This is a genomic window from Methanobrevibacter thaueri (genome assembly GCF_015062915.1).
Taxonomy (GTDB): domain Archaea; phylum Methanobacteriota; class Methanobacteria; order Methanobacteriales; family Methanobacteriaceae; genus Methanocatella; species Methanocatella thaueri_B.
The window spans coordinates 176,144-291,486 of sequence record NZ_SUTJ01000001.1 but is presented as its reverse complement, the minus strand read 5'-3'; the positions used below and the strand labels follow the sequence as shown (position 1 = coordinate 291,486).

General features: G+C 36.4%; 67 protein-coding genes (1 of these 67 cut by a window edge). 53 read left to right on the top strand and 14 right to left on the bottom strand.

Features of this window, described 5'->3' with window-relative positions:
- Nucleotides 1–79: 79 nt before the first annotated feature.
- From E7Z78_RS01355 to E7Z78_RS01335, 5 genes are all read left to right on the top strand, one after another.
- A complete protein-coding gene (locus tag E7Z78_RS01355; protein WP_303723379.1) occupies nucleotides 80–4,234 on the top strand; it encodes a peptidoglycan-binding protein in 4,155 nt (1,384 codons plus the stop codon).
- Between the two features lie 218 nt (nucleotides 4,235–4,452).
- Nucleotides 4,453–11,505: a right-handed parallel beta-helix repeat-containing protein gene (locus tag E7Z78_RS01350; RefSeq protein WP_303723378.1), complete on the top strand. Its 7,053-nt coding sequence runs from the start codon at nucleotides 4,453–4,455 to the stop codon at nucleotides 11,503–11,505.
- A 652-nt stretch (nucleotides 11,506–12,157) separates the two neighbouring features.
- Nucleotides 12,158–19,018, top strand: coding sequence for a hypothetical protein (locus E7Z78_RS01345; protein WP_303723377.1), 6,861 nt, complete (start codon nucleotides 12,158–12,160; stop codon nucleotides 19,016–19,018).
- Nucleotides 19,019–19,150: 132 nt separating this feature from the next.
- Nucleotides 19,151–25,837, top strand: coding sequence for a right-handed parallel beta-helix repeat-containing protein (locus E7Z78_RS01340; RefSeq protein ID WP_303723376.1), 6,687 nt, complete (start codon nucleotides 19,151–19,153; stop codon nucleotides 25,835–25,837).
- A 141-nt stretch (nucleotides 25,838–25,978) separates the two neighbouring features.
- A complete protein-coding gene (locus E7Z78_RS01335; protein WP_303723375.1) occupies nucleotides 25,979–32,671 on the top strand; it encodes a right-handed parallel beta-helix repeat-containing protein in 6,693 nt (2,230 codons plus the stop codon).
- Between the two features lie 711 nt (nucleotides 32,672–33,382).
- Here E7Z78_RS01335 and E7Z78_RS01330 read toward each other — a convergent pair.
- Nucleotides 33,383–34,171, bottom strand: a complete 789-nt coding sequence (locus E7Z78_RS01330) for a sulfide-dependent adenosine diphosphate thiazole synthase (RefSeq protein WP_303723374.1) — start codon at nucleotides 34,169–34,171, stop codon at nucleotides 33,383–33,385.
- A gap of 164 nt (nucleotides 34,172–34,335) precedes the next feature.
- On the opposite strand from E7Z78_RS01330, the gene E7Z78_RS01325 reads away from it, so the two are divergent.
- Nucleotides 34,336–35,358, top strand: a complete 1,023-nt coding sequence (locus E7Z78_RS01325; protein WP_303723373.1) for a YeiH family protein — start codon at nucleotides 34,336–34,338, stop codon at nucleotides 35,356–35,358.
- Nucleotides 35,359–35,392: 34 nt separating this feature from the next.
- On the opposite strand, the gene gatE is transcribed toward E7Z78_RS01325, so the two are convergent.
- From gatE to E7Z78_RS01290, 7 genes are read right to left on the bottom strand one after another with little or no spacing between them, the layout of a single operon-like run.
- Nucleotides 35,393–37,264 carry a Glu-tRNA(Gln) amidotransferase subunit GatE gene (gene gatE / locus E7Z78_RS01320; RefSeq protein WP_303723372.1) on the bottom strand — a complete coding sequence of 624 codons (1,872 nt, stop codon included), beginning with the start codon at nucleotides 37,262–37,264 and terminating at the stop codon, nucleotides 35,393–35,395.
- Between the two features lie 9 nt (nucleotides 37,265–37,273).
- Complete coding sequence (gatD, locus tag E7Z78_RS01315; RefSeq protein ID WP_303723371.1) at nucleotides 37,274–38,584, bottom strand: Glu-tRNA(Gln) amidotransferase subunit GatD; 1,311 nt, start codon at nucleotides 38,582–38,584, stop codon at nucleotides 37,274–37,276.
- Nucleotides 38,585–38,593: 9 nt separating this feature from the next.
- Nucleotides 38,594–40,033 (bottom strand): 2-oxoacid:acceptor oxidoreductase family protein, encoded by a 1,440-nt coding sequence (locus E7Z78_RS01310; RefSeq protein WP_303723370.1) that lies wholly within the window; start codon nucleotides 40,031–40,033, stop codon nucleotides 38,594–38,596.
- A gap of 12 nt (nucleotides 40,034–40,045) precedes the next feature.
- The gene (locus E7Z78_RS01305) at nucleotides 40,046–41,158 is read right to left on the bottom strand and encodes a 3-methyl-2-oxobutanoate dehydrogenase subunit VorB (RefSeq protein ID WP_303723369.1); all 1,113 of its coding nucleotides are present in this window, start codon (nucleotides 41,156–41,158) and stop codon (nucleotides 40,046–40,048) included.
- Complete coding sequence (locus tag E7Z78_RS01300) at nucleotides 41,159–41,443, bottom strand: 4Fe-4S dicluster domain-containing protein (RefSeq protein WP_303723399.1); 285 nt, start codon at nucleotides 41,441–41,443, stop codon at nucleotides 41,159–41,161.
- Between the two features lie 14 nt (nucleotides 41,444–41,457).
- Nucleotides 41,458–43,122 (bottom strand): AMP-binding protein, encoded by a 1,665-nt coding sequence (locus E7Z78_RS01295; RefSeq protein ID WP_303723368.1) that lies wholly within the window; start codon nucleotides 43,120–43,122, stop codon nucleotides 41,458–41,460.
- A gap of 20 nt (nucleotides 43,123–43,142) precedes the next feature.
- Nucleotides 43,143–43,694 (bottom strand): helix-turn-helix domain-containing protein, encoded by a 552-nt coding sequence (locus E7Z78_RS01290; protein ID WP_303723367.1) that lies wholly within the window; start codon nucleotides 43,692–43,694, stop codon nucleotides 43,143–43,145.
- Between the two features lie 226 nt (nucleotides 43,695–43,920).
- On the opposite strand from E7Z78_RS01290, the gene E7Z78_RS01285 reads away from it, so the two are divergent.
- On the top strand, nucleotides 43,921–44,292 hold the full coding sequence (locus tag E7Z78_RS01285; protein ID WP_303723366.1) for a hypothetical protein: 372 nt from the start codon (nucleotides 43,921–43,923) through the stop codon (nucleotides 44,290–44,292).
- A gap of 14 nt (nucleotides 44,293–44,306) precedes the next feature.
- On the opposite strand, the gene E7Z78_RS01280 is transcribed toward E7Z78_RS01285, so the two are convergent.
- Entirely contained in the window at nucleotides 44,307–45,113 is an 807-nt protein-coding gene (locus E7Z78_RS01280; protein ID WP_303723365.1) for a CPBP family intramembrane glutamic endopeptidase, read from the bottom strand.
- Nucleotides 45,114–45,121: 8 nt separating this feature from the next.
- Complete coding sequence (locus E7Z78_RS01275; protein ID WP_303723364.1) at nucleotides 45,122–46,054, bottom strand: NAD-dependent epimerase/dehydratase family protein; 933 nt, start codon at nucleotides 46,052–46,054, stop codon at nucleotides 45,122–45,124.
- 114 nt (nucleotides 46,055–46,168) lie between these two features.
- Between E7Z78_RS01275 and E7Z78_RS01270 the strand changes: the two genes are divergently transcribed.
- From E7Z78_RS01270 to E7Z78_RS01100, 35 genes are all read left to right on the top strand, one after another.
- On the top strand, nucleotides 46,169–46,558 hold the full coding sequence (locus E7Z78_RS01270; RefSeq protein ID WP_303723363.1) for an energy-converting hydrogenase A subunit A EhaA: 390 nt from the start codon (nucleotides 46,169–46,171) through the stop codon (nucleotides 46,556–46,558).
- Nucleotides 46,551–47,048, top strand: coding sequence for a hypothetical protein (locus E7Z78_RS01265; protein ID WP_303723362.1), 498 nt, complete (start codon nucleotides 46,551–46,553; stop codon nucleotides 47,046–47,048). Before E7Z78_RS01270 ends, E7Z78_RS01265 begins: the two co-directional genes overlap by 8 nt.
- A 4-nt stretch (nucleotides 47,049–47,052) precedes the next feature.
- Nucleotides 47,053–47,301: a DUF2109 domain-containing protein gene (locus tag E7Z78_RS01260; protein ID WP_303723361.1), complete on the top strand. Its 249-nt coding sequence runs from the start codon at nucleotides 47,053–47,055 to the stop codon at nucleotides 47,299–47,301.
- A gap of 5 nt (nucleotides 47,302–47,306) precedes the next feature.
- Nucleotides 47,307–47,573, top strand: coding sequence for a DUF2108 domain-containing protein (locus E7Z78_RS01255; protein WP_303723360.1), 267 nt, complete (start codon nucleotides 47,307–47,309; stop codon nucleotides 47,571–47,573).
- On the top strand, nucleotides 47,570–47,830 hold the full coding sequence (locus tag E7Z78_RS01250; protein ID WP_303723359.1) for a DUF2107 family protein: 261 nt from the start codon (nucleotides 47,570–47,572) through the stop codon (nucleotides 47,828–47,830). Before E7Z78_RS01255 ends, E7Z78_RS01250 begins: the two co-directional genes overlap by 4 nt.
- On the top strand, nucleotides 47,827–48,420 hold the full coding sequence (locus E7Z78_RS01245) for an EhaF family protein (RefSeq protein ID WP_303723358.1): 594 nt from the start codon (nucleotides 47,827–47,829) through the stop codon (nucleotides 48,418–48,420). Before E7Z78_RS01250 ends, E7Z78_RS01245 begins: the two co-directional genes overlap by 4 nt.
- Entirely contained in the window at nucleotides 48,420–49,103 is a 684-nt protein-coding gene (locus E7Z78_RS01240) for an EhaG family protein (protein ID WP_394354852.1), read from the top strand. The genes E7Z78_RS01245 and E7Z78_RS01240 overlap by 1 nt, the downstream gene beginning before the upstream one ends.
- A gap of 5 nt (nucleotides 49,104–49,108) precedes the next feature.
- Nucleotides 49,109–49,783 carry a hypothetical protein gene (locus tag E7Z78_RS01235; protein ID WP_303723357.1) on the top strand — a complete coding sequence of 225 codons (675 nt, stop codon included), beginning with the start codon at nucleotides 49,109–49,111 and terminating at the stop codon, nucleotides 49,781–49,783.
- 9 nt (nucleotides 49,784–49,792) lie between these two features.
- Nucleotides 49,793–50,008, top strand: coding sequence for a DUF788 domain-containing protein (locus E7Z78_RS01230; RefSeq protein WP_303723356.1), 216 nt, complete (start codon nucleotides 49,793–49,795; stop codon nucleotides 50,006–50,008).
- Between the two features lie 9 nt (nucleotides 50,009–50,017).
- The gene (locus E7Z78_RS01225; protein WP_303723355.1) at nucleotides 50,018–50,890 is read left to right on the top strand and encodes a respiratory chain complex I subunit 1 family protein; all 873 of its coding nucleotides are present in this window, start codon (nucleotides 50,018–50,020) and stop codon (nucleotides 50,888–50,890) included.
- On the top strand, nucleotides 50,887–51,141 hold the full coding sequence (locus tag E7Z78_RS01220) for a hypothetical protein (RefSeq protein WP_303723354.1): 255 nt from the start codon (nucleotides 50,887–50,889) through the stop codon (nucleotides 51,139–51,141). Before E7Z78_RS01225 ends, E7Z78_RS01220 begins: the two co-directional genes overlap by 4 nt.
- A 9-nt stretch (nucleotides 51,142–51,150) precedes the next feature.
- Entirely contained in the window at nucleotides 51,151–51,450 is a 300-nt protein-coding gene (locus tag E7Z78_RS01215; RefSeq protein WP_303723353.1) for an energy-converting hydrogenase subunit EhaL family protein, read from the top strand.
- Between the two features lie 9 nt (nucleotides 51,451–51,459).
- On the top strand, nucleotides 51,460–51,852 hold the full coding sequence (locus tag E7Z78_RS01210) for a DUF1959 family protein (protein ID WP_303723352.1): 393 nt from the start codon (nucleotides 51,460–51,462) through the stop codon (nucleotides 51,850–51,852).
- Nucleotides 51,853–51,886: 34 nt separating this feature from the next.
- Nucleotides 51,887–52,336, top strand: coding sequence for an NADH-quinone oxidoreductase subunit B family protein (locus E7Z78_RS01205; RefSeq protein ID WP_292895407.1), 450 nt, complete (start codon nucleotides 51,887–51,889; stop codon nucleotides 52,334–52,336).
- Nucleotides 52,333–53,457, top strand: a complete 1,125-nt coding sequence (locus E7Z78_RS01200; RefSeq protein WP_303723351.1) for a nickel-dependent hydrogenase large subunit — start codon at nucleotides 52,333–52,335, stop codon at nucleotides 53,455–53,457. The genes E7Z78_RS01205 and E7Z78_RS01200 overlap by 4 nt, the downstream gene beginning before the upstream one ends.
- A complete protein-coding gene (locus tag E7Z78_RS01195) occupies nucleotides 53,458–54,486 on the top strand; it encodes a 4Fe-4S binding protein (protein WP_303723350.1) in 1,029 nt (342 codons plus the stop codon). It abuts the gene before it with no gap.
- Nucleotides 54,483–55,853 (top strand): 4Fe-4S binding protein, encoded by a 1,371-nt coding sequence (locus E7Z78_RS01190; protein WP_369693456.1) that lies wholly within the window; start codon nucleotides 54,483–54,485, stop codon nucleotides 55,851–55,853. The genes E7Z78_RS01195 and E7Z78_RS01190 overlap by 4 nt, the downstream gene beginning before the upstream one ends.
- A 5-nt stretch (nucleotides 55,854–55,858) precedes the next feature.
- Nucleotides 55,859–56,902 (top strand): hypothetical protein, encoded by a 1,044-nt coding sequence (locus E7Z78_RS01185; RefSeq protein WP_303723348.1) that lies wholly within the window; start codon nucleotides 55,859–55,861, stop codon nucleotides 56,900–56,902.
- A 7-nt stretch (nucleotides 56,903–56,909) separates the two neighbouring features.
- Complete coding sequence (locus E7Z78_RS01180; RefSeq protein ID WP_303723347.1) at nucleotides 56,910–57,800, top strand: formylmethanofuran--tetrahydromethanopterin N-formyltransferase; 891 nt, start codon at nucleotides 56,910–56,912, stop codon at nucleotides 57,798–57,800.
- A 9-nt stretch (nucleotides 57,801–57,809) separates the two neighbouring features.
- The gene (locus E7Z78_RS01175) at nucleotides 57,810–58,742 is read left to right on the top strand and encodes a carbohydrate kinase family protein (RefSeq protein WP_303723346.1); all 933 of its coding nucleotides are present in this window, start codon (nucleotides 57,810–57,812) and stop codon (nucleotides 58,740–58,742) included.
- 41 nt (nucleotides 58,743–58,783) lie between these two features.
- A complete protein-coding gene (locus tag E7Z78_RS01170; protein WP_303723345.1) occupies nucleotides 58,784–59,611 on the top strand; it encodes a 4Fe-4S binding protein in 828 nt (275 codons plus the stop codon).
- A 17-nt stretch (nucleotides 59,612–59,628) separates the two neighbouring features.
- Complete coding sequence (locus tag E7Z78_RS01165; protein WP_303723344.1) at nucleotides 59,629–60,264, top strand: HPP family protein; 636 nt, start codon at nucleotides 59,629–59,631, stop codon at nucleotides 60,262–60,264.
- A 190-nt stretch (nucleotides 60,265–60,454) separates the two neighbouring features.
- On the top strand, nucleotides 60,455–62,329 hold the full coding sequence (locus E7Z78_RS01160; RefSeq protein WP_303723343.1) for a hypothetical protein: 1,875 nt from the start codon (nucleotides 60,455–60,457) through the stop codon (nucleotides 62,327–62,329).
- 102 nt (nucleotides 62,330–62,431) lie between these two features.
- A complete protein-coding gene (locus E7Z78_RS01155; RefSeq protein WP_303723342.1) occupies nucleotides 62,432–63,073 on the top strand; it encodes a queuosine precursor transporter in 642 nt (213 codons plus the stop codon).
- A gap of 235 nt (nucleotides 63,074–63,308) precedes the next feature.
- Nucleotides 63,309–64,598: a uracil-xanthine permease family protein gene (locus E7Z78_RS01150; RefSeq protein WP_303723341.1), complete on the top strand. Its 1,290-nt coding sequence runs from the start codon at nucleotides 63,309–63,311 to the stop codon at nucleotides 64,596–64,598.
- Nucleotides 64,591–65,217 carry a uracil phosphoribosyltransferase gene (upp, locus tag E7Z78_RS01145; protein ID WP_303723340.1) on the top strand — a complete coding sequence of 209 codons (627 nt, stop codon included), beginning with the start codon at nucleotides 64,591–64,593 and terminating at the stop codon, nucleotides 65,215–65,217. The genes E7Z78_RS01150 and upp overlap by 8 nt, the downstream gene beginning before the upstream one ends.
- A gap of 210 nt (nucleotides 65,218–65,427) precedes the next feature.
- The gene (locus E7Z78_RS01140; RefSeq protein WP_369693455.1) at nucleotides 65,428–65,790 is read left to right on the top strand and encodes an EamA family transporter; all 363 of its coding nucleotides are present in this window, start codon (nucleotides 65,428–65,430) and stop codon (nucleotides 65,788–65,790) included.
- A gap of 158 nt (nucleotides 65,791–65,948) precedes the next feature.
- Nucleotides 65,949–66,386 (top strand): helix-turn-helix domain-containing protein, encoded by a 438-nt coding sequence (locus E7Z78_RS01135; protein ID WP_303723339.1) that lies wholly within the window; start codon nucleotides 65,949–65,951, stop codon nucleotides 66,384–66,386.
- Between the two features lie 211 nt (nucleotides 66,387–66,597).
- Nucleotides 66,598–67,983 carry an MFS transporter gene (locus E7Z78_RS01130; RefSeq protein ID WP_303723338.1) on the top strand — a complete coding sequence of 462 codons (1,386 nt, stop codon included), beginning with the start codon at nucleotides 66,598–66,600 and terminating at the stop codon, nucleotides 67,981–67,983.
- Between the two features lie 235 nt (nucleotides 67,984–68,218).
- The gene (locus tag E7Z78_RS01125; RefSeq protein WP_303723337.1) at nucleotides 68,219–70,336 is read left to right on the top strand and encodes a right-handed parallel beta-helix repeat-containing protein; all 2,118 of its coding nucleotides are present in this window, start codon (nucleotides 68,219–68,221) and stop codon (nucleotides 70,334–70,336) included.
- A gap of 98 nt (nucleotides 70,337–70,434) precedes the next feature.
- The gene (locus tag E7Z78_RS01120) at nucleotides 70,435–71,553 is read left to right on the top strand and encodes a tocopherol cyclase family protein (RefSeq protein WP_303723336.1); all 1,119 of its coding nucleotides are present in this window, start codon (nucleotides 70,435–70,437) and stop codon (nucleotides 71,551–71,553) included.
- The gene (locus tag E7Z78_RS01115) at nucleotides 71,553–72,251 is read left to right on the top strand and encodes a diacylglycerol/polyprenol kinase family protein (protein WP_303723335.1); all 699 of its coding nucleotides are present in this window, start codon (nucleotides 71,553–71,555) and stop codon (nucleotides 72,249–72,251) included. Before E7Z78_RS01120 ends, E7Z78_RS01115 begins: the two co-directional genes overlap by 1 nt.
- A 122-nt stretch (nucleotides 72,252–72,373) precedes the next feature.
- The gene (locus E7Z78_RS01110) at nucleotides 72,374–72,649 is read left to right on the top strand and encodes a 2TM domain-containing protein (protein ID WP_303723334.1); all 276 of its coding nucleotides are present in this window, start codon (nucleotides 72,374–72,376) and stop codon (nucleotides 72,647–72,649) included.
- 3 nt (nucleotides 72,650–72,652) lie between these two features.
- Nucleotides 72,653–73,093 (top strand): LytTR family DNA-binding domain-containing protein, encoded by a 441-nt coding sequence (locus E7Z78_RS01105; RefSeq protein ID WP_303723333.1) that lies wholly within the window; start codon nucleotides 72,653–72,655, stop codon nucleotides 73,091–73,093.
- 8 nt (nucleotides 73,094–73,101) lie between these two features.
- Nucleotides 73,102–73,527 (top strand): DUF3021 domain-containing protein, encoded by a 426-nt coding sequence (locus tag E7Z78_RS01100; protein ID WP_303723332.1) that lies wholly within the window; start codon nucleotides 73,102–73,104, stop codon nucleotides 73,525–73,527.
- A 15-nt stretch (nucleotides 73,528–73,542) separates the two neighbouring features.
- Here the strand turns inward: E7Z78_RS01100 and E7Z78_RS01095 are convergent, their stop codons facing one another.
- Entirely contained in the window at nucleotides 73,543–75,165 is a 1,623-nt protein-coding gene (locus tag E7Z78_RS01095) for a hypothetical protein (RefSeq protein ID WP_303723331.1), read from the bottom strand.
- A 409-nt stretch (nucleotides 75,166–75,574) separates the two neighbouring features.
- On the opposite strand from E7Z78_RS01095, the gene E7Z78_RS01090 reads away from it, so the two are divergent.
- The 3 genes from E7Z78_RS01090 (at nucleotide 75,575) to E7Z78_RS01080 (ending at nucleotide 88,527) form a co-directional block, all read left to right on the top strand.
- Nucleotides 75,575–79,591: a C1 family peptidase gene (locus E7Z78_RS01090; protein ID WP_303723330.1), complete on the top strand. Its 4,017-nt coding sequence runs from the start codon at nucleotides 75,575–75,577 to the stop codon at nucleotides 79,589–79,591.
- Between the two features lie 10 nt (nucleotides 79,592–79,601).
- Complete coding sequence (locus tag E7Z78_RS01085; RefSeq protein ID WP_303723329.1) at nucleotides 79,602–85,004, top strand: Ig-like domain-containing protein; 5,403 nt, start codon at nucleotides 79,602–79,604, stop codon at nucleotides 85,002–85,004.
- Between the two features lie 358 nt (nucleotides 85,005–85,362).
- Nucleotides 85,363–88,527 carry a right-handed parallel beta-helix repeat-containing protein gene (locus E7Z78_RS01080; protein WP_303723328.1) on the top strand — a complete coding sequence of 1,055 codons (3,165 nt, stop codon included), beginning with the start codon at nucleotides 85,363–85,365 and terminating at the stop codon, nucleotides 88,525–88,527.
- Nucleotides 88,528–88,744: 217 nt separating this feature from the next.
- Here E7Z78_RS01080 and E7Z78_RS01075 read toward each other — a convergent pair whose 3' ends face one another.
- A complete protein-coding gene (locus tag E7Z78_RS01075) occupies nucleotides 88,745–91,021 on the bottom strand; it encodes a nitrous oxide reductase family maturation protein NosD (protein WP_303723327.1) in 2,277 nt (758 codons plus the stop codon).
- Between the two features lie 260 nt (nucleotides 91,022–91,281).
- Here E7Z78_RS01075 and E7Z78_RS01070 point away from each other — a divergent pair, with 260 nt between their 5' ends.
- From E7Z78_RS01070 to E7Z78_RS01055, 4 genes are all read left to right on the top strand, one after another.
- Nucleotides 91,282–95,961, top strand: a complete 4,680-nt coding sequence (locus tag E7Z78_RS01070; RefSeq protein ID WP_303723326.1) for an Ig-like domain-containing protein — start codon at nucleotides 91,282–91,284, stop codon at nucleotides 95,959–95,961.
- A gap of 293 nt (nucleotides 95,962–96,254) precedes the next feature.
- A complete protein-coding gene (locus E7Z78_RS01065; protein ID WP_303723325.1) occupies nucleotides 96,255–99,482 on the top strand; it encodes a right-handed parallel beta-helix repeat-containing protein in 3,228 nt (1,075 codons plus the stop codon).
- 82 nt (nucleotides 99,483–99,564) lie between these two features.
- The gene (locus tag E7Z78_RS01060) at nucleotides 99,565–101,730 is read left to right on the top strand and encodes a right-handed parallel beta-helix repeat-containing protein (RefSeq protein WP_303723324.1); all 2,166 of its coding nucleotides are present in this window, start codon (nucleotides 99,565–99,567) and stop codon (nucleotides 101,728–101,730) included.
- A gap of 219 nt (nucleotides 101,731–101,949) precedes the next feature.
- Complete coding sequence (locus E7Z78_RS01055; protein WP_303723323.1) at nucleotides 101,950–105,060, top strand: right-handed parallel beta-helix repeat-containing protein; 3,111 nt, start codon at nucleotides 101,950–101,952, stop codon at nucleotides 105,058–105,060.
- Nucleotides 105,061–105,077: 17 nt separating this feature from the next.
- Here E7Z78_RS01055 and E7Z78_RS01050 read toward each other — a convergent pair whose 3' ends face one another.
- Nucleotides 105,078–106,484, bottom strand: coding sequence for a hypothetical protein (locus tag E7Z78_RS01050; protein ID WP_303723322.1), 1,407 nt, complete (start codon nucleotides 106,482–106,484; stop codon nucleotides 105,078–105,080).
- Nucleotides 106,485–106,761: 277 nt separating this feature from the next.
- On the opposite strand from E7Z78_RS01050, the gene E7Z78_RS01045 reads away from it, so the two are divergent.
- Entirely contained in the window at nucleotides 106,762–111,027 is a 4,266-nt protein-coding gene (locus E7Z78_RS01045; protein ID WP_303723321.1) for a right-handed parallel beta-helix repeat-containing protein, read from the top strand.
- A gap of 141 nt (nucleotides 111,028–111,168) precedes the next feature.
- Nucleotides 111,169–112,497 carry an Ig-like domain-containing protein gene (locus tag E7Z78_RS01040; protein ID WP_303723320.1) on the top strand — a complete coding sequence of 443 codons (1,329 nt, stop codon included), beginning with the start codon at nucleotides 111,169–111,171 and terminating at the stop codon, nucleotides 112,495–112,497.
- 125 nt (nucleotides 112,498–112,622) lie between these two features.
- On the opposite strand, the gene E7Z78_RS01035 is transcribed toward E7Z78_RS01040, so the two are convergent.
- Nucleotides 112,623–113,024 (bottom strand): DUF3795 domain-containing protein, encoded by a 402-nt coding sequence (locus E7Z78_RS01035; RefSeq protein ID WP_303723319.1) that lies wholly within the window; start codon nucleotides 113,022–113,024, stop codon nucleotides 112,623–112,625.
- 260 nt (nucleotides 113,025–113,284) lie between these two features.
- Between E7Z78_RS01035 and E7Z78_RS01030 the strand changes: the two genes are divergently transcribed.
- Together E7Z78_RS01030 and E7Z78_RS01025 are read left to right on the top strand one after the other, a co-directional pair.
- A complete protein-coding gene (locus E7Z78_RS01030) occupies nucleotides 113,285–114,391 on the top strand; it encodes an ABC transporter substrate-binding protein (RefSeq protein WP_303723318.1) in 1,107 nt (368 codons plus the stop codon).
- Nucleotides 114,392–114,399: 8 nt separating this feature from the next.
- Nucleotides 114,400–115,343, top strand: partial view of an iron ABC transporter permease gene (locus tag E7Z78_RS01025; protein WP_303723317.1) — the 5' portion only. The gene runs 70 nt beyond the window's last position; 944 of the gene's 1,014 nt are visible here — the first part of the coding sequence; the start codon lies at nucleotides 114,400–114,402; its stop codon lies off the right edge, out of view.

The following is a 115,343-nucleotide window of genomic DNA, read 5'->3' as shown; positions in this document are numbered from 1 at the left end:
AATCATATTTTGAATATTTTAAACTGAAAATAACAGTTTACAACAATTATTCAAAAGCCACTATTTTGGGAGGATAATTATGAAGAAGGGAATATTAATTCTAACCTTGCTTATTCTAGCGCTGTTCAGCGTGTCCTGCATATATGCGGCAGATGTGAATGATACACTGGCGGCCAGTGAGGATACAGGAGAAATCGAATTATCACATGATGAAATGAAAAGTACAGATAACAATTTAAAGACAAGCGAAGAACAAATAGTAACACAAACAGATAATGAAGAAAAAATGGGTTATCCTGATGCTGGAACATTCTTGGCATTAGAGTATAAGATTCACCATGCATCTTCTGGGGATACAGTATATTTGGAAAACAATTATTCTGCTGAAGACTCATGGACTCATGAGGAGGGAATTTCTATTTCCACATCCAATTTGGTTATTGATGGTAACGGCCATACAATAGATGCCAAAGGGAAAACAAGAATTTTCTATTTTATTTTTAACGCGGAAAATGTGACCATAAAAAACATCACAGTCATAAATGCTAAAACTGATACTGGTGGTGGTGCTATCTACTGGTCTAATAGTGCTAATGGTAGTGTTTCTGGTTGTAGTTTTGTGAATTGTTCCGCTGACTATGGTGGTGCTATCTACTGGTCTAATAGTGCTAATGGTAGTGTTTCTGGTTGTAGTTTTGTGAATTGTTCCGCTGACTATGGTGGTGCTATCTACTGGTCTAATAGTGCTAATGGTAGTGTTTCTGGTTGTAGTTTTGTGAATTGTGCTGCTGAACTTGGTGGCGGTGGTGCTATCCACTGGCAAATAGGTAGTGCTAATGGTAATATTTCTGATTGTGTTTTCATAAATAACACTGATTCTAATGGAAAAGCTATTCATATAGCTGGTTTTGCTAGTTTGGATCGTAACTGGTTTGGAAATACGGCAGAAAACTACGAAACATCACCTAATGCATATATTTATGGTGCAGGTCTTGGCAATTGGTTGTTTTTAAATGCCACTGTCGGCCCTAATCCAATTTCAATTGCAGAAACCGCAGACATCATCTTCAAATTATATTTATACAACGGAAGCATAACCGATTACACTTCATTGGCTAAAGTTGACTTGACATTGAATTCAAACGGCAAACTCGATAAGAATGTCACTGGTCTTGATGAAAAGGTCACATTCACACCAACAAGTCCTGGAACTGGCAGCGTAACAGCAACAATAGGAGATGTGGCATATACAACAACATTAACAGTCACAGACGGAACAACCTTCTGGGACCTGAACAAAATAATAAACGGCAACACAAACGACACCATTACATTAGATAAGGATTATGCTTTTAATCAAACCACTGATACTGCTTTTAAACAGGGTATTAGGATAACTAGGCCGGTTACAATCAACGGTAACGGCCATACAATAGATGCCAAAGGAAAAAAAAGTGTATTCTATGTTGGGGCAAATAATGTGACAATTAAAAATCTAACCATTAAAAATGCCTACATAAAAAATGGTTATGGAGGTGCTATTTATCTGGGCATGGTAGACGGTTGCATCGTTTCCCAATGTAATTTCATAAACAATACTGCGAAATATGGTGGTGCTATTTGTGGTGAGGGGCCTGAAAACAGCGTCATTTCGCAATGTATTTTCATAAACAACTCCGCCGAATGTGGTGGCGCTATTTACTGGGATTCACAATCTGGCAATGCATATAATTGTGTCTTTTTAAATAACAACGGTAATAAAGGTAGTGCCATTTATATTGTTCCTTATTCTTATTTGACTGCAGATTATTGTTGGTTTGGAAACACCGCAACAGATTATGATGGAGATTTGCCAATATCTGGTTCCTGCACTAATTGGATGTTTTTAAATGCTACTGCTAATCCTGATGCAATCGCTGTTTCAGAGACTTCAGACATTATATTCAAGTTATACCTGTACAATTCAACTTCAGGAAACATAACTGAATACGACAACGCCCCATTCGAAAATCTCAACCTGACAATCGCCTCAACAAACGGCAATGTCAGTAAAAATACCGCCAAACTGGGCGAAATCATAAAATACAATGCAACAAATATCGGAACAGGCAGTGTGACAGCATCGATTGAAAATGTGGCTTATACTATTGAATTAAACATCAAATATCGTCCTGATTTATCAGTTCAATCCAAAGAAGCTGATTATAGCAGCAACACAGTTATAACTCTTGTTTATAATTCCACTGCCACTGGAACAGTCAATATAACATTGAAAGGTAAAAACAGGAATTATACATTTGAAAAAGAGTTGAACGCAACAATCTCCTTGGGAGATATTGGTGCTGATGAATACGAGGTAAATGTCATATATTCAGGAGATAACGTTTTCTGGAATGCAACAGCAACTGGAAAACTGACAATAAACAAGGCCAATTCAACATTGACAATCAATGATAATGTTACCTTTGATTACAACACTAATGGATCCACTACCGTATCCTTTACCGATGCCCTAGGTGTTGTGGCCGAAGTTGTTGGTCAGCCAAATGCAATTGTTGTTGTAAATGATACAACAATCACTGTTTCAGGTTTGAATGCAGGCAACTACACATTAACAGTAACAACAATCCCTGATGATAATCATGCTGAAGTAAGTAAAACAGTCAACATTACAGTAAATAAAGCAGATACCGAAATCACACTTACCAATGAAACTATTTATTTGAAAGCAGGTGATGAGGTTAGTGTTTTGGCGAACTTGACTCCTGCCGATGCAGGTAACTTAACCTACACATCTAGTAATGAATCAGTTGCAATCGTTCAGGACGGAAAAATTATAGCTGCCGGTGTAGGCCAAGCACTTATTACTGTTTCATTTGAAGGAAACGACAACTATAATGCTGCAGAAAACAAAACCATAACAGTTTACGTTTCACTGAAAGATGCCAGTGTAAGCGTTGAAAATGAAACCCTGGATTTGAATGTTGATGATGAATATGAATTTAAACCTACAGTAAACCCTAGTTTACTGCCTGTCTACTATTCCTCCAGCAATGAATCCGTTGCAGTCGTTACAGAGTATGGACTTCTTCGTGCAGTTGGAGAAGGAACAGCAATAATCACATTAACTGTCGGAAATGGCACTACCTATGCCATTAACACAACCAACGTTACTGTCACTGTAAGCAAGATACCTGTTGAAATAAGTATTGCCAATGCGACCGTTGATTTGAAAGTTCTTAATGAAATTGCAATTGGAGCAACATTAACACCTGCAGATGCAGGTAACTTAACCTACACATCCAGTAATGAATCAGTTGCAATCGTTCAGGATGGAAAAATTATAGCTGCCGGTGCAGGCCAGGCGCTTATTACTGTTTCATTTGCAGGTAATGAAATATATGCTGCTGAAAATAAGACAATCACTGTCACTGTAAGCAAGACACCAACTGAAATTGCCTCTTCTGCAGTCACAACAGTCTATAACAATCCAAAGAATCTGATTGTAACCTTAAAGGATGCTGACGGAAAACCAATCAGTGGTGTAAACATAAAAATTGACTTGAACGGCGCCAAAACATACACTACCGACAATAACGGTCAGGTTAAAGTATCCACAAAAGGTTTAGCTGCCAAAACATACACTGCCAAAATAACATTCAACGGCAACACTAACTATGACAAATCCTCTAAGAATGTTAAAGTCACAGTTAAAAAGGCAACACCTAAAATGACTGCTAAAAAGAAAACCTTTAAAACCAGTGTCAAAACCAAAAAGTACACTGTTACCTTAAAAGATAACACTGGTAAGGCAATCAAAAAAGCCAAAGTCACCCTAAAAGTGAAAGGCAAAACCTACAAGGCCACTACAAACAGCAAAGGTAAAGCAGTCTTCAAGATTAAAAACCTAAAGAAAAAAGGTAAATACACTGCGGTCATAAAATTCAAAGGAAACAAATACTACAACAAGGCAACCAAAAAAGCAAAAATAAAAGTCATTGTCACTTTCAAAACTGTTTCCAAAGGAAGCAAGGACAAAGCAACAGTCAAGGAAATCCAACAAGCATTGAAAAACAATGGATATTACCTCACATATGACGGCTATTATCTAAAAATCGATGGAATTTATCACAGCTGCACAGAAAGATCCGTCAAGGAATTCCAACACGACAAAGGACTCAAAGTGACAGGCAAGGTTGACGAGAAGACTGCCAAAAAACTTGGAATAATTTAAATACTATTGTAGGTGCTTTCGCATCTACAACTTTTTTTTATACAAGAATATTCGTCGGTACAAATTAGTACCCTTTTTAAATATTAACTCACATTTTTTTTTAAAATTTGCCAAAAAATTTTTACATGCTCTCTAATTCTTTTAAAAAAATCAACTAAATTTAATATATATTAATTAAAGAAATATATTACAATTAGAATTTACATGAGGCATAAACTATGAATAAAAATAAGGCAATTGCAATCTTTTTAATTTTATTTTCTATTTTATGTTCTCTTTCGGCGGTTGCTGCAAGTGACTTAAACTCGACAGACACTATTGCAAATGATATTGCTGAAGAGAGCATTACTGAAACTGCAGATTTTGATGAAGAACAGGAAAACGTATTGTATGCAACGGATGAAGAACAGGAAAACATATTGGATGATGGCGAATCAGGTGAATGGGGCACATTCTCTGAGTTAAGGAATATACTCACCACATCTGGCTATCAAAATGTCGTTTTGTATAAGAATTATAGATGTGAGGGTCTTAAGGACGCAATAGTCATTGACCACACTATAAACATTAATGGAAAGGGGCATACGATTGACTGTGCAGGAAAATCAAATGGATTCATATTCAGGGATTGTGCGATTAATTTAAAAAATTTGCGAATTACAGGATTTGCCGGCACTTCAAGTTCTAGCTCTTATGCTATATCTGTTGAATCTGTTACTAAGTACGGCATAATCGATAATTGTACTTTTGAAGGCAATTCACATAGCGTATTGTCATTTGCAAAATCCGATAAATGTACGATTTCCAATTGTATTTTTAGAAACAATTCTGCAAGGGGAGCTGAAATTTTTTATGGAACCGGTAATAATGTCATGACTGGATGTATTTTTGAAAATAATGGAAGATTCACATCCAACGAAGGATATGACACCGACAAAATAATTAGTTTAAAAAATGAGTTTCTTGTTGAGAACTGTATCTTTGAGAACAATGTTGCTAAAATGGGAATTGTCTATTTTGAAGACACCATGTATCGTCCTTGTGTTAAAAAATGTTTCTTTGGTGCTGCTCAAACCGATGAGGATTATGGTTTAATTTATTGTGACGGTCCTAATAAAATAGAGGAATCAATTTTTTGCACTCCTGATATAAAAGGAAATGTTAAAAACGGTGATAAATCCGTAGGCTTATCGTATAATCTCTGGCTGGACGGTACAAAATCTAATGAAATCCCTGAGAGATTCGTTGGATCTGGATACGGCTATGAGACCAGATATGAACCGTTTATTGTTACCGGATACGAAACAGTGAGAATATATGGCCCAATTTTTTCTAGGTATATTTATGTCCCGACAATACCTAAAGAAGTGAGGTTGGGTGATACTGTTGAATTAAAAATCATGTTTCTCAAATCCGACGATACTCTTTTAGAAATGCCTCAAGGAAAACCTGTAACATTTCAGGTCCAATTCAGTGACAGTAACCTAAATCCAACAAACATCACATTCACCAATAAAATTTCAACACCGTTTAATTATACGGCATTGGATGGTAAGGAAGGTACTGTATCAATTTTTTATAATGGTGCACTTATTAGCTCCCTTAAAATAACCCATGCCGGAGAGTATGATTCATTAACTCTGCTGAAACATGAGATATCAAAAGCTTCAAATGAGATAAACCTAACTCATGATTATAAGTTCTACTCCTCCCTCGACGATAGGAATGCAATTACCGTTGATAAAGACCTTACAATAAACGGAAATGGCTATACAATTGACGGATGTAACGGTGTCAACGGCATCTTTAACTTTGCAGGCGGAAGAAACATCACGGTCAAAAATTTAAATATTGTAAACGTGAAGGAAACTGCAATCAGAAGCGAATCTTCCGGCAATGACCAGATTACTTTTATAAACTGTACTTTTGAAAACACAGGGGAGGCAATAAACTCAAATAAGATAACATTCATTTCCGGTTGTGAATTTGAAAACATTAAATCTACTGCTGTTAAGTTATATTCTACCCAAAGCACAGCAAACATTATTGTTAACTCAACATTTGAAAATTGTAAAAGTAAAAATGACGGTGGTGCGGGCTACATCAATTCAAAAACAGTGATTAGAAATTCCAAATTTAAAAATAACTATGCAAGCAATGGTGGAGGATTATACATTGACGCAGAAAATTGTGCTGTCGACAATTGTGAATTCATTGGAAATGAAGCTGATTATGTGGCTGGAGGAGCATATTTCTCAAGTGCAAACTGTAATCTCACCAACAGTGCATTTATAAATAACTCAGCTGCCTCAAATGCTGCATTTTACCTTAAAACAACACCTGTGACTGTGGAAAATAACACAGAAAGCAATAGCACAATAACCAGTAATTCATTTACCCACCTTAATGAGATAATGGCCCAAACCGGAAATGTGCTCATTTTAGAAAATGATTATAAATTCAAATCTAAAGATGATATGAATTTTGCAGACGGCATCTCTATTAAAAAAGACCTGATAATAAACGGTAACGGCCATGCAATTGATGGTGCCGACTATGCCTCAATTTTGATAATCGATGAAGAAACTGCAAACGTAACATTCAATAACGTCAATTTTGTCAATGCATTGGACTATGCTGCAAAAATTAAAAATGCAAAAAGCGTTACTTTCAATAATTGTACTTTTTATTCCTCAAATCATGGTTATTATAATAATGAGGCAGTGATATTTATTGACAACGATGGAGGGTCTGTTAGAGATAGCGTGCTTATCAACAGATGTTCTTTCATTGACAATGATGTCGACAAAATGATTTATGCAAACTCCGGAACATATGTCTTAACCGTTAAAGACAGCATTTTCGCAAACCCAAAATCCACCTATGATGTATACATTCAAAGACATAACAATAACAATCTGGATTACAACTGGTGGGGAAACACTGCAGACAACTTTAACAGCACTCCTAAAGTGAATGCCCAATTAAATAATTGGTACTTCCTGAACACTACATTAAAATCCAACAGGGCGACAATATCACTTAACAACTTATATGATGACAGGGAAAAATCAATTGCAACCGTTACAGATTGCAGCCTCGCTGATGTGGCCGTCGAACTCATTGGAAACGACCTCGTAGTAAACAATCATGCAATCATTAAAAATGGAAACCTCACAGTATCCTATAAAACAATTAAAAAACCTGCATATTTAACTGCAGTCATTTATGGATTTAACTATACCGCCAATACAACAGAAAAAGGACAATTTGATTTGCTACAGGAATTAATTGACAATGCCGAAAACTTTACCCTGAACATGACTCAGGACTACACAATCACAGACGGCATAGACAGCATTGGCGGAATAGTAGTAAACAAAGACAGTTTAACCATTTATGGTAATGGGCACACCATCAATGGACTTGGAATATCTAAATTATTGAACATAGTGGGAAATAACGTTAAATTAATCAATTTAAACCTGATAAACGGATATGATCCAATATCCCAAAAAAGCCCTATCCAGTGGAGCGGAAATTATGGGACTATGGAAAACTGTACCGTTTCCAATAATTTGGCAATGAACGGTGGAGCGATAACATGGACAGGGCCTATGGGCAGCATAAACAATTCCACTTTCATCAATAACCAAGCAAACTTTTATGGAGGTGCAATTTACTTCGATGAAATCCGTGGAGGAATAACCAATTCAAAATTCATTGACAATTCCGCATCTGATGGAGGAGCAGTCTATGCAAATCAAAAATATATTCACATAGACAACTGTGCATTCATAAAAAACGATGCAAATAACGGTGCTGCAGTTTACGTTAATGGAGAAAAAGGAAAAATACACAACAGCTTATTTGAAAACAACACTGCAAGCAGAAGTGGTGGAGCAATCTACTGGAATTATATAACAGGCATCGTCACCACCAGCAACTTCACATTCAATCAAGCAAAATCAGGTGGAGCAATCTACTGGAATCACGAGTACGGTAAAGTGTCCTATTGTGAATTTGCAAACAACACCGCAACTGAGGACGGCGGAGCAATCTGCTGGAATGATGACTATGGAACTGTAGATTCAAGCTACTTTGAAAACAACACCGCAGGCAGTTACGGTGGAGCGATCTTTTGGGATTACGATTACGGAAAGGTTATCGAATCAGTATTCATTAAAAATACAGCCAATGACGGCGGAGCGATCTACTTCCGTGAAGGATTTATATTCAAAAGCAAAAATCAAACAGTTGAAAATTCAACATTCCAGGAAAACCGTGCTGAAAATAATGGGGGCGCAATATATCTCGCCGCAAAACAAAGCAGTATTGTCAACTCCTCATTCATCAAAAACCAAGCCACAAAAGGCGGAGCAATTTACTCAAGTAATGAAGAGGAAACAATCTCAAAATTGGTATTCATAAGCAACACCGCATCAGATAACGGAAGTGCAATATACCTGGAAGAGATATCAAACCCAGTCAATTACTGCATTTTCATAAATAACGGTGGAAATATCATATATTATGACGATACCTCATGGTTTAGCCCTACCACTTTAAATGCAGATTACAACTGGTGGGGAAACAACATAACCGATTTCAATCAGAACTTTGCAGATGTAGCTGAGGATGTGGAAATAAATAACTGGTATGTTTTAAACATGACAATGGCTGATGGAATTGCACATATCACATTAAATAACTTATATGATAAGGCAAATTCCAGAATAATTATTGGACAAACCTGCAAATTGCCGCAGATAACATTAACATTAACAAATGAAAACATAGATGTTGCAGACAATGCAACACTTGATGAAAACGGAATCGCTGAGGCATCTTACATACCTAAAGCAACCCAAACATCCCTCACTGCCCATTTTGAAACAGCAGAAATCACCGTAAACAAAGCATATATTGAAGGCACTGTGACAATTGAGGATATAGATGAATTTGACTATGGAAACGTTACAATTGAATTCAGTGTGGTAAATCCTACAACAGTTGAGGTAATCATAAAAAATGAGGATAATGAAACAGTATTCAGCAATATAACCGATAAAAGAATACTTAACCCTGATTTGGCTGCAGGAACATACACCATTACAGTAACAAACGCTGGAAACGATACCGTTCTTCTAAGCAATGTAACAAAAACATTCACAGTCAACAAGCTAACTCCAATAATAAATGTTGTCACAAATGACGTGACATACCCTGGAAACATAATTGTGAACATTACCAGCGATATAACAGGCAGATACATAGTCAAAATCGCAGATCAGCAAATGGAACTCAACCTGACAGCAAACATTACAGAAACTGTAACATTCACAGGACTGGCAGCAAAAGAATACACAATCAATGTGACTTATGCTGAAACAGAAAACTACACAAGCGCAACAAACGACACAGTCAAGGTAAACATCCTAAAGGTAACACCAACAATAACAGTAAAAGCAGAAAACACAACATATCCTGGAGACTTGATTGTAAACGTTACCAGCAATATTGATGGAAAATACACTATTAAAATAGGTAACAAAGAGCAAAACATTAACTTAACTGCCAATGTAACCAAAGAAGTAACATTCACCGAGTTATCCGCAAGCGAATACACAATTAATGTGACTTATGCTGAAACAGAAAACTACACAAGCGCAACAAACGACACCATAAAAGTAAGCATATTTAAAGCAACACCAACAATAACAGTAAAAGCAGAGAACACAACATATCCTGGGGACTTGATTGTAAATGTTACTGGAGATATTGATGGAAAATACACTATTAAAATTGGTAACAAAGAGCAAAACATTAATTTAACTGCCAATGTAACCAAAGAAGTAATATTCACTGAGTTATCCGCAAATGAATACATAATTAATGTGACTTATGATGAAACAGAAAACTACACAAGCGCAACAAACGACATTATAAAAGTAAGCATATTAAAAGCAACACCAACAATAACAGTAAAAGCAGAGAACACAACATATCCTGGCGATGTAATAATTGCCATTAACACTGATGCTAGTGGTAAATATACTATAACTGTTGGAAATCAAACCAAAGATGAAACATTGACTGCAGGCACAAATACAATAACATTCACAGGAGTTAAAGTTGGAAACTATACAATAACCGTAAAATACGGCGAAACTGAAAACTACACTGGTGCAATGAATGATACAGTTAAAGTTAGTGTGCTGAAAAATGAAACTTTTGAACCTGAGATAACTGCAATAAACACTGCAAATGAAACTGTTATAACATTCACTTTCCCTGAAGATGCTACAGGAAACGTTACAGTTATTGTTGATGGCAAACAATACAACGCAACAGTAGAAAACGGCAAAGCAATAGTAACCATGCCGCTGATACCATTAGACAGTACTGTGGACTTTGAATACACTGGTGATGAAAACTATCCTGCAAAATCCAAGGAAACCAGCATTGCAAATGTCACAGCAATCATAAAAGCAACTGACATGACCAGAGGATACAACAGCGGTGTGGACTATCAGGTAACAGTCGTTGACGGAAACGGAAACCCAATGGTTAAAAAACAGGTCATATTCATCATAAACGGCAACAAATACAATGCCACAACCAATGATGAAGGTATTGCAATACTAAACCTCAAACTGGCCATAGGAACACACACAGTGACAGCTGTAAACCCATTAAACAACGACAATATCACTAAAACCGTTAAAATCACTACCAGAATCACTGGAAACAAGAATGTGAATACATACTATGCCAAAAACTATGCCTACAAGCTTCGCATCATTGGAGATGACGGTCAACCTGTCGGATCAAACGTTGCAGTCAAAGTGACAGTGAACGGTAAAGCACAAACACTGAAAACCGATAAGAACGGCTACATTACCTTGAAATTCACTAAAAACTACCTTCCGAAAACATACACAGTAACCGCCGAATACAAAGGAATCAAAGTGACCAACAAGGTAAAAGTAAAACAGGTCCTAAGCCTCAAAAAGGTTAAAGTCAAAAAATCAGCCAAAAAACTTGTAGTGAAAGCCACATTAAAAGAAGGCAAAAAAGCACTTAAAAACAAAAAAGTGACCTTCAAGTTCAAAGGCAAAAAATACAAGGCAAAAACCAACAAAAAAGGAGTGGCAAAAGTAACCATCAAAAAATCAGTGCTCAAAAAGCTTAAAGTGGGCAAAAAGGTAAAATACCAAGTAACCTACCTAAAAGACACTGTAAAAAGAAGTGTAAAAGTTAAAAAATAATATTTAAAATAAGGATGAAGTTAATCTCCTTATTTTTTTCTTTTCTTTTTTGCACCCTATGTATCAACCTTAAAAATTCATAGCTGAAAGATATCTCTAAAAAAACTATTTCTAAAAAAAGTTTACAAGATAAATATCAGGATATTTACTATAATTTTAAAGCCATTTCTCTAATAGTATACTGTTGATTCAATTTTTATTCTTAATTTTAATGCATCGTGTTTCACATTAACGAAGATTATTTATTTGTGTTTACACAAATATTGGTCGGTACCTGATACTTGTTTTAAGTATGGGGTCAATACTGACTAATAATTGTAGCGGGTTTTAACTAATTTTTTCATTGTAATTTTTGATTTAGGTATTCATGTTGAAATGTTGATATAATCACTATTTTTTCTTTTGATTTGCTTGGTTGTGTTTGACATTAATGGCATTGTTTCGGATTTCAATTTGCAATTTTAATATGATATTAATTAAAGGAATAGTCAGTTCAAAATATCACTTTACCACTAATGTGGAATAATAGAAATATGGAATTAAAAGATTTAAAGAAAAAATAATTTTTCCAATAAACTTATCTATTTTTTTTGACAAAGTATTTACCAGATAATATAATTTTTTTATCAAGTATATTTAAAGGAGTGGTGCAATGAATAAAAATAATGTAATGATAATTTTCTTATTGACAATGGCATTATTCTGTTTGCTTAACGTTGCAGCTGCAAGCGATTTTAATGATACTTCAATAAGCGAGGTTGATGAAGCTGTGCTTGGTGTTAGTGACCTTGAGGCAATTAATGAAAATGCTGTTGAAAGTGCTGTTGAAAGTGAAGTTGATGGTGAGGTACTTGGTGTTAGTGACTTTGATACAATTAATGAAAGTGCTGTTGAAAGTGAAGTTGATGATGATGTGCTTGGTGTTAGTGACATTGAATCGATTGATGAAAGTGGAGACAACGTATTATCTTATTCAAATGATCAAGATGTTCTCTCAACATCTTATGTTGTAAATAATTTTGCTGAATTTGCCAACGCAGTATATCTTGCAGAACGTTGGAGCACTATTTATATAATAAAAGATATTGTAAACTACGATTTGTCTCATGTCAGGTTTGCTACTTATGATGATATTGTTGTTGAGGGTAACGGCCACACCATTGATGGTTATGGATATGGAGGAAGTTTAATTGCAATTTTTCAAAAGGGGATTACTCTTCGTAATATAGTTTTTACTAATTGTACCACTGCTGTTAGTTCAGCATCGGAAAGTACTGGAAACCTTGAACATTGTACATTTAGTAATAGTGTTAATAGATATTATGATAGTTCAATTGTTTATGTTAAATCGTCATTATTCAATATTAAAGATTGTACTTTTGAGAATAACGTGGCATTAAGACATTGTGGATCCGTTTATATTTTAGAAGAAGGGGTTGTAAATATTGAAAATTGTAATTTCAGAAATAATCAAGGAATTTTGGGAGGAGCCATTTATAACGAGGGGTCTCTTAATATTCAAGGCTCAACATTCACAGACAATTATGCAGGAGATAATGGTGGTGCAATTTATTCTGAAACAGAGTTTAAATGTCAAGGAAGTAAATTTTATTCGAATAGTGCAAATAATAAAGGTGGGGCAATATATACTGTAAATAATCTCTCCAATGAAGTTAACGGTTTGGAATTTGCAGACAATTATGCACGTTTTGGAGGGGCAATTTATTGTGAAAAAAATATAAATTTAAAATCAATTAAATTTAGAAACAATCGTGCATTTATGGGTGGAGCAATATATACTAAATCTGGTAAGATTAATTCATCTACTTTTACAAATAATGCCGCTGAACCATATATTAATACAACTGACGGAATTTCCCAATTTACTTTTACATATATCGCAAGGGAAAATTATTTTAATGCAGTATATGCTGAATCGGGAGTACTTGAATTTGATTGTATCAATGATAATGGCGGAACCGGCTGGAATGATAATATAAGTCAGGTTAACTTAAATCGTGTATTGGACCATGATATTCATATAACAATCAAATATGAAAATGATGTGGTTTTAGATGGAATCTACAATACCAGCAAATTGGGTGAAGTTTCCGTAACTAAATTTTTATTCAAAAATGGTTACTATACCTATACAGTAACACAATCCCCAAGTCAGTATTATAAGAGTTATACCAGTCCTAATTCAAATCTTGTCTTTACCGGAACGATTAATGTAAATATTAGTGATTTTGACCGTTTGCAATTTTTAATCGACAGCACTGATGAAAACGCAATAATAAATTTGACAAATGATTATAATTATCTAACTGGAGACAGTGATTTAATTGATGGAATACGCATTGATAAGAACCTGACCATTAACGGGAATTTCTTTACTATTGATGCAGGTAAATCATCAGCTATCTTTAACTTAACTTCAAATAAAGTGATATTCTTTAAAAATATCAATTTAGTTAATTCCAATGGTTCTGCAATTTATTCTGAAGACTCTAAAATCATTGTTGAAAACTCCAATTTCACAAACAATACAGGATGGAATGGTGGGGCAATTTGCAATTCGTATGAAACAATTATTATAAATTCCAATTTCACAAACAATACTGCTCATGCCCCTGAAGGTAATTATGGGTATGACTGTGGTGGAGCGGTATTCGGTGGTAATGCATATATCATGGGGTGCAATTTCATCTCAAACCATGCACTCGAGGGTGGTGCAATATATTTGAATAATTCTAACGTTAATAATTCCCTCTTTGAAAATAATGATGCACAAAGTGTCGGAGCAGCATATGTTCAATTTGAAAGCATCATGTCCAATTCCAGATTTGTAAACAACACGGGCATAGTCACAGGAGCAATGTTATGCAGAGTCCCTAATATGTCCAATATTACATTCATAAATAATCATGCGGCCATGTGGGGTTCGCTTTATATACAATGGTTGGGCCAGGATTTGCTTCAGATGATGGGAATATATTTAGATGATGAGGTTTATCAGGAGTTACAGAGCAGAGATTGCATCGTTAAAGATTGTAAATTCATTAACAATAAACATATCGAAAATGAATATAACCACCAGAGAAACGATATTGCAATCGAGAATCAAACTGTCACAATTACACAGTCAATCTTTTTAAACAATATCGATGGAAGCACTCCTATTTATATTAGAGAAGACTCTGGTGAGGGCAGGGCTAATGTCAATTACTGTTGGTTTGGAAACATCAGTGATACAAGCTCACTGATTAATATAGGATCAATTGACAATTACCTTATCTTAGAAACAACCCCATTAAAGATGACTGAAAATACTATTGAAGTCTATTTTGTGCTCTACAACTCCACCACCGGTGAGTTAATTAACATTACAGAGGTTCCTTCCGATGTTTCATTTAACGCTTCCAGTGAAACAGGAATCTGTGATGACAACGTTTCATTGGTGAATAATAAGGGAGCACTAACTTATATGAACGGGGAATTGTCCAATGATACATTAACATTAACCTATCATGGTTCTGACTTCAAATTTGCAGTGAATTATGATTCCAGAGGATTATTCACTGATTTGTCTAATTTAATAGATAATGCAGATACTTCTTTAGATTTATCATATGATTTTAAATTTAACCCTGTTTATGATATGGATTACTATGATGGAATCAAAATCGGAAAGGTAATTTCCATTATTGGAAATGGTTTCTGTATTGACGGAAATGATGCCAACTCAGTATTTCTAATCAATTCGGATAGTGTATCATTGAATAATTTGACAATTTTAAACTTGCATGTTCCGATTTATTGGACTGGAGATAATGGTACAGTTAAGGATATTTCATTTGAGAATAATACCGGTAATGACCTATTGGTGGTGACTGATTCCCAGAATATGAATATTTTAAAATCCAATTTTACAGACAATAATGTTGGTGACGGATTTGCAGTAAACATTATCAACAGTAGTGCAACAGTTAAAGAGTCATTCTTTAAAAATAATGGAAAATTGGTAAGTATTTTTGCGGATAACAACAGTAAATTATTTTTAAGTAAAAATGAATTGAATGATGAAGCCATAATGGTTTATGGTGAAATCACTTCTGAAACAAGCAGCTATGTCTGTGACAATAAAACATTTACAAATTATTACATGGAGGATAACTTATTAACTGCAAGCATAAAAGATGACAATAACAATACTGTTCTTGTAAATGAACTGTTATTTGTAGATGATAAGAATGAAACCTGCGGATCGTTAAATCAGACCACATATCAACTAAACAGGAAATTTGCTTCAGGAAATTATACTGTCACTGTTAAATCAAAATCACTTCTAAACAATGTGGTTTATAGTGCCAGATACATTATACTTAAATTCAATTCATCAGTCACTATCATGCCAATTCCTATAATAACTTATGGAGAATCATTGATTGTTGATTTAAGTATTGAGAATAAAACATTGTCTGAATACGTCATTTACGATAAAAACGGCAACATTCTTAAAAATGGAAGTGTTGATAATAATCAACTGATAATATCCAATCTGGTTGCAGGAAACCATACAATAAAAATCATTAACTTCGAAAGCGATGCATTTTATGAGGACATCGCCTATGAAATGTTTACAGTCAATAAGGCCAATTCAAAAATAACTGTCAACATCACAGATGTGCGCTATGTCGATTTGACACAAATCAACTTTGATATAGAAAATCGTACTGATGTTTGTGGTGTCATTAGGAATTTGGAAACAAATTCAACAATCGAATTTGAAAATATCACTTCAAATTCCATAAATATATTTTTGGATGTTGGACAATACCTATTGACACTTTCAAATTTAGGAAATGAAAATTATACAAATTGCACCGTAGAGACAGTATTCAATTCACTGAAAGTGAACTCCATAATCAGATTATCTAAACAGGCCATATTCTCATATGGGGACGTTCGCGTTAATTTTGGTGTTGAAAATTTCACTTCCATACGTTTAATAATCATGAATGATGCTGGAGATATAATATTTGATGAAGATGACTTGACTTTTCCTTTTGAACCTGATTTGAATGTTGGAAATTATAATATGACCATTATTAATCAAGAATCAAGATTAGTTGAGCAAAGCATGGATTCAAAAATGATTGAAGTAATTCCGGCTGAAAACAATATTGTAATCAGTGCAGGCACTGTCGAATATGGGTTAAATACAACAATTACAGTAAATGCCGATGCTGACGGCAATTATACGGTTCAAATCAATGATGAAAAAGTAATCATTGAAGTTAAAAACGGTACTGGAAATGCAAGCATCCCACTGGATGTTGGAACTTATACTCCAACCACATTCTTCAGCAATGAAAATTATGATGAGATTATAGAAATCCATAGTTTTAAAGTTCTTAAAGCGAATATTAATTTAGAATTCGATTTAGATGAGATATTTGTAAATAAAAATGTCACTGGAAAAGTTATTTCACAGTTTGATGGATATTACAGTTTGATTTTCAACAATACTGTCCAAATCATTACAGTTGTTAACAATGTCTATGAATTCGATTTGGGTCTATTGGCCGACGGAACATATAATATAACAGTCACATTTAATCAGACAGACAGATATAATGAAAAAACAGTTTCAGCAACATTTAAAACCATGAATGTTGATAAAACAACACCGAATATCAGTGTCGCTAGCAGTAATGTCGTATATCCTAATGAGGTCATTATTAATTTAACAAGCGATGCGGCAGGTAAATACGTCATAAAAATTGCCGATCAGAGTATAATCATTGACTTAAATGCTAATGAAATGAAATCAGTGGTATTCAAAGGCATAAAAGCGGGAATATATTGTATCAATGTAACATTTAATGAAACAGAAAATTACACCAGTGCAGTAAACGATACAGTTAGTGTTAGTGTTTTAAAGGCCACTCCAACTATATCTGTAAGTGCTGAAAGCACAGTTTATCCTGGTGATTTGATTGTGAATGTCACTGGCAATGTTGGAGGCAAGTATACTGTTAAGGTTGGCAATCAGCAAAAAGAGATTGATTTGGTTGCTAATGTTGTTGGAAATGTAGCATTTGCTGGTTTGTCTGCAAAAGAGTACACAATAAATGTTGCATATGCTGAAACTGAAAATTATACTGCAGCATTAAATGACACAGTTAAAGTAAGTGTTTTAAAGGCTACTCCAACTATTAATGTCAGTGCTGAAAATGCAACCTATTCGAGTGATGTTATTATTACCGTTATCACTGATGCTGGCGGTAAATACAATATAACTGTTGGAAACCAAACCAAAGAGGAAATATTGACTGCAAGCACAAATACAATAACATTCACAGGAGTTAAAGTTGGAAACTATACAATAACCGTCAAATACGCTGAAACTGAAAACTACACTTCAGCAATAAATGACACTGTCAAAGTTAGTGTGCTGAAAAATGAAGCTTTCGAACCTGAGATAACCGCAACAAACACTGCAAACGAAACTGTAATAACATTCACTTTCCCTGAAGATGCTACAGGAAACGTTACAGTTATAGTTGACGGCAAAAAATACAACGCAACAGTTGAAAACGGTAAGGCAGTTATAACCATGCCTCTGATACCATTGGACAGTACTGTGGACTTTGAATATAGTGGTGATGAAAACTATCCTGCAAAATCCAAGAAAACCAGCATTAATAATGTCACAGCAATAATAAAAGCTATGGACATGATCAGAGGATACAACAGCGGTGTGGACTATCAGGTAACAGTCGTTGACGGAAACGGAAATCCAATTGTTAAAAAACAGGTAATATTCATCATAAACGGCAACAAATACAATGCCACAACCAATGATAAAGGTATTGCTGTTCTAAACATCAAATTGGCAATTGGAACACACACTGTGACTACCGTAAACCCATTAAACAACGACAATGTCACTAAAACCGTTAAAATCACTACTAGAATCACTGGAAACAAAAATGTGAACACATACTATGGCAAAAACTATGCCTACAAGCTTCGCATCATTGGAGATGACGGCAAACCTGTCGGATCAAACGTTGCGGTAAAAGTGACAGTGAACGGTAAGGCACAAACACTGAAAACTGATAAGAATGGCTACATTACCTTGAAATTCACCAAAACATACCTTCCAAAAACATACACAGTAACCGCCGAATACAAAGGAATCAAAGTGACCAACAAGGTAAACGTAAAACAGATCCTAACCCTCAAAAAGGTTAAAGTCAAAAAATCAGCCAAAAAACTTGTAGTGAAAGCCACATTAAAAGAAGGCAAAAAAGCACTTAAAAACAAAAAAGTGACCTTCAAGTTCAAAGGCAAAAAATACAAGGCAAAAACCAACAAAAAAGGAGTGGCAAAAGTAACCATCAAAAAATCAGTTCTTAAAAAACTCAAAGTAGGCAAAAAGGTAAAATACCAAGTAACCTACCTAAAAGACACTGTAAAAAGAACTGTAAAAGTTAAAAAATAGAGAATCCTAAAATTCTCTATCTTTTTTTATTTATTAATTCCTCATTTTTAACAATTTTTTAAAAAAATTATATTACTTATTAACAAAAGATATTAAAGTAATGAAAATTTAGCTAAATGAGGAATTTAATTCATGAAATACAAGGCTTTGGTAATTTTCACGATTTTATTTGTTACTTTATTCACATTGGCAACGGTTGCCGCAAGTGATGTGAATGATACAGATGCAGTCAGTGAAGTTACAGACGATATTACACAAGATGTTGACATTTTAAAGGCAACAGACACACAGATTGATGAAAACAATAGTATTTTAAACGCTGCAGATGAAGACACATTAAGTGCCGATGAAGGCAGCTTTAGAGATTTGCAGGATTTAATTAACGGTGCTGAAGAGGGTTCTACCATTTATTTGGATAATGATTATGCATTTAAGGATACTGGCACCGTTGAATTTTCTAAGAGTATTACAATTGATGGAAGAGGCCATTATCTTGACGGACTACGTAAAGACAGGATCTTTGATATCGTATTGGCCAAGGATAAACGTGTGGTATTGAAAAACATTACTTTTAAAAATGGTGATGTCTCCTGGACCAGTGGGGGTGCAATAAGATGTATAGGTATAGAAGACAATGAGGGTTCAATATATATTACTAATTGTACTTTTGACAATAACCATGCTGATGACGCTGGTGCAATATATGTTGAATTTACTGGTGCATATATAGAAAATTGCAGATTCACCAATAATGCCGCTGATGACCATGGAGGCGCCATAGTATATTATTCAAGAGGATCCTATATCACAGACAGTTATTTTGAAAATAATAGAGCCGATGACTATGGGGGAGCCATTTATTTTATGGAATGTGATGGATTTCCAAAAGACCAATATGTAAGAGATAATAAGGTTCTCACTTCGACTTTTATAAGTAATAACGGAAATTATGGGGGAGCTATTTACTCAAATGCTCGTCACGAAATAATAAGAAGTTGTACTTTTTACAAAAATAATGCTGATGAAGATGGTGGTGCAATATATGGATTTACAAATGGGAACGGTGAGGATATTATAGAAGATTGTCTTTTTGTAGAAAACAGTGCTGAAGATTATGGAGGTGCAGTTTACTTCTGCGAATATGGTCCGAATATATATTATTCAGTTTTCGATAAGAACACTGCAGAGACCGGTAAAGATCTTTATATTGATTTTTGTTCTGCTTATTTTGATGTTCCTGAGCATGGTCCTATTTGTATAAGTTGTATCTTTTTACAAAGGGATTCCATTTACACTGACCAATTCTCCTTTACCGGGTTCCATGAATGTTGGTTCCCAAATGGACATGATATTCAAAAAGGTGATGAAAAAGATGTCCTTTATATGGATAATGAATTAAATTTAAAATTTGAATATGTTAAGAATGCGGATTCCCCTTCTATTATCACTGGATATTTCACATTCAAGCAAACCTCTCCAGATACTTTCAATGTTCCTTTAAGAGAGTTCACTATTGAAACAACAACAGGTACCATAAATACAAATAAAATAAACATTGGCTTAAACAAGAATTCTTTTGAATATACACCTAATTATGCATTTGATGAAGGTGAAATAAAATTCAAGTATAGGGATTATACATATGTCTTTAAATTTGATCAAACACCTCCTGACATATTCACTGCTCTTCAATCAAATATTAATCAAGCAACAGAATCATTATCATTGGAAAATGATTTTTCATATAGTGAAACCAGAGATTCACACATTGGCAGTGAAGGAATTTTAATTGATAAAAGTCTGACAATAAACGGTAATGGACACACAATAAATGGAAATAACCGTACAGCATTCAAAATAAATAACCCTTCCGCTGACGTTACATTCAATGACATCATTTTTGTCAATTGTTACATCCCGATAAACAGTATAAACGCTCAGAAAGTGACATTTAACAATTGTACATTTGAAGAAAACCATGAAAATATCATAATCAACAGCGATTGTGAATTCAATGATTGTCAATTCATTTATAATGTTGCACAGAATACTTCAATTCTATACATTGCTGGTGATTGTGTTATCAATGGCTGCCAGTTCCTTGATAATATCGCACAGAACAATTCAGTCATAGTCATCGCAGACGATTGTGTTTTGAATAATGCCACATTTGTCAATAACGTCGCTGGCGAAAGCTTAATCCTTTTGAATTCAACTTCAAATGTGGAAATCAACGGTTCATTATTTATTCAAAACGATGCTGACAAAATCATCCATGCCAAAAAAGCCTTGAATAAACTGAATGTTATAAACAATATTATTATCAATTCCAAATCAGAATATGAAATATATGCTGAAAGCCAACCTCATGAATACTATTTGGATTACAACTGGTTAGGAAATACTGCAGACAATTTCAACAGTCTATCCAAAGTTAATCTTGATGCCAATACTTGGTATTTCTTAAACATGACACTTATGCATGACTATGCAAATATTTCCCTAAACAACGTATATGATAATGTCAATAAAAGAATCATTAAGAATAGCGACTATACATTATCAAATATAAGCATTAGATTGGATTTTGTCAACATGTCAAGCAGTCAGGGAAGCATTGATTTCGGTGATGATGGTGAAATCCAAATCAGAGTTTATATGCTTTCCAAACCTGCATTTTTAACAGCAAGTTATGAAAACGTTAATTACACAGTTAATTTCACTCAAAAAGGAGAGTTTGACTTGCTGAATGATTTAATATATGCTACTGCTGACAATTCCATTATTGTCCTTGACAGGGATTATACCTTCACAGAAGGCATTGACAGCGTCGGCGGAATTACCATAAGGGCTACAAATATAACCATTGACGGTAACGGACACTCCATAAACGCCCTCGGCAAATCATTAATATTTACAGTATCCAGTGAAAGAGTAACATTGAAAAATCTCATTCTTGTAAATGGAGGCAATGAAGATGTGGGTGGATACGACGGTCCTGTTGTCTGGAACGGACATGATGGTGTGGTCGACAACTGTACCTTTGAAAACAACACCGGGGCTCTAAACGGAGCAATAACATGGGTTGGACAAAATGGAGTAATAAAAGATTCACTATTTAAAGGTAATGTCGCAGGAGATGGAGGTGCTTTATTCCTCCAAGGCAAAAACATGACAGTTACAAACACAACATTCACCAATAACCGTGCAGGTTCAGGTGGAGCAATATATGTTCATGCCACTGAGGCTACAGTAGAAAACTGTACCTTTAGATACAATACCGCTACTGGAGATGGTGGAGCAGTCTACTGGGATAAAAAGAACGGCAGAATTTCTGATTGTGAATTTTCAAACAACAATGCCGGCAGTGAAGGTGGTGCAATCTTCTGGAATGCTGCAAATGGTGTTGTAGCCAGCAGTAAATTTACATTAAATAATGCGCCAGATGGTGGAGCAGTCTACTGGAATTCACAGGAAGGCAAATTATCTGATTGTGAATTTGCAAACAACACTGCAACCAATGGTGGAGCGGCCTACTGGAATGCAAATTACGGAACCGTAAATTCAAGCTCCTTTGCAAACAACACTGCAACCAATGGTGGTGCAATCTTCTGGCATTATGATTACGGTAAGGTGATAAACTCCACATTCATCAAAAACACTGCAACCAATGACGGTGGAGCAATCTACTTCAACGAGAGAGGATTTTCACTTGATAATGAGCAGGAATCTGTTGAATATTCAACCTTTTTAGAAAATAGTGCTGTAAATAATGGTGGGGCAATATATCTTGCCGCTAAAAAAAGTACTATCGGAAACTCCGAATTTTTACAAAATCATGCGAAAAATGGAGGGGCTATACATATAACTGCAAAAGAAAGCAGAATTGGCAACTCCACATTCATCAAAAACCAAGCGGAATGTGGCGGAGCACTTTATGCCAGTTTTAATGATGGAACAATATCTCAATTGATATTCATAAACAATACAGCATCAGATAAAGGAAGTGCAATATACTCAGATAACGAAAAAACTCCAGTAAATTACTGTATTTTTATAAATAATGGAGAAAGCACTATACATTTCGAAGATGATTCATGGATTATTAGTGATACTTTAAATGCAGATTACAACTGGTTTGGAAACAATATTACCAACTATAATGCTGCACTTCCGGTTTCAGAAGACGTTGAATGCAATTACTGGTATTTCATGGACATGTCCATGGCTGACGGCATTGCAAATATCAAGTTAAACAACATATATGATAAGAAAAATTCCAGAATACTCACCGGACAATCTTACGGATTAGCGCAAATAAATCTGACATTAACAAATGAAAACCTGGATGTTGCAGATAATGTATCCCTTGATGAAAACGGAGTGGCTCAAGTAGCATACATCCCTAAGGCAACTCAAACATCACTTACAGCCCATTATGATGCAGCGCAAATCACTGTGAACAAAAATTATCTGGAGAGCACTGTGACAATTGGAGATAAGGATGAATTCACCTATGGAAACGTTTCAATCGAATTCAGCGTGGAAAATCCAACAACAATTGAAATTATAATCATAAATGAGGATAATGAAACAGTATTCAACACAACAACTGATGAAAGAATAGTTAACCCTGATTTGGCTGCAGGAACATACACAATAACAATAACAAACATTGGAACAGATAACGTTCTTCAAAGCAATGCCACAAAAACATTCACAGTTAACAAGGCGGCCGTAAAAATCAATGTTATTGCAAATGACGTGACTTATCCTGGAAACATTATTGTAAATATTACTAGTAACCTTACAGGCAAGTACACAGTTAAAATTGGAGACCAGAAAGAAGAAATCAACCTAACAGTAAACATTACAAAAACCGTAACATTCGCTGGATTATCAGCAAATGAATACATAATAAATGTAACCTATGCTGAAACAGAAAATTACACTGGTGCAATTAACGACACAGTCAAGGTAAACGTCTTTAAAGCAACACCAACAATTAATGTTAGTGATGAAAATGTAATTTACCCTGGAGACTTGATTGTGAATGTAATTAGTGATGTTGACGGCAGATACACCGTAAAAGTAGGTGACAAAGAACAATATATTGATCTAAGTGCTAATGTTGTTGGAAAAGTAACATTTACCAACTTATCTGCAAAAGAATACATTATTAACGTAACCTATGCTGAAACAGAAAACTACACTGGTGCAATAAACGACACAGTCAAGGTAAACGTCTTTAAAGCAACACCAACAATTAATGTTAGTGCTGAAAATGTAACTTACCCTGGAGACTTGATTGTAAATATAACTAGTGATGTTAGTGGAAAATACACTGTTAAAGTTGGAGATCAACAAAAAGAGGTTGATTTAACCGCAAATACTGTTGAAAGCATTACATTCACTGGTTTATCTGCAAATGAATACATAATTAACATAACTTATGCTGAAACAGAAAACTACACTAGTGCAACTAACAACACAGTCAAGGTAAGTGTTTTAAAAACAATACCAACAATAACAGTAAAATCAGAAAACATAACCTATCCTGGTGATGTAATAATCACCATTAACACTGATGCTAGTGGTAAATACAATATAACTGTTGGAAATCAAACCAAAGAGGAAACATTGACTGCAGGCACAAATACAATAACATTCACAGGTGTTAAAGTTGGAAATTATACTATAACAGTAAAATTCGGTGAAAGTGAAAACTACACTTCAGCAATAAATGACACTGTTAAAGTTAGTGTGCTGAAAAATGAAGCTTTTGAACCTGAGATAACTGCAATAAACACTGCAAACGAAACCGTTATAACATTCACTTTCCCTGAAGATGCTACAGGAAACGTTACAGTCAGTGTTGGCGGCAAACAATACAACGCAACAGTAGAAAACGGTAAAGCAGTTATAACCATGCCTCTGATACCATTAGACAGCACTGTGGACTTTGAATACACTGGTGATGCAAACTATCCTGCAAAATCCAAGAAAACCCGCATTGCTAATGTCACAGCAATCATAAAAGCAGTGGACATGATCAGGGGATACAACAGCGGTGTGGACTATCAAGTAACAGTTGTTGACGGAAATGGGAATCCAATGGCTAAAAAGCAAGTCATATTTATCATAAACGGCAAACAATACAATGCCACAACCAATGATGAGGGTATTGCTGTTCTAAACATCAAATTGGCGATTGGAACATACACTGTGACCACCGTAAATCCATTAAACAACGAAAGTGTTACTAAAACCGTTAAAATCACTACCAGAATCACTGGAAACAAGAATGTGAACACATTCTATGGCAAAAACTACGCCTACAAGCTTCGCATCATTGGAGATGATGGTCAACCTGTCGGATCAAATGTTGCGGTAAAAGTGACAGTGAACGGTAAGGCACAAACACTGAAAACCGATAAGAATGGTTACATTACCTTGAAATTCACTAAAAACTATCTTCCGAAAACATACACAGTAACTGCTGAATACAAAGGAATCAAAGTGACCAACAAGGTAAAAGTAAAACAGATTTTAACCCTTAAAAAGGTTAAAGTCAAAAAATCAGCCAAAAAACTTGTAGTGAAAGCAACCTTAAAAGAAGGCAAAAAAGCACTTAAAAACAAAAAAGTGACCTTCAAGTTCAAAGGCAAAAAATACAAGGCAAAAACCAACAAAAAAGGAGTGGCAAAAGTAACCATCAAAAAATCAGTGCTCAAAAAGCTTAAAGTGGGCAAAAAGGTAAAATACCAAGTAACCTACCTAAAAGACACTGTAAAAAGAAGCGTAAAAGTTAAAAAATAGAGAATCCTAAAATTCTCTACCTTTTTTTTATTTAATAAATTATTTTTTCCTCATTTTTAACAATTTTTTAAAAAAGTTTTATTACTTATTAACAAAAGATATTAAAGTAATGAAAATTTAGCTAAATGAGGAATCAAATTCATGAAAAACAAGGCTTTGGTAATTTTCACGATTTTATTTGTCACTTTATTCACATTGGCAACGGTTGCCGCAAGTGATGTGAATGATACAAATGCAGTCAGTGAAGTTACAGACGATATTACACAAGATGTTGACATTTTAAGGGCAACAGACACAGAGATTGATGAAAACGATAGTATTTTAAACGCTGCTGACGGCGACACATTAAGTGCCGATGAAGGCAGCTTTGGAGATTTGCAGGATTTAATTGACGGTGCTGAAGAGGGTTCTACCATTTATTTGGATAAGGATTATGCCTATAAGGACACTGATACCGTTGAATTTTCTAAAAGCATTACAATTGATGGAAGAGGCCATTATCTTGATGGACAAGGTGAAGACCGTATTTTTGATATAGAATTAGGTAAGCAAAAACATGTGTTCTTGAATAACATTACTTTTAAAAATGGTGATGTCACCTGGACCAGCGGGGGTGCAATAAGATGTGTAAGTGAACAAGGGAATGAAGCTTCATTAGATATTGTTGATTGTACTTTTGACAATAACCATGCTGATGACGGTGGTGCAATATATGTTGAATATGTTAGAACAAATATACTAAATTGCAGATTCACCAATAATTCCGCCGATGACCATGGTGGCGCTATAGAATTTGATGTACGAGAGTCAACCATCAGAAATTGTCATTTTGAAGATAATAAAGCCAAAGACTATGGGGGAGCCATTTATTTCACAGAACATGATGGTGATCCACGGGAGAGATATTCAAGAAGCAATGTAGTTAGGGATTCGACTTTTATCAGTAATCAGGGAGACTATGGCGGAGCAATTTACACAAATGGTTGTCATAATGAAATGATAAACTGTTATTTTTATAAAAATCATGCCAATACTGATGGAGGTGCAATCTATGCATATGCAGGTGTTAACGGTAATGATGGGGTATTTCAATGTGTTTTTCTAGAAAACAGCGCTGAAGATGATGGAGGTGCAATTTACGCCAGGGAATATTACCCAAGAATAAGGTATTCAGTTTTCGATAAGAACACCGCCGAGGTGGGAAAAGATGCTTATATGAAGTATTCCCTTTGCTCATGGGATTATCCTTATAAAGAAACCGATAATCAAGATACATTTGCCAGTTGTATATTTTTTGCAAGGGATTCCATTTATACCTCATTTTATGCCTTAGGTTTCACTGAATGCTGGTTCCCAAATGGACACGACATTAAACAAGATAAAGAATGGCGGAAAATTTATATAAATAATGAAATGAACTTAAAACTTGAATATGTTAAGAATGTAGATTTTCCATATGTTATAACAGGACATTTCACATACGTTCAAACATTATCGTTGTGGTACAATTTCTTTCCAAGAGAGTTCACTATTGAAACAACAACAGGTACCTTAAATACAGACAAGATAAGCTTTGACCTAAACAAACATTCTTTTGAATATACTCCCGATGATTCAATTCAAAATGGGGAAATAACTTTCAAGTTTATGAGTTATGAATATGTTTTTAAATTTGATCAAATATCTCCTGTTTCATTTACTGCGCTTCAATCAAATGTTGCTCAGGCAACAGAATCATTAACCTTGGAGAATGATTTTTCATATAGTGCAGCCGTAGATTCACAAATTGGCAGTGAAGGAATTTTAATTGATAAAAGTCTGACAATAAACGGTAATGGACACACAATAAATGGAAATAACCGTACAGCATTCAAAATAAATAATCCTTCCGCTAACATTACATTCAATAACATTACATTTGTCAACTGTAACATCCCGATAAACGCCATAAATGCTCAGAAAATCACATTTAACAATTGTACATTTGAAGATAACAGTGAAAATATCATTATCGGCTGCAATTGTGAATTCAATGGCTGCCAATTCATTGACAATATCGCAAACAACACTTCAATCCTAAACATTTTGGGAATTTGTGTTTTAAATGATTGCTACTTCCTGGACAATATCGCAAACAACACTTCAATCCTAAACGTTGCAGGCGTTTGCGTTTTAAATAATGCCAAATTTGTCAATAACGTTGGTGGCGAAAGCTTAATTCTTTTGAATTCAACTTCAAATGTGGAAATCAACGGTTCAATTTTTATTCAAAACGATGCTGACAAAATCATTCATGCCAAAAAGACTTTGAATAAACTGAATGTTACAAACAATATTATTATCAATTCCAAATCAGAATATGAAATTTATGCCGAAAGCCAACCCCATGAATGCTACTTGGATTACAACTGGTTAGGAAATACTGCAGACAATTTCAACAGTCCATATAAGGTCAATCTTGATGCCAATACTTGGTATTTCTTAAACATGACACTTATGCATGACTATGCAAATGTTTCCCTAAACAACGTATATGACAATGTCAATAAAAGAGTCATTAGGAATGGTGGATACACTTTACCAGAATTAAGTATTGGTTTATATTTTGTCAACATGTCAGGCAGTCTGGGAAGCATTAATTTCGGTGATGATGGTGAAATCCAAATCAATGTTTATATGCTTTCCAAACCGGCATTTTTAACAGCAAGTTATGAAAACGTTAATTACACAGTTAATTTCACTCAAAAAGGAGAGTTTGACTTGCTGAATGATTTAATATATGCTACTGCTGACAATTCCATTATTGTCCTTGACAGGGATTATACCTTCACAGAAGGCATTGACAGCGTCGGCGGAATTACCATAAGGGCTACAAATATAACCATTGACGGTAACGGACACTCCATAAACGCCCTCGGCAAATCATTAATATTTACAGTATCCAGTGAAAGAGTAACATTGAAAAATCTCATTCTTGTAAATGGAGGCAATGAAGATGTGGGTGGATACGACGGTCCTGTTGTCTGGAACGGACATGATGGTGTGGTCGACAACTGTACCTTTGAAAACAACACCGGGGCTCTAAACGGAGCAATAACATGGGTTGGACAAAATGGAGTAATAAAAGATTCACTATTTAAAGGTAATGTCGCAGGAGATGGAGGTGCTTTATTCCTCCAAGGCAAAAACATGACAGTTACAAACACAACATTCACCAATAACCGTGCAGGTTCAGGTGGAGCAATATATGTTCATGCCACTGAGGCTACAGTAGAAAACTGTACCTTTAGATACAATACCGCTACTGGAGATGGTGGAGCAGTCTACTGGGATAAAAAGAACGGCAGAATTTCTGATTGTGAATTTTCAAACAACAATGCCGGCAGTGAAGGTGGTGCAATCTTCTGGAATGCTGCAAATGGTGTTGTAGCCAGCAGTAAATTTACATTAAATAATGCGCCAGATGGTGGAGCAGTCTACTGGAATTCACAGGAAGGCAAATTATCTGATTGTGAATTTGCAAACAACACTGCAACCAATGGTGGAGCGGCCTACTGGAATGCAAATTACGGAACTGTAAATTCAAGCTCCTTTGAAGACAACACTGCAACCAATGGTGGTGCAATCTTCTGGCATTATGATTATGGTAAGGTGATAAACTCCACATTCATCAAAAACACTGCAACCAATGACGGTGGAGCAATTTACTTCAATGAAAGGGGACCTTTCCTTGATAATGAACAGGAATCTGTTGAATATTCAACCTTTTCAGAAAACAGTGCCGTAAATAACGGAGGAGCAATATATCTCGCCGCAAAAGAAAGCACAATTGGAAACTCCGAATTTTCACAAAATCATGCGAAAAATGGAGGGGCAATACATGTAACTGCAGAGAAAAGCAGTATTGGCAACTCCACATTCATCAAAAACCAAGCGGAAAATGGTGGAGCACTTTATGCAAGTTTTGATGACGGAACAATATCACAACTTGTATTCATAAACAATACAGCATCAGATAAAGGAAGTGCAATATACACAGATGAAGAAACCACTCCGGTTAACTACTGTATTTTCATAAATAATGGAGGAAGCAGCATATATTATGAAGACACTTCCTTGTTTGGGTCTGAATTAAATGTAGATTACAATTGGTTTGGAAACAATATTACCAACTATAATGTTGCACCTTCAGTTTCAGAGGATGTTGTATGCAATTACTGGTATTTCATGGACATGTCAATGGCTGACGGCATTGCAAATATCAAGTTAAACAACATATATGATAAGGAAAATTCCAGAATACTCACTGGACAATCTTACGGATTACCTCTAATAAATCTGACATTAACAAATGAAAACCTGGATGTTGCAGACAACACAACACTTAACGCAAACGGAGAATCTCAAGTGGCATACATCCCTAAGGCAACTCAAACATCCCTCACAGCCCATTATGATGCAGCGCAAATCACTGTGAACAAAAATTATCTGGAGAGCACTGTGACAATTGGAGATAAGGATGAATTCACCTATGGAAACGTTTCAATCGAATTCAGCGTGGAAAATCCAACAACAATTGAAATTATAATCATAAATGAGGATAATGAAACAGTATTCAACACAACAACTGATGAAAGAATAGTTAACCCTGATTTAGCTGTAGGAACATACACAATAACAATAACAAACATTGGAATTGATCATGTTCTTCAAAGCAATGCCACAAAAACATTCACAGTTAACAAATTAACTCCAAAAATAAGTGTTGTTGCAAATGACGTAACATATCCTGGAGATTTAATAGTGAATATTACTAGTGATGTAACTGGAAGATACGCTGTTAAAGTTGGAGATCAACAAAAGGAGATTGATTTAATTGCTAATGTTGTAGGAAATGTTACATTTACCGGTTTATCCGCAAATGAATATATCATTAATGTAACCTATGCTGAAACAGAAAACTACACAAGTGCAACAAACAATACCGTCAAAGTAAACATCCTAAAAGCAACACCAACAATTAGGGTTAGTGCTGAAAGTGTAATTTATCCTGGAGAGTTGCTTGTAAATGTTGTTGGTGATGTTGACGGTAAATACTCTGTTAAAGTTGGAGATCAACAAAAGGAGATTGATTTAATTGCTAATGTTGTAGGAAATGTTACATTTACCGGTTTATCCGCAAATGAATATATCATTAATGTAACCTATGCTGAAACAGAAAACTACACAAGTGCAACAAACAATACCGTCAAAGTAAACATCCTAAAAGCAACACCAACAATTAGGGTTAGTGCTGAAAGTGTAATTTATCCTGGAGAGTTGCTTGTAAATGTTGTTGGTGATGTTGACGGTAAATACTCTGTTAAAGTTGGAGATCAACAAAAGGAGATTGATTTAATTGCTAATGTTGTAGGAAATGTTACATTTACCGGTTTATCCGTAAATGAATATATCATTAATGTAACCTATGCTGAAACAGAAAACCACACTGGTGCAATAAATGACACAGTCGAAGTAAGTGTTTTAAAAGCAACACCAACAATAACAGTAAACGCAGAAAATACAACATATCCTAACGATGTCATAGTTACCATCAACACTAATGCTGAAGGTAAATACAATATAACTGTTGGAAACCAAACCAAAGAGGAAACATTGACTGTAGGCACAAATACAATAACATTTACAGGCGTTAAAGTTGGAAACTATACAATAACCGTAAAATACGGTGAAACAGAAAACTACACTTCAGCAATGAATGACACTGTCAAAGTTAGTGTGCTTAAAAATGAAGCTTTCGAACCTGAAATAAGTGCAATAAACACTGCAAACGAAACCGTTATAACATTCACTTTCCCTGAAGATGCTACAGGAAACGTTACAGTCATTGTTGACGGCAAACAATACAACGCAACAGTAGAAAACGGTAAGGCAGTCATAACCATGCTGCTGATACCTCTGGACAGTACTGTGGACTTTGAATATAGTGGTGATGAAAACTATCCTGCGAAATCCAAGGAAACAGGTATTGCTAATGTCACAGCAATCATAAAAGCAACTGACATGACCAGAGGATACAACAGCGGAGTGGACTACCAAGTAACAGTCGTTGACGGAAACGGAAACCCAATGGCTAAAAAACAGGTCACATTCATCATAAACGGTAACAAATACAATGCCACAACCAATGATGAAGGTATTGCTGTTCTAAACATCAAATTGGCAATTGGAACATATGAAGTGACCACTGTAAACCCATTAAACAATAACAATGTCACTAAAACCGTTAAAATCACTACCAGAATCACCGGAAACAAAAATGTGGACACATACTATGCCAAAAACTATGCATACAAGCTCCTCATAATAGGAGACAACGGTCAGGCTGCAGGATCAAATGTTGCAGTTAAAGTGACAGTAAATGGCAAAGTGCAAACACTGAAAACTGATAAAAACGGTTACATTACCTTGAAATTCACAAAAGCATATCTTCCAAAGACATACACAGTAACTGCCGAATACAAAGGAATTAAAGTAACAAACAAAGTAAAGGTAAAACAGATTTTAACTCTCAAAAAGGTCAAAGTCAAAAAATCCGTCAAAAAACTTACTTTAAAAGCTACTTTAAAAGAAGGCAAAAAAGCACTCAAAAACAAAAAAGTGACCTTCAAATTCAAAGGCAAAAAATACAAGGCGAAAACCAATAAAAAAGGTATAGCAAAAGTAACCATCAAAAAGTCAGTGCTCAAAAAACTCAAAGTAGGTAAAAAGGTTAAATACCAAGCAACTTATGGTAAGATCACCAAGAAAGTAACTGTTAAAGTTAAAAAGTAATTGCTTCGTGCAGTTACTTACTTTTTTCTTTTTTCAACAATCAACACAACTATCATAATTCTTAATTTGACACTTAATTTTTGTACTAGTTCACAGCTTTCAATGTCATTTTATTAATCCTCTTTTTTAGTAAATTATTAGGCCTTCGCGGTTCAAGTTAATTCCACAACTTCATGTAGATGAAGTTCCAGAATTATTGTCGGAAATTGTTATATACATATGATTGACACAGATTATACTGAAAAGATACTGATGAGAACATTTGGGCTTATTGTATTATAAAAGGACACTATAAGTTTCGTTAAATTGATAGTTTTAATAATAACTTTAATAAAAAGAGAGATATTTGGTGTTTAAAGTGACTAGTTTCAAACACCAGAATTAAGGAAAATTATATATTGGCAGATATTTTTTTTAATTTTCCAACGACTTGTTATTCGAGATTAAGTAATACTATATTGGTAGAAAAGTATTACAAATTCGACTTTTTTGGTATGTCTTAACCATAAGACTTGCATTAAATTAGTAAATTGTGAAAAACCTAATTCAACACATTTCTAATTTTGGAGAGTATTAGTTTTGACTAATAATGAGAGTGTTTTAGGTAAACCTAAATTTCTTCTCTACTTAATAGTTTGGTGGCATAGTATATAAAGCTTTCTATTTTTTTAGGTATACCTAAAAAATTGGTGATGGTTTTTTAGGTTAAAATTATTTTCTCTTTTCCAAATCTTCAGCTACCTTTTTGGCCACATATTCTCCTGAAAGCAGCATTCCGCCAAAGATTGGTCCCATACGCTGTGATCCGTGAACTGCATTTGCAGCCATTCCTGTAACATACAATCCAGGATAAACCTCGTTTACATTGTCAAGAATCTTACCTTCGGCACGGTCAGCCCACATGGACTTTTCACCCATGATCTTACCGGTTTTTGTGTTCAATGGTGCTTCCATCTTGTCCTGCACAATCTTGATGATTTCGAGAGGGTGGCCTGTCGCATCAATAACTGCCTTGGATCTGATAGTAAGTGGGTCTATATGTAGACCACTCATTTCAACTGAACTCCAGTTGAGCACCACTCCGTTTATTCCATTTTCACGTACCATTAAATCCTCAATTGACATGAGATTAAACACTTTAAGACCAGCTTGAGTGGCTTTAGATGTAAGTGTTGAAGTGCACTCTATGGAGTCTGCGGTATAGTAGTTATCTTGATATTTCTTGTAGTTGATTCCGAACTCATCAAGGATTCTGCAGCCCTCTTCCTGGACAACAACCTTGTTGAACATCATTCCTCCTCCCCACATTCCACCACCTATGGAGAGTTTCCTTTCAAACAATGCCACTTTATAGCCCATTTTTGCAAGGTAATAACCTGCAGTGATTCCGGATGGACCTCCGCCTCCGATTGCAACGTCAATGTCTGTGTAGTCCAGAAAGTCGTTCATGAATTCTTCAATGATTGCTCTTGATACAATAATGTCATCTAATTTTTCCACATTATCACCAATTTTATCTTTTTATAAAATTTAATATATATTTTTTGTTAATCTGTTCAATCTACATTGAACTAAACTTATAAATATGTCAATAAACAGATATTATCATTGGTTTAGAAAAAAATAGTTTACATCTGTTTTTATAGATTTTTTTGTGATCACTTATGTTTAAAGATAAACTCTACGGAATTATAGTGTGCCTTATCATTGCAATTCCAGCACTAATTGCGGGAAACATGTTCCCCATAATAGGTGGACCAATCATTGCAATAATTTTAGGCATGATAATAGCAGTATTTTGGAAAAGAAGAGAAAACTTTGACGAGGGAATAAGTTTCACCTCAAAATATGTCCTGCAGGCAGCGGTTGTGCTTCTTGGATTTGGCTTGAATCTCAATGTGATTCTGGCTACAGGAATTCAATCCCTTCCGATAATTATCGGCACTATTGCAACCGCTTTGATAGTTGCATATGTAATGAAAAGAATACTCAATATGGAGAAAAATTCAGCAATACTAATCGGTGTGGGTTCATCAATATGTGGCGGATCAGCTATTGCGGCAACAGCTCCGGTAATCAATGCAAATGATGAGGAAGTTGCACAGTCAATATCAGTAATATTCTTCTTCAATGTTTTAGCAGCAATCATATTCCCAATGCTTGGAAAAATGCTTGGATTTTCAACAGTCAGCGGAGATCCGTTCGGAATATTTGCAGGAACCGCAATAAACGACACTTCATCAGTAACTGCAGCTGCAGCAACATGGGACAACATGTGGGGTCTTGGAAGCCAGACACTTGACAAGGCCGCAACCGTAAAGCTAACCCGTACATTAGCAATAATTCCAATAACATTAGCATTATCATTAATCACACAAAGACAGAATAACTTCAACGGTGAAAAATTCAGTCTGAAAAGAGCATTGCCACTGTTTGTGGTGTTATTTGTAGTTGCATCAATAATAACAACAATATGTGTCGGTTTCGGTGTAGATGCTAACCTGTTCATGCCTCTTAAGGAACTGAGCAAATTCTTCATTATCATGGCAATGGCAGCAATCGGACTCAACACAGACATTGTGAAACTTGTAAAATCCGGTGGAAAACCTATAACATTAGGTTTCACATGTTGGATAGCAATAACCGTCGTAAGTTTGCTATTGCAAAAATTCTTAGGAATTTGGTAAAAAAAGAGTTTAAAGGGAAACTCAAGGAGTTTCCTTAAATTAATTTTTGAATTTCTTCACGAACAACCTTATTGACCAGACTACCGTCAGCCTTTCCCTTAAGTTGTTTCATGCACATTCCCATCAAAGGACCCATAGCACCCATTTGACGTTCCTTAACCATTCCCTCATTGTTAGCCACAATTTCAGAAATGATGCTTACAACATCATCCTCACTGAGCATTGTCAAGTTGTTTTTCTCAGCGATTTCAGAGATGTCCATATCAGGAACCTTGATGGTTTCAACAGCTAACTTACGAACACTGTCCTTAGCAATCTTGCCGTCAGCCAATAAAGTGAAAATGCCTTTGAAGTGATCAAGTGTTAAAACGTTAATGTCATGGCCTTCCCTTTTGATTTCCCTTAAATCATATGCGAGAAGTGAAGCGACAGGTGTTGCATCAACATCGACATCAGCCAAAATGGCCTCGAACATGTCCGCCTCTTGCCTTTTGACCAATTGGGTTGCTAAGTCCTCACTTAACTTGTACTCTTCAATGATTCTGGCCTGTTTAACATCAGGCAATTCAGGTAAATTGTTAGCTATTGGTTCAATTCTATCATTGGTAATCTTGAATAGTGGAATGTCTGTTTCAAGGTACATCCTGTTTGCGGTAGGAAGTGGTCTCATGTATTCTGTGTTACCGTCATCAAGAGCTTTTCTTGTCTCTTCAACAACACCTTCAAGACCTAAAACAGCTCTTCTTTTAACTTCTTCCAATGCGGAAACTGCAATGTCCTCATCGTGAGCCACAATGATGAATGCATCCTCTTCACCAATGTCTAGGAAGTCATTGACCTTGTCAACTTCTTCTTGGGTTATTCCGTAAGCAGGCAATTCGTCGGAGTGGAATATTCCTGAAACTCCACGTTTTTTAGCATAACTTGCGATTTCAGTACCGAATCTTCTACCAGGTTGAACTTCACGGCCGATTTGTCCATCAAAACCTTTAAGCACAACTGCCTTGATTGTTTCAGCTGATTTCAATATTTTTGATTCTGTATCAGTGAATAACTCATCAAGATCATGAATCTCTTCAAGCACTTCAGCGTTTCTTTCTTCGAGCTGTTTTTTGATGTCAATCAATTCCAATTGCCTTTGAACTTCACGGTTAACGATTTCAGCCATTAAATCCAAGTCCTGAACCCCTTTGATTTCCACACGTGCACCTTCTGCAATGGAAATGTTCAGGTCCTGTCTGATTGTACCTAATCCTCTTTTAACGTTGGTACTTCTCAATATTTGACCAAGCATGTATGCGACTTCCCTTACCTGATCTGGGTGGTGCATTGAAGGGTCTGTTGTGATTTCAGCTAAAGGAATACCTAACCTGTCCAGTCTGAACTCGGTAAATCCGTCCTTGGTTTCAACTCTTCTTGCTGCATCCTCCTCAAGGCCAAGGCTTTCAATGATTACTTTGCCGTAAGGGGTGTCAAGGTAACCGTCGGTTGCAACCATACCGGTTCTTTGGAAACCACCAGTGTTACTTCCATCAATAACCTGTTTACGCATTGTATGGAATTCATCAACAATGTGCATGTTCATAAGGCATGCGATGGTAATACAAATATCCAATGCTTCTTCGTTTAAGCTGTGAGGTGGTTCATCATCGTTTTCAACAAGACAAGTGTGTTTTTCAAAGTTCTCATACTTGAAATTCAATCCTCTTAGGGATTCCTGTAATGCTGCACGGTCAATTTCACCAAGCTCTGATTGTGTTGGTCTTAATTTTCTTTGAACAAGTTCTGTGAACTCATCGTCAACAAGCTCTGTTTTACATGGGCAGAACAATTTGTGTTGACTGTTCAATTGTTGGTGAATTTCAAGTCCCATTTTCAATCCTAATTTTTCATAATCAAAATCCATGCTATCACCCTAGTTTAAGAAATCCTTGATTGAGGATTTTTCTGAAAATTCACCTGCAATATTGGTTTGCATAATCTCTTTAACTTCACTGTAATCGTCACTTTGACCTAATGCCCAGCATAACTTGACATAAGTGGTTTCAGGAGTCATGTCACGACCGGAGATTACTCCTGCATCCAAGATGTTACGTCCGGTTGAGTAAACGTTCATGTTGACTCTGCCGTAAAGGCACTGGGATGTCATGATGACTGGAATGTTTTCATCTTGAGCTCTTCTGAATGAGTCAATAAGGTCATTTGGAACATGTCCAAGACCGGTTCCTTCAATGACAAGACCTTTGTATCCCTTATCAATATGATATTCAATAAACTCTTCAGATATTCCAGGGAAGCTTTTGATGAATCCTACCTTGTCTTCAATGGAGGTGTTCAATTCAAGTTCATTAGCTCCACGTTTGGTATAATTGTAATCAGGATTAATGTTAACTTTCTTATTTTCGATTTTAGCTATTGGCTGAGCGTTGATGCTTCTGAAAGTGTCCCTTCTTGAAGTGTGCATTTTCCTTACCTTGGTTCCCTTGTGAAGGTAATTGTACTTGTCATTAAGGCTTCCATGCATACAGACGCTGACCTCTGCAATGTCTGATTTTGCAGCAATAACTGAATCGATTAAATTGATGTTTGCGTCACTTGAAGGCCTGTCGGAACTTCTCTGTGCACCGGTAACCACAATAGGAACTGGTGTTTTTAACATGAAGCTCAATGCGGCTGAAGTGTAGTGCATTGTATCAGTACCATGAGCTATTACAACACCATCCGCACCGTCGGAAATGTCGTTAGCTATTTCTTCTGCCGCTTTTACCCAGTATTCAGGTTTCATATCTTCACTTAAGATATTGTATAATGCCTTAACGTTGTAGTTTGCATAATCCAACAGTTCAGGGTTGGCTTTAACAAGATCTGATGCGGTAAATTTAGGGTGAACCGCTCCTGTACGATAATCAATAACAGAGGATACTGTTCCACCGGTGGATATGATGGAAATGTTCTGTTTGGATTCGTCATGAGGAATTTCAGTTTCATCATAACCGATTTTAGGCTTGTCACCCTTTTCAATGAGTTCTGCAGTAGTGCCTTCAATGGCCACACCTATGTTGTATCCGCTTGAGAGCTTGATGACCAGATATCCGTCATCCGCATCTTCCGGCCTGTCAAGTAGGATACCCTTATAGGAGATGTCTTCCTTATTGACCTTAACGGTATCTCCTATACTTAAACCGTAATTTTCTATATATTTTTCAGCATTTTCTTTATATGTCATTAAATCACACTATGAATTGTTTTTAATCCATTCTGCTCCTGCTTTCAATACGTCAATGTTTACATCAATGACTTTTGGTTTGGATGCAAACATTTCACGAATAGCATTTTCATAGGATTCACGTTTTAAAACATCGCCTAATTCAGTTAAAGCTCCTAAAAGTGCTGTGTTTGCTGTTCTAGCGTTTCCATGTTCTTCTGCAATATCAACACAAGGCATTGCAATAACCTTAACGTCACGATCAGTTTCAAAATTGCCGATTTTAGCGTCGTAAAGTATAACTCCTCCTTCCTTGACATCTTGTGAGAACTGTTCAAGTGAAGGTTTGTTTAAAGCGATAAGAATGTCAATGTCATCAACAACAGGTGTACCGATGGTTTCATTTGAGATAACTACTGAACAGTTGGATTTTCCTCCCCTTTGTTCAGGCCCGTAACTTGGATACCATGAAACATGCTTTCCTTCAGCACATGCTGCTTGAGCTATTGTTAAACCTGCACTTAAAACTCCCTGACCACCGAATCCGGAAACCTTGATGCTTACAGGTTCAATATCCTCATCGACATATCCTACATCATCGCCCCTATTCACATTAAAGATTTTATCCAATGATTCAGTTGAAAAATCACTGGCAGGCCTTTGAACAGGTTGTTTAGTGTATAGATTATTTCTGAAGTTTTTAACAGGGAATTCTTTTTCCATTTGTTCTTCAATGAATTTCTGTGCACTTACAACATCCTGTTTTAAGTTGGTTGGGCAAGGTGAGAGAACTTCAACGAATGAATAACCTTTTCCTTCTTTTTGAACAGTCAATGCCTGTTTAATTGCGTATTTTGCAAGTCTGATTTTTAAAGGATTAGCAAGTGAAACCCTTTCGATAAATACCGGTGCTTTAAGAGTGTTGATTAACTCACACATATGTGTAGGGTGTCCTGCATAGTCTGGGTCTCTTCCAGTTTGACATGTAACTGTTTTTTCACCAATCAATGTGGTTGGAGCCATTTGTCCACCGGTCATACCGTAAACGGTGTTGTTTACGAAGAATACTGCAATTTTTTCTCCTCTGTTTGCAGCCTGTAATGTTTCATTCAAACCAATTGAAGCTAAATCTCCATCTCCTTGATAACTCATTACAATGGCATTGTCTTCAGCTCTTGAAATACCTGTTGCCACTGCTGGAGCTCTTCCGTGAGCAGTTTGGAAGTTTCCACAGTTAAAGTAGAAATAAGCATATACGGAACATCCTACAGGGGAAATCATAACACATCTTTCCTGTATTCCAAGTTCATCCATACATTCTGCTATTAATTTATGTAAGATACCGTGTCCACAACCAGCACAGTAGTGAGTAGATTTAATGTTGGTTCCTTTTCTAGGATACTCTTCTAAAAGGGATTGTGGATTTCTACGTATTTGCTCTTCATAATCTTTATTTATTTTTTCACTCATTTTTCCACATCCTTAATCTATAATATTTGGACTAGCTTTCTCTTCACTTCTTTTTGAAGTGTCAATTTCTTCATCGAGTCCTGCGATTTCATAAATCTTAGCGAGGACATGTTTAAGTTCTATGAGGTTTCCACCCATTCTGTTAACGAGATAGGTGTTTTCTCTTCTGAGTGCAGCATATTGAACATCCCTTAACAATTGACCGTTACTCATCTCAACTGAGATAAAACTAACACCTTTATCAGACAATTCCTTAATTCTATCAACTGGGAATGGGTTTAATGTTATAGGTCTTAAAAGTCCAACTTTAACGCCTTTTTCACGAGCTTTATCGACAGCGGATCTTGCAATACGGCTGCTTATACCATATGATACCAAAATGATTTCTGCATCTTCCACTTGATATTCATCAACAATGACTTCTTCAGTATCGATTTTATCGTATTTTTCCTGAAGTTTGTAGTTGAAATCCTCTAACTCATTGAAATCATTAAATATTGATGTGATGAGATTGTCCATTGTTTCAGCATTTCCTTTTACTGCCCAAGGCTTGTCGTTTTTAGGTTCAATCGCCTTTTCAGGGAACACTAATGGTTCAGCCATTTGACCTAATGTTCCATCTGCTAAAACAACAACTGGGTTTCTCCATTTGTCTGCAAGTTCAAATGCCTTCATGGTCAAGTCACACATTTCCTGAACGCTGTTAGGGGCAAGCACTATGTTTTTATAGTTTCCATGACCTCCTCCATGAACAATTTGATTATAATCTCCTTGTTCAGGACCGATATTACCAAGTCCAGGTCCTGCTCTCATGATATCCACAATAACTGCAGGAAGTTCAGCACCAGCGAGGAAAGTAAATCCTTCTTGCATAAGACTGATTCCCGGTCCGGATGATGATGTCATAACCCTGTGACCAGTACCTGATGCACCATAAACCATGTTTATTGATGCTTCTTCACTTTCCGCTTGCACGAAGTTTCTTCCAACCATAGGGAAGTATTTTGAAGCTTCATGTAAAATTTCACTTGCAGGAGTAATTGGGTATCCGAAGAAACAGTCACATCCGGCATACATTGCACCAATGACAACTGCTGTGTTTCCTTTCACCATTTGATTACTCATTTAGTTTCCCTCCTTGTTAGCAACTTTTGCCTTAATCATTTTAGCAACTGAATCGTTAACAATATTTTTTATCTGATGTACTTCAAGAGCTAATGGCTCTGGACAGGTAAAGTAACAGTCCTTACATCCTGTACAGCCATTGCCACTGTAATAAGCATATTGATATCCTGCGTTGTTCATGTCTTCTGATAGTAATATTGCATTTTGAGGACATCCTGTGATGCATCTCATACATCCTTTACAAATTTCCTTATTTATAACTGGATAAGATATTTCCTCTATCATTATATCATCTAAATTCATTGATTATCGTTTTCTCTTATTTCAACTCTTCTTATTTTACCACTGATTGTTTCTGGAATTTCATCTGTGTATTCAATCATTCTTGGGTATTTATAAGGAGCTGTAACTCTTTTAACATGATTTTGTATGTCTTTTGTAAGTTGTTCTGATGGCTCGAAGCCAGGCTGCAATATGATTGTTGCCTTTACGATTTGGCCTCTAACTTCATCAGGATAAGCGGTAATAGCACAGTTTGAAACTGCCTCGTGTGATAGGACTGCACTTTCTACTTCGTACGGTCCGATACGGTAACCTGAGGATTTGATGATGTCGTCGTTTCTTCCAACAAAGTGGACATAACCGTCTTCATCTATCCATGCGGTGTCTCCACAGTGGTAGTATCCGTGATGGATTTGCTTTTTGTATTTTTCATCATCATTTACATAATCCTTAAACAATCCTGGATTAGGTCCGTCTTCTAATTTGAAACAAAGTTCTCCTTCATCACCGATTTCTACTCTTTCATGATTTTCATCAAGCAGTCTTAAATCAAATAATGGGGAAGGTTTTCCAATGGATCCGACTTTTGCATCCAACCATATGAATGTTCCAATTGATAATGTGGTTTCTGTCTGACCGAATCCTTCCTTAATTCTCAAGCCTGAGATGTCATAGAATCTTTCTGAAACCTCTGGAGGAAGTGGTTCCCCTGCAGTGGTTACATAGGTCATGTTTGAAAAGTCATATCCTTGGATATTTTCCTTAATCAGGAATCTGTATACTGTTGGCGGTGCACAGAAAGTGTTCACCTTGTATTTAATAACATTCTCCAATAATTTTATTCCATTGAATCTGTCGTAATCGTAAATGAATATTGAGGTTCCAGCAATCCATTGACCATAAAGGTTTCCCCAAACAGCTTTTCCCCAACCGGTATCAGCAGCGGTATGGTGGATTCCGTCCTCTACAACATTATGCCAATATTTTGCAGTTGGAATGTGTCCTAATGAGTAGGTATGCTTATGGGATACCATTTTTGGAAGTCCACTTGTTCCGGATGTAAAGTAGATTAAAAAGATTTCTTCCGCATAGGTTTTGTCTTCTCCGGTAGGTCTTTCAAACACTGGGCTTTCTTCCATCATTGCCTTGTTGAAATTGATCCATCCGTCCCTTTCGGTTTCGATAACCAATTTAGGTATGTCAATGCCCAGAGATTTTTCCGCTTCTTCATAATCTGGCAGTAATGTGTCCTCTTCAATTGAGACAACCATTTTCACATTTGCCTCTTTTAGCCTGAAGTCAAGGTCATGAAGCTTAAGCATGTGTGTTCCCGGGATTGGTATAGCACCGATCTTGTGGAGTGCAACCATACAGAACCACCATTCATACCTGTTTTTAAGGGTGAGCATTACACAGTCTCCCTTCTTAATTCCTAATTTTTTAAAGAGGTTTGCTGTTCTGTTGGAATATTCTTTCATGTCCTTAAATGTGAAAGTGTGTTCCTCGTCGTGGTCATTCACCCAGATTAATGCAATCTTTTCCGGGTCGATTTCAGCGTATTTGTCGACTACATCAAATCCGAAGTTGTAGTCATCTTCGTAAGTAAGTTTGAAATTTTTAAAAAAGTCTTCGTAAGAGTCAAAGTCAACTCTCTCTACAAAATCTCCTATAACTGAGGTCATTTAATTATCTCCTATAAATATTATATTATTACTGCTAAAAATTTAGCGGGTTTGTCGTTTAGCGCAACCATTGCGTGTCTATGTGCGGAATCAAAGAATATTGAATCTCCTTCGTTAAGCACGATTTCGTTATTGTGGATATATATTTTTAAGGAACCTTCCAGGACATAGTTGAATTCCTGTCCAGGGTGTGAATTCAGTGAAGGCACAGGGTTCTTTTCCGGATCAACCACTACGATAAAGGTTTCAGCCTTTTTGTGAATGAAATTAGAACATAGGTTTTGGTGAGTATATTCTTTTCTTCTGTCAACTGAAACACCCTTATCTGCACGGGTTACGTCAAAGATGCTCATTCTGCTTTCTTCACCGGTTAATAATAATCCTAAATCAACTTTGAAAATGTGTGCAAGTTCATATAAGAAACTTGCTGGAATGTCTACTTCAGCGTTTTCATATTGGATGTAAGTTTCTTCTGTAATGTTCAAGTCATCTGCAATTTCTTTAATAGTAATGTCTGATAGTTCTCTCAACTCTCTAATTCTATTTCCAATATCTTTGTTGTATTCATTCATTTATATACACCTATTTTTCTAATTGATTTTTTATATTATAATAAATATTATAACATATAGTAACTTTTGATTTTGTAAATATTTAAATCTTAGTAAAAATCATTAAAATTCCGCCTAAAATCATTGAACAAAACTTTTTTTAATTGCATAAATTTGTGACATTTTTGGAAAGTTTTATATAGTTCAAACAATAATTCTAATTTAATAATATTAAGGAGATTATAAAATGTCATCTAATGATATCGGTACTAATGTAATTTTCAAAAAACAATTAGGCCTTAACTATGAAATAGACCAAAAATACGTTGGTTTAAAAATGAAGGAAAATAACATTTTATCTTTCAATTTCAGAGTGCCTGGAGCGTTAATCAATGAAATTGAAGCTTACTTTAAAAGATTCAAATTAGGTGAACCGATCCTTGTGGATATTGGCGGTACTGGAGATATCAAATGTGATTTCAAAGGCATTTCACCGATACTTAAAAATAAGGATGAATTTGACCAATACTTTATCTCAGCCACTTTGCAGGAAGATAAACAATATGATCCTTTAGAAGAAGAGAAATGTGAAACTTGTAGTGGATGCGGATTCCACTAACTTTTAACTTTTTTTTAACTATACTGCTTTTTAAGATTTCCTGTTTCCTTGATAATATATTTTGCCAACAGGTATGTTCCGATTAGTGTAATGACTAATGAAGGGACAATCCAAGGAAGTTGTGCCATTGCAATGTCTATTCCACTTGTCTCAACGACTGTTGCAAAGACATTGTTTAGGAAATGAACTGCCATTGGAATCAGGATATTATCTGTTTTCAGGTATAGGATACACATGCAGATTCCGAAAAGAAACGCGCTTGTGATGCCTCCGAAATCATGTCCGATTGCAAACAGGAATGATGATATAATCATTGCAGGCACGATTCCGGTTCTTATTTTAAGCCTGTTGAACAACACGCCTCTGAATGTCAATTCCTCAACAATAGGTGCGAAGATTATTGCTGCAACTGAGTCAAGGATTAGTGCCCCTGAATCAATGTCCACTGTATCGATGTCCCACATTGAAATCCAGTTGGGATCTCCAAATCCTATGATGATATCCAGCGCGGAAATCAGAAACATAAAAAGGCATGCAAACAGGAAATTGATTATGAATATATAAAGTATCTCCTTTTTAACGTCATCTTTAAATAATCCTTCAAAATTGCTTCCAAGTCCTTTTGTGCCTCTCAATGCCCATGCGTAAAGCAGAACTGCAATTAATAAAAATAGAATCATGAACATGTCATCTTCATCTAAAAATGGGAATGGAATTATCAAAACGCCGGTTAGTATGATGGAGATTATGACTCCAATGATTAAATCCCTGATTCTTATTGTCCTTAAGCGAACATTGAAATCAGTAACGCTCTTATCCATATTATCACCTAAAGTATTATCCTGAACCATTCAACAGTTTCAATTATCTGTTTTTCAAAGTCATCTGAATTGATTTTTAAATTAATCTTTTCAAGATTGCTGATGTCTGCCTGTGAGTGTTTTATGTCTCCCGGACGTTCCGGCTGATAATCAGGTTCCATGTCACTTCCAAGTGTGGTTTTGATGATTTCATATAGCTGGTTGATTGTCAATTTCTTGCCGGAGGCAACATTTAACGGGCCATTGTAATCGGATTTGCATGCGGCAATGTTTGCACGAACAACGTCATCAACATAAACAAAGTCCCTTGTCTGTTCACCGTCACCGTAAATTATTGGCTTTTCACCATCAAGAATTGCTGAGATGAAATTGGGAATCACCGCACCATACTCGGAGTTCTTGTCCTGTTTGATTCCAAACACATTGAAATATCTCAATGCTACATAGCTTAACCCATAATCTTCATGAAATGCATCTAAGTATTGTTCACATCCTGCCTTGGATGCTGCATACGGGGAAGCAGGCATCAGTGCTTCTGTTTCCTTCAATGGAATGTTTTCATTGTTTCCGTAAACTGAGCATGATGATGAGAAAATTACCTTCTTAACATTGTTTTTCACCGCTGAGCTGAGAAGCCTTACAGTCGCATCAAGGTTCACCTCATTGCATCTGACAGGGTTTCCAATACTTAACGGAACATTTGCCATGGCTGCAAGGTGGAAAATATAATCAATATCCACGGTTAACTTGTCAAAATTAACTTTGCAAATGTCTTCTATCACTATTTTTAAATTTGGGTGAGTAGAATCATTTAAATTTTTAATATTTCCAGTGGACAAATTATCAACAATAATAATCTTATTATCGTTAATTAACTCATTAACGATGTGAGATCCGATAAAACCAAGTCCTCCAGTTATTAAAATCTTTTTATTTTTCATTAAACCACTTATGTCAATGTTAAGTTATTATTGAACAATTATATATTATTTTTAAGTAACAATATTTATATATTTTTATATAAATAATTATATTATTAAGAGGAGTCTAATAATATGTTTGATTTGATGGATAGTACCATATTCTTTGCTTCCTATGGTAATTTTCTAGGGCTTAGCAATATAACAATCAGTTCATTTGACCTGGTATTAGCTTATATTGTAACTATCATCTGCGCAATAGCAGTTGCATTAGTTTTAAGAATCCCATTATTACCAAGCAAACCATATAGGTATTCTTTTGATGTTAGTGCACTATATCCGACTCCAATAATAGCTATTGGTGTTTTATCATTATTTTTTGTTTTAAATTATACTTTCATGTATAACGGTTTGGTTTTAGCTATTGTCATTGGTGTTTTATCTGCATTGTTTGTGAAATACCTGTTCGATTTCGTATTTCCAAAGCCTCTGGATGAAACTGCGGGAGAGGATATTGATGAATGAGGTAATTGGAATAATAATTGCCGCAATTCTTTGTTGGTTGAATTTTGTAATTGTGGATACATATTTCGGACTTCCCGAGCAGCCTGGCGTAAGAGGAGCCAGCATTATTGGTAAAGATATTGAGAAAAGAGGGGGAGATATTGCTGGTGGATACTTCCAGGGAAACGTCTTATGTTCTCCTGACGCATCTGCTGGTACTTTATTAGCTTCTATTGGATACTTGCTTTTAGGAATTCCAGGTGGAATCATCGCAGCATTCCTTGTATTTATAGGAAACAGGTTATGCGCTGATCCTGGGTATGCCGGAACTGTTGGAAGTTTGACTGCAACAGCAATCATATTCATAGCATCATTCATCGGTTTGACACCGGAAATGTTCATTGTGGGTATGGTTATAGCTATATTGACCATTATGGGCATTGACCAGACCAAAGCTTCAATAGTTTTAGGTAAAATTGCCGAAAAGTTCAATAGGCATGCTAGAGAGTGATTATATGTATGTTGAAATTATTGGAGTTATAGTCATATTCGTAGCATTAAGAGCTTTGATAACTCAAAATAGAGCTGAAAAATTATTATATTTGAATGTTATTGGGTTTGGAGTTTCTGCAATCATTGCATTGGTAATCAATACTCCATTTGCTCTTATAGTTGCAGCAGCATTCTTCATTTGCTCAACAATAAGTGCAAACGCTATTGCCTATACATTGAAAAGACTTGATGAGGAAATACTGCTGGAGTGATTTGAATGGAGTTTTTCGTATCAATTATTGCAATAGCATTGATGGTTATCGGTGCATTCGGTATAATATTTTTAAAAAGGCCGTTGGATAAGGTCATAATGTTTTCCATACTTGATGCAGGATTTGTTTTAACTGTTGTATTATTTAAATATTTGGATGTTGCACTGTTTGCAGCTCTAGCCGGCCCATTATCAACATTAGTATTTATTTTATCCATTGTTAAGATTAAGGAAATCAGAACAAGGAAAATCGCAAGTGGTGATGTGGAATGATCGACGTTACATTGTTTTTCTATTTCGGTATTATCCTGGCGATTGTCGGAAGCATCGCTACAGCTTGGGGTCCTGGAGTCAATGACCCAATCGTAAGGACCTTCAATACGGAAGTTGCATCAATCGGTGTTTGTCTGGTATTGTTATGCTACAATCATGTTTTAGCATTGTTGACTTTGCTTGCAACAACCGTTATTATCAGTTTAATCTTATTTAGAGCTATTATTCGTTTAGAAGAAATGGGGGCTGACGTATGAGGATTGGAGTTTTATGGAACAAACTGGCTGACCCTAAAAACATTCCACGCCTGTTCGCATTCAGCCTTGGAATCATATTGATTGTTGGTTTGATTGTGCCGATGGCATTGAATCCTGACCAATTGTATCCTAGACCTGCTCCACAGGAGCAAATCGATGAGGGACTTGCAATCGCACCTTACGACAGGGGCGGTGAGGTTCTGGTTTCACCTGGTGAGATTGACCCGCAATACCCTGATAATGCGGCAAGCCTAGGAATGATTACAGGTTATATGTCACCTCTGGCCCAATGGATATCATCAATATCACCGTACTTCGGTACATCAATCTACTCATCCCCTGGTGGTTTGATTGATGAGATACTCTATTATACAAGAGGATTCGATACAATACTTGAATCTAGCATTCTGATGATGTCATTCATCATCGCATCATGGTTATCCATTAATTATACAATGAATAGAAAAAATGATGAGGAAGAAATTAAAAAGGACTTCAAAAAAGCCATAACAGATTCAACTCATGTGGCTAATGAAGTCAAGGCAAATGACGCAAAGGCAAGATCAAAACAATTGAGGAGGGATAACTGATGCTTTACGTTCCTCAAGAGTTCATCAGCATGTATCTTCCTGCAATCTATGCGGGATTGATTATCGGTTTCATTGGAACCATGGCAATTGCAATGAAAAGGGAAGAGATACATATCCTCATATTGACTGACATTGTTGGTCTTGCAATGATATTCGTCGTTTCTGCAGTTGGTACAGACCTTGCAGAAGCGTTAATCTTACCAGGTCTGGTAGTCGAGCTGGCCGAAACCTTGGCCATTTCAGAAATACTGATTACTCGTGAAATGCGCAAGATTGAACAGGATCCAAGAGCTAACTTAACCAAATCAAGCTCAATGTTCCCTCAGGCATTCTCACTTGACATGGAGATAATGACTACCGCACCTAATTTCATAGCATTGGTATTGATAGCTTACGGTATATTCCTCACTGGTTTTACTGGAGGAGCAGTAGCTGGTGGAGGAATCGTTTTGTATGCAATTTCTAAAAAGGCAAGAGGACTACCTGTATTGATGCTTGACGGCATTGCAGGAGTTTCCGGAATTGCATGGTGCATATGGATAATCGGTTTCCTATTATTCTTTGTGGCACCTCAATACTGGTTATTAAGTTTATTCTTGGCAGCATGTGGATTATTACTAAAAGTAGCTTCCAAAGTAGGTCTTATCGGCCTGCTTATGAGAGAGGACATTGATAAGGAGTAGATAATATGGATTTCGTTACACTTGGAGGAAATTTACTTGGAACAATTCCGCTTGGAGACATCGTATTATACTTAACTCCGTTCAACCTGTTCCTTTTTGCAGTTTTATTAGGTTTCACAGCGTTGATTGCTATCAGTAAACCTGAAACTCAAGTTGAAGCATCAAAATTCAATACATTAGGTGTTGCCGAAGTTAAAGTTGATGAAAAAGAATTTAAACAGAGAAGATTTTTATCTGTAATCTGTGGAATAGCTTCCGCTGGAGCAATGATTACTGGAGATTTATTCAATTTCACATTGTTCATGGCTTTGGTGGGAATATTAAATATTGGTATTGTATCTGCCGTTAAACAGACTAGCGTTTTAAACTCAGCGTTCAATTATGGTCTTATCGCCATGATGTGCAGTCTTCCGTTGTTTGGTGGAGCTGCAATCATCCTTGCGGCAACCGGTACACTGTCCCTTGCGGTATTGTCCCAAATGCCTGCAAGTCCGATGGTAGTGTTCGGTGCAATATTGATGCTTATCGGTATATTGGGTGAAAGTGGAGTGGCACCGTTCTTTGCAAGCAAGGCGGAAATGTTCAGAACCCCTGGTTCTCCATTCATCGTCATTATTCACTTAAGCTCACTGTTTATTATTGTAAGAGCTGTTGAAATTTTATTATTGGTACTGTGGTAAGTGGTTTGTATGGTTAGTCAAAAGATTATAAGTATTATAGTATTGGTTTTATCAACAATAGCCATTTTAGCATGTTTGGTAATAAACTTCGATGCATGGATTGTCTACACAGTTGCAATGTTCGCAATTCCGGCATGGGTTTTATCTTTAGGTTTATTGACTATGGCCAAACCGAAACCTGAAGACGAAGAAGGAAGGTTAAAGGAGCCATTTACTGGATATTAGGGTGGTATTATGAATTTAATGGCAGAAATTTTAATTCAAGTTGTTATAGCATTTTTGGCAGGAAGCCTTCTTTTAGGTTTGCACAGGAAGGTCATGGCCCGTGTACAGAGACGTCCTGGACCACCTATCATTCAGCATCTGTTGCATTCATTGAAATTCTTCTTTAAGGAAACAGGATTTCCAAAAACTGTATCCAAACCGTTTTATATTGGAATCACATTCATATTGGCATTGATTTGGATTGTGGGGGTAATTGCAGGTCCTGTGGCTCATGATTCCCTACTGATATTGTTCGGTGTTTATGCTGTCTACAAGATTGTTGAGCACAACTCTGGATCAAGCTCAGGTTCACCTTACGGTAAGCTGAGCTGCGTAAGGGCAGTATTGTCTGCGGCCACCGAATTGCCATTGTTTGCGGCAATAATATTCGTCTATCTGGTGACCGGCACCATGAACATTGGAGAAATCATAACATACCAGTCAGTTCATGGCCCGTTGATATACACAATTCCGCTTGCGGCACTGATGTTCTTCATGCTCATCATTACAAAATCCCCTTACTCTCCGTTTGCAATCACAAAGGACAAGGCTTTGATTTCAGGTTTTGAAACCGAGCATTACGGATTGTTAAGAGGATTCATGCACTTTTCAGAATCAATTGCATGGTATGTGATGCTTTGGGTGTTCCTGACAATATTCTTCGGTCCGTTGAATGCCGTTGGATATCTTATCGGAATGATTGTAATAACATTCATCACAGGTTTCATTAACGCTGCAACACCGTTACTCAGTCCGAACCATTCAGTGATGACCCAGATTACAATCGGAGCTATATGCTTCTTTGGAACAGTGATAATGATATTTTCAGGAGTGGTAGCATGAACAGTGAAGATGTAATCGTTTATTTCACAGCATTGGTTGCAATTGGCGTGATAATTGTGGGACTGCTTGCAACATTCCTGCACTCAACAACACTTGCACCGATAGTTGTAATCGGAATTGTCCTTGCAGCTTTCGCGCTTCTTTCAAGAGGCAATTTTTCACACAAGATTGAAAGTATCGAGAAATTATGTTTTGTAATTACATTCATAGCAATTATTTGCTCATTTATATTACTTTATAAACCTATGTAGGAGATTATTATGTTAGATTATATGATTTACATACTTGCATTTGTTGTGGGATCCATTCTAGGATTGCTTTACAGCTACAAGCAGCATGGTGAAGCATATGTTGCCGTAACTGAAATCAACACCGTTGCATTGGTTCTTGCAATTGTCGGATGGTTTTTGGCATTCAATGCAGGAAACGTTATTTTATCAGCTATCGGTTTTCTCCTCGCAGGATTTGTAATGGGAGAAAGACCAGGTTATGGAAGAAAGGAAACCGCAATCGGATTGGCAATATCCGTGATTGTGTATTTGGTAATGCCGATAATTTAGGTGATTTGCATGGATGATGAATCTAAAATGAAATTGATGAAGGAAAGAATACTTGGAAGTTATGCATGGCAAAGAGACATTATAAATCCACTTTCAAAGGATTTTGAATGCACACCTGAAGAATTGAAGGAAGTATTTTTCAAGTTATTTGGTATGGACACTTTAGAGGCATTCCATGGAACATTCGATGTTGCCAACAGGTTATGCCTTGAGAAGAAATTCCATGCGGATTTAAGATTATGCTGGTTTATCGGTTATTTGGAAGTCTTGAGTGATGAGGAAGGAGATAAACTGAAAAAGAAACTAGTTGACGAGGTCCTGTCCGGAAGGGATTATGATGAAGTATTGAAGGAAGGTCAACTGGAATTATTTGAAATATTAAAGGAAAAATCAGAATATTAACGTTTATAAATTTATTGAAATAAGAGGGAGTACAATGTTAGATGCTATTAAGGATGTTGTGAGGAAAAGCTCTATTCACGTCTGTATCGTAAATTGTGGCGGATGTAATGGATGTGACGTTGAATGCGTTGCCCTATTATCTCCAAGATACGACCTGGAGCAGTTCGGTATTTATGTTCACAATAATCCTCGTGAAGCTGATGTTCTATTGTTAACCGGTGCTGTCACCGAACAATGGAAAGATAACTTAAAGAGAATTTATGATAAAGCTCCTGAACCAAAAATAGCTGTAGCTGTTGGAAACTGCCCAATATCAGGGGATGTGTTTGCACAGGAAGGTGGTCATGTAAATGCCCCTGCTTCAAATTTCATTCCGGTTGCGGCTGAAATTCCAGGATGCCCTCCAAGGCCTAGCGAAATATTGGAAGCTATCCTTGCAGTGGGTCCTCAAGCTATTGCTGATCGTGGGAGGGAACAAAAATGATAGTGCCTATTGGTCCAATTCACCCTGCTTTAAAGGAACCTATCAGATTAAGACTTCAAACTGAAGGAGAAAGGGTTGTTAAAGCTGAAATTGAATATGGTTATGTTCACAGGGGAATTGAAAAGATAATTGAAGGAAAAACCTGGCAGAAAGGAATCTATCTGTCTGAAAGGGTATGTGGAATCTGTTCATATGAGCACACACAAACCTTTGCAGAGACAATTGAACAGATTTCTGATGTTGACGTGCCTGTTAGAGCCCAATTCTTAAGAACAATTACAAATGAATTGGACAGGATTCAAAGTCACTTGCTTGGAAACTCAACGTTCTTCAAGTCAATGGACCATGAGACCCTGTTCATGCATGTTCTGGAGTTAAGGGAATATGCAATGGATTCAATTGAACTGTTAACTGGAAACAGGGTTAATATGGGTTGGAATGTTGTTGGTGGTGTCCGGATGGATGCCGATGAGCGCCATTTCAATGAAATTCTTAAAAACCTTGATAAAATTGAAGAGGGCTTTGAAAGAACCCGTCAGCTCTTTGCAGAAGGTCCAGCATTAGCCTTAAGATGTAAAGGAATAGGCGTAATGACCAAAAAAGAGGCCATTAAAGGAAGAGCAGTCGGACCTATCGGAAGAGCATCAGGAATTAAAAGAGATTTCCGTAACGGCCATTACACTTATGATGATTACTTTGACTTCAAGGTCATCAGAAGAACCGAAGGAGACAATTACGCAAGAACATTAACAAGATTTGATGAAATACCTGAATCAATAAGCATAATCAGACAAGCAATCGAAAACATACCGAAAGGTGAAGTACGTACTCCTGTAGATTTGAAATCTGGTTATGCAATGCGTCAAAACGAGGCTCCTCGTGGTGAAGTGACCTATATGATTGAAACCAACGGTCATCTGATTAAGAACATTTCAATCAGAACCCCAAGTATTGCGAACATGGATGCCTGTGCAAAATACATGATTCGTGATGTGCCGACAGTTGCAGATGCTGTTGCTACTTATGCTACAAGTGACCCTTGTGTTGCATGTGCAGAAAGGGTGGCAATAACAAACGAGGCTGGAAAAACAGCCATCAAACGCTTTGATGAGGTGATATAAGTGTCATCTCTGATATGGTACATTTACGATTTTGCAAGAAAGGCATGGGTTGACACTTTCACCAATGCAAAAAACGACCCGGAAATATCCGAAAAGCCTGAACGTTTCAGGGATTTCCCAAAGGTCAATAAGGAATACTGTATTGGCTGTGGAGCATGTACAGTGTCTTGCCCTTCACCAAATGCAATCAAGCTTGTTCGTGATGAGGACTCTGAAGAGGGAGCCGGTTTGACTTACCCAGTAATCAAGCCGGGAGCATGTATTCGCTGCGGATTCTGTGCGGAAGTCTGTCCGACCGACCCGAAAACATTGGAATGCGGTTTGAATCATTTAATCTTGCCGGAATTCAATATCATTCCATCCAAAAGGCAATACATTGTTGACGATTATTTATGTATTAAATGTAAGAAATGTTTGAAGAAATGCCCTGTTGAGGCAATAAGCGAAGTTGACGGTAAAGTGGTTGTAGACCAGCTCACCTGTATTTCCTGTGGTGAATGCCTTGACGTCTGTCCGGTAAACGGTGCAATGAAGGCAGTGTTTGTTGACAATCTCCAGGACCAAAAGGACCTCATTGTTTTGTGTGTTGATTACCTTGAGGAATACATCAACTCCAAGGAGGATGATTTGAGGTCATTGGAGAAAAATGGTCTGTTGCAGTATGACGTTTCCCTATCAGCGATATGGGACAAGGCTTTAAAAATCATTCCTGATGAGGAAATTGCACGGGAAATCATTACCAATGCGGTCAACAGGCTTAAGGTCAGGATAATCGACTGGGACAAGGACAAATGTAAGAAATGCCAGTTATGTATTCCTGATTGTCCAACCGGATGCATTTCATTTGACGAGAAGAACGATACTATCGTAAGAGATAAGGATAGATGTTTACGTTGCAGTATTTGTTACCAGACATGTCCGTTTTCAGTAATCAAATACTTCATATCCAAGTTTTCACTTGATGACGGTGAAAACATTCACGTTACTGTAAAGGCATCTAATCTGAACGATGATTTGTTTATGGAGTGAGTGTTATGATTGACAGTTATACTAAAACACCAAGACCGTTAAGGCATGTGGATGTCGACTATCTTGTCGACCAGACCAAATGTGCCGAATGTAGCGACAAGCCATGTCTCGAGTCATGTCCGATTGATGCAATATACATTGATGAAACTGATGGACTCATTAAATTGAAAAGCACTTGCTTCGGTTGCGTATTATGCCGCAACGCCTGTCCGTTGGATGCAATATCACTTGATGTCAAGATGGACCCTCCTTTAAAGGAAAACGTTCCAAACATCAACACCAAGCTATGTAAGGCATGCGGTGCATGTGTGCAGGCCTGTAAGAATGGTTCAATTCATATTGTTGCAAACGGCAATGAGGAACCTCACAGCCAAATAGACAAGGACACATGTGTGAGATGCGGGTACTGTTTCAGAGTATGTCCTACCGATGCAATCAAATACGGCGAACTGCTTCCTAAGACAGTCAAGGGAGGTAAGGCAATTGTCGTCAACCAGAAAAACTGTATAGGCTGTATGACATGTACAAGAGTGTGTCCGTCAATGGGAGCAATAAACGTTGGAAGAACCAACAAGCTGCCGTATATCAACCCAGGATACTGTGCAAGATGTGAAGAATGTATGCATTCCTGTCCTTCAGGAGCAATAAGATACTCTTCACGTAAAAAAGCATATAAGATGTACAGTGAAATCCGCTCATTCGATATAGTGTCAAGCATCATAGACCATGACGTTAAAAGATTATCACTTGATTTAATCAGTTTGAACAAGGTTTTAGAGAAAGTGGGCAAATCCATTGCATTGGAATTCAATGACCAGAACTTTGAAAACTTCATCGAATGCAAGGTCAACGACATGATGGAGAGGGAGTTGAAGATAAGTCTCGATTCAAGCATTGAAATAGACAAGTTCACAAAGCTATTCGGATCATACCTGATGGACAGGAACATTGAAGTATATGACAAGAAATGTATCGCCTGTGGCGAGTGCTACAACGTCTGTCCGGTCGATGCAATTGAAGTCAACGGCCCAAATCCAATCACAATCAACGACAATTGTGTATACTGTGGTAAATGTGTGGAAGCATGTCAATTTGATGCAATCGGCGCTTATGACGATTACTTCTACAGCAAGGACAGTGATTTGTACTATGCAAGGTCATATCTCTACCAGCAAAGGCTTGGGGACTTTTCACTTTCCGATGAAAAATGTCAAGCATGCGCAATCTGTGTTAAAAACTGTCCTGTTGAGGCATTGTCCCTGACAGATGATGACAAGATTGAGTATGACAGTGAAAAATGCATCTACTGCAGAAACTGTGAGGCAATATGCCCATTGGATGCAATCAGAATAGTCAATTTTAGGTGAGTCAAGTGTTTGAAAAGTCATACATTACAGACTGCGAAGGGCCATTAACCCTTAATGACAATGCATATGAATTGGCAGACCATTTCATCGAGGATGGAGGGGAACTGTTCAAGACTCTCAGTTTGTATGATGATTATCTTGTGGATGTTGTTCATAAGGAAAATTACAAGGCAGGAAATACATTGAAATTGATCTTGCCGTTCTTTGTGGCTGAAGGCATCAGCAATGATGATATGGTTGAGTTTTCCAGAAAACATATCTACTCAGTCAGCGATTCAAAATTACTATTGGAATACTTGAAGGAAGCCATGAATACTTACATAGTAAGTACCAGTTACGGCCAATATATTGAAGCTGTATCAAATTATATGGAAGTTCCATTTGAGAACACCTTTTACACAAATGTCAATGTAGATGAACTGGAACTTACTGGTGAGGAACGTGAAAAAATCATGGAATTCAAGGCAATGATACTTGAAAACACAGAGGACTATGAGCTTTTCGATGACATATTCTTCAAGCAAATCACACAAATGGGAATCTATGCCAAAATCAAGGATGTGGAAGTCGTTGGAGGCCAAGGCAAGAAACTCGCCATTGACAAGATCATCGAAAGGGATGACATTAACGTAAACGAGATTCTCTACATTGGAGACAGCATAACCGATGTCGAGCCACTGGCGTTTGCACGTGAAAACGATGGAGTGAGCATATCATTCAACGGCAATGAGTACCCTTTAAAGGTTGCTGAAATTGCAATCGTATCTCCAAGTGCAATAGCAACAGCGGTCGTGACCAATGTCTATGCTGAAAATGATAAGGATAAAGTATTGAAATTTATTGATGATTATAACAATTCAAAAGATTACAAAAAACTATTGGATGACTACAATATCGATGAAAACGTAAAAGATAAGTTTTTCTCAGTCTTTAAGCAAGATTATCCATTAATACAGGTCATCACAGATGAGAACTATGATGACATACTGACAGTAAGCAAGCAAATGAGAAACGATATTCGTGGTCAGGACATAGGTGGATTAGGATAGTGTTAATATGAATTATGATAAGGTGGAAGACACATTCTTTGAAGCATTTCAAGGAAAATATGTAAGAGCATTAATCACAGGCCCTACAGAAAAAATAGTTAAAAGGGCTGCATACGATTCAACCTCAACTCCAAGTGCAGTTATAGGAAGAGTTGAAGGAGGAATTGAAGGATTCTTGGATGAATCCGAAACACCGGACGGAAGATTCGGTGCAATCGTGCAATACTGGTTAGGTGGCGACGATGTTGAGAAATTCGCATTTGAACTATCCTACAGGTTAAGGCAGGATGTTCTGGTCAAGCCGTTCACACGCATATTCGACTGGTCAGACAAGGGCAGTGACGAGTACATTGAAATGATGGACATTGTAGGTCACTGCGGTGACGGATATGAGTGGATTGTTGAAGAATACGGCAGAAAAATGATCAACGTCCCAATTGCAGTGCCTGACTTCCAGATTGAGGAAAAATTCAAGATAAACGATGGAACCATGGGTGGAAACTTCTGGTATCTATGCGAAACCCCAGAAGCAGTGCTTGAAGCTGGAGATGCCATTATCGAGGCAATCATGAATGTTGAAGGTGCCACTGCACCATTCGATATCTGTTCAGCGGCATCAAAGCCTGAGACAAACTATCCGGAAATCGGACCGACCACCAATCATGTCTACTGCCCTTCCCTAAAGGAAAGGCTAGGAGATGAGTCCAAGGTTCCTGAAGGTGTCAATTACATTCCTGAAGTGGTGATAAATGCAATTGACGAGAAATCAATGAACGAGGCAGTGAAAGCCGGAATTGATGCAGCATTGGAATTTGACGGTGTTGTGAAAATATCTGCAGGCAATTTCGATGGAAAGCTTGGAGAAAAGAACATTAATTTATTGGATATCTTAAAGTAAGGTTTTAACATGGAAATATTTGACAGTGATTTGAATGCAGAAGTCATAGGGTTCGGAGCATTGAACGTTGACAAGCTCTACTCTGTGGAAAATATTGTTTCCAAGGATGAGGAAAGCTTCATCAAGGATGAAACCGACACTCCAGGAGGCTCTGCAGCTAATACTATGGTTGGATTGTCAAGACTAGGTTGCTCCACATCAATAATTGGAAAGATTGCAGAAGATGAGGACGGAGACCTTATAGAATACAATCTGGCAATCAATGGAATTTACACTAATAATTTGATTTACTCAGAAACAGGTTCTACAGGCAAATGCCTGGGATTTGTCGATAAGGATGGTGAAAGATGTCTTTACATCGACCCAGGGGTCAATGATGAAATCAGGCTCGATGAAATCAATCCGCTGAACATCATGAGATGCAAGATAATGCATTACACCTCATTTGTAGGTGATTCATTCAAAACCCAAATTGAATTATTGGAATTGCTCAACAAGGATTGTGTATTGAGTTTCGATCCTGGAATGCTGTATGTCCAAAAGGGATTGGACGAGCTAAGACCGATACTTGAAAGAACCAATATACTATTGATAAATGAAGCAGAATTAAGATTATTATGTAATAATAATGAATCCTCCCTAAAGGAATTGGCTATTGGATTTTTGGATATGGGAATTGAAACCGTTGTTATAAAGCAGGGCTCAAAAGGAGTGTTTGCAATGAACAATCATGAAACCTGCGAAGTGGAATCCTACAAGTGTGACGTTGTTGACACTACAGGTGCCGGTGACAGTTTCAACAGCGGATTCTTATACTCCTATCTGAAAGGTTATGATTTGGAAAAATCATGTCAAATCGGAAATTGGGTGGCCAGCAAGGCCATTGAAGGATTCGGCATGGAAAAATTCCCTTCCCTGAAAGACTTGGAGGATTTTTTCTAAGATAATATTTATATTAAAAAAATTATTTAGTTGGTATTAAAATGAATGTGTCCTTTATAAAACAGATGAAAAACCTGGAACGTGAAGTTCTTTTGAAATCTGTTGAATTAGATGATGATGGTGACGATTTCCAATTTGAACTGGATAATTTCAGCACAGAAGAGGAAATCATCGCCGTGGCGCCTAGATGCGTAAGATGCAATACCTGTGTTGGTGAATGTCCAGTTAATGCAATCGAACCAGCTAATATTTTCAGAATGGCTAAAATTACTGACAAGTGCGTTAAATGTGAGATATGTGTCCAGACATGTCCTGTTTCAGCAATCAAACTGATCAGTAATTCAGTCGTTTACAATGATGAGGATGAGCGTGAAGTAGTTGAGTATGACTTGGCAAACATCAGATATCCTCATAGAGTAGTTCGTATGAATAGTATTTCAATTGATTATTCAAATGACAATAATTGGGATGATTGTGCAAACCTGTGTCCGACAAATGCATTCACTCTCGAATTCAAGGAGTTCTTTGAGCAAAGAAACATGGATTTGGGAATTGAATTGATAGAGGATGAATTGTATCCATATGTCAATGAAAAGATGTGCATAGGATGCGGTGCTTGTAGAGAAATATCACTAAATAACTTCGCAATTGAATTGGACAGATACATTGGACCGATTCATCATTCAAGGTTCATTGATGTTAACTATGATTCATGTGTGAATTGTTTTTTATGTGAGGAAAATTGCCCGACAGGTGCAATAGAGTTAGTTGACGGTGAAGTTGTTCTAGACAATGACAAATGCATAAGATGCGTTGAATGCACAAACCATTGTCCTGTAGGAGCACTAAAGAGAATAGATATGAAATAATAAAATGGGGTCTGTTTATGAAAGCAAAAGAATTGATGGATAAAAGTTTCGTATATTTAAACTGTGATGACAGTATTATTGACGCTTCAAAAGCGATGGAAGATGTTAGGCGTTTCACTTGCCCGGTTGTAAATGAGAAAAAACAATTGGTTGGGTGGATTACAGCCTTCGATATAACAAAAGGATTAAGGGAAGGAAACGATAAGATTTCCGAAATCATGAGCAGTGCCGAAGAGGTATCAACAGTTCATGAAAACGATCCAGCAAGAAAAGCGGTAATCTTGACCGCAAACAACAAGTTCGTTACCGTGCCTGTTGTAAATGACGATAATCAAGTAATAGGTATGGTTCGCGCATGTGACATTGTGGAATTGTTGTCTGAGCTTTATGATATTAAAGTCGTTAAATTATACAAAGCAATGCAAAATCAGCTCAAGGGCGTAACATGGGAAGAGCTGATGTCAGCATCTGCTTTGGTATCCAAGAAAACAACCGGTAAAAAGATTTCCCCTGAGGAATATGAAGCAAACATTAAGGACTCAACATTTGGGGAAGCCATTTGGGCAACCGGTGGTCTTGAAAAATTCTTTGCAGGTCTGATTTCTGTGGGTGAAATGGTTATTGCCCGTAGAGTCGGAAGGGCAAAGAAATAATCTTGTGAATATGGAAAAACGTGAACATATCGAAAATTCATTGAATATGAGTTTAAAACAAGGCTTTGAGTTTTAAACTCATCTAACCCCATTATTACTACATATTCATAAGATTTTAAACACTTTCCTATTTTTTCATTAATTATTTATATGAACCTAAACAAAATTCTATTATTGATTAGGTGAATATATGCATTTTTACAAAAGACTTTTTATTATTTTAATAGTTTTTATCTTCATTAACATTGCAGTTGTTTCCGCTGAAGATGTGAATTCAACACAAGAAATTGAATTGGCGGATAACAATACATTTGAAGTCAGCGAAGTTGAAAACTCTGCCGTTAATGTTGATGAAACAAATTCAACAGGCAACGACACTGCTGTTGAAAAGACTGCTCCTGAAATTGCCTTGGGGTCAAAAACGGTTGACAGTAAGGATACCTTGGAGATATATCTGACAAACTCCTCAGGCAGTCCATTGAAATCCAAAAAGATAGTTGCCGAGATTAACAACAAGAAATATTCACTTACAACCAACTCAAAGGGCATAGCCAAATTGAACATCAATCTGGACGCAAAAACATATAAGCTCACCATTTCATTTGATGGTGATGATAATTACACTTCATTTTCAAAGGCATTCAGCATTAAGGTGGTCAAGCTCAAAACAAAGATTACCGAATCAGCAAATTTTGTGGTCAGGGGAAACTATCTCTACTTCTATCTCACCGACAGCAATGGAAACGGTGTTTCAGGCAAGAAGATGACCATCAAATACAATGGAAAGACATACACCAAAAAGACAAATAAGTATGGCACTGCCAAAATCAAGATAAAGGGGTCTAAATCAAAATACTCAATCAAGGCCAAGTTCAAATCAGACAAGCAGTACAAGGGATCCTACAGGAACCTTAAGTTTTATGTGACCTCCTCAAGGTCAATCAAGATATCCAATTCAAAATTGCTGACCAATGGATATATGAGAATCTATCTGAAGGTTTCAGGAAAGGCCGTTAAAAAGAAGGTCACATTGACAATTGGCGGTAAGAAAATAGCCAAAAAGGCAAATTCAGAAGGAATAGTCATCATAAAGCCTAAAGTCAAGGCAGGTCATTATACCGTCAAGGCACAGGTCGGCAAGTATTACTCCAAAAAGAACATCAAGTGCTATGATGGCAATGTCAAGGACCCCCTCAAGGAAAGCGTTCCATTAAAAAACGGCCTTCCGGATGTTGACTTGATGCCTGGAAGCTATGTCATGGGTGATGACAACGGTAAATACACCCTTAAGAAATCACAATACCGTGAAGTGTTGAAAAGGGACAGCTATTGTCTGTTTTTAAATGGTAAGCTGACCAAATTCACATTCTTCAAGACAAAATCACATCCTAAACTCAATCACATTATCAAGCGTGAAAAGTGGAACGTGATTGAAAGAGCCATCAATGAAAAGCTTGTTAAAAAGAATAAGAAAGGTTACTGGCCTGGAAAGGTCACAGTTTCCCTTAAGGGAAAATCCTATACCTATCCATATGTCCGGGATGTTCAGGGAACCGCCTACACTTGCGGTCCGACTTCAGCTAGCATGTGCAGCCAGGTTCTCAAGAATTATGTCTGCGAGAAGTATCTGGCCAAGCTTGCAGGGTCAAAGCGTGGCGAGGGAACAAGCTGCAGCGACATGATCAGCGCATTGAAGAAGAACAATTTCATCTGTGAATACTTCTACAAGTCCACATTCAGTTATGCGTTAAATGAGCTTAAAAATGGTGGTTGCGCTTTGATATTCCATGCTAATAATCATTATGTCAGCATCTTAGACATCAGCAGCAACGGCAAGAAGGTATTGGTGAGCAATTCATATGGGGCATATGACAACATCCCGACCAAGTGGGTCAAGGTCAGTTTCATGAAAAAGAAATTCTCTCCGAAATGGGATGAAAGCCTTATTGTCAGGTTAAATTATAAGCTTTCAGATTCTGCTAAAAACAGCATAAGCAGCTATTACCACAGTTTTGGCACTGGTTGGCATAAGCACAGCACTTCCCAGAGTATCGGAAGAATATAATCCTTTTTAAATTTAATTTTATTCTTTTCTCATTTTTATTTTACTTAACTCAAATAAGCTTTATAATTAGTTTTATATACTTTAAGGGTTAAATAATTCTTTATGGATTTAAATTTTGACTTTACTGAAAAAAGAGTAATAATTACTGCATTTTTCTGTATGGCATTTACCATAGCAAACTTAATTACTGTTAAAATTATTAACATAGGATTTTTAGGAATGGAAACTCCTGCTGGAGTGCTAATCTATCCTTTAGTATACATCCTTACAAATGTTATTGCTGATGTTTATGGTGAAAGAACTGCGCGCAGAACCATTATCTTAGGTTTATGTGTTGACGTGTTGTTTGTGTTCATGACAACCTTGATATTGTTCTTGCCTTCTCCTGCAACATACACCGGAGACTCAAGCCTTGCATTTGTATTCACACAAACTCCAAGAATCCTTGTTGCATCATACATTAGTTACTTAATCGGTAACTTTGTAAACGCAAGAATCACAACTATCGTTAACAAAGGAAACGATTATTCAGCTGTTAAAAACTTAGCTGTAATCGCATTCTCTGAATTAATCGACAACTTTGTTTTCATTGGTTTAGCATTCATTGGAGTGTTCCCTGTATGGGAAATCTTAGTGATGATCATTTCTCACTGGATATTAAGTTTAATCTGGAGTGCAATCGCTCAACCGTTCACAGGTATGACTGTAAGATGGGCTGAGAAAGGAAAACCTGCAGAAGCTTAAAATTTTCATGGGAAATTTTTTCCCAACTTTTTTTTATTTTCAAATAAATTTTCAAATGAGAAACTATTTTATACTTTTATTCAGATATATAATATTAATCAGAAATTGGTATAAGTAATTTTAAAGGACATTTAACATTATTTAGATATTTTAAAGGTTATTATTTAATTGTTCAAAATAATTTTTAAAATAATTAATCAATTTATGAGAATATAGGAAAATATTTGTGATATATATGGTGGAAGAGAATAGTAATATGATGCTAGGCACTGGCGATAAGCCAACCACTCTCAGGTGGATTCTGCTTGCAATCCAGCACGTATGTGCAATGTTTGGAGCTACAATTCTGGTTCCTATCGTTGTAAACACCACTGCTGGTGCAGACATCTTGTCAATCCCGGTTGCATTAGTTTCATCAGGTATAGGTACAATCATCTATCTGATCTGTACCCGTAATAGAAGCCCAGTATATCTGGGAAGTTCCTTTGCTTTCATTGCTCCTATGGTTGCAGGTTATGCAATTGGGGGTACTGGAAGCGTATTCACAGCATTAATGATTGTGGGTATTGTATATGTAATCATCTCAATGATTATCCGTATGACCGGCCCTGGATGGATTAACCGGTTGCTCCCTCCAGTTGTTGTGGGTCCAATGATTATGGTTATCGGTTTGTCCCTTGCTCCAACAGCAATTTCATCAATCGGATTGGATATGGCAACAGTGCCATGGCAAAACCTCGTGATTGCATTTGTGGCATTTTTAGTAACTGCACTGGTTGCAGTTCGCGGAAAGGGAATCCTTCAGGTCATTCCATTCCTGGTAGGTATCATTGCAGGTTATATAGTTGCTGCAGCTCTGGGTATGGTTGATTTTGCACCTGCTTTGGCTGCAAATGTGGTGGAAGTTCCTAAATTCTACCTGCCGTTCATGAACTACAACTTAAACTTTGCTGCGGTACTTACAATTGTTCCAATTGCACTTGTTACAATGGTGGAACACGTTGGAGACCACAAGGTGTTAAGTGAAATCATCGGACGTGACCTGATTGAAGACCCTGGTCTTCAAAGAACCCTTCTCGGTGACGGTCTTGCAACATTCATTGCAGCAGTGCTTGGTGGTCCTGCAAACACAACATACGGTGAGAACACTTCCGTTGTCGGTATGACACGTGTAGCATCAACCTATGTAATAGGTCTTGCAGCAGTCATTGCAATAATATTTGCATTCTCAGGACACTTGACAGCACTTTTAACCGCAATTCCAGGTCCTGTTTTAGGAGGTATTTCCGTACTGTTATACGGATTCATCAGTGTTAACGGTTTGAAAATACTCATCCACAACCAAGTGGACTTCACCAACAATAAGAATGTGGTTGTCGCTGCAACAATGCTTGTTTTAGGATTAGGTGGAGCAGCATTATCCTTAGTTTACGGAGACTTATCCATTTCCATTTCAGGAATGTCTCTTGCAGCCATTATTGGTGTAATTTTAAACCTTTGCGTGCCGGAGGAAAAACATGAATGAATATGTGTTGAATCATCCATTAATCACTCATAAACTTGCAATATTGAGAGATGTAAACACAGGAACAAAAGAATTCAGAGAATTGGTAACGGAAATTTCAACAATTCTTGTTTATGAGGCAATGTGGGATGCAAAACTTGAAGAAACAACAATTGAAACTCCATTGGAAAAGCTGGATACAGGAATGCTCAATGAGGACAAATATGCAATCGTGCCAATCCTAAGGGCAGGTATGGGTATGGTTGACGGAGTCCTGAATGTGATTCCAAACGCAAAAATAGGTCATATAGGACTTTACCGTGACGAGGAAACATTCCAGCCGGTCGAATACTACTATAAGATGCCAGAGGGAATCGACAAGAGGGAAGTTCTTGTAGTGGATCCTATGCTTGCAACAGGTGGAAGCGCATCAGCAACCATTTCAAGGCTCAAGCAGGATGGAGTGACAAAAGTAAAATTATTATGTATCGTGGCCGCCCCAGATGGTATCAAATGCATTGAGGAAGACCATCCTGATGTTAAAATCTTCTGTGCAACCGTTGACCGTGAACTCAACGAAAACGCATACATCCTACCTGGTCTTGGAGATGCCGGTGACAGGGTATACGGTACAAAATAGTGAAGCATGACTTCACTACTCTTTTCTTTTTTTAGGTGATATTGTGTTGGATGAATGTCCCATGTGCGGATATCCTTGTGATGTTTTTGAAGCCCATTGTCCAAATTGTGGTTTCATCCCATTAGACCCCGAATCAGGTGATTGACTGTGTGGAACTTGCTTTGGCCAATTTTGATAGTGATATTGTCAAATACGGTCTATAACATTTGCATGAAGTCAATGCCTTCGGATGTCAATCCGTTCGCTGCACTGATGGTTACATATATTGGAGCGGCAATTATCACGGCAGGGATATTTGTTTTCATGGCAAAGCCAGCCAATGTCGCTTTTGAATTGTCAAAGGTCAATTGGACATCAGTGGTATTGGCATTGGTCATAGTTGGTCTTGAAGTTGGATATGTGTTTGTTTATCGCGCTGGCTGGTCTGTAAGCACTGCAAGTGTAGTTGCAAATATTGGTCTGGCATGTGTTCTATTGGTGGTTGGATACTTTTTATATAAGGAAAACGTTTCCATGCAGCAGATTTTAGGGATTTTTGTCTGCATGGCAGGTTTGATTTTAATAAATTTGTGAGGTGATGAAATGATTTGTCCTAGATGTGGATCTTGGATTGATGCAGGAGAGCCATACTGTCCTGGATGCGGATATGACGGTTCTGACGATGATGAAGAAGAAGATGATGACTGGTAATGACATAAAATTTTTATAGTATTTTTTTATTAAATAAACATATGAGTAGGCGGGCCTATGTTAACAAGGACATTCCAATAACGGAAATCCGTAGGGTAAAGCGTGATTTGCAGAAATTTGTGGATTTATATGAAAAAGTAACCTTTATTGAAGAGTTATACTGTGATGAAACTGTCAAGTCTGCAATGGAGCGTAGGGGCAAGACTCCTCAGACTGGTTACAAATGGCTGAAAACATGGAATGATGAGGGTTTTGACGGCCTGTTTAGAAAGGAGGGTTCCGGAAGAATTTCCAAATTGTCAGATTATCAGTTGGAGATTCTAAAGAATAACATTACCGTTAAGGGATTGTCAAGCATTTCAGATATTAAAAATGAGATTCAAAACGAGTTTGGTGTCACTTATTCGGAAAGGCACCTTCGCAGGCTGATTTTTGATTTGGGTCTTTTGGATATTATCAATTCTAATAAGATAAAGTGATGATTTACATATACTTTTTTATGTCCTATACTTCTTTTTTAATAATTTTTTTTCACTAAAACATATTTTGCTATATGATATTTCTAGTTGAGCATTAATTAATTGTTTTATTGTTCATTTATTATCTTATTTTATTATTAATTTGTTTTATAAATTAAATTTATATAATATTTTTGATTAATATATGTCTAGAATTATCAGAGTGTGTATTATGAATGAGAACATAGACAGAGGAATGTCAACATTAATTATTTTTATCATTGCAGCGGCCATTTTAAGTGCCGCTCAGAGTGTAGTGACAACAGGTATTGCCGGCATAATGGCTGATTTTCATATTCACTCAACAACAGCACAATGGGTTTACTCTTCATTTCTGCTTGTATTGGGTGTTATGATACCATTATCTGCATTCTTTACCCGTAGATTTAAAGTGAAAACAATACTATTGGCTTCATTATCATTATTTTTAATAGGGTGCATTATAGCATATTTCGCCCCTAACATTGAGGTGCTGATTATAGCAAGGGTGATTCAGGCTTGTGGATCTGGAATATTGCTCCCAATAACTCAAATTGTCTTGTTCAAGGTTATTCCTGAGGAAAAATGGCAGGTTTATATGGGACTTTTCGGTTTCATCATAGGAATCGCACCTGCATTGGCACCAACAGCCGGAGGATTCATAATAGATTCCGTAGGATGGAGATCAATCTTTCTTATATTTGCAATAATGGTTGCAGTACTGATACTGGTTGCATCCGTTGTTGTTAAACTGGAATTCGAAACAGGACATTATCCATTGGACATCAGTTCACTGGTGCTTTGTGTGCTTGCATGTGTCGGAATAATGTTTGGATTTTCAAACATTGCACAAAACGGATTCGATTTGATTTGGGTCATATTGCCTATTGTAATCGGTGCTGTGTCCTTGGTCGTATTTGTTAAAAGACAGTTCGGCATTGACACACCACTTGTTGACTTGCATGCCCTTAAAAACAAGTATTTCTTCTTCGGAACATTATTCTCAGCAATATTGTACTTTACAATGTGTGGATTGAATGTTATCATGCCATTGTTTGCCCAAAGCATAGCAAATCATGACGCAACAACTGCTGGAATCATTCTGCTTCCGGCAACTCTCGTAATGATTGTCTTTAACTTTATTGGTCCTTTAATGGCCAACAAGTTCGGTGTCCGCAAGGTATTGCTCTTATCATGTCTTTTCACCGTTGTGGGATATCTTCTGATGATGACCTATACAAGAACAACAACCGTGGAATACATGATCGTTACTCAAGTGATCCGTGCAATCGGTGCAGGATTAGGACTGATGCCTGCAGTAACATGGACAATTGCAGTTGTATCAGGGGATGTTGAGGATGCAACAGCAATCAACAATACCGTAAGGCAAATCATAGGTGCAATCGGTTCAGCTGTTGCGGTTGTATTGATGGCTGCCTTTGCAGGAGGAAATGTGGGTCACAACCATCTTTCAGTATCTGCATTCGCACAGACCTCTCTTGTAATGTCTGTTTTGGCTATCATTTCTGCTGTGATTGTTGTATTGTACATTAAGGATGAAATTCACGATTTAATGTGAATTCATTTTTATTTTTTTTAATCAATCGATATAAATTAATTTATAATTCAATTTTTACTTTTCTAATAATTTTCATTATTTTAATCATAAACAAACTATATTTTGTTGTTTTTCAGAAATTCTTATTTTAAGTTAAAAAAGTCAATAATATATACTATTAAATATTATATAGTATATTATGAGGATTATTTTACAATAATTATCTCTTACAAATTGAGCATAAAGGAGGTGAAACATGGATAAAAAAACACTGATAATCATATTAACTGTATTTGCTTTACTAACGATGAATGCTTGTGCAGCTCAAGAATCGGATAATTCCACAGCAGACGTTATGGAAATTGCCAGTGATGATGTTCCAACTCTTCAAGTGTCCAATGCAACAGAAACATTGCAGGCGGCGGGAGTTGCCACACACATTGATGTTGAAAGCGACACTGAATTCGATGTGATTGGCGATTACTTTAAGGTGAAACTCTCAGATGAGAACAACAACACCCTTAAAAACACTAAGATGACTTTCACAGTCAACGGCAAGACATATACTCAAAATACCGATTCATCAGGTATCGCTTCACTTCAAATCAGGCTGAATGACGGGACATACAAGATAGTTACAAAATTTGCGGGAAACGCAAATTATAAGGCTTCCAGCCTAACAACAACTATCAAAATGACCAACACTCGTGTGGTTGACAGTGGATTGAGCAACTCTGAGATTCAAAGCATAATAGACAATGCCAAGCCGAACAATGTGATACTGTTCAAGGGATCAAGCTATTTAAACATCAACTTGGTAATAACAAAATCATTGACACTGCAAAGTAATGTGAATACTGTTTTAAAATCAAGTTCAGGACCAGTCATTACAATCAAGGGCAAAGCCGCTTCACTGACAACAGTCAAGGGATTCAATATCCAAAGTGGAGGAGATGGAATCGTCGTTGAGGATGCAGATTATGTGAAAATCTACAACAATGACATCTCCGGCAGCGGCAACGGTATTGTTGCAACCGGAACAAAATACCTCAACATTACAAAAAACGATATCTCCAAGAACTCCAAAAGCGGAATATCCCTGGCCGATTCAACATATGCCTACATATTTGACAATGATATTAAAAGCAATGGTGGTAACGGTATTGAAATAGCCAAATCAAAGAATGTTTACATTCATGGCAACATCATTTCAGGCAACAAGAATGGTGTTTATATGGATAAGAAGGTAAATGGTATCGATTATGGTGAGGAACCAAGCAATATTCAAATAAATAAGAATACTATCACTAAAAATACGAATGATGGTATTTTAGTGCAGCATGCTGGTGACAATATCAAAATCCAATCCAATGAGATAAGTTCAAATAAGGGCAACGGTATTTCATTAGCCCACATTGGAAATAATGTCATAAAATCCAATGTGATTACTGAAAACTATGTTAATGGGATAAAATTCTTTGATAACTATGTAAAACCTAAAAGCCAGGACATCAGTTATAATGCAATATACTTCAATACCCATATGGATGTAGAGGCAAAGGAAACCTATTATCAGGAAACTGGGTCCAGATTGGAATTAGGTGACAACTGGTACACTGACCATGCAGGAATCTGTCCTAAAATCCGTTCTAACAATATCAAGTTTGTTGTTAAGCAAATTGGTCCAAACCAATTCCAGGCAACATTTTTAGATTCAAACGGCAATATTGCAAGTTTATTGCCTGACAGAACATTAACATATAAGGCCAGCAACGGTCAGACTTATAGTATCACTATTAAAGGTGGTTCTGGAGTGTTCACTGTTGATGCTGCTGATGGGGACAAAATTAGAGCCACTGTTGACTACTCAAATAGGGACAATACCTATGACTCCAACACAAAATCCACAAAACCGCTCAATGGACAATCTCCAACATACGATTATCCTTCCATTCCAAATTACCAATTGTATGAAGACATTGGAACAGGTGGAGGAAACGGAAACGGAGACGGTTCAGGTGACGGATCCGGCGGAGACGCAACTCGTGGAAATGGTAAATCATCACAGGACAGCAGTTCCAACGGTAATGCCACCCAAAGTCAAAGGGCAGACCCTTCAAGCAGTGCAAGCAATCCAGTAAATGATGTTTCACAAAGCGCCGATGTTCCTGATGCTGTTTCTCAGGCTGGAGCGTCCGAACCAAGTTCCGGTGATAGTGGAAGTCCTGGTTCACAATCTGTAGTTAAACAAATTTTAATCGATGAAGATGAATTTTTTAAAGTAACTGGCATTTCATTTATTATCTTGTTAATAATTTTAACAGTCGCATGGTATTATCGTGAGGATATATCTGAAATGAAATCTAAAATGTAAAATTCATCTATTTTTCTTCTTTTTTTGCTAATTTAAATAATAAATTATTTAATACATTTTAAATATATTAAATATTATCTTACCTTTGGAGGGATAATATGAATAAAAGTGATTTGAAAAGAGACTATTACATGCTCAAGGGACCACTTGCCAAAAAGGGATATGACTGGTGGTGGCATTCATTAACAGCATATAATAAAAAGACAGGTGAACCTAAACCATTCTTCATTGAATACTTCGTATGCAATCCGGATTTAGCTGAAGAAGAACCTACACTTGGACAATTGCCTGAAAACCAAAAGGCAGGCAAAAGACCATCATACTGTATGATCAAGGCAGGAACATGGGGTAAAAATCCAAAACAGATTCACAATTTTTACTCAATGAAATACTTCAACTGCCCTGATGACGAGCTCAACATCCAAGTCGGGGACTGCAGCCTTACAGAAACACACATGAGCGGTTTTTCAAGAGTGTCTGAAGAGGATGCTGCAAACCACCCTGAATACATGTCCGATGCTGGAGACATGATGTGGGACTTGGACATTGACAAGAAAATCACTTTTAATGTGGGATATGGTGCTAACTCATTTTTCAGGAAATTAAACGCATTTGAAATGTTCTGGCATGCTGAAGGAATCAAGACAGAATACAGCGGAACCATCTGGCTGGATGGAGAGGAATATGAGGTCATTCCTGAAAAATCATATGGTTATGCGGATAAAAATTGGGGAGGAGACTTTACTTCACCATGGCTTTGGATTTCCTCATGTAACATTACAAGTTTAATAACCGGTAAGAAACTGAACAACTCCGCATTTGAAGCTGGTGGAGGAAGGCCAAAGGCTTTCGGTATTGAAATTCCACGTAAGCTATTGATTGGATTCTATTATGAGGGAACCATGTACGAATACAACTTCGCAAGATTCTGGAACCTCGTAAAAATAGACTTTGACTTTGAGGAAGGCGAAGACGTAAACACATGGCACATCAATGCAAGCAATAAGAACTCCAAAATGGAACTGGTATTGTACTGCAAACGTGATGAAATGATGCTTTTCAACTATGAAGCACCTAACGGAACCAAAAGACACAACCGCCTATGGAACGGTGGAAACGGTTGGGGTGAAATAAAATTATACAAGAAAGACGGAACCCTAATTGACCATGTTAAAATCGAAAATGCAGGTTGCGAATACGGGGAGTATGATGACTAATGATATTCTCGGATATCCTTGCATTAATTATCGTATATGTTTATGTTGCTGTCATTTTCGTTGTAGCTGAATTGGTTTTAAAGACACGACCCGAAGTTTCACGTAAATTTTTACACATTATGGTAGGTAACATGATATTTGCCATGCCATTTTTCTCAGATCCATGGGTAATGGTGTGGTTCTTGACACTGCCTATCACAATAGCACTGTTCTTCCTGACAGAATATTCACCTGTCAAAATAGAAAACAGCGTAACCGAATCCGGCCATGCTTTAGGTTTATTTTTCTATGCGGGAATATGGACAATACTGATTGCAGTGTATTCAATGCTTTCACCTGCAAACGATCCTAAATTCTTCATATGGATTGTGGCACTGGCCATTGTTCCAATGGTATACGGTGACGGATTTGCAGCATTAATCGGTCAGAAATTCGGTAAGGTCAAATACACAGTCTTCGGCGGTACAAAATCCCTCGAAGGTTCACTTACAATGTTTGTGGTTACAACCGTCATGAGTGTATTTGTCTGGATGGTTTTCACATCAATCGGATGCACAATGCCTGAATTCAACATTGTCTACATCATAATGATTTCAGCTGTCGCAACATTATGTGAAGCCTTCAGTTACGGTGGAATTGACAACCTGACAGTTCCGGCAATAACATCAATATTATATTACTTAGTGGCTGTATTATAGCCACTAATTTCAATTCTCTTTTATTGCATTTTAATCATCATTTTCTGCATCTCAGCCAACTTGACAATTAGCCCTTTATATATGCTTAAACTAAGTATTATTATCGATTTAAAGGTGATAATGTGACAGATAACTTAAGGGCAAGAGCAGAAGAACGTGTTAATCTCAAAATAAAATTTTATAGAAACTTAAAAGCATATATAATTGTTAATGCAATATTATTTATTATAAACTGGCTGTTTTCACCAAGCTTTTGGTGGGTAATGTTTCCGATAGTTTTCTGGGGAATCGGAGTCATCGCCGACTTTTTAAAGGCATATGTTTTTGTTGATGATTTTGACAGTGAAAGCTACAGGGAACGCAAGATTCAGGAAGAAATGGAAAGGTTAAGGAATTAAACAATGAAGGTAAATTTATTCGTTTCAAGAGATATTGAAAATCCTCATGCCGACATTCACACAAATGAGTTGACAGAAAACATCTCAAAGGCCATAAATATTCTGGAAAGCGAGGATCAAAGCGAGATGCTGGCGGTCAAGAGCGGTTCCGACATCACTCTTCTGGAGCTGAAGGATATCTACATGGTACGCGTTGAGGACAAGAAGGTCATGGTATACGCTGAAAATAATGATTATCTGATTAAAAAGCCTTTATACCAGGTTGAAGAGGGGTTAAATAGTGATTTTGTAAGAATTTCAAAAACCACAATCGTCAATCTCAAAAAGATTAAAAGGGTTGCCCCCTCTCTTAAGGGAATGATGTTCATTGAGCTTAAGAATGGATTGAAGGACAATATCTCAAGAAAATACTTGCCGGATTTCAAAAAGGCATTGGATTTGTAGGTGTTATGATGAAGTTAACAGATATAATAGAAAGTTTGGCATTAGGCGCTTTTGTGGGTTGTTTTATTGGATTGCTTGTTGCAGTTTTAATTTCATATCAGGCAGGTCCTCAAAACATCAGCTTTTCAGGAACAGATATAGTCAATCTATTCTTCGGATGCATTGTGGCTGGTTGGGGATTCTCATTGACAGGATTGATATATGAAAGGGAAGACTTGCCATTGCCGTTCCAGATAATATTCCAGATGGGCATCGGAATGACTGTGCTGTTTTTGATTGCAGCATACTTGAAATGGATGCCGATTGACCTGGGAATCGGACCGATAATCACATGGATTGCCATTGCATGCGTATTTGCAGTTGTATTCTGGTGTGGTTTTTACGTTTACGATTGCCTGCTTGCACGCAATATTAATAAAAAAATAAGTAATTAAGTAAATAGATTAAATCTATTTACTGTTCTTTTTTTCTCTTCTATAACCTATAGCCAATAGTATTAAAACGATTGCAATAATTGCAATGAATACTCCAATATTCAAATTAGCCTGTTTTGCAACTGATCCTCCTTCGGTTTCATTCAACTCATACGCTTTATTATCTTCACCATGAGATGTGGAGTTTCCAATTGCTATTTGACTGTTGGAAGTGAAATTCACCAATCTGGAATCCTTATCCTCACTTTGAGGAGGGGTTGGTATGTTTTTATCAATACTTTTAGCATCCTTGGTTATCTTGCTTCTTATGACGTTTTCAGAAACATTTTCATGATTATTAGTCCTGTGATGAGCATCATCAGTTTCATTGTTTTCAATCTTATAAAACTGGTTTTTAAGATTGTTCATTGAATCTTCAGTGAAAAAATCTTTAAGCAAATCACTATACTTATCTAATAAATCAACATTCAAATGACCGAACAAATCAGATTTTATTGTTTTTGATACCTTACTTCTTGGAGTTACGTTGTTGGGGTCATTGATTGACGGGTCATTAGGGTCCTCATCTCCCCAATCGTTATTGTCGAACTGGGTGTAGAGGTTATATGAATCCCACCATTTAATGAATATTTCCTTACCGTAAGGGGAAGTGTTGTTTGTGATAATGTTATTGTGAACATTTATGACAGTTTTTGTATCATACATTGGTTGTTGAATGTAGAATGATCCTCCGGTTTCTCCACCATCATTATTGACAATAATTGAATCCTCAATATTGATGTTTCCGGAAACCATGACTGCTCCACCGTTTGTTCCAGCGGTATTGTTCATGAAGATGCATCTTTCAATATTGGATTCGCCGGACCAGCTATAGTATGCTCCACCCCATTCATCGGCATGATTGAACATGAATATGCAGTCCTGAACATCCCCATATCCAAATACGCTGACCCTTATTGCTCCGCCGTCACGCACTGCACTGTTATTAATAAATACACAGTTGTAGATGTATGAATCGGCATAACATGTGGTTATAGCTCCACCGTCATGGTCTGCATGATTATTTATGAAGATGGAATTGTTCACCAACAAGTATCCTCTATTCTTCTTGGTACCGTAATTTGAAATTCCGCCCGCATTGGTGTCATCTAATGCGGTGTTGTTTATGAAAATGCAGTTGTCGACAATTGCTCCTCCGGTTTCAATACAGATGGCTCCTCCGAAATTGTTTGTCAAACCGTTGATGAATGTGATGTTTTTGAATGTCACTCTAACATTCGGGTTGCTTATCAGAAAAATGCTGGATTTTTCCTCACCGTCAATGATGATGTCCCTTGCATTTCCGTTTCCCTGAAGTGTGATGCTTTTGGTGAGCTGGATGTTATGAATCTTATAGGTTCCAGGCTCGATTATTATCTCATCACCATCATTGGCAGTATTGATTCTAGTCTCCAAATCACTTGAATCATCGGAAGATAGGCTTTCATTATCTGTAATTTCTACAATATTGTCAATTTCGCTATTCTGCAATTCATCCGTTGCATTTTCATTGTCATGTGCTGAAATTGCTGTGATTGAAATCAGAATGAGGAATATGCTCATTATTGCAATAATGTTTTTGATTTTTATTTCTTTCACCTCCCTTTCGTTGTTCAACGATAAAGTTGCTAATTATAATTTATGTATCTTATTAATATATAAGTGTCTACATATCGATATTTCTAATGTTTTTCTATTTTTCCTTTAATTCTGTCAGATTACCATATAATTTTTTGTATCATGTTAATATTTTGAATTTGTATTTTTAAACTATTTCAATTTATTTTTAACAGTTTTTTCGCGTAATATTCGATTATTTTTCAAAATGCATGATTTTATCATTCAGGTTATTGTTTGCATTGATTTTTAGTATTTTTTTAAAATTAACTTGTAACATGCAATTTTTCTTTGTTAAATTTATCTTTCGCTGATTTATTTTCTAAAATAAAGTTTATATCCCACAGCGATAATAAATATAATTAACAACGATAACTTCAGGAGGGTAATTGTGGATAAAAAAATTTTGACTATAATCTGTATTTTTCTATTCTTCATTATTTTGCCGTCTAGTTTTGCATTAGATAATAATGAAACTTCAGATAATGATTCTCCAGTATTGGAAACTTCCAATTTGGCTGAAGAAGTATTGTCTAGCGATAGTGATTATTATTTCAACGCATCTGCAGACGAGGATGGAATAGGTACTTCAGCAAGCCCATATAAATATCTGACAACAGAACGGATTGTTGACGGTTCCGTTATCCATTTGGCAAATGGGGAATATGAATTGGAAGATGGTAAATATTTCAATTCTCTTTCTATCATTGGAGAGAGTTCTCAAAATGCTATCATAAAGCTTAAGGATAACAATTGTATTCTTACTTCATATGGAAGCTTTACGCTTAAGAATGTCACATTAAAAAGTGCGACTGTAATTAATTATGGAACATTAAACGCTGAAAATACTATTTTTAGAGATGCTGTAGCTTATTCAACATATTCAACATCTACAGACATCGTTGTGAATGCTGCTTCAAATTCGTTTGGAGGCGCAATCTACTGTCCTTACTCTGCTTATTATTCCGCTTATGCATACTTGAACAATTGTATGTTCATAAACAACAGTGGGGAATATGGTGGAGCAATCTATATGGACGGAGGCTATCTGGAAATTATAAACTCAACATTCATGGATAACTATGCTTATAATTATGGTGGAGCAATTGCTTGCGAATATAATTCACAGATAACCATCTCCAAGTCCAAGTTCATTAATTCAACATCATTAAATGATGCTGGAGGTGCAATATATGCAAAATCATCAAAATTGACAGCAGATCATATTAATATAACTGGCTCTCAGGCTACTTTTGGCGGAGCAATCACTGCCTTAAGTTCAACAGTTTCATTAGAGGAGTTATTTGCTGAGAACAACTCTGCCCAATATGAAGGGGGAGCAATTTACCAAATGTATGGCACCATTACAATAAGAAACTCCAATTTTATCAATAATTCAGCATCTAACGGTGGAGCATTATTCATTGACAATACCACAAACATGATACAATATCAGAATGTATTCACCAACAACACAGCTTTCAATAGTGGTGGGGCGATTTATTCTCTTTTAAATGCCAAGTCAAGAATCAATTTAAATGAATATTATAATAATGTCGCTTTAAATGAAAATGACTTATATGAAACATCAAGCATAAGCCTGGATATAGGTGACGGAAATTATGTGATGTATAAGAATAATTCAACATTCATAGGCATTCTTCCAAGCTATTACAGCCTATTGGATGACGGTTATGTCACAAGCGTAAAAGACCAGCAAAGCGGAGGAAACTGTTGGGCTTTTGCTGCAATAGCTGTTTTGGAGTCATGTATTCTAAAGGCATCAGGTGATGACCTTGATTTATCCGAAGAAAACATGAAAAATCTAATTTCATTCTATTCTGATTATGGATGGAGCATGAATACCAATGACGGAGGATATGACGTGATGGGCCTTGCATATTTATTGAGCTGGATGGGTCCTGTTTTTGAGGATGATGATTTAAATGATGATTATTCAACATTGTCCCCATTATTGGACAGTGTAATGCATGTTCAAAATGTCAAATTCTTCAAAAGAAATTCATTCACTGATAATGATGAGATAAAAAAAGCAATCCTGACTTATGGGGCAGTCGGAACCGGATTTTATTACGACTCATCTTATTACAATAGCCAAACCTACGCATATTACACCTCAGCAACATCCTATTCAAATCATGCCGTTGCAATAGTCGGATGGAATGACACCTATTCACGTGAGAATTTTAATTCAAGACCGAGTGGTGATGGAGCATGGATAGTTAAAAACAGTTGGAATTCCGATTGGGGAGACAATGGGTATTTCTATGTTTCTTATTATGATACCTCATTCGTACCATTAAACCAGGAAGATGCGGCATATACATTCATATTAAATGATACTGTCAAATACGATAAGAATTATCAATATGACATTATCGGCATGACAGATTACTTCATAACAGGCTATAAGAACATTTGGTATCAAAATGTATTCACTGCAACAGGCAATGAATTCTTATCAGCTGTTTCCACATACTTTGAAAAAGCATGCAAGTGGGACTTGACAGTTCATGTCAATGATGTTTTAAAACTCACCAAAAGCGGAATCGGCGAGTGTGGATATTACACCATTGACCTGGGAAATTATATCAGATTGAATCCTGGGGACATATTCAAGGTCACTTTTAAAATAATCGCTAACGATGCAAGTTTCCCAATCAGTGAAAAGATAAGATCAAATAAGGTATTATATTCCGATGGCATTTCATTTTTCAGTACTGACGGTAAAAAATGGATAGATCTATGCGATTATTCAACCACTTATTCATCACACACTTACGATTCACAGGTGGCATGCATTAAAGCATTCACTTTTTATGATGAAATAGCATCATACATGACATTGAATATTTCAAACAAGGGATATAATCCTGTAGACATTGTTGCAAGTGTCTTTAATCAATATGGAAATCTTGTCAGCTGTGGAAATGTCACATTCACCATTGACGGTGAGAATTATACAGTTCCCGTATATAACGGCATTGCTAAATTGACAGTTGACCTGAAAGAAATGGCAACAACCACAATTAATGCAGCATACTCTGCAATAGGATATATCAACTCTTCAAATACTGATTCAGTCAACATTGATAAGTTATACGCACAAATAAACATTGATGTCATTAAAAATATTACAAAAGCAATTGTAAATATTGATGTTTCAAGGGACATCAATGAAGCAATCAACATTACCATTAACAACCAAAGCACTATCGTTAATCTTGAAAACGGAAAGTACACATTAACATTAACAGATCTCGAATGTGGAGATTACACAGTACATGTCAAACTGCTGAATGAGACTTATGTCACCAATTTAGCTGAAAGTAACTTCACAATTAATGTCATAGCATCACAGATAATTGCGGATAATCTCATCGCATATTACAATGGAGGAAATGAATTTTCAGTCACATTGCTGGATGTTAATGGAAATGCAGTAGCAAATCGTGACGTTTTATTCAAGATAAACAACAGAACATTCAAGAAAACCACAGATGACAATGGAATTGCATCTATCAGCATCACTCTACCTGTCGGGGAATATGCGATTGACATCATATTCAATGGGGACAATAACTATATCAATTCCTCAAATACAAAAAATGTCACAGTTAAAACCACAATAATCCAACCTGAAAGTAAAAATTATCTATTGAACACTAAATACAGTGTGATGTTGCTGGATAAGAATGGAAATCCATTAAACAATACTCAAATTACAGTGAATATAGATGGAATCAATCATGAGGCAACAACAGATTCAAACGGTTCAATTGATTTTAATATTAATTTAAAACCTGGAAATTATGACATTTATGTTATAAATCCGATTAATGGTGAAAAACTGACTGATATGATTAATGTAATTCCTAGAATAACTGAAAATAAAAATGTGGTAATGTATTTCCTTAATGGGGCAAGCTATAAGGTTCGCGCTTTTGATGATGATGGAAATCCTGTAGGGGTCGGCGAAACAGTCAATGTGAAAATCAATGGAAAAACTTACAAGGTCAAAACCGATAAGAACGGATACGCATCATACAAGATAACCTTGAAAGCGAAAACATACACTATAACAGCCGAATATAAAGGTTTCACCGTTTCAAATAAAATCACAGTCAAGCCAGTACTGACTGCAAAGAACATTTCCAAGAAAAAAGCTAAGAAAATCAAGTTCACAGCAAAGCTTGTCAATGGAAAAGGCAAACCTTTAAAAGGCAAAAAAATTACTTTCAAAATCAAAGGAAAAACTTATAAAGTGAAAACCAACAAGAAGGGAGTTGCGAAATTAACCTTAAAGAATTTAAAAGTCGGAAAATATAAGATTACAACCAAATATGGAAAATCAACTATAAAGAATACTATCAAAATTAAAAAATAAGGGAGGAAAAATGTTTAATTTAAAGAAACATTCATTATTAATTCTAATAATAATGTTAATTTTTATTCTAGTGCCAATATCATTTGCAGCTGATGTGGATAACGCAACAAATGAAATGGCAATTGATGACAGTTCAGATGTTTTATCTGAAGATGAAGATGAAGCCTGGATCAATCTTGATGAAACAGAATATTCAGTGGATCAGGATGATAGCACATTGATTAAAGGAGACATTTATATTGAAATCATTGACGGTTCATATCCTTTTCTATTGAATGTCGAATGTAAATATGTGGACAGTAACGGAATGACAAGATCATACACTACAGGTTATGACGGTGGCGAATTTGTATTCAGCACTGGAGAATTTGAAGGGCTTAACGCAAGAGACACTCCTTACGCATTGAATTTCACAGTTGTTGAAGACGAGCTGTTTGATGAGTTTGTGGATGGATACTACATTGACAGGATAGCTCCGGCAACTGTTAACTTAACTATCAATCCAGTGACTGATTTAGGACCAACACTTCCAGCATATGAATCATTCACTCCTGTAGGTCAAATATATGTCGAGGAAAGCGGAAGCGACTCTAACAATGGGTCTGAAAGCAGCCCATATGCCACAATTCAAAAGGCATTGGACCAGAATAAGGCATTGGGAGGAAACTATGAGGTCATTGTAAAAAGCGGATGGTATTTCTTCACAAATTCATATGCAATCTCAAATAATGTGAGGATAACCGGAAAAGGAAAAGTGGAAATATTCAACAGTGGCACAAGTGACGGGTACATATTCTTCACAGCAGGAACAAACATAATTGAATTCAACAATTTAACAATGATTGGAGGTACCGCCGGTGCAATTTCCGGAAGTAACACCTACGGTGGAAATGGAAACCTTGGAAAAGTATTGAACATTATCAACTGTACCTTTGAAGACAATACAGGTTATGTCGGTGCAATTGCCACCTATTCAAAAACCACAATCCTGCAGTCAACATTCATAAACAATAACGCTTATGGAACAAGCGGTTTCTTCAGAGGAATAATCAGCGCTCGAGATAACTCATTAACAGTTAATTTCTGTAACTTCATCGGAAACACCCTATCATCTAAAAGTCCTTTAATTTATTCTGAAGTTAAAACAAATGCAAATTATAACTTTTGGGGAACAAACGAGGGTCCTTTAAGCAGTGATATTATTGCAGATAATCTTAAAGCTGATACTTGGATTGTAATAGTTCCGAAATTAGATGAGGAAGCCGTTATTGGAAACAGTTATGATATAAATGCCAAATTCATGTACATCAACTCCACAGTCATTGATAAATTGAATGCGGCAATGCCAAGTTTGAATATTACCTTTAAATCTACATTAGGTCAAATTGATTCTAATGGAGTCATTATGAACAACAATGCCGTTGTAAATTATAACGCAACAACTAAAGGATTGGAAAACATCACAATCTTTGTCAACCATAAATTAATAGGCAGTTTGACCTTTAATGTGGATGTTCCCGAATCAGATAAGATTTATGTCTCACCAACAGGTGATGACACCAATTCAGGAAACAGATCAAGCCCACTAAAAACTATTGGTGCAGCAGTTGAGAAAAACAACTTGATTGGTGGTAATAAGGTCATAATAATTTCTGCAGGCGATTATGAGGAATACAATTTGGAAATTAACAATCCAGTAACCATAATCGGTGAAGAAGGTGTCGTCATTAATGCGGATAAGAAAGGACGCATTTTCATTATTGGTGTGGATGCCGAAATTAGCAATATTATTTTCACTAACGCATTCATGGAATCAGATGATGAAAACGGTTATGGTGGAGCCATTTACCACAGTTCAGGTAATTTGATTATTCATGACAGTGAATTCAATTACAACATTGCTGGTGATTATGGAGGGGCAATCGCATCCCATTCCACTGGAACTTTAGAGATATACAATACTGTATTCAATGGCAATGGAATAAATGAACAGTCAGCAGAATCAAAAGGCTCTGCGATTTATTCCGATTCTGAAACCTTAATAGAAAACTCCCAATTTACAGCTAATGTAATGGGCAATGCAAAAGGATCTATTTATTTAGCAGGCACTGCAACAATTAGAAGCAGTGAATTTATCAATAATGAAGCGGCTTATGGTGGAGCCATTTATGTAAATGGGGATGACCAGGCAATCGTGCTTATTGAAAATAACACTTTCACTTCAAATAAGGCAACAAATGGAGGTGCAATTTACATTTATGGAACCGGTTCTCAAAACACCATTTCAAGCAACATGTTTTCAGGAAACGCTGACGATGCGATTTATGTAAAATCATCACAAGTTGACCTGGAAAACAACACTATTGCAGGAGATGACCCTCAAATCAACATTGATTCAGGAGTCATAGGCAACATAATCATAACTTTCAATGAAAATCAGACATTAAAGCTAAAAGATGGTGAAATTGCACTAAATGCAACTGTAACCGATGACATGGGCAATATCATAAATGGAGGCACAATATCATTTACAAGCAACGGCGATGAAATTGGAACTGCAAATGTCATCAATGGTAAGGCAACATTATTAAAAGAACTTGGCACAGGCAATTATGTAATTTCTGGAACATATTCCGGTTCAAATGATCTTTATCCTCCATTGGATGTTAAGGAGTCATTGGTAAGGATTAATGTTGTGAATTCATGGTTCATTAATGGTGCAGGTTATGAGACACTGCAGGAAGCTATTGATGCGGCAGAGATAAATGATGTCATTCAAGCCATTCCAGGAACATATGATGTGCCAGTTATTCAAATAGGTCACAGAACTCGCCCATCCGAACCATGGGTAATAAATAAGAACATTACAATAACCTCATTGGGAGATGAACCAATAGTTTTAAACGCATCAGAGGGACACATATTCTTCATTGACTATTATTCCAATGTAACATTTAAAAACATAATCTTTACAGGATCCAACAACCCTGAAGGATGGGGTGGAGCAATAGACTCAATGGGTAAAAACACAATAGTCGTTGAAAACTGTACATTTAAGGATAATATTGCCGAAAAAGGTGCAGGAATATTCGGATACGGTAACCTATATGTTAAGGATTCCCTATTCATAAATAACACTGCCACAGTTTATGGAGGAGCAATCGTTAAGGACGGTGACGGTGACTTCATTCTGGAAAATGTCAAGTTCATCAACAACTCCGCATTCACCTACTCCGGTGCTGTTGACTGCAGAGGATATACCGGTGTGGTGCAAGTCTTTAAAAACATCACTTTTGAAGGTAACGACGCAACATGCGCAGGGGCATTATATACTAGCGGTAAAAATGTAACATTTATTGATTGTGTATTCAACAACAACAGGGCGATTGACAAGGAATCAGGATACACTCCAATGGGTGGAGCAGTATACGTTCATTATGGAGCAACCACATTCATAAACACTAAATTCACCAACAATTATGTTGAAGGAACCGGTGGAGCGTTACAATTGGAAAACACAGTTTCATCCGTTGTCGATTCGACTGGAAGGCATATCACAATATATTGGGGAGTTCTTGAAAACTGTTTAATCGAAAACAACACTGCACTAGGCGACGGTGGAGCGATTTATTCTGGAGAAAACTTTAGAGATTACATTAACATTACAGACACTGTAATAAGAAACAACACCGCAGCTAATGGAGCAATATTCGTAAACTTATACGGTTTCTATACTTTAGTCAATGTGACCGCTGAAAATAACAGGAACACTGCCGGAAGCAGTTTAGTATACACTTTCGGAATGTATTCCTTCCCTGAATCATTTTATGCAAACACTACAATAATCAATTCAACATTCAGGAACAATGATGCGGAAAGATTCCTCACAACCACAACAATATATTCAACCGTAAATATCACAAATACTGTATTTGAAAATATGGGAATGATACTCTACAGCTTTGAAGGGTCCATTTGCAATTTAACCAATGTGCGTGAAATCAATCCGGATTCCGATTATTCCATTGACAATACCGGAACTTTATCATTAAGCAATAACACATTAGTGAATCCGATTATCAATAGGGCGACTATCAAAACTCCAACCTATCTCATAATCCTTGATAATCAAACATATGTTCATGAAATCGGAGATACAATTAAATTGGAAGCTATTGTCGTGGATGACAATAACAATGTCATTGTAGGTAATAATCTCGCATTTGTGATTGATGATGTTCAGATAAACGCAACATTTGAAAATAACATTTATGTGGCGGATTATACAGTTGAAAAAGGAATTCATTTAATCAATGCGGTTTATGATGATGTGGGATTGTCCAATTTAACTGTTAAGACAGCCGCTATTGAAGGAAAATCCAATTTGGTAATTGATTCTCCGGACATGGTTGTGTACTACAAAGCCGATAAAATTGAAATTAAAGTAACAGACATTAAAGGAAATCCTGTTTCAGACATTAAACTTTTAGTGAATATTGCTGGAAGCGAGTATGTTGTTGATAGTGATATATCAGGTATCATATTGATTGATTTGGATTTATCTGCAGGAGTTTATCCGGTCAATGTTAAATTTGACGGTGACGGTAAATATAAAGCAGTAAATGCTAATTCCACCATCACAGTTTTACCGACTGTTGCATCACAGGATCTAACAAGAGGATACAACAGCCCATATGATTTCATTGCTACTTTTGTCGATGAAAATGGTAATCCTTTAAACGACACCAATGTTACAATTAAGGTCAATGGTAAGGATTATGCATTCACTACAGATGCACAAGGTTCTATAAAATTAACTAAATTGGCAGTTGGAACATATAGTATCATTTCCGTAAATCCATTAACTTCCGAAAAGGCCACCAATACTGTTGTAATCGTTAAAAGGATTACAAATAATAAGAACCTGGTAATGGATTACAGGGACGGGTCTAAGTTTAAGGTTCGTGTTGTTGGTGATGATGGAAATGTTGTAGGGGCAGGCGAAATAGTTAAATTCACATTTAACGGTAAAAAATACAATGTTAAAACAGATAAGAACGGTTATGCCTCCCTGACCGTTAAGGCAGTTCCGAAAACTTATAAGGTAACTGCTGAATATAAAGGATATAAAGTGTCCAATAAAATTAAAGTAAAATCCGTCATTAAAGCAAAAAATCTCTCAAAGAAAAGAGCTAAAAAGATAAAATATAAGGTAACTTTAAAAACATCAAAAGGAAAAGCTTTAAAAGGTAAAAAAGTCACCTTGAAGATTAAGGGAAAAACATATAAGGCTAAAACCAACAAGAAAGGTGTTGCAAAAGTCACCCTTAAAAACTTAAAGGCTGGTAAATATAAGGTCACTATAAAATATTTATCTTCAAAAGTTAAAAAGACAATAAAAATTAAAAGATAGAAGTTTTCCAAACTTCTATTATTTTTTCTTATTTTTTTTCATTTTTTCTTTTCGATAGGAATGTTATTATTTTCGTCAGTTCATAAATGTCCAGTTTTCCATATAATTATTCTTAGCGATAGATTATAAGCTTATATTTGAAATAAATTAGTTTAATATTAGTTTTACTGATTTAAATCTGTTCAATTACTTTTTATCAAATAATATATTGTAAATTATTTTTTCATATTGGATTTTTTTAGTAATAATTATATACTATTTATTATATAATATATATCGTTATGAATTATAATTCATTTCAATTTTATGGAGGAAAAGAATAATGGTAAATCTGAGAAAACATTCGCTATTAATTTTAATGGCAATGTTGATTTTATTCATAATTCCAATGTCATTTGCAGCTGATGTTGATAACAATGCAACTGCAGATGTAATTGGTGTAGATGATTCTTCTTCAGACATTCAGGCGGTTGACGATTCCGATCAATTGGCTGAAGAAGATGGAGAAGGTTTTATAGATTTTGAAAAAACAAGCATTGAAATCGATGAAGGAGACACAGCTACAATCAATGCTAATGTCTACTGGTATGAAGATTATCAATGCTGGGATGAAGTAAGTTTCCAATACAGCTATAATGATGATACTGGAGCTACAAAAACCGGTACCGTCAAAAATATGGAAGATATGCAGGCTGACTGGGGATTCACTGTACCAATAACTGGCTTAAAAGCAAGTGGCAGTCCATATACTGTGACTTTCACACCGGTTGAAGATGATGATTATGAAACATTCTGTGGTTACAGCGGCGGAATGGATCCTACTAAAATAAATTATGTAACAATAACCGTTAAATCCACCGCACCGGCTGAAGGAAGTGTGAGTGACATTGCTTCTAAGGTTGCTGCCGCTGGTGATGGTGCTGTTATTGATTTAACTGATTATGATGTTTATGATTTTGCTGATGGTTCTTTGACTATTGCTAAGAGTAACATTACTTTGATGGGTAATGGTGATACTGTTATTAAAGGTTATGGTGATGGTAATGGTTTATTCTACATTACTGGTTTTAATGTGACTATTCAAGGTATTCATTTTGTTGACACTAACCCAAATAATAATTTCACTTATGGTGGTTCTGTAAATGGTTGGGGTGTTAACTTTAAAAGTGTTGAAGGTGGATTAGTTAAAGATTGTAACTTCACTGATTTCAACAGTGCGGTTGTGGTTCAAGGTTCCACTGATGTTGTAATTGAAGACAACTTCTTTAATGGTGGTTACACTACTGTGATTGCTAATGACCCTACTGTTAATGTTGAAAAAGGTTCCAAATCTCTTAACATTTACAGACAATCCTCTGATATCACTGTTAGAGGCAACACCTTTGAAGGTCCTATTCTTGATGGTGTTTCCATTGCTCAAGGTAGTGGATCTAATATTGTTGAAAACAACACTTTCATCGGTAACACTTATTCTATTTACTTCGGTGGTTCATCCACTAAAAACTCTGTAATTAGAAACAACAAGTTCATTAACTGTGGTTACTTCAAGGAAGGGGATGTTGAATGGGACAAATTGCCTGTTATCAGCATTCAAAAGGCTTCCAATGATATTGCTATTGAAAACAATAATTTCACAGCTCTCACTAATAGTGTTTTAATTGCTGCTGAGCAAGGTAACGAAGCTCACGGTTTCCCATCATCATTAGGTAACATCAACGTAACAGGTAACCAAGTTGATTTGGCTGCTGATGTAGATGGTAGGTCCGTTGTATTGTTCCATGTTTTATGCAGAGATGATACTGAATTGAACTTATTTGCACCATTAAAAGTTGATGATAACACTTTAGCTAGTGGTGTTCGTGAATATGTGGTTTGGTACACTGCTTGGGGTGAAGAAGTGGCTGTTTTAAATAACACTGCTGCTGATATTCAAGCTGCTATTGATGCTGCTAACCCTGGTGCTGTAATTGATTTAACTGCTGTTCCTAGTTTTGACTTTGGTGATGACGGTATCACAATCGCTAAAGACAACATTACATTAAAAGGTGACAACACCCGTATTATCGGTAACGGTGTTGGAAATGGTTTATTCTATATTACCGGTTCCAATGTAACTATCCAAGGATTTGACTTTGTTGATGTTAACCCTAGCAACATCTTTGTTTATGGTGGTTCTGTAAACGGTTGGGGAGTTAACATGAGAGGTGTAACCGGTGGATTAATCTCTGACTGTACATTTACCAATTTCGGTAGTGCGGTTGTGGTTCAAGGTTCCACTGATGTTGTTATTGAAAACAACAAGTTTACTGGTGGTTATACTACTGTGATTGCTAATGATCCTACTGTTAATGTTGAAAAAGGTTCCAAGTCTCTTAACATTTACAGACAATCTTCCAAGATTACTGTAAGGAACAATACCTTTGAAGGCCCTATTCTTGATGGTGTTTCCATTGCTCAAGGTAGTGGATCTAATATTGTTGAAAACAACACTTTCATCGGTAACACTTATTCTATTTACTTCGGTGGTTCATCCACTAAAAACTCTGTAATTAGAAACAACAAGTTCATTAACTGTGGTTACTTCAAGGAAGGTGACATTGTTTGGACTGAATTGCCTGTAATCAGTATTCAAAAAGCTTCTAACGACATTGCTATTGTAGACAATGATTTTGTTGCTCTTGATAACAGTGTATTGATTGCTGCTGAGCAAGGTAATGAAGCTCATGGTTTCCCATCCTCATTAGGTAACATTAATGTGACTGGTAACAATGTTACTTTGGCTAGCGGTGCTTCCAAAGCATATAATATTGTTTTATTCAGTATTTACTGTAGAAATGGTGATTTAAACCTTTCAGCTCCTATTAATGTTTCTGGTAATGTTTTACCTGATGATGTTAAAGCTGTTACTGTTGAAACCACTGGTGATAAAGTCTTTGATGTTGAAACTCCTGTTGAATTGATTGGTACTGCAATTACTGCTAGTCCTATTACCATTAAGGCTGGTAACAATGGTAATTTGAAAATCACCTTGAAAGATCAGTATGGTAATCCTATTGCTAATGATTTGATTGTTGTTCAGGTTGATGGTGAACCATTGTTCATTGGTCCTACCGATGCTAATGGTGTTGTTAATGTGCCTGTTAAATATGCAAGCGCTACAACTAAATTCGCTTACATTTCATACGTTGACACTACAGGTAAATATGTTTCTTCATTGGAAACTGTTAAAATCACTGTTGTTAAAAAGGCTACTACTTTGACCGCTAAAAAAGCAACCTTAAAAGTTAAGAAGGCTAAAAAGATTAAAGTTACCTTGAAATCTGAAGGCAAGGCTTTAGCTAAAAAACAAGTTACCATTAAAGTTAACGGTAAGACCTTTAAGGCTAAAACCAATGCTAAAGGTGTTGCTACCATTAAGGTTAAAGTGACTAAAAAAGGTACTTTCAAAGCAACAGTTAAGTTTGCTGGTGATGGCGCTTACAAAGCAGTAACCAAAAAAGTAAAAATCAAAGTAAAAAAATAAGATAAAGTAATAATACCCGTTTTATTACTTTTCTTTTTCTTTTTTTAATATATTTCATTCATTTTTAAACTTTTTTGTAACATTCTTTTTTTAGAATACTAATGTTAGACAAATGAATTAATTATTAATAAGTAATTGTTTATTAAAATGATATTTATCGATTAAAAGTTATATTTACTTCATCGACAATATTATAAAAAGAGAAATAAAGAAGAAATTATATTTTTGATTGCATTTCCTTAATATCATCACGATAATAAAATGCAATTGTTAAAAGAATCAATAGCAATATCAATGATATTCCAGTAACTCTTATGATATCTTCTTCATCAATAATAATTTTTTTAACAACACTTGGATTTCCAGCGGCTTGACCTTCACCTGCACTTGGAGCATTTGAAGTTGGTCCAACATTATTTGATGGATTGCTGTTTGAACCTGATTCCTGCATTGAGGTTCCATTTCCAGATGTTGTCTTTTGATGGGTATTTCCAGATTGTGTTGTAGCTCCTTGACCGTTGCCATTTCCATTGCCAGAAATTCCATTGCCATTGGATGTTCCACCATTTCCATTTCCAGGAATTAATCCGCCGTTGCCTCCAGTATTATCATCATTTCCTCCGTCACCAGGTTTATCATCTGTGATATCTTCTAGAAGTCCCGGTCTTGGCAGATTAGGATAAGGTTTTCCGACATCCTCAATAGGCCTTATATAAGGGCTGTATGGAGGATATTCCAGATGCAGGAAACTCGGATCATCTGACTTGTAGACAATGGAATATGTGGACATGTCAACTGAAACATAGATGATATTTCCATCAGAGGCATCCCTTTCAAAAGTTCCGGTTCCGTTGTACAGCACAAAGCTTTTTGATCTTCCATTATTAACCTTATGAGTAACGATTCTTGATGGGAGTTGACTAACAATTTCGTCGTCTGAATTGTAAAAAGTCACATTAAATAAATAAACATCCATTTGCTTGATAGTGATGTTGATATTGCTGGTTCTGACCTTTGGACATAAATTCAAAACTCCTCCGTACCAGTTTTCACCGATATCCAACCTGTTAATCACATGGTCATATATGGTTTCACTTGCATCAATCTCGTTTTGAGGATTGTGTATGATTACGTTAAAGCGAATGTCCTGACCTTTTGGAAGAACATAGTCATAATTAAACTTAATTCCACTGCCTGAATTATAGGAAATAAGATTATAGAATATGCTGTTGCTTCCAATATCTGATATGGAAATTCCATTTTCAAGATTGGTGTTGATGATATTTGAGGTTATGGTAACATTATTTGATGCTTTTGATATGTATATCCCGTCAAATGAATTGCTGTTGATTGTATTTGAGTCAATCACTACATTTTGGCCAACTTTTTCAAATTCTACTCCATTTTTGGCATTGTTGTTGATTTCATTGTTTCCAATATGTAAATTAGTTGCAACATCTCCGTAATAAACACCATCAATTTCGTCTGAAGCGTAAATACCATTCTTTTTGTTCTTGTTGATGTTATTGTAATAGATGTAAATGTTATTAGATTTGGAAAGTGCAATTCCATTTTCTTGATTTGAATAAATTTTGTTATTGATGACATTGCAATCATCTGCAAATGCAAGCACGATTCCGTTAGCTGCATTGTTGTTGATTTCATTGCTGTCAATCTCAAGGTATCTCACATTTTCGGCAACAATTCCATTTCCTTTTGAAGCAATCTTATTGTTGTTTATGGTAACGTAATCGGAATTTTTAACTTTTATTGCATCGCCATCTGAATCCAGATTAAAACCTGAAATTGAAGACAGTGAACTGTTCTTGCCATTTATTTCAAAAATTGCCTCTTTAATGTTGGATTTAATGACAGTGTTGCCATTGCCTATCAATGTTAATCTCTTATCAATTATCAAGTTCACATTCTCATACAAATCTCCCTTGAATAATATTACATTGTTTGCTTTTGCATTGTCCAGGATTGCCTGGATTTCATCGTTGGTTAAGTTTTCACCAATGACTTTTGTGTTGTTCAGATAAAGCAAGGTCTGTTTTGAGCATGGGTTGTACTGAGAATTTCCTTGAAACTGTGTTGTAACCTTGTATTGCCCATCATCCAATCGAATTTGCAGGGATGCTTTACCGTTTGAATCTGTTTTCAATTCATGGCTTTCGCCATCTATTGAAATGATGATTTTGGCATTGGGGATAGCTTTATTTTCCTTGCTTAGCAATGTGACGTCAAAATTCTTCCCGATTACATCATATTCAACTTCATCAGGAGCATCAATATATGTGCCTTGCTTTGCAGTTAGCAAATCATCTGAACTTCGTTCATAAACACTTTGATTATCGATTTGGGAAAGCAGGTTACCGTCCGTTTGATTTGTGCAATTTTCTTCGGCATGGATTACATTAATGCATGATATGAAAAGTATTAAAATAAAAGCAATATTTAACCATCGTTTATTTATATTTTCACCTCCTTTCAATCCGATTTATAACAAATTAATTATTGAAAATTAATCATATAATACTTTATAAATTTTATATTTTATATTATTATTGTTTAAATTGTATTTGGAGGAATATTATTCAAATATATATGAATTTATAGCAATAGTTATAATAAAAAAATATATAAAAACTTATTTTAAAAAATATGTGTAATCAATGTTATATCGATATAATAGTGAGGTTTAAAGTGATGAATTATAACAAAAATATTATTTTTTGCTTGCTGTGCATATTGTTGCTTTCAAGCGTTATGACATGTTCATTTGCAATTGACAGCGACTCTACAAACTTAAATGCTTATAACGGGACTGTACAGTTAAGCGTTGAAGTTGATAATGATACAATAAGTTTAAACGATGATGTTGAAAATGAATATGATATATTATTAAGTGAAGGTGGAGATTCCCCTCTTGGAGACGAATATCAACCGGATTCAAATGGAATATATGTTTCTCCATCAGGAAGTAATTTAGGTGACGGGTCTTACTACAGCCCATACAAATCAATTGACAAGGCAATTTATGTTGCAACAAATGGTAAAACAATATATCTTGCCAATGCAACCTTTAAAATCACTTCCACCCTATCATTAGGTAAGGATTTAACTTTCACTTCATATGATGGTGGAAAACCAGTTATTGACGGACAAAATAACTGTGGAATTCTAAAATTAACTGCGGACTGTTCATTCAGTTTCAATGGCATAACCTTCATTAACGGTAATGCTCAAAATGGTGGTGTTGTCGACTTCCAGAATTATAATCAATATTACGGGTCATTTTACAACTGCACATTCATAAACAACACTGCAACAAATAATGGTGGAGTATTCTATGAAGGCCGTAACGAAAAAATGTTTTCCATGTCAGATAAGTTATATGTAACTAGCTGCATATTCCTGAATAACACTGCAAAACAAGGGAGCATCTATTTTGGCGGGTCCAATACATTCAGTTTCTTATCAATGCAATATTGCATAGCCCTTGGAAATTCCAATTATGCAGTTTATGCAACAAGCAACCGGGACGGATTGATAGCTGAAAACTTCTGGGGAACTAATGAAGGCATAAATAAGATAGTTAACTATAATGGATATGATGTTACAAGTTCAAGACTGGTTATCGTTGCTGACAATGTCAATCCAACTGTTGATGACCAGGTTATTTTGACTGCAAAATTGATTACCAGCGGAGGAGCGGATTTTTCATCACGCATTTATATTCCTGAAATTCCTATAACATTCACATCCTCCTCAGGCAATTTAAGTGATAAAAAAGTCATTTTGACCAATAATAAGGCAAGTTCTGTCTTTACAACTTCTGAACTTGGTGAAGTGCTGGTCACTGCTCAAATGGGTGATTTCATTGTCAATGTGACTTTGAACATTTTACCATCCCCTCAATACGTCTCTGCTAATGCGCAGGACGGCGAAGGTGATGGGTCATTTAACAATCCTTATTCATTAAGTGACGCGATTGATGCCGTCAATAATGGTGCAGTAAACAAAATAGTTCTGTTTGAAGGGGATTATGCATTTCCACAGTCATACACATTGGCATGTGACATGTCCGTTTCAGCATATGCAACTCCATACAAAACAGATTATGTGTCAATCACTTCAAATAATGGTTTTTTAGTGCTTAATGATAATATTAATGTAAACATCACTAATTTAACAATACTAAACTCTCACTCTCAACACAACCCATTATTTGATGTTGGTTCAAATTCAAACTTAACTCTGAAAAATCTCATATTAAGAAACAACACACTGCTCGAAACAGGTGCAGTCATTGCGAATGTGGGAATGGATGCAAGTTTAAACATTGAATATTCACATATTGTCAATAATGACGCATTAATCAAATCCATAGATGAATATGGATATTTATTTAATAATTTAGGCACTGTTGTTGCAAACAATAACTGGTGGGGATCCAATAAAGGAAGTTCATATACTGATTACTTATCATTAGGTAATGAAATAGTAAGCGACTCCTGGTTTATTTTATCCCAAAGCCAGGAAAAACAGGTTTTAAGAACAGAATGGCAATCAGCATTCAGTGTCTGGTTAACTGATAACCTTAACAACACTGTAAATGAGTATCTACCTGAATTGGTGCTTCAAATAACAACCAATACTGGTAATTTAGATGCTTATCATGTTATTTTAAACAAACAAAATGCTTATTCAATTGTAAATAGAATTTCAGAGATTACCGACAACGCTACAGTCATGATCTCAGCGGATAATGAGACATTGAAAACAGTCTTTGAATATGAAATTCCATTAACAGAGATTTTCCTTGCAGTGGACGGAGATGATGAAAACGGTGACGGAAGCATCAATAATCCATTTTTATCAATTGAAAAAGCAATAACCCGTGCAAAGGAATCTGGTGCAACAATATATCTTCTAAAAGGTACTTATGATGTCACTGTAGTCTGTAAGAACCTGTTTTACAATAACACTTATGTCGGATTGAATTACATTAACAATAGGAATCTAACAATCTCTTCTTATAATGGTAAAGTTGTGATTGACAGGACCAAATCATATTTGATATTTGGTTTCGGGTCAAAGACAGTAATTAATCTCATTGGAATTAATTTTGAAAATGGACTGCACACTTCAGGCAGTGAACTTGGAGCGATTCGAAGTTCCGGAATTCTAACAGTCAGAAATTGTTCATTTGCTAATGTTCCTAAAGGAAATAACTTTGCGGAGTTCATTGGCATTTCAAATCCTGGAAAACTGTATGTTTACGATTCAAACTTTACAAATATAGGTGTTGTTGGTCCGCAATATACCAATGGAGCAATACACATTTCAGGATACAATGCATATGCTTACTTGTATAATTGTTACTTTGCAAATAATGGATACTACAAAACTGTAATTGATGGAGTGGAGGTTTATAAATTTGGTAATACCGAATCTGCAGTCAGATGTCAACAAGCGAAAGTTGATTTTGAAAAATGCAGGTTTGAAAATAGTTCAAAGCCAGTAATGATTTATGATTACGCAAAAATGAACTTTAAGGATTGCAGTTTTAAGGATAATGGGGGATTGCCTTGTCTTTATGTAACAAGCAGGGGATCAGGATTTAACGTTGACAACTGCACATTCATAAACAATACTGCAGGGGCAATTGGAATTTCAATGTCATATCTGAATGATAATGAGATAAATGTTTATAATTCCAGATTTATCAACAACACTGCCACTACTGGTGGTGCCATTTCTTTAGCTCAAGCAGGTTCTGTCATAAGCAACTGTTATTTTGAGGGAAATCATGCGGTAAACGGTGGTGCAATCTACAATTATTATGCTTCTTTATTGGTTGAGCATTGTGAGTTCTATAACAACTCTGCAACCGACAAGGGCGGATCCATTTATACAGAAGGAACAGATGATTATATTGATATACAATACAATATATTCTCAAACAGTGCTGCAAATATCGGAGGAGTAATCTATAATAAGGGAATAACCTCTTTATTCTACAATATAATGTCAAACGGAACAGCATCAAACGGTTCTTATATCTATAATGATAATAGGGCGGGGAATATCTATATAAACATTTTAAATAACACTACACACACCGTTTATAAGAATGACTTGACAACAATCTCTGCTTTTGTAAGCGATGATATGGCAAACCCAATCACCGGTGGAGAGGTCGTGTTTAAAGTAAATGGTGAGGAGATTCATGCAACATCCCTTGAAGGAATTGCAAGCATTGATTATGTGTTTGATAAGGAAGGCACATATGAAATCGGCGCCAATTATACTGGAAGCAGGAGATATGTGGTAATTGTTGGAAAAGCCACATTAAATGTGGTTAAAAAATCAACAGTTCTTGAGGTTTCCGATAAATATGTATATTACTCCGTTATAGATAATTTCACAGTTTTACTGAAAGACTGTGAAGGTAATGTCCTTAAAAATGCTGGTATTATAATCACTTTAAACAATGAAAACCATCAGCTGACAACTGATGATAATGGTGCTGCCTCCATTGAGTATTGTCTGCCGTTAGGAAGTTACAGCGCAGTGGTCAGGTTTGATGGGAATGAAAATTATCTTGCCGCTCAATCAAGTGCAATAATTAAAGTATTGTCAACCATTCATGCAAACGACATGACCAGAGGATATAACAGTGGATGCGATTATGAATTTGGATTATTGAATGTTGACAGTAAGCCTTTAAACGATTCTATTATAATATTTAAAGTGAATGGAAAAGAATATTCACTAATTAGTGATGCAAATGGAATTGTTAAGCTTAATAAAAAATTGGCAGTGGGCACATACTCAATCGAATTGACAAATCCAATCAGCAATGAATCAATCACCAAAAAATTCACAATTTCAAAAAGAATAGTTGATAATAAAAATCTGGTAATGGATTACGCCGATGGGTCAAGCTTTAAAGTTCGCATCATAGGTGATGATGGTCGTTATGTTGGAGCCGGACAAACTGTAACATTCTATATCAATAAAGTGAAATACACTTCCAAAACTGATAAGAATGGATATGCATCATTAAAAATTGTTTCTGTTCCAAAAACATACACTATAACTGCCGAATACAAAGGATATAAGACGACCAATAAACTAACAGTAAAACAGGTTATCAAGACATCCAATGTTAAAGTGAAAAAGTCTGCAAAAACCTTTAAAATAAAAGTAACTTTAAAAACTTCTAAGGGAAAGGCAATTAAAAGTAAAAAAATCACTTTGAAATTTAAGGGAAAAACATACAAGGCTAAAACCAATAAAAAAGGAATAGCTACCTTTATGATTAAAAAGAATGTGATTAAAAAACTTAAAGCAGGTAAAAAGTACGCATTCAAAGTTACTTATATTAAAAACACTGTTCAAAAAAGAGTTATTGTTAAAAAATAGTTTAACATTAACTCCAATATTTTTTTTTATTTCACGTGATGATAGTAATTTATAATTCGATAATCCTAATTTTCTTTTATTATAATTTATTTTCACTTATTTTTAATTTTTCTAAATAAATAATATTTAATTTTAAAAATAATCTTTTAAAATTGTTTAATTTGTTATTTAATTGATTATATATCTATAAAATATTTTAGTAATAATTATATATTATATGCAATATAATTATTATCGTTATGAATTCATACTCATAATAGTTTAATATTTATTAATTAAGGAGGAAAAAATAAATGTCAAGTCTCAAAAAGAAGTCACTATTGCTATTGATGGCAATGATTGTTCTTATTGCTATACCAATGTCATTTGCTAGTGATGTTGATGACCAACTTGCTGTTGATGATGATAGTGACATTATTTCTGTAACTGATGATATTGATCAAATTTCAGATGTTGATTCTGAAAACGAATTAGGCAGCACTCCCGTGCCTGATAATGGTGCATTTGTCTATATGGGCACTGATAGCGCCACTATCGATGATGGAACAGGTGTAACAATCTCTGGTGAGATTCGTTATGGATATGGTGCAGGAGGCAGCGATGTAATAACTGGTGGAAACTTCCCAGTAACATGCACTTATGAGGATGCAAGCGGAGATATTCAAACTTACTCCACTACCACCACAACCAATGGTAAATTTACTTTTGATACTTCTACTTTCATTGGATTAAGTGGTAGGGATACTCCTTATTCCTTGACTATTTCCGCTACTGATGACTCATCAGGTACTGCTTCAATGTATAGTGGTAGTTCAACCATCTTATCTGCAACTTATACTTTAACCATCAACGAACCTGAACCTGTTATTCCAGGCATTGATGATGTTGCTTCTAAGGTTGATGCTGCTGGTGATGGTGATGTTATTGATTTAAGTGATTATGATGTTTATGATTTTGTTGATGGTTCTTTGACTATTGCTAAGAGTAACATTACTTTGAAAGGTAATGGTGATACTGTTATTAAGGGTCATGGTGTGGGTAATGGTTTATTCTATATTACTGGTTCTAATGTGACTATTCAAGGAATTCACTTTGTTGACACCAATCCTAATAATAATTTCACTTACGGTGGTTCCACTAATGGTTGGGGTGTTAACTTTAGAAGTGTTGAAGGCGGTTTAGTTAAAGATTGTAATTTCACTGATTTCAACAGTGCTGTTGTTGTTCAAGGTTCCACTGATGTTGTAATTGAAGACAACTTCTTTAATGGTGGTTACACTACTGTGATTGCTAATGATCCTACTGTTAATGTTGAAAAAGGTTCCAAATCTCTTAACATTTACAGACAATCTTCAAAAATCACTGTTAGAGGCAACACCTTTGAAGGCCCTATTCTTGATGGTGTTTCCATTGCTCAAGGTAGTGGTTCCAACATTGTGGAAAACAACACTTTCATCGGTAACACTTACTCTATTTACTTCGGTGGTTCATCCACTAAAAACTCTATAATTAGGAACAATAAGTTCATTAATTGTGGTTACTTCAAGGAAGGGGATGTTGAATGGGACAAATTGCCTGTTATCAGCATTCAAAAGGCTTCCAATGATATTGCTATTGAAAACAATAATTTCACAGCTCTCACTAATAGTGTTTTAATTGCTGCTGAGCAAGGTAACGAAGCTCACGGTTTCCCATCATCATTAGGTAACATCAACGTAACAGGTAACCAAGTTGATTTGGCTGCTGATGTAGATGGTAGGTCCGTTGTATTGTTCCATGTTTTATGCAGAGATGATACTGAATTGAACTTATTTGCACCATTAAAAGTTGATGATAACACTTTAGCTAGTGGTGTTCGTGAATATGTGGTTTGGTACACTGCTTGGGGTGAAGAAGTGGCTGTTTTAAATAACACTGCTGCTGATATTCAAGCTGCTATTGATGCTGCTAACCCTGGTGCTGTAATTGATTTAACTGCTGTTCCTAGTTTTGACTTTGGTGATGACGGTATCACAATCGCTAAAGACAACATTACATTAAAAGGTGACAACACCCGTATTATCGGTAACGGTGTTGGAAATGGTTTATTCTATATTACCGGTTCCAATGTAACTATCCAAGGATTTGACTTTGTTGATGTTAACCCTAGCAACATCTTTGTTTATGGTGGTTCTGTAAACGGTTGGGGAGTTAACATGAGAGGTGTAACCGGTGGATTAATCTCTGACTGTACATTTACCAATTTCGGTAGTGCGGTTGTGGTTCAAGGTTCCACTGATGTTGTTATTGAAAACAACAAGTTTACTGGTGGTTATACTACTGTGATTGCTAATGATCCTACTGTTAATGTTGAAAAAGGTTCCAAGTCTCTTAACATTTACAGACAATCTTCCAAGATTACTGTAAGGAACAATACCTTTGAAGGCCCTATTCTTGATGGTGTTTCCATTGCTCAAGGTAGTGGATCCAACATTGTGGAAAACAACACTTTCATTGGTAACACTTACTCTATTTACTTCGGTGGATCTTCAACTAAAAACTCTGTAATTAGAAACAACAAGTTCATTAACTGTGGTTACTTTGAAGAAGGAACTATTGTTTGGACTGAATTGCCTGTAATCAGTATTCAAAAAGCTGCTAACGACATTTCCATTGTGGACAATGATTTCGTTGCTCTTGATAATAGTGTATTGATTGCTGCTGAGCAAGGTAATGAAGCTCACGGTTTCCCATCTTCATTAGGTAACATCAATGTGACTGGTAACAATGTTACTTTGGCTAACGGTGCTTCCAAAGCATATAATATTGTTTTATTCAGCATCTACTGCAGAAATGGTGATTTAAACCTTTCCGCTCCTATCAATGTTTCAGGTAATGTTTTAGCTGATAATGTTAAAGCTGCTGTTGTTGAAACTACTGGTGATAAAGTCTTTGATGTTGAAACTCCTGTTGAATTGATTGGTACTGCAATTACTGCAAGTCCTATTACAATTAAAGCGGGTAATAATGGTAATTTGAAAATCACCTTGAAAGATCAAAATGGTAATCCTATTGCTAATGATTTGATTGTTGTTCAAGTTGATGGTGAACCATTGTTCATCGGTCCTACCGATGCTAATGGTGTTGTGAACGTGCCTGTTAAATATGCAAGCGCTACAACTAAATTCGCTTACATTTCATATGTTGACACTACCGGTAAGTACTTGTCTTCTTTAGAGACTGTTAAAATCACTGTTGTTAAAAAGGCTACCACTTTAACTGCTAAAAAAGCAACCTTAAAAGTTAAAAAGGCTAAAAAAGTTAAAGTTACCTTAAAATCTGAAGGTAAAGCTTTAGCTAAGAAAGTTGTGACCATTAAAGTTAACAAGAAAACTTTCAAGGCTAAAACCAATGCTAAAGGTGTTGCAACCATTAAGGTTAAAGTGACTAAAAAAGGTAAATTCACCGCAACAGTCAAATTTGCTGGTGACGGCGCTTACAAAGCAGTAACCAAAAAAGTAAAAATCAAAGTAAAAAAATAAGATAAAGTAATAATTCACTTATTACTTTTTTCTTTTCTTTTTTTTGCTTGAAAAATATAACAATAGTTATTTGAGGGAATTTATGAAAATTTATAAGTTTATGATGATGATTTCAATAGCAGTCATTTTCACATTACTCATTGGAGCAATATCCGCCGCAGAAGATTCAAATGACAATACGACTGCAGTTGATGATTCAATAAATGATATTGATACGAATATTCTGGAATCATCAAATGATGATGTTTTATCGGAATCTCCAAAAACTATAGTGGTCCCATTTGACAGGTATAATCCTAATGAGGTATTGCTGCCAAAGATTCAACCTGCAATTGACGGCGCAAATCCTGGAGACACCATAATAATAGAGGGCAATCCGGTTCATTGTCATTTGACCATAAACAAGAGATTGAATATTGTTGCAGGTGAAGGAACAACCATTGACGCATGTCCCCACCATACCCACGAGGGACTGGAGGAATATGGTGTATTTTATATAACTGCTGAGGGCAGCGGCTCAACAATTCAGGGATTCACATTCACCAATAAGGATAAGTCCAAAACCCCATTCAGCATTCTGATAGATGGGGCAAGTGATGTGACAATTAAGGACTGTACAATGGATTATGTTAATGAAAATGCTGATAAGATTACAGGAATTATTGTCAGAAATTCAAACAACATCAAACTATCCAATCTGATTGTCAACAATACAATCAATGGAATTACAATAATCAATTCATCAAACGTTGAAATCACAGATTGTATATTAAGTTATAATGACAATTACGGAGTCACTGTAGTCGGAAACTCCAGAAATGTCAAAATCAACTCTAATTCAATAAGGAATAACGGAAAATCAGGCATTAACCTGACCGTTGCAGATTATGTTTATGTCACTGACAACCTGATTGAAAACAATGGTTTGGAAAATTCTGATAGCGGATCTGGAATATATGTCAATACAAATGTCACAAAACTTGTCGTGACTGGAAATATCTTCATATCCAACGGCCTTCATGCCATAATGTATGATTACCGCGCAAGAAATCTGGACAATAGTGAAGGCGCAGACCAATTGACAATAGTGGACTGCAACTACTTTGAAGGACATTCATCAATGATTCTGCACCACAGAATCTATGTGGAAAGGTCCTACGGAACCATGGCATATGATGAGGCAAACGACATATTCTTCCCATCAGATAATGGAAATTATGTGGAAGGAAAAACATATGTATATATGCAAAGGGCATTCATATATCAGGACGTTCCATGCGGCTTCACATATTACACAACACAGATTCCATGGGCAGTTGAAGCCCCAAACAATAACGGCAAATATGACCTCTCATTAAGGTTAGGCGAAATAAGACAAACCAGCAATGGAGTGTATCAGGTGTCAATTGTTGACTCTAAGGGAAATGTGGCAACTATCTTCAACTCAGGATACGTCACATTCTTCTTAAATGAATATTCCACCATTGAACCTCAAGAGAATAATGTTTACAAGAAGGTTTTAATTCAAAATGGGGTTGCTACAGCAGACTTCAGAAGCTCATATGCATCATTCAAGACTTCTGGAAATGTTGTCACTGCAGCATTTAACGGATTGTCAGATGACGTTGAAAGGAATCCAAATTCCCAGTTTAATGTAAGTGATTCCAACATCCCGATCAGCCCGGCAACTAAGATAATTGCAACCAAGCTGACCACTTTTCCATTGTCCGACAGTTATTTTTCAGCAAAACTTGTTGACAGCAAGGGAAATCCAATCGCTAACCAAAAGGTTTCCATCAAATTCAATGGAAAGACATACAATGTTAAAACTGATGCACAGGGCATTGCCAAGGTAAAGGTTTCTCTAACCACTAAAAAAACATATGCTGTAACAATTGCATATGGTGGCGACGATAATCATAATAGTGCCAAGTTAACATCAAGCATTATTGTCAAAACAGGTTCTAAAAAGTCAAAAATAAAGGCTTCCAGCATCAAGGTTAAGAAGAACAAGAAGAAAACATTCAAGTTAAAATTAACAACCAGTGCCGGCAAGGCCATCAAGAGCCAAAAGATAATTGTCAAGTTGAACGGCAAGACATACACTCTTAAAACCAATAAGAAGGGAATTGCAAAGCTTTCCATTAAACTTAAAAAGGTCAAAACATATAAGGTTTCAATGAAATTCTTAGGAAACGCCAATTTTAAGGCAAGTTCAAAAACCGTGAAAGTGATTGTCAAAAAATAATGCTTTTTCCTTTTTTTCATTTCTTTTTTTTATCAAATCTTTAAATATTATTTTTAATAAATGAATAATTAACGTTTTGCATATTATATCATAACAAAAATAATTAAGTTGAATTTATAAGTTTAATTCTAAATTTATTTGAATTTAATTATTTTTAATTTATATTATTGGTTTATTGGGGGAATAAAAATAAAAAAACTTAAATTTAACATTATTTTGGTGTTTATACTATTTTTTTCGATATTACTAGTCAACACAGTATGTGCGGAAGATGTCGAAATCAATCAAACAATTGATGAAAACAGTTTCGATTCAATTCAAAACATTATTGACAATGCCGAATCAGGCGATTCAATTTACTTGGAAAACAAGACATATACAAGCAATGGTTCTGCAGTAAAGATTAATAAGGACATAACAATCTATGGATCAAGTTCCAAAGCCACAATTCTTGACGCAGATTACAAGTCAAACATATTCATAATTTCAAAAAACGTTAATGTGAACGTTTACGGTTTGACATTCATAAACGGAAAAACTGCCTCTGATGGTGGAGCGATTAGCAACAATGGAAAATTAACAATATTCGATTCAAAATTCATCAATAACGAGGCAACCGACCTTGCATCAGGTGGAGCGATAAGGGGTTCAACCGGTTCCAAACTAAATATACATAACTCTGTATTTGAAGGAAACACTGCAACCTTTGGTGCGGCAATAGACAGTTATTTCTCAGATTCTCAAATCATCAACTGCACATTCATCAACAATGTCGGCCACGAGGGAGGAGCAATATATAACAGATTCAGTAATGTTTATCTAATCAATTCCACTTTCATCAATAATTCCGCAACACGCGGTGGAGGAATCTACAACAATAGAGGATATCTTGTAATCAACGGATCCAAATTCCATTCAAACTCAGCATCTCACTTAGGAGGAGGTGTCAAAAGCTGGGGAGTCTGTGAAATATATAATAGTGACATCAGAAACAACACCGGGGAATTAGGTGGCGGAGCATATATCTCAGAGTATCTGATGACCGTTCGCAACTGCATCTTTGACAACAACAATGCCGTTGAAGGGGGAGGAATAATCGCAGATTCAGATGGTCACTTGGACATCAAAAATTCAACAGTCACCAATAATTTCGCTGAAATCGGAGGAGGAATCGACTGCAGTTGGGGATATCTGACATTGGAGGATTGCCTTATTAAAAACAACTCCGCAAGCGATAATGGCGGAGGATTGGCATGTGTCGTATTCGAATCCGATGTCAAGAATGCCATTATTCTTGACAATTACGCCAAAAATGGTGGAGGATTATACATAGGTAAGAAAATCACTGTGAACTTTTCAAATGTCATAATAGCCAACAATTCCGCAGAGATTGGCGGGGGAGTCTACAATCAGGGAATCGTAACATTAAATAAGTTCACCATAACCAACAATTCCGCATCCAATGGGGCGGGAATTTACAATGAGAACACTTTAGATTTATTTGATTGTAAAATCAACATGAATTCAGCCTCTAACGGGGGTGCAGTTTACAATACCAAAAATCTAAACATCACTGGTGGTGAAATCAATCTCAATCACGCCACTCAGGGTGGAGCAATTTACAACAATGGAAATTTAAACGCAGTGAAAAGCAATTTGGAAAAAAATGATGCAAACAATGGAGGAGTCATCTATAACAATGCTCAGCTTCATGTTACCGATTCCAAACTGAACAATAATAAGGCAAGCAATTATGGTGGTGTTGCTTATAATAAAGGTAATCTGGAACTGATAAATTCAAAATTGGATTCAAATGAGGCACAAATCGGAGGTGTGTTGTACAATTTAGATAAAACAACCTCAATTGATAATTGTGACCTCAAAAACAACAAGGCAAGCAGAGGAGCTGCCATATATAGTGTGTCCCAATTGATTATTGACAACTCAAACTTTGAAAGCAATATTGTCGAGCATACCTATGGAGTTTTAGGAATTCTGTCCGGTAATGTAACAATAACAAGCTCTATATTCAAGTCAAACAAGGGTTCTGATGAGGGTGGAGTCATTTTCAATAGTGGAGCCACTATCTTTATAAACAATTCACAATTCTTGTCCAATAAGGCTATTAGTTATGGTGGTGCCATAGACAATGCAGGCAAGCTGACAATTGAAAACACCATTTTTGACAATAATCAGGCATATGGTGCCGGAGCAATCGACAACGGTGGAGAGATAACTATAATCAAATCCACATTCACAAACAATAAGGCAACTAAGAATGGGGGTGCAATAGACAACAATAATGTCTTAAACATTTACGGAGCCATATTTGAAAACAATGTTGCAGGAGCTCAGGGTGGTGCAATAATCGCAAGAAAGGACATTAACATGACACACTCCGCATTGTTCAATAATCAGGCTTCCCAGGGAAATGCGATTTATGTCAATAATCAAAACAGCAACATGACAGATAACTGGTGGGGATGCAACAATCCTGACTTTGAAAGTCTGCTAAATTTTGCAATTGCTGACAATTTCACTTGGATCATAATGGGCTTTGAATCCACAACCAATTTAATGCAATATGAATCCGCTAATATTGCAGTTTCCCTTAACAAGGTAATGAATAATAAGGGGGAAGTCTCACAATTGCAGAGCACTTCTGATCTGCCAACTCTTAAGGTCAGCTTATCTATAGGTGACACATTAAATGTTGCAAACGGTTACATTTCAAAGTCAATAAGCCTTCCGAAAGTCTCTTCAATTACAGTAAAACTGTATGATGGGTCACTTTCATTGCCTGTTTCAATCAATCCATCAAAAATAACCAACAATAAGGATGTTACCGTTGACTATAATGGTAAAGTCACATTCAAGGTGCGTGTAATCGGAAAAGACGGTAAGGTTGTCGGAAAAGATGTTGTGGTACTCATGAAGGTTAATGGCAAAACATATAACGTGAAAACCGATGCAAAAGGATATGCCACAAAGACATTTGCATTGACTCCAGGAAAATATACCGTAACAACAACCTATAAAGGCTCTACAGTTAAAAACAAGATAATCGTCAAAAACGTTTTGAAGGTAAAGAATAAGGTTGCGAAAAAATCCAAAAAGATCAAATTCACAGCAACCTTAAAGACAAGCAAGGGCAAGGCCATAAAGAATAAGAAAATCACTTTCAAAATCAAGGGCAAAACATATAAGGCCAAAACCAACAAGAAGGGTGTTGCCACAGTCAAGTTTAAGAATCTTAAAGTTGGCAAGTATAAAGTGACTGTAAAGTACCTGAATTATCAGGTTAAGAAAACATTAAAAGTAAAGAAATAGTGTAGGAATCCTACACTTCATTTAATTTTTATTTTCACTGTCTTTTTAGATGCCTTGTATGACTTGTCTCCTTTAAATCTAATCACTGCCTTGAATTTACCTTTTTTCTTCATTTTAAGTTTGAACACACATTTTCCTTTGCTGTTTGTTTTCTTGGTGTAGGTCTTTCCGTTTATTTTCAAGGTCACTTTTTTCTTTTTAAGGACTGTTTTTCCGGATTTTAATGTTATAGTGTATTTTTTAGCTTTCTTTAATTTGAATGTCTTTGATTTTGCATAAATCCTTGTTTTTTTAGCTGCCTTTTTAACTATAACCGTATTGGATTTACCGTTGTCTGTATTGGGTGAGGTTTTGTTTTCAGGCATAGTGTCATTATCCTTGCTCTCCTCCTTTTTAGTGATATTGTTGAATGACACATTGCTTAATGTAGGAGTTGCTGTAGAATAGATTTCACTCTGATAGGATGACTGATCATTGTTGAATGAGGTGTTTTCAATTTTTGCGGATTTTGCAGTGATATATAATGATGCTCCATTAGGGGCGATATTGTGGTTGAATTCACTGTTGATTATTTCAAGTTCATCACTTGTAGCATATACTGCTCCACTCACTTCTGCAGAGTTTTGAGTAAAATTGGAATCATGAACATATCCATTTCCCTTAAAGTATATTGCTCCGGCATATTTTGCTGTATTTTTGAGGAATTCTGAATCCCTGACGATAACCTTGTTTTCTCCGGTTATTGCTCCCCCGTATCCTATTGCATTATTCTTCTGGAAACTGCAATTGCTTATTATGCCGTTGTACTGTAAATAGATTCCTCCACCGTCTCCTGCCTCATTGTTTGTGAATGTGGAATCGGTTATGTTGGCGTTCTGGCTGGTGTATAATCCGCCTCCAAGAAATGTTGCGAAGTTGTCTTCGAATTGGCAGTTGACCGTTTTGCTGTCACTGTCAAAACACACTCCCCCTCCAAAATATGCTGTGTTGCCAATGAATCTTGAATTCATGATGCTTCCAGTGTTCTTGAACAATACTGCACCGCCGCTGTTTGGGGAAATTGAATTTTTAATTGTGGAATTGATTAAAGAACCGTTGTCTCCAGTCCAATAGATTGCACCACCATGGGAGGTTGCATTTCCGTTAATCAGGTTGATGTTTTTTATGATGACGTTTTTGGCTTGAATTTTAAATATTCTTGCCTGTTTATTGGCGTCAATCGTATGTCCCTGTCCGTCAATGATGAAATCGTCGACATTGATTGTTATTCCATCACGATATTGGCTGTCCTTTTGTCCATCATATTGGTAATCTGTAGTCAAATTCAATGATCTTGTTTCTGCATTGCTGATTTCATCTGCAAGGGTTGAAAAATCACCAGGGTTTGCATTCAACACATTTTTGTTTTCATTGCTCAATGTCAAGTTGCTCTCCCCTGCACTTACACAGGATAAAGTAGCGAAAATAATCAGTATCACTGAAAGAATAATTAATCCATTTTTAATATTAAATCCCCCATCTTTTTACAATTGAATAAAGTTTTATAAATATATCTATATGTATTTTTCTTCAAATCACTTTAAACAATTTGTAAAATTTTTCTAATTTATTACAAAAAACCGAAATACATTAATTATATCGATAATATATTTGTATATATTGATGTTTTAAGTCATTGTTATAAAAAAATTAGGGGAGAATATGAAGATTAATAATGCAGTTATATTATTATCTTTTATTTTAGTTGCATTGATTTGCATTGGCTCTGCAGCTGCTGTGGAAGATAATGAAACGGTTGATTCATTAAATCTTGATGATGAATCAGAGGATAGTTTATTAACTAGTCCAAATGATGAACTCTCATTGTCAGCATCTCAAACAATCGATGTGGATAATGTTGGGGAAGACCATAACGAAATGAACGAACATACTATTAGAAATGCAATTAACTCTGCAAACGCCGGTGACACACTCATCATCAACGGTCAAAGCTATGATCATGTACATATCACTATTGATAAGCAATTGACAATCAAAAGTGATGTTGGAACTGTATTGAATCCATGCAGTAGCACTGCAGTTTCAGGCCATAGTGGAATTTTTTACATTACTGCACAGGCCAGCGGAACCATAATTGAAGGTTTTAATTTTAGAAATGATAACGGGAATATTTTCTCATCTGATGATTATGGCATATTGGTGAATGGCGCTTCAAATGTGATAATTAGAAACTGTACATTTTCTACTGATAATAGCGGAGATGCAATAAGGTTAGAAAATACGAATGCAGCAACAATAGACAATGTTTCAATTTCCAATGCGGAAAACGGAATAAGAATTAAGAATTCCCAAAACACTATTGTTAAGAATTCCATCATAAGTGCTTCAAATTATGGTATTGATGATGTTGATTCCACAAAAACAACCATAACCTCTAACAATATCGTTAACAATAAAAAATCAGGTATTTTAGTAGAAGGAACTTCCAGCAATCCTACAATCAGCTTCAACAACATTACAAGCAATGTTAAGGGCATCACCTTGACCTCCAGTGATAATATTAATATCCTGAGCAATTACATTTCCGAACACAGTGACTATGGAGTATATGTTAACTGTCAGGTTATTCAGCTCAACATCATTGGAAACTTCTTTTACATGAATTCATTCCCTGATGGTGGTGGGGAAATCTACAACGGACCAAATGCCCATGGATTCTTCAAGGAAGGTGGAGAAAAGTATTATGTGGTCAACAATAATTATTTCGTTGGAAATAATGTGAGGCCGGTTAACAACGCTAAAAGCGGAGGGGCATTTTTAGGATACACCTTTGAAATCAATGAGAATGTTGCTTGCCCTATTCTTCACTATAAATATGAAACAATATTATGGTCCGATGGAAATTACAGGCTTCAGTTAACTGAAGTGTCCCAATCCAAAAAGGGAATCTACACCATTTCCATTGTTGATGCAAATGGCAATGTGGCAAAGGGATTAAGCTCCATTCCGGTAATATTCTACATGAATAAGAACAACACTTATGTTGCACCTCAAGCAGGGGATGTCTACAAGAAGGTCATGATGGTTGACGGTACCGCAACAGTCAGATTCTATCCGGAAGACTTTAAAGAATCTGGAAACGTGGTGACTGTTGTTCTTCCAGGTACTTCAAACTACATTACCGGGGATGCATATCAGAATGTGAAGACATTCAATGTCGATGACAGCCTCATTCCAGGAAATGTGACAGCAACAAAAATCAGCGTTTCAGACTTGAGCACATATCCTCAATCCAACGCCAATATTGCAGTAACATTGACAGACATCTACAACAATCCGATTATGGGTGAGGAAGTCACATTCACTATCGGCTCCAAAACACTTAAGGCAACAACAGACGCCAACGGTAAGGCCACATTCAAGATCAGTGAAAATGCAGGCACATACAATGTTAAGGCTTCATATGCAGGTGACGATATAGACTATTCAGCATCAACCGCCCAGGCCAAGGTCACAGTCAAAAAGATTTCCACTAAACTCGTGGCATCTAACTATGCAATGTTCATAAAGAAGGCGGATTACTATCAATTGACTTTAAAGGACTCAACCGGAAAAGCATTGGCTGGTCAAAAGGTAACCATCAAGGTCAACAAGAAGACCTACACCAAAAAGACAAACTCCAAGGGAATCATCAAGCTGAAACTCAAACTCAAGAAGGGAAAATACAAGGTTGTGATGAATTACAAGGGCACCGCCAAGTATGCAGCTGCCAAAAAGACCACTAAAATCACTGTTAAACAGGTCTTGAAAACCAAGTTGACTGCCCCTAAGGTTACAACAACCCCTAAAACTTCAACCAAGTACACTGTAACCTTGAAAAATGAGAACGGAAAGGCCTTGAAAAGCCAAAAGGTCACAATCAAGGTTAACGGAAAGACCTACACCAAAAAGACCAACAGCAAAGGACAAGCGACAATCAAGGTCAAATTCTCAAAATTGAAATCATATAAGGTCAAGGCAACCTACAAGAAGACCAAATCCTATAAGAAATCCTCTGCAACAGGCAAGATTACAGTTCAAAAGATAGTGACCAAAATCACTGCCCCTAATATGGAAACAAATCCGAACACTGCAAAAGCTTACACTGTAACCTTGAAAACAAGCACAGGTAAGGCATTGGCCAAGCAAACATTGAAGATTACCATAAACGGCAAGACTTATTCCAAAACAACAGATTCCAATGGTAAGGTAACAATTCAGCCCGTCTTCAGTGTTGAGAATACCTATAAGGCAACCGTGACCTATGCAGGCACCACAATATATAAAAATTCAAATGCTGCAGGAACAATCAAGGTTTCAAGAATGACAACAGACTTGGTGAGCTACAACAGGACATTCTCAAAGGATTCCTCTGAAATGTACTCAATTACATTGAAAGACTCCAAAGGAAACGCAATGGGCAATCAGAATATTGCCTACACATTGAACAATCAAAATTATTCCAAAAGCACTGATGAAAACGGTCAAATTAAGATTGATGTTTCAGGATTGGGTGTGGGAACATATGACATTGTCTCAAGCTATTCCCAAACAAACCAGTACAGGGCTTCTGAGTCCAGAAGCACAATCACAATCTCCGATAAGGTGGGTGTCACATTCATCGATGAGAACCTGCCGGGAGATGAAATCCAGGCCAGATTCAATGAGGCAAGTGGAAAAGTGGAATTTTTAGGAAATAGCTATAATGACGTTAGCCTCACAATCGACAGGTTAGTGGACATTGCTTTCCTTCCAAATACAGTTTTAAATGGTAAAGCAGGAAGCCCTGTCTTGACAATTGCGGTTTCCAACTTCAACATATCAAATCTTACAATCAATGCAAATGAGGGATCTGGAATAGTCATCAGGGATGTGAGAAACGTAAGCATCATTAACAACACAATATCCAATACATTAGACCAGTCCAAGGTTGATGGATATGGTGCAGGTGAGATATTGATTCCTGGAAACGGAATTGAAATAGTGAACGCATCCGACATTCTCGTCTCCAAAAACGATGTTTCATCATTTGAAAATGCAATCTTCCTCAAGGATTCTGATGATTTGGAGATAAGCAACAATACATTGTCATTGAGCAATTACGGAATAACCTATGGTGTAGGAGTTAAAAACACAAACGTTACCAAAAACCTAATTACCAAAAACATCGGCCTGCATGTCATGAATATTCCTGAAGGGCCATTGGGTTACGGTATCTTCTTGAACCAGTCAGCAGTCAATGTTTCCATAACCCACAACAGGATTTTGGACAATTATATGGGAATTTCCGTTGACTCAAACTATTCAACAGGAATTGTCATTACAAGCAACTGGATTTCAGACAATGCGCTTGAGGGCATCAGGTTCAATGCAGGTTATGACCTCGCTGAAAATGCTGTTGAGCCAGACGTTAATGATAATGCAATATACAGGAACGCCAAAGGACCTAGTATGATGATATTGGGAGAGTTAAGCGCTAATCCTGAAGGTATCTATAAGTATGGTCCTGAAGACGACACAAAGAAATTGCAGTTGGGTGCAAACTGGTTCGGTAGGAATGCAAGAGTGACCTGGGACTATGACAAAAATATCACAGGTTACGGTACAATGTGTCCTAGAATCAATGCAACCTATATTTCCACAGGAGATATTGAGGTTGTAAGTCCTGGAACATATTCAATAAAATTCTATAAGCGTGGTGAAGTGGCTTCCAAACTGCCTGAATTTGAAATGTATGCTACATTGAATGACAAGGTTGAATTGAAGTTCTATGTTGTTGGCGGTGTGGGCACATTCACATTCGATTCCGCTAGCTTCGATGCACAATCCAATATAATCAGGGTTTCAATAGGTTCATTGTTTGACCAATACAGGACTTTCGTGGTGCTGGTCAACAAAACATTGGATTCCAGTGAAATTCCAGTTTAAAACATGTTTTAATTAACATATTTCTTCTTTTTTTATTTTTTTTCATAACATTTTCAATTACTCTCTAAAAATATAACAATAGTTAAATATAACGATTGTTAAATTAATACATATTGAGGTAAATTATTTTGGAGACAAATCATGAAAATAAATAAACTTATAATCTTTTCATTAATTCTGCTGGTCGGTTTGACATTCATCGGATCAATATCCGCTCAGGACAGTGATAATGTAACCTTATCCAGTGAAATTGATGACATAATTGAAATAAACGATAATGAAGAAATACTTGATGATTCATGCTGCGAGGATGAAACTGGGCCTAAAACATGGACTGTCGAGCCAGACCCGGAAAATCCTAACCAGGTTCAAAAGCCTACAGTTCAACCTGTAATTGATGCTGCAAACCCTGGAGACACTATTGTTCTTAACGGAACATTCGTCCATTGCCATTTCATGATCAACAAGACACTAAACATAATAGCAACCCCTGGAACAAGTGTTGGAGTATGTCCTCACCACACCCACATGATGAAGTACGGCACAGGCCCTGAGGAAAATGGAATATTCTACATCTCCCCAGAAGCCAACGGAACCGTTTTAAGTGGATTTTCATTTACAAACGACTTTTACTACATTGCAAACAACATCTACAATCCGTTCGGCGTTTATGTTGACGCAGATGATGTTGTATTGGAGAACTTGACATTCAATTGGGTGGGCGTTGCCCAGCAAACATCCAAATACAATCCTGAGGATTTCCAGTTCAATGCCATAATATTGAACAACACCAACAACACCCTAATCAGGAATATTGTTGTGGGCAATGTGAACAGTTTCATAAATTCAATCAACGCTTCAAACATCAATTCCAATAATATTTCAGCAGCTAAGGAGGAAGTCAAGCAACTGTCCCAGTCAAGCATTGCAATTGCCAACTTGAACATTTTGGCTGGAGATGCAGGCAACCTGCAGGTCACATTGAAGGACTCTCAGAACAATCCTCTTTCAAACAGGACTGTTGTTGTCATAATCGATGGAGTTTCAAAGGAAGTTGTAACTGATGGCAGCGGTGTTGCTAAACTTTCAGTTAAGTATTCCTCAGCAGGAACCCATTATGTTACAGTATCCTTTGCGGGGGATGACGACTACAAATCCTCAATTGGATCAAGCAAGATAGTTGTAAGCAAAAAATCAACAACCTTGAAAGCACCAAAAGCTACCTTGAAAGTCAAGAAGGCTAAAAAGATATCAATAACTTTAAAATCTAATGGTAAAGCTATTGCCAATAAGAAAATCACCCTCAAAGTTAATGGAAAAACATTTTCTGCCAAAACCAATTCCAAAGGTGTTGCTTCCATTAAGGTAAAAGTCACCAAAAAGGGATCTTTCAAGTACACTGCAAAATTTGCAGGTGACGGTGCATACAAGGCTGTAAGCAAAACTGGTAAAATTGTTGTTGAAAAATAAATTGATGTAGATTAACTACATCATCTTTTTCTATTTTTAAATTATAATCATTAATATTGTATATAGATGCAATTAAATTATAAGTTATTTTAAAAAAATATCATTTAATTAATTAAATTTTTCATTTAATCAATTTGAAATCCGCACTCGCTGCAGGCTTTTGTTTGGAATTTCACAACACCGCCACATTCCGGACACAACCACTTCTCACGGTCCTGTGCCATCATCTTTCCGATGCCGGTTGTCTTGATTCTTTTGGCGCTGTCTAAAGTATTCAGGTCATGCCTTTTAACATACTTTTTAGAGTGCTTTTTCATCTGTGGGCATGGAAACTCGCTGCAGCGTCCGCAGTAGCTGAAGTTCTTCTTGTCAAAGCAGGTCTTGATCTTGCACTTCAGGCTTGCCTTGCTCTTGCCGTCGTCGCTTATCAGGCAACCTGCACATGGGTTCTGGAATTTTTCGCAGCTTATGCAGTTGATTCCGCATGGGGCAAGTAGTTTTGAATCGAGTTCGCTAGGCATTTTCATAATAATCTGTTTGGCTGAGCAAATTAATAAAGTTATTTAATGATATCCATTATAAAAATATTTTTAACGATTAAAATTATTATTTTTCATAAATAATTAATATTTAACATTTTTTATTAATTATTATACATATATTTTCTTAAATTTATTTTTCACATCGTATTAATTAATTTTTGTTTACATTGAATTCAATTAGAAAACTTATTTAATAACTTAGTGAATATATATTCTTATCGAAAACTGTTTTCGGGGTTTATATAATGGAAAAGAAAATTAAAGTGATACTTTTATTATTAGTTGTTTTGGTTGTGGCGGGAGTTGCCACACACATGTTTTTAACACCTTCGACCGTAGAGACAGTAGGGTCTAAAAACGTCACAGACATGATTGGAAGGGATGTTGAAATCCCTGCATCAGTCAGCAATGTCGTTGCGACAAGCCCTCCAATGACTACTGTGCTTTATATGATTGCACCGGACAAGCTGAAGGCGGTCAACTTCCAATGGACAGATGACGAGATGAAATACGTTCCGTCACAGTACCAGAACTTCCCAGTAGTTGGAGGATGGTACGGTACACAGGATGGAAGCTATGAGGAATTCATCGCATCAGAGCCGGACATTGTCATCGAATCAATTGACGAGGGCGGTGACGGTGACGCATCAACAGTCAAGGAACGTCAGGAAAAATTCGGAACAATACCTGTGATTGCGGTTAAGGACACCACAAATGTGGAAACAATAGGCGAGTCCATCACATTCATGGGTGAGATTGTTGGAGCCCAGGACAAGGCAAAGGAACTGAACGACTTCAACGACAGGTACTTGAAAATAGTTAAGGACAAGTCATCCAAGCTATCAGACAGTGATAAAAGGACTGTTTACTATGCACAGGGCGATGACGGGCTTCAGACAAACCCTTCACACTCAACACACGGACAATTGATTGATCTTGTGGGTGGTGTCAATGTGGCTGACTCACTGAACCAGGGAAACACCACCAGCGGAATCCAGGTGTCAATCGAACAGGTAATTACATGGAATCCTGATGTAATAATAACAAATGATCCGGAATTCTATGCAAGTGTCTATGACAATCCTAACTGGGCAAAGCTTGATGCAGTCAAGAACAAGGAAGTTTACCTTTCACCTCAATCCCCATTCAAATGGTTCGACAGGCCAGTTGGGGCAAACATGATTATAGGTGTTCCATGGACTGCAAAAGTGATTTATCCTGATGACTACAAGGACATCAACATGGTTGATGCCACAAAAGAGTTCTACTCAAGCTTCTACCACTTCGACTTGAGTGATGATGAGGCAAAACAGATTCTGCTTGATTCAGGATTGAAGGAGTCAAACCTATAGGGATTCAAATGGATAGGGAAACAAAAGAGATTATAAGTATCATACTTCTAATCTTTTTTCCAATAGTCTTATTTTTCGCATCATTCCTGATTGGAAGATACCCGATCAGTCCAATTGATGTGATAAACACATTGCTATCACCAGTGTTCCCACAGCTTGAGGTTTCACCCACAATAACCACAATAGTATTTGAGATAAGGCTTCCAAGAATCATCGGAGCAATTGTGGTTGGTGCATGCCTTGCGATTTCAGGTGCCGCTTTCCAGTCAATATTCAAGAACCCACTGGTATCCTCTGATTTGCTTGGTGTGTCAAACGGTGCAGGATTCGGTGCCGCTTTGGGAATTCTTTTAAGCGGAGCCAACATCATAACCCAGATTTTCGCATTCGTTTTCGGGTTGATTTCAGTGTCTGCAACATACTTGATATCAAAATCATACAAGGCAGGAGGAATACTGGTCCTTGTGCTTTCAGGGGTTGCAATATCAGCATTCTTCAACTCACTGATATCCGCAATAAAGTTCATAGCAGACCCTGACGACAAGCTCCCCGAAATAGTTTACTGGCTCATGGGCTCATTGGCTTCAATAAATGCGGACAAGCTATTGATGATTGCAATACCAGTCATTATCGGCCTTGTCGTGCTTTTGGCATTGAGATGGCAAATGAACCTTCTTGCGATGGGTGATGAGGAGGCACAATCCTTGGGATTGAACCCGTCAAGAACAAGATTGCTGATCATTGCAGGATGCACCCTTTTAACCTCCGCTGCAGTTTCAATAAGCGGTATTGTCGGATGGATTGGACTGATCATTCCCCACATGTCCCGTATGGTTGTTGGACCCGACAACAGGGTACTGCTTCCCGCTTCACTGAGCCTTGGCGCAAGCTTTCTATTGCTGATTGACAACATTTCACGTGCAGTGATAGCAATCGAGATACCGATAGGAAT

What these genes read in the sequence shown, in the direction of transcription:
- gatD (WP_303723371.1), bottom strand. Translation starts at nt 38,584, where the DNA reads ATGACATATAAAGAAAATGCTGAAAAATATATAGAAAATTACGGTTTA.
- E7Z78_RS01080 (WP_303723328.1), top strand. Translation starts at nt 85,363, where the DNA reads ATGGCAATGTTGATTTTATTCATAATTCCAATGTCATTTGCAGCTGAT.
- E7Z78_RS01085 (WP_303723329.1), top strand. Translation starts at nt 79,602, where the DNA reads ATGTTTAATTTAAAGAAACATTCATTATTAATTCTAATAATAATGTTA.
- E7Z78_RS01355 (WP_303723379.1), top strand. Translation starts at nt 80, where the DNA reads ATGAAGAAGGGAATATTAATTCTAACCTTGCTTATTCTAGCGCTGTTC.
- E7Z78_RS01290 (WP_303723367.1), bottom strand. Translation starts at nt 43,694, where the DNA reads ATGAATGAATACAACAAAGATATTGGAAATAGAATTAGAGAGTTGAGA.
- E7Z78_RS01045 (WP_303723321.1), top strand. Translation starts at nt 106,762, where the DNA reads ATGAAGATTAATAATGCAGTTATATTATTATCTTTTATTTTAGTTGCA.
- E7Z78_RS01335 (WP_303723375.1), top strand. Translation starts at nt 25,979, where the DNA reads ATGAAAAACAAGGCTTTGGTAATTTTCACGATTTTATTTGTCACTTTA.
- E7Z78_RS01230 (WP_303723356.1), top strand. Translation starts at nt 49,793, where the DNA reads ATGGTTAGTCAAAAGATTATAAGTATTATAGTATTGGTTTTATCAACA.
- E7Z78_RS01260 (WP_303723361.1), top strand. Translation starts at nt 47,053, where the DNA reads ATGTATGTTGAAATTATTGGAGTTATAGTCATATTCGTAGCATTAAGA.
- E7Z78_RS01125 (WP_303723337.1), top strand. Translation starts at nt 68,219, where the DNA reads ATGGATAAAAAAACACTGATAATCATATTAACTGTATTTGCTTTACTA.
- E7Z78_RS01210 (WP_303723352.1), top strand. Translation starts at nt 51,460, where the DNA reads ATGGATGATGAATCTAAAATGAAATTGATGAAGGAAAGAATACTTGGA.
- E7Z78_RS01280 (WP_303723365.1), bottom strand. Translation starts at nt 45,113, where the DNA reads ATGGATAAGAGCGTTACTGATTTCAATGTTCGCTTAAGGACAATAAGA.
- E7Z78_RS01115 (WP_303723335.1), top strand. Translation starts at nt 71,553, where the DNA reads ATGATATTCTCGGATATCCTTGCATTAATTATCGTATATGTTTATGTT.
- E7Z78_RS01310 (WP_303723370.1), bottom strand. Translation starts at nt 40,033, where the DNA reads ATGAGTGAAAAAATAAATAAAGATTATGAAGAGCAAATACGTAGAAAT.
- E7Z78_RS01170 (WP_303723345.1), top strand. Translation starts at nt 58,784, where the DNA reads ATGAATGTGTCCTTTATAAAACAGATGAAAAACCTGGAACGTGAAGTT.
- E7Z78_RS01350 (WP_303723378.1), top strand. Translation starts at nt 4,453, where the DNA reads ATGAATAAAAATAAGGCAATTGCAATCTTTTTAATTTTATTTTCTATT.
- E7Z78_RS01180 (WP_303723347.1), top strand. Translation starts at nt 56,910, where the DNA reads ATGAATTATGATAAGGTGGAAGACACATTCTTTGAAGCATTTCAAGGA.
- E7Z78_RS01225 (WP_303723355.1), top strand. Translation starts at nt 50,018, where the DNA reads ATGAATTTAATGGCAGAAATTTTAATTCAAGTTGTTATAGCATTTTTG.
- E7Z78_RS01295 (WP_303723368.1), bottom strand. Translation starts at nt 43,122, where the DNA reads ATGACCTCAGTTATAGGAGATTTTGTAGAGAGAGTTGACTTTGACTCT.
- E7Z78_RS01300 (WP_303723399.1), bottom strand. Translation starts at nt 41,443, where the DNA reads ATGATAGAGGAAATATCTTATCCAGTTATAAATAAGGAAATTTGTAAA.
- E7Z78_RS01345 (WP_303723377.1), top strand. Translation starts at nt 12,158, where the DNA reads ATGAATAAAAATAATGTAATGATAATTTTCTTATTGACAATGGCATTA.
- E7Z78_RS01235 (WP_303723357.1), top strand. Translation starts at nt 49,109, where the DNA reads ATGGATTTCGTTACACTTGGAGGAAATTTACTTGGAACAATTCCGCTT.
- E7Z78_RS01100 (WP_303723332.1), top strand. Translation starts at nt 73,102, where the DNA reads ATGAAGTTAACAGATATAATAGAAAGTTTGGCATTAGGCGCTTTTGTG.
- E7Z78_RS01135 (WP_303723339.1), top strand. Translation starts at nt 65,949, where the DNA reads ATGAGTAGGCGGGCCTATGTTAACAAGGACATTCCAATAACGGAAATC.
- gatE (WP_303723372.1), bottom strand. Translation starts at nt 37,264, where the DNA reads ATGGATTTTGATTATGAAAAATTAGGATTGAAAATGGGACTTGAAATT.
- E7Z78_RS01240 (WP_394354852.1), top strand. Translation starts at nt 48,420, where the DNA reads ATGCTTTACGTTCCTCAAGAGTTCATCAGCATGTATCTTCCTGCAATC.
- E7Z78_RS01265 (WP_303723362.1), top strand. Translation starts at nt 46,551, where the DNA reads ATGAATGAGGTAATTGGAATAATAATTGCCGCAATTCTTTGTTGGTTG.
- E7Z78_RS01030 (WP_303723318.1), top strand. Translation starts at nt 113,285, where the DNA reads ATGGAAAAGAAAATTAAAGTGATACTTTTATTATTAGTTGTTTTGGTT.
- E7Z78_RS01270 (WP_303723363.1), top strand. Translation starts at nt 46,169, where the DNA reads ATGTTTGATTTGATGGATAGTACCATATTCTTTGCTTCCTATGGTAAT.
- E7Z78_RS01250 (WP_303723359.1), top strand. Translation starts at nt 47,570, where the DNA reads ATGATCGACGTTACATTGTTTTTCTATTTCGGTATTATCCTGGCGATT.
- upp (WP_303723340.1), top strand. Translation starts at nt 64,591, where the DNA reads ATGAATGAATATGTGTTGAATCATCCATTAATCACTCATAAACTTGCA.
- E7Z78_RS01245 (WP_303723358.1), top strand. Translation starts at nt 47,827, where the DNA reads ATGAGGATTGGAGTTTTATGGAACAAACTGGCTGACCCTAAAAACATT.
- E7Z78_RS01325 (WP_303723373.1), top strand. Translation starts at nt 34,336, where the DNA reads ATGTTTAAAGATAAACTCTACGGAATTATAGTGTGCCTTATCATTGCA.
- E7Z78_RS01200 (WP_303723351.1), top strand. Translation starts at nt 52,333, where the DNA reads ATGATAGTGCCTATTGGTCCAATTCACCCTGCTTTAAAGGAACCTATC.
- E7Z78_RS01120 (WP_303723336.1), top strand. Translation starts at nt 70,435, where the DNA reads ATGAATAAAAGTGATTTGAAAAGAGACTATTACATGCTCAAGGGACCA.
- E7Z78_RS01220 (WP_303723354.1), top strand. Translation starts at nt 50,887, where the DNA reads ATGAACAGTGAAGATGTAATCGTTTATTTCACAGCATTGGTTGCAATT.
- E7Z78_RS01305 (WP_303723369.1), bottom strand. Translation starts at nt 41,158, where the DNA reads ATGAGTAATCAAATGGTGAAAGGAAACACAGCAGTTGTCATTGGTGCA.
- E7Z78_RS01060 (WP_303723324.1), top strand. Translation starts at nt 99,565, where the DNA reads ATGAAAATTTATAAGTTTATGATGATGATTTCAATAGCAGTCATTTTC.
- E7Z78_RS01105 (WP_303723333.1), top strand. Translation starts at nt 72,653, where the DNA reads ATGAAGGTAAATTTATTCGTTTCAAGAGATATTGAAAATCCTCATGCC.
- E7Z78_RS01275 (WP_303723364.1), bottom strand. Translation starts at nt 46,054, where the DNA reads ATGAAAAATAAAAAGATTTTAATAACTGGAGGACTTGGTTTTATCGGA.
- E7Z78_RS01205 (WP_292895407.1), top strand. Translation starts at nt 51,887, where the DNA reads ATGTTAGATGCTATTAAGGATGTTGTGAGGAAAAGCTCTATTCACGTC.
- E7Z78_RS01165 (WP_303723344.1), top strand. Translation starts at nt 59,629, where the DNA reads ATGAAAGCAAAAGAATTGATGGATAAAAGTTTCGTATATTTAAACTGT.
- E7Z78_RS01130 (WP_303723338.1), top strand. Translation starts at nt 66,598, where the DNA reads ATGAATGAGAACATAGACAGAGGAATGTCAACATTAATTATTTTTATC.
- E7Z78_RS01160 (WP_303723343.1), top strand. Translation starts at nt 60,455, where the DNA reads ATGCATTTTTACAAAAGACTTTTTATTATTTTAATAGTTTTTATCTTC.
- E7Z78_RS01215 (WP_303723353.1), top strand. Translation starts at nt 51,151, where the DNA reads ATGTTAGATTATATGATTTACATACTTGCATTTGTTGTGGGATCCATT.
- E7Z78_RS01140 (WP_369693455.1), top strand. Translation starts at nt 65,428, where the DNA reads ATGAAGTCAATGCCTTCGGATGTCAATCCGTTCGCTGCACTGATGGTT.
- E7Z78_RS01175 (WP_303723346.1), top strand. Translation starts at nt 57,810, where the DNA reads ATGGAAATATTTGACAGTGATTTGAATGCAGAAGTCATAGGGTTCGGA.
- E7Z78_RS01035 (WP_303723319.1), bottom strand. Translation starts at nt 113,024, where the DNA reads ATGAAAATGCCTAGCGAACTCGATTCAAAACTACTTGCCCCATGCGGA.
- E7Z78_RS01065 (WP_303723325.1), top strand. Translation starts at nt 96,255, where the DNA reads ATGTCAAGTCTCAAAAAGAAGTCACTATTGCTATTGATGGCAATGATT.
- E7Z78_RS01255 (WP_303723360.1), top strand. Translation starts at nt 47,307, where the DNA reads ATGGAGTTTTTCGTATCAATTATTGCAATAGCATTGATGGTTATCGGT.
- E7Z78_RS01040 (WP_303723320.1), top strand. Translation starts at nt 111,169, where the DNA reads ATGAAAATAAATAAACTTATAATCTTTTCATTAATTCTGCTGGTCGGT.
- E7Z78_RS01150 (WP_303723341.1), top strand. Translation starts at nt 63,309, where the DNA reads ATGGTGGAAGAGAATAGTAATATGATGCTAGGCACTGGCGATAAGCCA.
- E7Z78_RS01285 (WP_303723366.1), top strand. Translation starts at nt 43,921, where the DNA reads ATGTCATCTAATGATATCGGTACTAATGTAATTTTCAAAAAACAATTA.
- E7Z78_RS01155 (WP_303723342.1), top strand. Translation starts at nt 62,432, where the DNA reads ATGGATTTAAATTTTGACTTTACTGAAAAAAGAGTAATAATTACTGCA.
- E7Z78_RS01340 (WP_303723376.1), top strand. Translation starts at nt 19,151, where the DNA reads ATGAAATACAAGGCTTTGGTAATTTTCACGATTTTATTTGTTACTTTA.